At 68.7% G+C, this 115,343-nt stretch carries 91 protein-coding genes and 2 pseudogenes (1 of these 93 running past the window's edge); 37 read left to right on the forward strand and 56 right to left on the reverse strand.

Annotated features, from left to right (window positions below):
- The 6 genes from ACZ54P_RS14465 to ACZ54P_RS14490 all read right to left on the reverse strand — a co-directional run.
- The coding region (locus tag ACZ54P_RS14465) for a beta-ketoacyl synthase N-terminal-like domain-containing protein (protein WP_465461995.1) at positions 1–3,915 on the reverse strand (3,915 nt) is incomplete at its 3' end.
- A gap of 40 nt (positions 3,916–3,955) precedes the next feature.
- Positions 3,956–5,560: a PfaD family polyunsaturated fatty acid/polyketide biosynthesis protein gene (locus ACZ54P_RS14470; RefSeq protein WP_465461996.1), complete on the reverse strand. Its 1,605-nt coding sequence runs from the start codon at positions 5,558–5,560 to the stop codon at positions 3,956–3,958.
- Between the two features lie 39 nt (positions 5,561–5,599).
- Positions 5,600–6,997, reverse strand: a complete 1,398-nt coding sequence (locus ACZ54P_RS14475; protein ID WP_465461997.1) for a wax ester/triacylglycerol synthase domain-containing protein — start codon at positions 6,995–6,997, stop codon at positions 5,600–5,602.
- 12 nt (positions 6,998–7,009) lie between these two features.
- Positions 7,010–8,506: an HAD-IB family hydrolase gene (locus ACZ54P_RS14480; RefSeq protein WP_465461998.1), complete on the reverse strand. Its 1,497-nt coding sequence runs from the start codon at positions 8,504–8,506 to the stop codon at positions 7,010–7,012.
- Positions 8,503–10,344: a 1-acyl-sn-glycerol-3-phosphate acyltransferase gene (locus tag ACZ54P_RS14485; RefSeq protein ID WP_465461999.1), complete on the reverse strand. Its 1,842-nt coding sequence runs from the start codon at positions 10,342–10,344 to the stop codon at positions 8,503–8,505. The genes ACZ54P_RS14480 and ACZ54P_RS14485 overlap by 4 nt, the downstream gene beginning before the upstream one ends.
- Positions 10,344–11,171 carry an alpha/beta fold hydrolase gene (locus tag ACZ54P_RS14490; RefSeq protein WP_465462000.1) on the reverse strand — a complete coding sequence of 276 codons (828 nt, stop codon included), beginning with the start codon at positions 11,169–11,171 and terminating at the stop codon, positions 10,344–10,346. The genes ACZ54P_RS14485 and ACZ54P_RS14490 overlap by 1 nt, the downstream gene beginning before the upstream one ends.
- Positions 11,172–11,501: 330 nt before the next feature.
- Between ACZ54P_RS14490 and ACZ54P_RS14495 the strand changes: the two genes are divergently transcribed.
- Positions 11,502–12,317 (forward strand): AfsR/SARP family transcriptional regulator, encoded by an 816-nt coding sequence (locus tag ACZ54P_RS14495; protein ID WP_465462001.1) that lies wholly within the window; start codon positions 11,502–11,504, stop codon positions 12,315–12,317.
- Between the two features lie 38 nt (positions 12,318–12,355).
- Here ACZ54P_RS14495 and ACZ54P_RS14500 read toward each other — a convergent pair whose 3' ends face one another.
- Positions 12,356–13,588 carry a helix-turn-helix domain-containing protein gene (locus tag ACZ54P_RS14500; RefSeq protein ID WP_465462002.1) on the reverse strand — a complete coding sequence of 411 codons (1,233 nt, stop codon included), beginning with the start codon at positions 13,586–13,588 and terminating at the stop codon, positions 12,356–12,358.
- A gap of 1,143 nt (positions 13,589–14,731) precedes the next feature.
- Between ACZ54P_RS14500 and ACZ54P_RS14505 the strand changes: the two genes are divergently transcribed.
- Positions 14,732–15,016: a hypothetical protein gene (locus tag ACZ54P_RS14505; protein WP_465462003.1), complete on the forward strand. Its 285-nt coding sequence runs from the start codon at positions 14,732–14,734 to the stop codon at positions 15,014–15,016.
- Positions 15,017–15,468: 452 nt separating this feature from the next.
- Here ACZ54P_RS14505 and leuD read toward each other — a convergent pair whose 3' ends face one another.
- From leuD to ACZ54P_RS14550, 9 genes are all read right to left on the reverse strand, one after another.
- The gene (leuD, locus tag ACZ54P_RS14510) at positions 15,469–16,062 is read right to left on the reverse strand and encodes a 3-isopropylmalate dehydratase small subunit (protein ID WP_465462004.1); all 594 of its coding nucleotides are present in this window, start codon (positions 16,060–16,062) and stop codon (positions 15,469–15,471) included.
- Positions 16,063–16,067: 5 nt separating this feature from the next.
- Complete coding sequence (leuC, locus tag ACZ54P_RS14515) at positions 16,068–17,489, reverse strand: 3-isopropylmalate dehydratase large subunit (RefSeq protein WP_465462005.1); 1,422 nt, start codon at positions 17,487–17,489, stop codon at positions 16,068–16,070.
- A 113-nt stretch (positions 17,490–17,602) separates the two neighbouring features.
- On the reverse strand, positions 17,603–18,622 hold the full coding sequence (locus tag ACZ54P_RS14520) for a 3-isopropylmalate dehydrogenase (protein ID WP_465462097.1): 1,020 nt from the start codon (positions 18,620–18,622) through the stop codon (positions 17,603–17,605).
- 183 nt (positions 18,623–18,805) lie between these two features.
- Complete coding sequence (locus tag ACZ54P_RS14525) at positions 18,806–20,530, reverse strand: 2-isopropylmalate synthase (protein WP_465462006.1); 1,725 nt, start codon at positions 20,528–20,530, stop codon at positions 18,806–18,808.
- A gap of 180 nt (positions 20,531–20,710) precedes the next feature.
- Positions 20,711–22,405: a long-chain fatty acid--CoA ligase gene (locus ACZ54P_RS14530; protein ID WP_465462007.1), complete on the reverse strand. Its 1,695-nt coding sequence runs from the start codon at positions 22,403–22,405 to the stop codon at positions 20,711–20,713.
- A 1,255-nt stretch (positions 22,406–23,660) separates the two neighbouring features.
- Positions 23,661–24,602 (reverse strand): DUF6114 domain-containing protein, encoded by a 942-nt coding sequence (locus ACZ54P_RS14535; RefSeq protein WP_465462008.1) that lies wholly within the window; start codon positions 24,600–24,602, stop codon positions 23,661–23,663.
- Positions 24,603–24,629: 27 nt separating this feature from the next.
- A complete protein-coding gene (locus ACZ54P_RS14540) occupies positions 24,630–25,238 on the reverse strand; it encodes a DUF6230 family protein (RefSeq protein WP_465462009.1) in 609 nt (202 codons plus the stop codon).
- Between the two features lie 73 nt (positions 25,239–25,311).
- Positions 25,312–26,973 (reverse strand): FAD-binding dehydrogenase, encoded by a 1,662-nt coding sequence (locus ACZ54P_RS14545; protein WP_465462010.1) that lies wholly within the window; start codon positions 26,971–26,973, stop codon positions 25,312–25,314.
- Positions 26,970–27,869 (reverse strand): alpha/beta fold hydrolase, encoded by a 900-nt coding sequence (locus tag ACZ54P_RS14550; RefSeq protein WP_465462011.1) that lies wholly within the window; start codon positions 27,867–27,869, stop codon positions 26,970–26,972. The genes ACZ54P_RS14545 and ACZ54P_RS14550 overlap by 4 nt, the downstream gene beginning before the upstream one ends.
- Positions 27,870–28,769: 900 nt before the next feature.
- Here ACZ54P_RS14550 and ACZ54P_RS14555 point away from each other — a divergent pair.
- Positions 28,770–28,949: a hypothetical protein gene (locus ACZ54P_RS14555; RefSeq protein ID WP_465462012.1), complete on the forward strand. Its 180-nt coding sequence runs from the start codon at positions 28,770–28,772 to the stop codon at positions 28,947–28,949.
- A gap of 220 nt (positions 28,950–29,169) precedes the next feature.
- The gene (locus tag ACZ54P_RS14560) at positions 29,170–30,477 is read left to right on the forward strand and encodes a hypothetical protein (protein WP_465462013.1); all 1,308 of its coding nucleotides are present in this window, start codon (positions 29,170–29,172) and stop codon (positions 30,475–30,477) included.
- Positions 30,478–30,542: 65 nt separating this feature from the next.
- Here ACZ54P_RS14560 and ACZ54P_RS14565 read toward each other — a convergent pair whose 3' ends face one another.
- The gene (locus ACZ54P_RS14565) at positions 30,543–32,297 is read right to left on the reverse strand and encodes an alpha-keto acid decarboxylase family protein (protein WP_465462014.1); all 1,755 of its coding nucleotides are present in this window, start codon (positions 32,295–32,297) and stop codon (positions 30,543–30,545) included.
- A 159-nt stretch (positions 32,298–32,456) separates the two neighbouring features.
- Here ACZ54P_RS14565 and ACZ54P_RS14570 point away from each other — a divergent pair, with 159 nt between their 5' ends.
- From ACZ54P_RS14570 to ACZ54P_RS14580, 3 genes are all read left to right on the forward strand, one after another.
- The gene (locus ACZ54P_RS14570; RefSeq protein WP_465462015.1) at positions 32,457–32,813 is read left to right on the forward strand and encodes a transposase; all 357 of its coding nucleotides are present in this window, start codon (positions 32,457–32,459) and stop codon (positions 32,811–32,813) included.
- Between the two features lie 731 nt (positions 32,814–33,544).
- Positions 33,545–35,077 carry a PHA/PHB synthase family protein gene (locus ACZ54P_RS14575; RefSeq protein WP_465462016.1) on the forward strand — a complete coding sequence of 511 codons (1,533 nt, stop codon included), beginning with the start codon at positions 33,545–33,547 and terminating at the stop codon, positions 35,075–35,077.
- 116 nt (positions 35,078–35,193) lie between these two features.
- The gene (locus ACZ54P_RS14580) at positions 35,194–35,982 is read left to right on the forward strand and encodes an SDR family oxidoreductase (protein ID WP_465462098.1); all 789 of its coding nucleotides are present in this window, start codon (positions 35,194–35,196) and stop codon (positions 35,980–35,982) included.
- Between the two features lie 36 nt (positions 35,983–36,018).
- Here the strand turns inward: ACZ54P_RS14580 and ACZ54P_RS14585 are convergent, their stop codons facing one another.
- A complete protein-coding gene (locus ACZ54P_RS14585; RefSeq protein ID WP_465462099.1) occupies positions 36,019–36,579 on the reverse strand; it encodes a PA domain-containing protein in 561 nt (186 codons plus the stop codon).
- Here ACZ54P_RS14585 and ACZ54P_RS14590 point away from each other — a divergent pair.
- Complete coding sequence (locus ACZ54P_RS14590) at positions 36,466–37,161, forward strand: hypothetical protein (protein ID WP_465462104.1); 696 nt, start codon at positions 36,466–36,468, stop codon at positions 37,159–37,161. The two genes, ACZ54P_RS14585 and ACZ54P_RS14590, sit on opposite strands and share 114 nt — an antisense overlap.
- Here ACZ54P_RS14590 and ACZ54P_RS14595 read toward each other — a convergent pair.
- From ACZ54P_RS14595 to ACZ54P_RS14625, 7 genes and pseudogenes are all read right to left on the reverse strand, one after another.
- Positions 37,158–37,735, reverse strand: a pseudogene (locus ACZ54P_RS14595) (DinB/UmuC family translesion DNA polymerase); the annotation flags it as partial. The gene ACZ54P_RS14590 and the pseudogene ACZ54P_RS14595 sit on opposite strands and share 4 nt — an antisense overlap.
- A gap of 253 nt (positions 37,736–37,988) precedes the next feature.
- Positions 37,989–38,945, reverse strand: a complete 957-nt coding sequence (locus ACZ54P_RS14600) for an erythromycin esterase family protein (RefSeq protein WP_465462017.1) — start codon at positions 38,943–38,945, stop codon at positions 37,989–37,991.
- Positions 38,946–39,010: 65 nt separating this feature from the next.
- On the reverse strand, positions 39,011–39,256 hold the full coding sequence (locus tag ACZ54P_RS14605) for a tyrosine-type recombinase/integrase (RefSeq protein ID WP_465462018.1): 246 nt from the start codon (positions 39,254–39,256) through the stop codon (positions 39,011–39,013).
- The gene (locus ACZ54P_RS14610) at positions 39,257–39,544 is read right to left on the reverse strand and encodes a hypothetical protein (RefSeq protein WP_465462019.1); all 288 of its coding nucleotides are present in this window, start codon (positions 39,542–39,544) and stop codon (positions 39,257–39,259) included.
- Positions 39,517–39,960: a hypothetical protein gene (locus ACZ54P_RS14615; protein WP_465462020.1), complete on the reverse strand. Its 444-nt coding sequence runs from the start codon at positions 39,958–39,960 to the stop codon at positions 39,517–39,519. Before ACZ54P_RS14615 ends, ACZ54P_RS14610 begins: the two co-directional genes overlap by 28 nt.
- Positions 39,961–40,626: 666 nt before the next feature.
- The gene (locus ACZ54P_RS14620; protein WP_465462021.1) at positions 40,627–41,145 is read right to left on the reverse strand and encodes a hypothetical protein; all 519 of its coding nucleotides are present in this window, start codon (positions 41,143–41,145) and stop codon (positions 40,627–40,629) included.
- 875 nt (positions 41,146–42,020) lie between these two features.
- Positions 42,021–42,686: a TetR/AcrR family transcriptional regulator gene (locus ACZ54P_RS14625; RefSeq protein ID WP_465462022.1), complete on the reverse strand. Its 666-nt coding sequence runs from the start codon at positions 42,684–42,686 to the stop codon at positions 42,021–42,023.
- 59 nt (positions 42,687–42,745) lie between these two features.
- Here ACZ54P_RS14625 and ACZ54P_RS14630 point away from each other — a divergent pair, with 59 nt between their 5' ends.
- Genes ACZ54P_RS14630 through ACZ54P_RS14640 form a run of 3 tightly spaced genes read left to right on the forward strand, consistent with a single transcriptional unit; the run spans position 42,746 to position 46,076 of the window.
- Complete coding sequence (locus ACZ54P_RS14630; protein ID WP_465462023.1) at positions 42,746–44,143, forward strand: DHA2 family efflux MFS transporter permease subunit; 1,398 nt, start codon at positions 42,746–42,748, stop codon at positions 44,141–44,143.
- Positions 44,140–44,919, forward strand: a complete 780-nt coding sequence (locus tag ACZ54P_RS14635; protein ID WP_465462024.1) for an SDR family NAD(P)-dependent oxidoreductase — start codon at positions 44,140–44,142, stop codon at positions 44,917–44,919. The genes ACZ54P_RS14630 and ACZ54P_RS14635 overlap by 4 nt, the downstream gene beginning before the upstream one ends.
- Complete coding sequence (locus ACZ54P_RS14640; RefSeq protein ID WP_465462025.1) at positions 44,916–46,076, forward strand: SGNH/GDSL hydrolase family protein; 1,161 nt, start codon at positions 44,916–44,918, stop codon at positions 46,074–46,076. Before ACZ54P_RS14635 ends, ACZ54P_RS14640 begins: the two co-directional genes overlap by 4 nt.
- Positions 46,077–46,640: 564 nt before the next feature.
- On the opposite strand, the gene ACZ54P_RS14645 is transcribed toward ACZ54P_RS14640, so the two are convergent.
- Entirely contained in the window at positions 46,641–49,052 is a 2,412-nt protein-coding gene (locus tag ACZ54P_RS14645) for a tetratricopeptide repeat protein (protein WP_465462026.1), read from the reverse strand.
- Between the two features lie 803 nt (positions 49,053–49,855).
- Positions 49,856–50,311, reverse strand: a complete 456-nt coding sequence (locus ACZ54P_RS14650; protein ID WP_465462027.1) for a hypothetical protein — start codon at positions 50,309–50,311, stop codon at positions 49,856–49,858.
- 71 nt (positions 50,312–50,382) lie between these two features.
- Between ACZ54P_RS14650 and ACZ54P_RS14655 the strand changes: the two genes are divergently transcribed.
- The 17 genes from ACZ54P_RS14655 to ACZ54P_RS14735 all read left to right on the forward strand — a co-directional run bounded on the left by ACZ54P_RS14655 (position 50,383) and on the right by ACZ54P_RS14735 (position 71,264).
- Positions 50,383–51,345 carry a GlxA family transcriptional regulator gene (locus tag ACZ54P_RS14655; RefSeq protein ID WP_465462100.1) on the forward strand — a complete coding sequence of 321 codons (963 nt, stop codon included), beginning with the start codon at positions 50,383–50,385 and terminating at the stop codon, positions 51,343–51,345.
- A gap of 19 nt (positions 51,346–51,364) precedes the next feature.
- Complete coding sequence (locus ACZ54P_RS14660) at positions 51,365–52,108, forward strand: DJ-1/PfpI family protein (RefSeq protein ID WP_465462028.1); 744 nt, start codon at positions 51,365–51,367, stop codon at positions 52,106–52,108.
- A 469-nt stretch (positions 52,109–52,577) separates the two neighbouring features.
- Entirely contained in the window at positions 52,578–53,570 is a 993-nt protein-coding gene (locus tag ACZ54P_RS14665) for a hypothetical protein (protein WP_465462029.1), read from the forward strand.
- A gap of 118 nt (positions 53,571–53,688) precedes the next feature.
- A complete protein-coding gene (locus ACZ54P_RS14670; protein ID WP_465462030.1) occupies positions 53,689–53,880 on the forward strand; it encodes a hypothetical protein in 192 nt (63 codons plus the stop codon).
- A 52-nt stretch (positions 53,881–53,932) separates the two neighbouring features.
- Positions 53,933–56,221, forward strand: a complete 2,289-nt coding sequence (locus ACZ54P_RS14675; RefSeq protein WP_465462031.1) for an AAA family ATPase — start codon at positions 53,933–53,935, stop codon at positions 56,219–56,221.
- Positions 56,222–56,357: 136 nt separating this feature from the next.
- The gene (locus ACZ54P_RS14680; protein ID WP_465462032.1) at positions 56,358–56,501 is read left to right on the forward strand and encodes a thiazolylpeptide-type bacteriocin; all 144 of its coding nucleotides are present in this window, start codon (positions 56,358–56,360) and stop codon (positions 56,499–56,501) included.
- Between the two features lie 93 nt (positions 56,502–56,594).
- On the forward strand, positions 56,595–59,180 hold the full coding sequence (locus tag ACZ54P_RS14685; RefSeq protein WP_465462033.1) for a lantibiotic dehydratase: 2,586 nt from the start codon (positions 56,595–56,597) through the stop codon (positions 59,178–59,180).
- 5 nt (positions 59,181–59,185) lie between these two features.
- Positions 59,186–60,292, forward strand: coding sequence for a lantibiotic dehydratase C-terminal domain-containing protein (locus ACZ54P_RS14690; protein WP_465462034.1), 1,107 nt, complete (start codon positions 59,186–59,188; stop codon positions 60,290–60,292).
- On the forward strand, positions 60,289–61,860 hold the full coding sequence (locus ACZ54P_RS14695) for a hypothetical protein (RefSeq protein WP_465462035.1): 1,572 nt from the start codon (positions 60,289–60,291) through the stop codon (positions 61,858–61,860). Before ACZ54P_RS14690 ends, ACZ54P_RS14695 begins: the two co-directional genes overlap by 4 nt.
- Positions 61,857–63,752: a TOMM precursor leader peptide-binding protein gene (locus tag ACZ54P_RS14700; protein WP_465462036.1), complete on the forward strand. Its 1,896-nt coding sequence runs from the start codon at positions 61,857–61,859 to the stop codon at positions 63,750–63,752. Before ACZ54P_RS14695 ends, ACZ54P_RS14700 begins: the two co-directional genes overlap by 4 nt.
- 13 nt (positions 63,753–63,765) lie before the next feature.
- Complete coding sequence (locus tag ACZ54P_RS14705) at positions 63,766–66,297, forward strand: nitroreductase family protein (protein ID WP_465462037.1); 2,532 nt, start codon at positions 63,766–63,768, stop codon at positions 66,295–66,297.
- Positions 66,275–67,195: a thiopeptide-type bacteriocin biosynthesis protein gene (locus ACZ54P_RS14710; RefSeq protein ID WP_465462038.1), complete on the forward strand. Its 921-nt coding sequence runs from the start codon at positions 66,275–66,277 to the stop codon at positions 67,193–67,195. Before ACZ54P_RS14705 ends, ACZ54P_RS14710 begins: the two co-directional genes overlap by 23 nt.
- Positions 67,176–68,162 carry an ABC transporter ATP-binding protein gene (locus tag ACZ54P_RS14715; protein ID WP_465462039.1) on the forward strand — a complete coding sequence of 329 codons (987 nt, stop codon included), beginning with the start codon at positions 67,176–67,178 and terminating at the stop codon, positions 68,160–68,162. Before ACZ54P_RS14710 ends, ACZ54P_RS14715 begins: the two co-directional genes overlap by 20 nt.
- Positions 68,159–69,007, forward strand: a complete 849-nt coding sequence (locus tag ACZ54P_RS14720; RefSeq protein WP_465462040.1) for an ABC transporter permease — start codon at positions 68,159–68,161, stop codon at positions 69,005–69,007. The genes ACZ54P_RS14715 and ACZ54P_RS14720 overlap by 4 nt, the downstream gene beginning before the upstream one ends.
- A 47-nt stretch (positions 69,008–69,054) precedes the next feature.
- Positions 69,055–70,254 (forward strand): sensor histidine kinase, encoded by a 1,200-nt coding sequence (locus ACZ54P_RS14725; RefSeq protein ID WP_465462041.1) that lies wholly within the window; start codon positions 69,055–69,057, stop codon positions 70,252–70,254.
- Complete coding sequence (locus ACZ54P_RS14730; protein ID WP_465462042.1) at positions 70,242–70,889, forward strand: response regulator; 648 nt, start codon at positions 70,242–70,244, stop codon at positions 70,887–70,889. Before ACZ54P_RS14725 ends, ACZ54P_RS14730 begins: the two co-directional genes overlap by 13 nt.
- Before the next feature lie 180 nt (positions 70,890–71,069).
- Complete coding sequence (locus tag ACZ54P_RS14735; RefSeq protein WP_465462043.1) at positions 71,070–71,264, forward strand: hypothetical protein; 195 nt, start codon at positions 71,070–71,072, stop codon at positions 71,262–71,264.
- Between the two features lie 160 nt (positions 71,265–71,424).
- Here the strand turns inward: ACZ54P_RS14735 and ACZ54P_RS14740 are convergent, their stop codons facing one another.
- From ACZ54P_RS14740 to ACZ54P_RS14830, 19 genes are all read right to left on the reverse strand, one after another.
- Positions 71,425–74,745: a serine hydrolase gene (locus tag ACZ54P_RS14740; protein WP_465462044.1), complete on the reverse strand. Its 3,321-nt coding sequence runs from the start codon at positions 74,743–74,745 to the stop codon at positions 71,425–71,427.
- A complete protein-coding gene (locus tag ACZ54P_RS14745) occupies positions 74,742–75,734 on the reverse strand; it encodes an ABC transporter ATP-binding protein (protein WP_465462045.1) in 993 nt (330 codons plus the stop codon). Before ACZ54P_RS14745 ends, ACZ54P_RS14740 begins: the two co-directional genes overlap by 4 nt.
- A complete protein-coding gene (locus ACZ54P_RS14750; RefSeq protein WP_465462046.1) occupies positions 75,731–77,638 on the reverse strand; it encodes a dipeptide/oligopeptide/nickel ABC transporter permease/ATP-binding protein in 1,908 nt (635 codons plus the stop codon). The genes ACZ54P_RS14745 and ACZ54P_RS14750 overlap by 4 nt, the downstream gene beginning before the upstream one ends.
- Position 77,639: 1 nt before the next feature.
- Positions 77,640–78,620 (reverse strand): ABC transporter permease, encoded by a 981-nt coding sequence (locus tag ACZ54P_RS14755; protein ID WP_465462047.1) that lies wholly within the window; start codon positions 78,618–78,620, stop codon positions 77,640–77,642.
- Positions 78,620–80,218 (reverse strand): ABC transporter substrate-binding protein, encoded by a 1,599-nt coding sequence (locus ACZ54P_RS14760; RefSeq protein ID WP_465462048.1) that lies wholly within the window; start codon positions 80,216–80,218, stop codon positions 78,620–78,622. The genes ACZ54P_RS14755 and ACZ54P_RS14760 overlap by 1 nt, the downstream gene beginning before the upstream one ends.
- Positions 80,219–80,227: 9 nt before the next feature.
- On the reverse strand, positions 80,228–81,130 hold the full coding sequence (locus ACZ54P_RS14765) for a serine hydrolase (protein ID WP_465462049.1): 903 nt from the start codon (positions 81,128–81,130) through the stop codon (positions 80,228–80,230).
- Entirely contained in the window at positions 81,127–82,515 is a 1,389-nt protein-coding gene (locus tag ACZ54P_RS14770; protein ID WP_465462050.1) for a serine hydrolase domain-containing protein, read from the reverse strand. Before ACZ54P_RS14770 ends, ACZ54P_RS14765 begins: the two co-directional genes overlap by 4 nt.
- 120 nt (positions 82,516–82,635) lie before the next feature.
- Positions 82,636–83,547 (reverse strand): serine hydrolase, encoded by a 912-nt coding sequence (locus ACZ54P_RS14775; protein WP_465462051.1) that lies wholly within the window; start codon positions 83,545–83,547, stop codon positions 82,636–82,638.
- A 124-nt stretch (positions 83,548–83,671) separates the two neighbouring features.
- Positions 83,672–84,928: an MFS transporter gene (locus tag ACZ54P_RS14780; RefSeq protein ID WP_465462052.1), complete on the reverse strand. Its 1,257-nt coding sequence runs from the start codon at positions 84,926–84,928 to the stop codon at positions 83,672–83,674.
- Positions 84,929–85,106: 178 nt separating this feature from the next.
- On the reverse strand, positions 85,107–86,780 hold the full coding sequence (locus ACZ54P_RS14785) for a PucR family transcriptional regulator (RefSeq protein ID WP_465462053.1): 1,674 nt from the start codon (positions 86,778–86,780) through the stop codon (positions 85,107–85,109).
- Positions 86,781–86,856: 76 nt separating this feature from the next.
- Positions 86,857–87,963 (reverse strand): o-succinylbenzoate synthase, encoded by a 1,107-nt coding sequence (gene menC, locus ACZ54P_RS14790; RefSeq protein WP_465462054.1) that lies wholly within the window; start codon positions 87,961–87,963, stop codon positions 86,857–86,859.
- Positions 87,960–88,844 carry a GNAT family N-acetyltransferase gene (locus tag ACZ54P_RS14795; protein WP_465462055.1) on the reverse strand — a complete coding sequence of 295 codons (885 nt, stop codon included), beginning with the start codon at positions 88,842–88,844 and terminating at the stop codon, positions 87,960–87,962. The genes menC and ACZ54P_RS14795 overlap by 4 nt, the downstream gene beginning before the upstream one ends.
- A gap of 31 nt (positions 88,845–88,875) precedes the next feature.
- Positions 88,876–90,018 carry a M20 family metallopeptidase gene (locus tag ACZ54P_RS14800; RefSeq protein WP_465462056.1) on the reverse strand — a complete coding sequence of 381 codons (1,143 nt, stop codon included), beginning with the start codon at positions 90,016–90,018 and terminating at the stop codon, positions 88,876–88,878.
- Complete coding sequence (locus tag ACZ54P_RS14805) at positions 90,015–91,490, reverse strand: amidohydrolase family protein (RefSeq protein ID WP_465462057.1); 1,476 nt, start codon at positions 91,488–91,490, stop codon at positions 90,015–90,017. Before ACZ54P_RS14805 ends, ACZ54P_RS14800 begins: the two co-directional genes overlap by 4 nt.
- 116 nt (positions 91,491–91,606) lie before the next feature.
- The gene (locus ACZ54P_RS14810) at positions 91,607–92,944 is read right to left on the reverse strand and encodes a GH1 family beta-glucosidase (RefSeq protein ID WP_465462058.1); all 1,338 of its coding nucleotides are present in this window, start codon (positions 92,942–92,944) and stop codon (positions 91,607–91,609) included.
- Positions 92,945–92,973: 29 nt separating this feature from the next.
- Positions 92,974–93,813, reverse strand: coding sequence for a carbohydrate ABC transporter permease (locus ACZ54P_RS14815; RefSeq protein WP_465462059.1), 840 nt, complete (start codon positions 93,811–93,813; stop codon positions 92,974–92,976).
- Positions 93,806–94,762, reverse strand: coding sequence for a carbohydrate ABC transporter permease (locus ACZ54P_RS14820; RefSeq protein WP_465462060.1), 957 nt, complete (start codon positions 94,760–94,762; stop codon positions 93,806–93,808). The genes ACZ54P_RS14815 and ACZ54P_RS14820 overlap by 8 nt, the downstream gene beginning before the upstream one ends.
- Complete coding sequence (locus ACZ54P_RS14825; RefSeq protein ID WP_465462061.1) at positions 94,762–96,075, reverse strand: ABC transporter substrate-binding protein; 1,314 nt, start codon at positions 96,073–96,075, stop codon at positions 94,762–94,764. Before ACZ54P_RS14825 ends, ACZ54P_RS14820 begins: the two co-directional genes overlap by 1 nt.
- A 126-nt stretch (positions 96,076–96,201) precedes the next feature.
- A complete protein-coding gene (locus ACZ54P_RS14830; protein WP_465462062.1) occupies positions 96,202–96,858 on the reverse strand; it encodes a GntR family transcriptional regulator in 657 nt (218 codons plus the stop codon).
- 112 nt (positions 96,859–96,970) lie between these two features.
- On the opposite strand from ACZ54P_RS14830, the gene ACZ54P_RS14835 reads away from it, so the two are divergent.
- Positions 96,971–97,402, forward strand: a complete 432-nt coding sequence (locus ACZ54P_RS14835) for a VOC family protein (RefSeq protein ID WP_465462063.1) — start codon at positions 96,971–96,973, stop codon at positions 97,400–97,402.
- A 433-nt stretch (positions 97,403–97,835) separates the two neighbouring features.
- Here the strand turns inward: ACZ54P_RS14835 and ACZ54P_RS14840 are convergent, their stop codons facing one another.
- The 5 genes from ACZ54P_RS14840 to ACZ54P_RS14860 all read right to left on the reverse strand — a co-directional run bounded on the left by ACZ54P_RS14840 (position 97,836) and on the right by ACZ54P_RS14860 (position 101,502).
- Positions 97,836–98,408, reverse strand: a complete 573-nt coding sequence (locus ACZ54P_RS14840) for a MauE/DoxX family redox-associated membrane protein (protein ID WP_465462064.1) — start codon at positions 98,406–98,408, stop codon at positions 97,836–97,838.
- A 3-nt stretch (positions 98,409–98,411) separates the two neighbouring features.
- The gene (locus ACZ54P_RS14845; protein WP_465462065.1) at positions 98,412–98,840 is read right to left on the reverse strand and encodes a S26 family signal peptidase; all 429 of its coding nucleotides are present in this window, start codon (positions 98,838–98,840) and stop codon (positions 98,412–98,414) included.
- A complete protein-coding gene (locus ACZ54P_RS14850; RefSeq protein ID WP_465462066.1) occupies positions 98,837–100,669 on the reverse strand; it encodes an ABC transporter ATP-binding protein in 1,833 nt (610 codons plus the stop codon). The genes ACZ54P_RS14845 and ACZ54P_RS14850 overlap by 4 nt, the downstream gene beginning before the upstream one ends.
- The gene (locus tag ACZ54P_RS14855) at positions 100,666–101,208 is read right to left on the reverse strand and encodes a TlpA family protein disulfide reductase (RefSeq protein ID WP_465462067.1); all 543 of its coding nucleotides are present in this window, start codon (positions 101,206–101,208) and stop codon (positions 100,666–100,668) included. The genes ACZ54P_RS14850 and ACZ54P_RS14855 overlap by 4 nt, the downstream gene beginning before the upstream one ends.
- Before the next feature lie 87 nt (positions 101,209–101,295).
- Complete coding sequence (locus ACZ54P_RS14860; RefSeq protein ID WP_061982534.1) at positions 101,296–101,502, reverse strand: hypothetical protein; 207 nt, start codon at positions 101,500–101,502, stop codon at positions 101,296–101,298.
- A 209-nt stretch (positions 101,503–101,711) separates the two neighbouring features.
- Here ACZ54P_RS14860 and ACZ54P_RS14865 point away from each other — a divergent pair, with 209 nt between their 5' ends.
- Positions 101,712–103,517 (forward strand): AfsR/SARP family transcriptional regulator, encoded by a 1,806-nt coding sequence (locus tag ACZ54P_RS14865; RefSeq protein ID WP_465462068.1) that lies wholly within the window; start codon positions 101,712–101,714, stop codon positions 103,515–103,517.
- 131 nt (positions 103,518–103,648) lie between these two features.
- Positions 103,649–104,128, forward strand: coding sequence for a cupin domain-containing protein (locus tag ACZ54P_RS14870; protein ID WP_465462101.1), 480 nt, complete (start codon positions 103,649–103,651; stop codon positions 104,126–104,128).
- A gap of 3 nt (positions 104,129–104,131) precedes the next feature.
- On the opposite strand, the gene ACZ54P_RS14875 is transcribed toward ACZ54P_RS14870, so the two are convergent.
- Positions 104,132–104,521: a RidA family protein gene (locus tag ACZ54P_RS14875; RefSeq protein WP_465462069.1), complete on the reverse strand. Its 390-nt coding sequence runs from the start codon at positions 104,519–104,521 to the stop codon at positions 104,132–104,134.
- A 101-nt stretch (positions 104,522–104,622) separates the two neighbouring features.
- On the opposite strand from ACZ54P_RS14875, the gene ACZ54P_RS14880 reads away from it, so the two are divergent.
- The 3 genes from ACZ54P_RS14880 (at position 104,623) to ACZ54P_RS14890 (ending at position 107,725) form a co-directional block, all read left to right on the forward strand.
- On the forward strand, positions 104,623–105,015 hold the full coding sequence (locus ACZ54P_RS14880; RefSeq protein WP_465462070.1) for a winged helix-turn-helix transcriptional regulator: 393 nt from the start codon (positions 104,623–104,625) through the stop codon (positions 105,013–105,015).
- A 62-nt stretch (positions 105,016–105,077) separates the two neighbouring features.
- Entirely contained in the window at positions 105,078–106,013 is a 936-nt protein-coding gene (locus tag ACZ54P_RS14885) for a helix-turn-helix domain-containing protein (protein WP_465462102.1), read from the forward strand.
- 458 nt (positions 106,014–106,471) lie between these two features.
- Positions 106,472–107,725, forward strand: coding sequence for an HNH endonuclease signature motif containing protein (locus ACZ54P_RS14890; RefSeq protein ID WP_465462071.1), 1,254 nt, complete (start codon positions 106,472–106,474; stop codon positions 107,723–107,725).
- A 49-nt stretch (positions 107,726–107,774) separates the two neighbouring features.
- Here ACZ54P_RS14890 and ACZ54P_RS14895 read toward each other — a convergent pair.
- Positions 107,775–108,626: pseudogene (locus ACZ54P_RS14895) on the reverse strand (IS701 family transposase); the annotation flags it as partial.
- Between the two features lie 91 nt (positions 108,627–108,717).
- On the opposite strand from ACZ54P_RS14895, the gene ACZ54P_RS14900 reads away from it, so the two are divergent.
- Positions 108,718–109,266, forward strand: coding sequence for a hypothetical protein (locus tag ACZ54P_RS14900; RefSeq protein WP_465462072.1), 549 nt, complete (start codon positions 108,718–108,720; stop codon positions 109,264–109,266).
- Between the two features lie 167 nt (positions 109,267–109,433).
- Complete coding sequence (locus tag ACZ54P_RS14905; protein ID WP_465462073.1) at positions 109,434–111,260, forward strand: fibronectin type III domain-containing protein; 1,827 nt, start codon at positions 109,434–109,436, stop codon at positions 111,258–111,260.
- 76 nt (positions 111,261–111,336) lie between these two features.
- Here ACZ54P_RS14905 and ACZ54P_RS14910 read toward each other — a convergent pair whose 3' ends face one another.
- Positions 111,337–112,188 carry a maleylpyruvate isomerase N-terminal domain-containing protein gene (locus tag ACZ54P_RS14910; protein WP_465462074.1) on the reverse strand — a complete coding sequence of 284 codons (852 nt, stop codon included), beginning with the start codon at positions 112,186–112,188 and terminating at the stop codon, positions 111,337–111,339.
- Positions 112,189–112,408: 220 nt separating this feature from the next.
- Here ACZ54P_RS14910 and ACZ54P_RS14915 point away from each other — a divergent pair, with 220 nt between their 5' ends.
- Positions 112,409–113,857, forward strand: a complete 1,449-nt coding sequence (locus ACZ54P_RS14915; RefSeq protein ID WP_465462075.1) for a DHA2 family efflux MFS transporter permease subunit — start codon at positions 112,409–112,411, stop codon at positions 113,855–113,857.
- A gap of 14 nt (positions 113,858–113,871) precedes the next feature.
- On the opposite strand, the gene ACZ54P_RS14920 is transcribed toward ACZ54P_RS14915, so the two are convergent.
- Entirely contained in the window at positions 113,872–114,999 is a 1,128-nt protein-coding gene (locus ACZ54P_RS14920) for an acyltransferase family protein (protein ID WP_465462076.1), read from the reverse strand.
- Positions 115,000–115,056: 57 nt separating this feature from the next.
- On the reverse strand, positions 115,057–115,343 hold the final stretch of the coding sequence (locus tag ACZ54P_RS14925) for an ATP-binding protein (RefSeq protein WP_465462077.1). The gene runs 1,108 nt beyond the window's last position; 287 of the gene's 1,395 nt are visible here — the last part of the coding sequence; its start codon lies beyond the right edge, outside the window — the gene reads right to left on this strand; its stop codon occupies positions 115,057–115,059.

Consider the following 115,343-nt stretch of genomic DNA (forward strand, 5'->3'; position numbering starts at 1 on the left):
AACCCCCAGATCACCCTCCAATTCCATATCCAAACCCAAAATCTCCACCGGATAACCCGTCAACTCCGACACCACCGACAACAACGAATCCGTCAAGTCCGCGCCCGGCTCCGGAAGCAGTTCAGTGCGCGGTGAAGGAATCGACGAAGCGGCGCCGAGGCCACCGGCGCTTTCCACGACCTCGCGCAACGTCCGCAATTCTGCCAACGCCGCCATATCCTGCTCCGGCAAACCCCCGACCCGCTCACGCAAAGCCGCCAAAATCTGCACCCGCTTGATCGAATCAACCCCCAGATCACCCTCCAATTCCATATCCAAACCCAAAATCTCCACCGGATAACCCGTCAACTCCGACACCACCGACAACAACGAATCCGTCAAATCCGCACTCGCCCCGGAAACGGGGGCCGGGGCGGGGGCGTCGATGACGGCCGTCGCGCCGTTCAGGTGCCCGGCCGACGCGGCGGCGGGCTCGAAAGCCGGGGCCGGCTCGCGAACCGGTTCGCGCATCGGCACCGGCGGAGCGGGAACCGGTTCGGGTGCCGGCCGCCGCGCCGGAGGCTCGGCGGCCGGCTGGCTACGCTCGGGAGCTTCCGTGAGCGCCGGCGGTTCAGTGCCATTGCCCTGCCGGATCGTCGACCACCGCAGGCCGGCACCGCTGTCGCCGTGGCCGGTGATCGGTGTGGTGGCGTACTCGCCATTCGCCCCTTCCCGTTGTCCCAGCAGGCCGTTGAGGGAGGCTTCGGACAGGCGCAGGAACGCGAGATGGGCGTCGGTCACCATCTTCTGGTAGGCCGCGTGGGCGTCGGCGGTCTGCTGCTGGGTGTTCTGGAGCACCGTGAGCCAGTCGTCGTCGAGAAGGCCCGGCAGGTCGGGCAGGTGCTTCAGCGCGGGCGGGAGGCCGTTCGGTTCGTTCGGCGGGGTGGTCGTCGGCACGGCGTGGCTTCCGTTCTTCTCGGGCTTCACGGTTTGCGGTGCGGGAGCCACCGGAGTGGCGGGGGGTGCGGGCGGCAGAGGCGGGTTGGGGCGCGGCAGTTCCCGGTGCCCGCCCGGCGGCGGATAGCGCCGCCCGTGGTTGCCGCCGTCGATCGGCACCGCCATCGCGGGACGGCCGGGCCGCGCTTCCGCCTCGGCGGTTTCCTGGTGCGCGGGACCGTACGGTTCCCAGAGAGCATCGAACGCGAGGTCGACGCCGTCGACGGCCAGCCGGGCGAGCCCGTCCTGCAGGCAGGTGAGCCCGTCGCGGCGCGGGCGATCGAGTTCCACGGCCGTGTGCGGCCTGCCGTCCAGGATCCGGCCGACCAGGCGGGTGAGCGTGGCGCCCGCGCCGACCTCCACGAACGTGCGCACGCCGTCGGCGTACATCGCCTCCACGGTGTCGGTGAAATGCACCGGTGACACCACGTGCTCGGCGATGCCGCGGCGGACGGCGCCGGGTTGCGCGGGGTGGATCGCTCCACCGGCCTTCCCGTAGACCGGTATCCGGGGCGCGGAAACGTCGAGGTCGTCGAGGAACGCGGTCAGCTTCGGCACCGCATCGGCCACCAGCGGGCTGTGGAAGGCACCCGAGGTGGCCAGTTCGCGGCTGGTCACCTTGCGCTCCTCCAGCATTCGCGCGAGTTTCGTGACCGCATCGCGGTCGCCGGAGACAGTGACCTGCCGGGGAGCGTTGTGGTTGGCGATCACCAGGACGCCCGGATCACCCAGTTCGTCGATGGCGTGCTGGACGTCTTCGGCCGGCGCGGCGACGGCGAGCATGGCACCGGGAGTGTGCTGTGCCGCCTCACGCATGAGCAGGCCACGCCGCCGCCCCAGCCGCAGGAGCGTCTCCGCGTCGAAGGCACCCGCGTGGTGCAGGGCGATCAGTTCGCCGAAGCTGTGGCCCGCCGCGCAGTCCGCGGTGAGCCCGAGCTCTCGCAGCACCGCGAGCAGGGCGGTGCTGTGCGCGGCCAGGGCGGGCTGCGCCCACTCGGTGGCGTTCAGCCGCTGGGCCTGCTCGGCGCTCTCCTCCTCGCCGAAGGTGGGCGGGGGGAACACGACCCGGTGCACCGGCGGTCCGTCCAGGTCGGTGGCGGCGGCCCGGTCCCACGCGGCACGGGCCGCCGGGACGTGCACCGCCACGTCCGCACCCATGCCGACGTACTGAGAGCCCTGGCCGGGGAACAGGAAGCCGACGCGACCGGGCGTCGCCACGCCGACGCGGTAGTACGTGCCGGACGGCAGGGAGATCGGTCCGGCCGGGTTCTGCGCGATCAGCTCGGTGGCCTGGTCGAGCTTGGCCGCGAGGTCGCCCGGGTCGGCGGCGATCACCGCGAGCCGGGCCTCGTCCGACGCAGAGAACTCGCACTGGGTACGCCGGGCCAAGGTGGTGAGTTCGCCGCCGGACTCGCGCGCGGCCGCCGCCAGTTCCCGGGCCCGGTCGATCAGCGCTTCCGCGGTGCCTGCCCCGAGCAGCAGGAGTTCGGTGGCGGTGGCGGGGTGGTTCCAGGGCCGCCGGGCGGCCGTGCCGGGCCGCGGCACGTACTCCTCGAGAGCCACGTGGAAGTTGCTGCCGCCGAAGCCGAAGCTCGAAACCGAGGCGCGACGGGGTTCGTCGGCCGGGCTGATCCAGGGCCGCGCCAGGGTGTTGAGATAGAACGGGCTGGCGGGCAACTCGAGCGCGGGGTTGGGCCGGTCCACCTTGATCGTCGGCGGCAGCACCTTGTGGTGCAGGGCCAGCGCGGCTTTGAGCAGACCGGTGGCGCCCGCGGTGCACTTGGTGTGGCCCAGCTGCGACTTCACCGAACCCAGTGCGCACCACTGCCGGTCCGGTCGGCCGGAGTCGTCGAACACCGCGCGCAGGGCAGTGAACTCCGCGCGGTCCCCGGCCTTGGTGCCGGTGCCGTGGGCCTCGACCAGCTCCACGGTCTCCGGTCCGTACCCGGCCTCCTCGTAAGCGCGGCGCAGGGCCCGTGCCTGCCCTTCGGGCAACGGTGCGTAGACCGCGGTGCTGCGCCCGTCCGACGACGAGCCGATCCCTCGGATCACCGCGTAGATGTTGTCCCCGTCCCGCTCGGCGTCGCTCAACCGCTTCAGCGCGAGCATCACCACGCCTTCACCCAGCATCGTGCCGTCGGCGTCGGCCGAGAAGGGGCGGCAGTCGCCGGTGGGCGACAGCGCCGGCGTCTTGCTGAAGCACATGAACATCTCGACACCGTTCTGGGTGTCGGCCCCGCCGGCGAGCACCAGGTCCGATCGCCCCAGTGCCAGGTCCGCCACCCCGGCGGAGACCGCCGACAGTGAACTCGCGCACGCCGCGTCGGTGGTGTAGTTCATGCCGTGCAGGTCGAACCGGTTGGCGATCCGCCCGGCGACCACGTTCGTCAGGACACCGGGAAAGGTCGCCTCCTGCCAGGGCACGTAGTGCCGCGAGAGCGTGTCACAGATCGCTTGCGCGGCCTGCTCCTCAATACCCTCTTCGCGCAGGGCCTTGAGCCACACCGGACGTTCGAGCCGGTTGACCATCTGGCCGTACAGCGGCAGGACGGACGCCCCCAGCACCACGCTGACCCGTTCCCGCGCCTCGGCGTCCAGCTTTCCCGCGAGGTCGCCGAGGGTCTGTTCGGCCACCATGAGGGCGAGCAGCTGCGCAGTGTCGGTGGCGGCCAGGTTGGCGGGCGGGACACCGTAGGCCACCGGGTCGAACGGGACCTCCGGGAGGAACGCGCCGCGCCGCGCGTAGGTCTTGTCGGGTAGGGACGGGTCGGGGTCGTAGAAGTCTTCGGTCAGCCAACGGCTCGGCGGTACGTCGGTGATGGTGTCGCGGCCGGACACCACCACCCGCCAGAACCGGCCGGTGTCGGTCGCTCCGGGCAGCAGGGCGCCGACGCCGACGATAGCGACGGGCACCTGCCGCTCCCGTGAGAACTCGGTCATGGCCTTCTCCTTCGCTGTGGTCTGTTGGCTCTCGTGGCGGTCAGGAGAGCGGATGGGGCACGAACACCGACGCCTCCGGGGGAACCGGCACGCCGAAGGTGCGCAGTTGGTGTGCGCGGGTGAGCACGGTGGCGCCTTCGAGCAGGTTCAGTGCGATCTGCGCGACCGTCCGATTGCGTGGCGCGGCGAGAAAACTTCCCGCGACCCACCGGTTGAAGGCACCCATCGCGGGGCCGCACCAGATCTGGTAGTCGGCGGTCCGGCTCGGTTCACCACTGATCGCCCACCGGCTGGACTGGCCCAGATACCAGCGGAAGACCAGGGCCATCCGGTGCCGCGGATCGGTTTCGGCCCGGGTGAGCTGGGCGGGATCACGGTCTTGCCAGAATTGCCGGGTCTGCTGCCAGACCTCGTCCACCGGCAACCGGAAGACCTCGCGTTCGAGCTTGGTGCGCAAGTCCGCGGGCAAGGCCTCGAGCGCGGGGTAGTCGCGATAGGCCTCGTAGAGCCGGCCCGCGCGCGAGGCGAACAACGTTCCCCTGCGCAGGACCTGAAGTTTGACGCCCATCTCGAACATGTCGGCGGCGGGAGCCATCACCACGTCGGCGAGATCGGCCTCGGCCAGCAGCGCCTTGGCCTGCTCCGACAGGCCCGCCTCGACGGAGGCCTGGTTGACCGATCCGGTCACCACGTAGGCGGCGCCCGCCGCGAAGGCCGCGGCGACCGCGGCCGGGGTGCCGAGCCCGCCCGCGGCTCCCACCCGGATCACCCGGCGATAGCCGTGCTGCCGGGTGAGCTCATCACGCAGGCCGAGCACGGCGGGCAGCAGCGCGGTCAGCGGCCGGTTGTCCGTGTGCCCCCCGCTGTCCGCCTCGGCCGTGACGTCGTCGGCCAGCGGCACGCTCGCGGCGAGCTCCGCCTCCTCCGGGGTGATCTGGCCGCGGCCGATCAGCTCGCGCAGCACTTCCCTCGGCGCCGGCGACAGGAACAGCCGGGCGACTTCCGGCCGGGAGAGCTTGACCAGCATTCGCCGCGCCCGCACGATCCGGCCGGTGTGCTCCCGGCGCAGGCCTGCCACGGCACAACGGACGACAGCGGGGGTCAGCGTCAGATAGGCCGACGCGGAAACCGTCGGGACACCCCGCCGGATCAGCAGGTCGGCGGTGCGCTCCTCCAGTAGCGGTTCGCCCGGCGCGTGGATCAGGTTGACGCCCCAGTTGGCCCGTCCGGCCAACGCGGTGCCCAGTTCGCCCACCGCACGCTCGATCGCGCCAAGGCCGAGCCCGCCGGCACCGAACACGGCGAGCAGATCGGCTTCGGCGAGGGCGGTCACCATCTGCACCGTGGCGATGCCGTTGGCCATTTCTCCCGCCACATAAGGAAACCGCACACCGTGGTCAGTGCAGAAGGAGCGGTCGCCCAGCCATTCCGGGTACAGCGGCGGCAACGTGCCCACCACCGGCAGGTCTCCAGCGGGACGGTCGCCGATGAGCACGCCGTGCCCTCGGTCCGGGCCGCCGTCGACCACGTGCAGGGTCGCCCGGGGCCGCCGTACACAGTCGGCGATACCCACCGGGTCGAACGCCGCGGCTTCGCCGGCCGGGATGTCCGGGTGCGTGGAAGTGTTCGGGGCGTAGGCGTGCACAGTCGACCTGCTTTCCGGGAGGAAGGGCGCGGGAACGGGTCAGAAGCCGGCGGTGGTGGTTTCGTCGATGCCGTCCTGGAGACAACGAGCCAGCACGGCGGGATCGCGCACCGCAGCGGCGTCGAAATTGACGCCGAAACAGCAGTTTCCGTCGTAGGTGTGCATGGTGACCGACAGGGCGATGGCGGGCAGCGGGCCGAAGGGGTAGAGCCGCAGGATGCGCGCCCCGGCAAGGCTCAGCGGCGACTCGGCACCCCGCAGGTTGCTGATCTGCACGTCGTGGGCCTGGGTCGTGTGTTTGAGCACGGGCGCGACGACGAACGACGGCAGCACCCCCATCGAGCGGGCCAGCAGCACCGGGGCCTTGCCCGCCCGTTCGGCACGCACTCCGGCGATCAGCTCCCGGACCATCCGCATGCGCCGGACCGGGTCCTGCTCGCCCATCGGCATCGCCATCCGCGCCACCGAAAACCCGTTGCCGCCGCGGATCTGTCCTGGGCGGCCGCCCGCGATCGGGATCGCGGTGGCCACTGTGGACAGTGGCACGCCGAAGTGTTCGTGATAGCGCCGGAGTCCACCGAGGACGGCCGACACGACCGCGTCGTTGAGGGACACGCCCGCCGCCTTGGCGACCGCCCGCACGCTCGCCAGCGGGGCGTCCGCGGTGACGAACCGCCAGCTACCCGCCCTTCCCCGGAGCAACGGGGACGGTTCCGCCGTGGGCCGGGAGAACACGTGCACAAGAGACTCCACCAGTCTGCCGCCCTCGCGTGCGGCACGCACCGGGTGCCGCAACGCGCCGGTCGCGTGGCCGAGCAACTTCCCGCCCACGGCAGCCAGGCAGCCGGCCGACCGGGCCCGGTTCCCCGCTCCGTTGCCCTCGTCCCTCACCACGGACAGCCCGGGCTGCGGGGGGTCGCTGCCGTACGGCGGGTGCATCAGCGCGTCCAGGCACATCAACGCGGCGCCGTCCATGCTGCTGTGATGGAGCTTCAGCACGTAGCCCGCTTGGTCCCCGTTGAGCCCTTCGGCGAGCACGGCCTCCCACAACGGACGGCGCCGATCGAACGGGGTGCAGGCCATCGTCTGCGCCAGCGCCAGGAGTGCGCCGTGGTCGGCGGGTTCGGGCAGGCGCACCCGGCGCAGGTGGTAGCCGAGGTCGAGCTGCGCATCGTGCCGCCAGCCGGGGTTTCCCACGCCGAGCCAGGTCTCGCTGACCCGCTGGGCCAGCCGGGGAACACTCTTCACGATCCGTTCGTGCTCGGCGACGACGTCCGCCCAAGGCGGCACCCGGTCCAGGGTGTACACGGCCATGACCGTGGAACACAGCAGAGGATCGGCCTCCGCGCGCCACATCACCGTGTCGAGTCCGTTCATCCGCCGTGCCGCACCCCACGCGTCGCTGCCGACGAAACCATCGGGTTGTCCGTTGGACATGACTGCTCCTGTCTACGGCGTCGACGTGCCGAGGTCCCGCGCCCGCGAGGAGCCGGTCTCCCTCGGGATCGGGGACGGCGCGGGCTGCTGCCCCAGCACTTCGAGGTAGAAGTCACGGACTCTCGCGACGCCGCGTTCCAGGCCGTCCTGTTGCCAGCCCGTGGTCTCCACCGGCGCCCCGACCACGACCTCGACGTGTCCGCGACGGGGAATGTGCGCTCCTTTGGGCAGCAGGTTCCCCGTGTCGCGGATGACGAGCGGGATCACGGGCACCCCGGCGGCCATCGCGATGACGAACGAGCCCCGATGGAACCGGCCGAGCCGGGGGGTGAGGGACCGGGTGCCCTCGGGGGCGATGGCCAGTGACACTCCTCGCTGAAGCCGTTCCACCGCCTCGGTGATCACTTTTCCGGCCGTGGCCGGCCCGCCGCGGTCGATGAAGACGGCGTCACTGAGCCAAAGGAACTGGCCGAACCCGGGAGCCCACTTGAGCTCCTTCTTCGCCAGCGAGGTGAGATGCCGGCGCAGCACCTTGAGCACCACCAGCAGATCCAGCGAACTGCGGTGGTTGAACAGGAAAACCGCGGGCCGGTGGGCCCACAGGTGGTGTTCACCACGCACGGTGACCGTCACCCCGGTCAGGGCCAGCGCGAGGTCGGCCACCGTCCCCTGGGCGAGATCGACGGCCTGCCGCCGGTCATGGTTGACCCCCAGGCCGACGGCCAAGGCGGAGGCCATCGCGGCCGCGGTCGCCCCGTAGGCGCTCACCGTCCGCGCGAGACCGGGCAACCCGGGGCCGGAATCGACGCGGAAACGGCAGGACGGCCACTGCCGTTCGCGGGCCACCTGCTGAAGCCTCGGCTGGGGGTTCACCGCGCACGGGTGTCCCACCGCGTCCAGGAACGGCACGTCGGCGGCGTCATCGGCATAGGCGTAGCTCTCCGTGAGATCCACGTCGTGCCGTGCCGCGAACTTCCGCAGAGCCTCTTCCTTCGCCCAGCCGGTGACCACCTCGCCGTCCACCATCCCGGTGAGCACCCCGTCGCAGGTGGACAATTTCGTGCACAGCACGTGGTCGACACCGAGTTCCGCCGCCATCGGAGCCACCTGGAACCTCGTCGCGGCGGAAACCAGCACCACGAGGTGGCCCTTACGCTGGTGCGCCAGGATGAGCCGCCACGCGTCGGGGAACAACCGGGCGGCGATGTCGCGTTCGAGCACTCGCCCCGCGATCTTCTCGGCGGTTCGCTCCGGGGTGCCGGCCAGCGCCTTGGCGACCGTACGCACGAACTTCGACACGTCTCTCTCGGTCCAGTCCGTCCGGAACCGCGACAAGAGCACTCCGGTGAGCAAGGGCAGCTCCACCGGAAAAGCGCGCAACCGGCGGCGGAGGAAGGCTTCGACGGAGTATCCCCGGATCACGGTGCCGTCGAAGTCGAACACGGCGGCTGTTCGCGGGCCACTGGGGCCCTGTTCGATCTCTTCCAGCCGCTGGTCGACGTCGTTCATCGCTTCCCTTCCTCATCGAACCGGACGGCCAACGCGGCGATCTCGTCCCGGAGCGCCGTCAGCGCGGTCTCGGCGTCGCGCCGCTGCCTGCGCAGCGACGTCGGATCCACGTTCGTGGCGAACAACCCTTCGGCTCGCAAGAAGGATGTGGCGCGGGAGAACAACGGCAGCGAAACGGATTCCGGGAGCACGTGGTGGTCGCCACCCGGCGGTTTGTCGTTGTCGCGCAGGCAGTAGCGGATCAGCATCGTCTCGTCGACCGGCACGGCGGGCGCTTGTAAGGCCAGCCGCGCCGCCACGAGGGAAAACCCCTCCGCCACATGACGCAGCACCAGCGGAGCGAACAGGCATGGGACCGCGCGCAGACGTCGCGAGAGTTCCACCGACGGCAGGTCCCGCCATCCCGTCACGACGAGGTCCGTCTCCTTGGCGGCATAAGCACCGAGGTGTTCCGCGGACAGCCCGGTCACAGCGCACGTGAGCACCTTCGCCAAGCTCTCGATTTCCTTCACCACCAAGGAATCACGGTCTTCGGCCTCGGCAGCCGCGGCCCGCAGCAACGCGATCTCGGCGAGCGCCCGCGGCAGGAACCAGTGGCAGGACATGTTCCGGTAGTAGGCGGCGAGCCGACGGTTTCCGGCAGGCAGCCGGTAGGCGGCCCCGGTTCCATCCCGCTCGATCACCCGCGCTGCGAGCAAGTGCTCCAGCCACTCACGCACGACGTGGGCCGGAACATGCTCCACCGACACCGACACCGCCACCGGCAGTTCCCGGTACCGGACGAACTCCAGTACCCCGGCGAGTCGCTCGCGCAGCCGCGGCACCGTCCACGACTCACCGGGCGACCCCAGCAGAACCATCGCGACCAACGCCATCGGCGTGATCGGCGTCGCCTCGTTGATGCGTGCGCACAGCCGCAGCGCAGTCGTCATGACGTCGTCTCCGGGGTGGCCCGCCGACGTGTTCCCCGGGCGGCGGGCCGGCCGCAGCGGCTCACCGAATCGCACGTCGACGGCGCCTCGCCGGCGCCGGTGCGCCCACGCCAACCGCAGGAGCCCGGCGAGGTCCTCAGCCGGCTTGACCGCACCCGCCTGCTGGTCCACCAAGGCGGTGGCTTCGAACAAGTACTCGTAGGTCAGGGCCACCGGAACCAGGGACACCGCGGGAATGGATTCTCCGTCGATCGCGTCCAGGACGTAGCGCAGCAAACCCAGCCGCGGCGGTTGTAAGCCGCCGTCGCGGGAACGTCCGCCTTCGACGGCGAACATCAGGTTCTTACCCTCGCGGAGGAGGTAGGAGACGTAGAGGCGCAGAGCGAGCTTGTAGCAGGCGTCGTCCGGGAAGTGACGGCGCATGAAAACGAGGTTGCTCCGCCGCCCGAGCGGGCCCAGCGGCCAGAACCGCAGATTGTCCCCGGTGAAGATGTAGCTCGGAGCGAGCCCCGACCGGTTCAGGACCCGGTTCACCACCAACGAGTCCACATAGGATCGATGGGCGACGACGAACACCGCCGGCCCCCGGCCTGCCAAGGTCTCCGGCCCGTCCGGGGTGGCAGGCCCGGTGCGGATGCGCCAGGGCCGCGAACCCAGCAGCCACAGCAGCGGCCGGAGGGCCTCGGCCGCCCACGGGCGTTCCGCCACCACGAGCTCGTCGAGGTGAACGGCCAGTTCCCGATGGACCTCTCGCTCCGTCCGGCCGAGCGACTTCGCCAGTGACGCCACCGCTTTCCGCGCCAGTGCGGGTGCCAGGACCGCCGACACCGTGGCCTTCCGGCCCGCCCGTGCCTGCTTCCTCATCGTTTTGCCGCCCGCGGACATCAGCCCGACCTCCCGGCTCATCACAGATCCCCCGCGGGCACCGAACGGAGCTGACGGCCCCGGCCGCCATGTCGCACGTCCACGCCGGGCATGCGGCCGTCGAGCACAGCGCCGCGGATGAGCTCGGCGACCAGCTGCGGTGCGTCCCGATGCACCATGTGGCCGGTGCCCGGCAGCATCAACCAGTCCACAGGTTCGACGAGCTCGAGCAAGGGGGCCTCGAACCCCTCGAAGGGCAGCACTCGGTCCTTCTCCGCCAGCACGACGTGCACGGGGTTCTCGTGGTCGTGCCACGGCCGCATCCTCTCGGCTCTGGCCAATGCGCACAGGGCCGCGATCATCACCGAGCAGTAGGCGGCCGCCCTCAGCTCCAGCACCGCGTCCGGGACATCGATGCGCCGTCCGTCTCGGACCAAGAAGTCGAAGTACGCCCTGCGGACCGGGAGCAGCCGCATCAAGGGTTGCGCGAACGGCGCCATGACGCGGGCCACGGCATGCCCGGCCGCCGAGCGCAGTGCACCTTTGATCAGGTCCGCCCGTGAGCGCCACGCTCCGGCCGGGGTCAGCAGCACCACGGTCTCGCACCGACCCCGACGGGCCAGCTCCAGCGCGGTCCACGCGCCGAGCGAATGGCCGACCACCGCCACCCGGTCGAGGCCGAAGTGGTCCAGCCAGTGTTCGGCTTCGTCGGCGTCGGTTTGCGGGGTCGCCCGATCCGCCGGACGACGCGAAAGCGCTCCCCAGTGGCCGGGCATCGTCGGCGCGATGACCGAAAAATCCTGTTCCAGCATCGGGATGACGGGCTCCCAGGTCCGCCAGACCGAGCCGAGCCCGTGCAGCAGCAGCAAGGGCTTTCCTTGCCCCCCGGTGTGGAGGGGAGTCGGCGGTACGCCGCTGGACAACGAAGACACGAGACGATCTCCCCGGATTCCGGCGCTGTCGGACTGACTTCACCGACGCTAACCACGGTCGCTGACACCTCGGCTGACAACGACGCGGACATCGGGGCTGACACCGCGGCTGGACCTGGCACGAGCACTTCCGGTTGCGCTGGAGCACGGCGAGGCTCCACTGGACTGGCAGCCGCGATCCCGCGAAACGGGTGTCTTCGCACGCAATTCGGGTTGGAGTCGTGAACCACCCACTGAGCACAATCAGTACTCAGAGAATCACTATCCGTGCGACTGGAAGGCCCGCCCGTGCAGATCCTGTGCCTCGGTCCGTTGGTGTTGCGTACCTTGTCCGGCGATGTCGTCGCGCACCGTTCCCTGCGGTCGAGACTGCTCGTCGCCCTGTTGGCGAACCCGGGCAGCACAGTGTCCAAGGATCAGCTGATCCGCGAGCTGTGGCCAGTGCCTCCCGACGATGCTGTCGGTGCCATCCACGCCCACGTGAGCCGCCTCCGGCGCGACCTCGACCGCTGGTGCGGCGGTGGGCTGGTCACCCTCCGGCCGCGGTACCCGGGATACCGTCTCGAGCTGGACGCGCGGGTCGAAGTCGACTCGGCCCGCTTCGAACGGCTGGCGAAGATCGCCGGCCGTCTTCCGCGCGGCAACCCGCACGCGATCATGGAAACGGCGCAGGAAGCTCTCGGCCTGTGGCGCGACGAGCCGTTCACCGGGCTGGACGTGGGCATGGAGGGGCAGGCGGCGCGGCTTCGCCTGCAAGAGACCCGGCTTTCCCTGTGGGAAGTCCTGATCGAGAGTGCGCTGGCCGCCGGCCGGTGCTCGGAGATCATCGGCGACGCCCGGAGACTCGCCCTGTCGTTTCCGTTCCGGGAACGGCTCCAAGCCAAGCTCATGGTGGCGCTGTACCGCGCGGGGCGGCAGGCTGACGCGCTGGAAACCTACCACCACGCCCGCTCGCGGCTGGCCGAAGAACTGGGCGTCGAGCCGACTCCCGCTCTGCAGCGGTGGATGACGGCGATCCTCCGCCACGACACGGTACTGCTGCAGGACTTCTGGCCGTTCGACGAACTGGGGCCGACTGGGTGAAAGCGGCGGCCGTGCTCACTTGACCGGAGTACGGCTCCTCACGACGGGTTCAGGGAACGCGGCACGATCCGGTCCGCCAGACTGGTCGCCTCTGCCCGTACCGTCGGGAGCGCGGACTGCTGGAGGGTGTCCAGCAGTTTCGCCGCCGACCGGCTGTAGTACAGGTCGTCCGGCGAAACCCGCTCGATCCGCAGCAAGGTGAGCAGCGCCGTCACGTCCTCACGCCGCGCCACCCACACCTGGGCGAGCGCGAGGTACAGATCCACCACTTCATCCGCCGGACGCCCCTCTTCGGCGTCGGCCTCTTCCGCGACATGAAGGGCCAGATCGGCCTGGCCGAGCCGAAGCATGCACAACGCTCTCCGAGCGGACACCGACGCAGACCCGATGACGAGTTCCTCTCCCGGCCCTCCGGTCCGGTTCAAGGCCAGCTTCTCCGCCGAGGCGAGGTACTGTTCACACGTCCGGTGATCACCGCCCATCGCCGCCACCTCGGCCACGGACAAATGCAGGGCGGTCTGGACACCGGCCGGGCTGTCGTGGTGACGGCGGACCGCTCCCAAGGCGATCGGCAACGCCTCGGTGGAATAGCCCAGCCGCGCCAACACGTGCGCCAGCGCGGGTCCACATTCGATGTCCGGGGACGTGGCCGAGTGGTGGCCTGCGCGGCGCGTGGCCTGCTGGACCGCGAAGTAGGCGAGTTCGTGTTCACCGAGACGCGAGAACAACGACGCCATAAGCAGGAGCATCCGCACATGAGTCCGGCAAGCCGGACTGAGCCCGTCACCGCACTCACAGGACAGCACTTCGCACACCTGCCACGACCGCGACAGCAGTTCCGAACTCTTGTGCCCGACCGGATCGAACCGACGACCGGACGACGCCCAATCTCGCCACAGCCAATCGGCCTCCCTCGCCAGGATGGACACCGACTGCGCGGCCGGCCGCTTTTCCGGCACGTTCTCGGGGCAAGCATCCAGCAGGAACAGGGAACGCCGCAGGTGCTCCGTCAGGGACCCCCTGACCCGTTCACCCGGGCGGCCGCCGGAAACGGCGAATCCCGGCAGCAATTGGGACGAATCGTTCACTCGGAGGACCTCGGACATGCGGACGAGGACTTCGATGCTGTCCATCCGCCGCGAACCCTTCTCCACCTGGCGGAGCCACTCCTGACTTCGGCCGACGAGCCCGGCGAGTGTCTTGCGGGACAGGCCCCGCCTTCGCCGCAACGCCTCTATACGTTTGCCGACCGTCGATTCATGGAAATCCAACTAGCCCCCCTTCAACGATCACATCTGAGCACACATCGATGCCACAAGCAAAGCTGGAATCATTCGGTCTAAACAAGTCGAGAGCCCCGCAACTCTCAAGATCAACACTTTGAGGAAAGGAGCCAGAACAGACGAACTAACGGCGTACACCTCGCGTTGCAGCAGTTCAAGCGTCGACGTGACTGTTGGTCATGACGACCTACCCTATTCGAGATACTTTTGGGCCATCTGATATCAAGGAACTTCACCAGCACCTCAGGCATCCGTCATTCGAACAAGTGAAATCATCAGACAACCATTCTTTTGACAAAGTTCACACCGGTTCAGCGGACCATATCCCGGGACTCGCCCGAGGACGAGCGCGCGCGGAATTCAGAGAAGTCATACGCTTGCACCACCGCAGCCGAACTGAACGCGGCCCTCAACTACGGTTCGAGGTGCCGGCGGCGGAGATCGCGCCGGCACGCAGGATTCGCCGGCACAGGTACACGCGGACGCCCACCGCGGGCCCGCCCCTCCCACCAGGGTGGCGGCGATGCCGAGCGCAGTGACCTGTCCGGCCGAGTACAGCGGTACCAGCACCGCCGCGGCGAGGGCGTACTTCGCCAGGAAAACCGCAGTGCAGAGCGGAGAATGCCGTCGCCGGACCGGATCTCGCCGACAGCTGGACCGTACCCTCCGAGGCTCCGACCAGCACTCCGATGACCGGCCATCGCATCACCATGGACACCGAGAGGCTTTTCTGCCAACAGCCCGGAGGCTCATGCGCTCGCCTTCGTCGCGATCGGCGTGGGGAAGCCGTCGCTGGACCAGCGTTTCACAGAGGTGGCGTGCGTGCCCCATCGCCAGATCGCCGCCGAAGCCAGGGGGTCGAGATGGATGGCATCGCCAATGACAGTCACCGGGGCGGTCGGCCGAGCGGGCCTCGGCGGGGATCATGCCCGATCCTCAGCGCGACCGTCAGGTCTTGCCACGCCTTGGCGACGGTCGACCGGAGCTGCTCCGGGTAACGGGTAAGGACCACAGGAACAATCCTCGACCCCGGTGACCGCACCGGCGCCAGGTGGCAGCCATCGTCGTCGTGCCGCCATCGGCGGCTCGTGGACCGGAGCATCGCCAGCGCCATCACGATGCCGCGGCATCGTGCGCCGTCTGTACTTGCCGCCCGCCGTCCAGCGCCGACCACACCCGCACGTGCGGCGAGTACTGACGGCGAACAGCCCCGTCCGCGCCGGTCAACACGTCGGCGATGTCCGCACTGCCGTCGGCGAACCACGCCCGGACCGTGCCGTCGACTCGCTGCTCGAAGCGTACGAACTCGGCCTCGAACCGCGCCGTATCGCCAAACCAGTCAGCAACACCGACCGCAGCAACGGACAGTGCGCCTGGCGGCCGCCCCGCGGCCCGCCACGCCGTCGGCTGGCTTAGTGCCCACGACAGTGAGACCCCCGTCCACTTCGGACAGCGACAGGGGCCTCCCTGGCTCCGATATCGCCGGGTCGTTGCGTACTCTCGCGCATTTCCGCGGCGTAGTCCGCGAGCCCCGTCGTCATACCCTGCATCATGCGCCGGACTTGCCCGAGTTCCTTCGCCCAGAACCTCATGCAGATCGACGGGGGCGCTGCGACCTGTCATCCGTCATCCGCGTGCCCTCCACGGCCGGTGACGCAGCCGGCCGGGCCAGGACGTCGCGCGACTGCGCAGCGCAGGATCAGCGGCAGGGGCTTTGCGCCGGAAGGGCTGTACCACAGCGAATATCATGGGACGACGGTCCGACTTGCGACAACATCAGTCCAGCTGTGGACTCGACCGCGGGGGCTCACCGCTCTTTGGCCGACGACCTGACCGGCGCACCGCTGGCTGTGGTGGCTCCGCATCCGTCACTGCTGGAGGGTGCGAGGCTTGTACGAAGGGCGCCGCGCTTCGTACTCCGCGATGCTGGATTCGTGGTCCAAGGTCAGGCTGATGTCGTCCAGACCCTCCAGCAGACGCCACCGGGCGTTGTCGTCAAACTCGAAATCAGCCGTGATCCCCTCGGCACGAACCTGGCGGTCGAGCAGGTCCACGGTGACCTCGGCCGCGGGGTCGGCCTCGGTCAGCTCCCAGAGCCGGTCCACGGTCTCCTGCGGCAGCACCACGGTCAGCAGGCCGTTCTTGAGGGAGTTGCCGCGGAAGATGTCGGCGAAGCGGGAAGAGATGACGGCCTTGAAACCGTAGTTCTGCAGTGCCCAGACGGCGTGCTCGCGCGAGGAACCGGTCCCGAAGTCCGGCCCGGCGACCAGCACGGTGGCACCCTGGCGGGCGGGCTGGTTGAGCACGAACTGCGGGTCCTTGCGCCAGGCATCGAAGAGCCCGTCCTCGAAGCCGTCCCGGGTGACCTTCTTCAGCCAGTGGGCGGGGATGATCTGGTCGGTGTCGACGTTGCTGCGGCGCAGCGGGACGACCCGGCCGGTGTGGGTGGTGAAAGCTTCCATGGGATTCAGACTCCGGTGGTGAGGGGCAGTTCGGACAGGTCGGCGGGCGAGGCCAGATGACCGAGGACCGCGGTGGCGGCTGCCACTTGCGGAGAGACCAGGTGGGTGCGGCCGCCCTTGCCCTGTCTGCCCTCGAAGTTGCGGTTGGACGTGGACGCGGCCCGCTCGCCGGGGGCCAGCTGGTCGGGATTCATGCCCAGGCACATGGAGCAGCCCGCGTGGCGCCACTCGGCGCCGGCGGCGGTGAACACCTTGTCCAGCCCCTCCTCGACGGCCTGGAGCGCGACACGCACCGACCCGGGCACGACCAGCATCCGTAGCTCGTCGGCCACCGAGCGGCCCTGGAGCACGGCGGCCGCGGCGCGCAGGTCCTCGATTCGCCCATTGGTGCAGGAGCCGAGGAAGACGGTGTCCACCGCGATCTCCCGCAGCGGCTGCCCCGCCCTCAGGCCCATGTACTCCAGCGCCTTCTCCGCCGCCATCCGCTCGCTGGGGTCGGCGAAGTCCGCCGGGTCGGGGACGGAGCCCGACAGCGGAGCACCTTGCCCCGGGTTGGTGCCCCAAGTGACGAACGGAGAGAGAGCGGAGGCGTCGATGACGACCTCGCGATCGAAGGTGGCTTCGTCAGTGCGCAGGGCACGCCAGTCTGCGACGGCGGCGTCCCAGGCGGCGCCCTTGGGCGCGTGCGGGCGGTCCTTGAGATAGGCGAAGGTGGTTTCGTCCGGGGCGATCATGCCGGCCCGGGCTCCCGCCTCGATCGACATGTTGCACACGGTCATCCGGGCCTCCATCGAGAGTTTCTCGATGGCCGGGCCGCGGTATTCGATGACGTGGCCTTGGCCGCCGCTGGTGCCGATCTCGGCGATCACGGCCAGGATCAGGTCCTTGGCCGTGACACCGGCGGGCAGCTCGCCCTCGACCGTGACGGCCATGGTCCGGAACGGCGCCATCGGCAGCGTCTGGCTGGCCAGCACATGTTCGACCTGGCTGGTGCCGATCCCGAAGGCGAGGGCGCCGAAGGCGCCGTGGGTGGAGGTGTGGCTGTCGCCGCAGACGATGGTCATTCCGGGCTGGGTCAAGCCCAGCTGCGGCCCCACCACGTGGACGACGCCCTGCTCGACGTCGCCCAGTGGGTGCAGGCGGACCCCGAACTCCGCGCAGTTCTTCCGCAGCGTCTCCAGCATTGCGCGGGCGACCGGGTCGGCGATCGGCTTGTCGATGTCGATCGTGGGGGTGTTGTGGTCCTCGGTCGCGATGGTGAGGTCGGTGCGCCGCACGCGCCGACCGGCCTTGCGGAGCCCGTCGAACGCCTGCGGGCAGGTCACCTCGTGCAGCAGGTGCAGATCGATGTAGAGCAGATCCGGTTCGCCCTCGGCGCGCCGGACGACATGGTCGTCCCAGACCTTCTCCGCCAATGTCTTGGCCATGGACTTCCCTTCGAGCGAATGGATGGAACCGGAGCCGGGCCGGCACCGGATTTCACGCTGTGCCCGTGCGTAATGCCTCGTTTCACGAGACATCGAGGAACTTCTTGAGCGGCTCAGCCCGCCAGGCGAGCGGTGAGTGCGTCGCCGATCTGCTCGGTGCTGCGGGGTGCTTCCGCGTCGCGTTCGGCGAGGTCGGCGGTGACGGCGGCCTCGATCCGCCGTGCCTCCTGTTCGTAGCCCAGGTGGCGCAGGAGCAGCGCGACCGACAGGACGGTGGCGGTCGGGTCGGCCTTGCCGGTGCCCGCGATATCCGGGGCGGAGCCGTGGACCGGCTCGAACATCGAGGGATGGGTGCCGGTGGGGTTGATGTTGCCACTGGCGGCACGGCCGATGCCGCCGGTGACGGCCGCGGCCAGGTCGGTCAGGATGTCACCGAAGAGGTTGTCGGTGACGATCACGTCGAACCGCTCGGGCTGGGTGACGAAGAAGATCGTGGCGGCGTCGACGTGCAGATAATCGGTGCTGACGCCGGGGTACTCGGCGGCGACCGTGTCGAAGGTGTGCTGCCACAGGTTGCCGGCGTGCACGAGCACGTTGTTCTTGTGCACCAGCGTCAGCTTCCGGCGCGGCCGGGCGTCGGCGAGTTCGAAGGCATAGCGGATCACCCGCTCCACCCCGTAGGCGGTGTTGACGCTCACCTCGGTGGCCACCTCGGCGGGAGTGCCGACGCGCAGCGCGCCACCGTTGCCCGTGTACGGACCTTCGGTGCCCTCCCGGACCACGACGAAGTCGACGGGCGGGCGGTCGCCGGTGTTCGGAGGGAGTTTGCCTGGGCGCAGATTCACGTAGTGGTCGAAGGCGAAACGCAGCTTGAGCAGCAGGCCCCGTTCCAAAACGCCGGAAGGAACGGTGGGATCGCCGATGGCGCCCAGCAGAATCGCGTCATGGTGCCTGAGCGACTGCAGTTCGGCGTCCGGCAGGATCTCCCCGCCGGCGTGCCACCGCCGCGCGCCGAGATCGTATGGGCTGGTCTCCAGTTTCACGTCCGGCGGAAGCACGGCGGCCAGGACCTTCAGTCCCTCTGCCACCACTTCCGGGCCGATGCCGTCACCGGGAATCACCGCGAGGCGAATGCTACGACTGGTCGGCATGGCATCTCTCTCCTTCATTCGGGTGGTGGCAGCTGTTCGCGAGGTTCGCTCTTGGGCCCGGGACGGGCCGGTCCCTGGTCGGGAACCGGCCCGATGTGCCCCGGACCGGCGGCAGACCGCTGCCGCCTTCCCTTGGTCCGCGCGTGGCCGCGGACTCCAGAGCACTCAGACGGCCGGCTCCGTCGCGGCCGCGGTCGAGGTGGCATACGGTGCGGACTGCTTCTCGTCCCAGGCTCGCCGGGCTGTGGCGAGCGCGGCCCTCCGGACCGCTTCCGTCTCCTCCTCGTGAATGCCCACGCCCCACAAGGAATGCCCGTTCAGGACGGTCTCGCAGAAGGCGGCGTATCCGGGCCGCCCCTGGAGCCGCTCCACGTTGACGCCTTGGACCGCGCCGGGGGTTTCCAGAGCGGAGAACGCCCGGCACACCGAAATCTTCCAGTCGGCGGGCGTCCAGTCGGCGGCGGAAATCTCCACGGCGTCCGTCGTCCCCTCGTCGGACTCCGTGCCCGGTGCCACATACCGCTCCGTGAAAAGCTCCCAGAGTTCGTCCGCGCCCACTTCGCCGCCACGCTGCTCGCAGAACTTCTGCATGACGTGGGCGAAGTCGATCTGCAACGGCCGGGGCAGGGTCAGCCCCTGCGTGCTGTGCAGCAGGTGGGCGATGCCACCCTTGCCGGACTGGGTGTTGATGCGGATCAGCGCCTGATAGCTGCGCCCGATGTCGCGGGGGTCGACGGCGAGGTAGGGCACTTCCCAGACGGCATCGGGATCACCCGCCTCCTCCCGGGCTTTGAGCCCCTTGGCGATGGCGTCCTGGTGCGTGCCTGCGAAGGAGGTGTAGACGAATTCGCCCACCCAGGGATGGCGAGCGGAGACCGGGAGCTGATTGCACTCCTCCACCACGGCACGGATGCCGTCCAGATCGCTCAGGTCGAGCATGGGGTCGATCCCCTGGGAGAACAGGTTCATCGCCAGGGTGGGCAGGCAGACATTGCCGGTGCGCTCACCGTTTCCGAACAGGCAGCCCTCCACCCGGTCGACGCCGGCGAGGAGGGCCAGCTCGGTCGCCGCGACGGCGCTGCCGCGGTCGTTGTGCGGGTGCAGGGTGAGGATGGTCCGGTCGCGATACGCCAGATTCCGGCACGTGTACTCGATGCGGTCCGCCAGCTCATGAGGCGGGAAGCACTCCACGGTCACGGGCAGGGCGATACGGAGGGTGCGGTCGGTGCGGGGGGCGCAGTACTCCTGTACCGCGTTGCAGATCTCCACGCCGAAGTCGGGTTCGGTCTGGCTCCAGGACTCCGGCACGTAGGACAGGTAGAGCTCGGTCTCCGCCAACGTTTCCTGGAGCCGGACGGCGTGCCGGGTGCCTTCGAGGGCCAGCGCCACGGTCTCCTCGCGACTGGCACGGAAGACCACCCGCCGCTGCGCGACGGAAGTCGGGTTGATGTACTGCAGCACCGCCCTGCGGGCTCCGCGTACCGCGTCGATACTCCGGTCTATGGCGTCGGTCCGCATGGAACAGAGGACCTGGATGACGACGTCGTCAGGGATGGAGTCCGTCTCGATCAGGTGCCGCACGAACTCGTAGTCGTCCTGGGACGAGGCTGGGTAGCCGACCTCGATCTCCTTGAATCCCATGGCCACCAGGAGCTCGAACATGACGCGCTTGCGGGCGACATCCATCGGCTCCAGCAGTGCTTGGTTGCCGTCACGCAGGTCCACGCTGCCCCACAGCGGCGCGCGGGTGAGCCGGCGGCTGGGCCAGGTGCGGTCTTCCAGCCCGATCGGCTGATAGGGAGCGTACTTGTGCACGGGCATTTCGCTGGCTGTCTGCGCGCCCATGTCCTGGGCGCGGAAGGCGCGGTGCCGATGTGGTGAAGGGCTCATCTTTTCCTCTTTCCTGGATTTCCATGGCGCCATAACCCCCGCCGGTGCGGGCGAAGTTCCGGCACGAGAACGCGAAAACGTTCCGGGCGGGAGCGCGGTCGGCGCCCCTGCCGGAAGACCCGCCGCCGTCGAGGCTTCACCGTGAAGGCAGGAACGCGGACGTCACCTGCCGACGAGTTGTCACTGCTTCATGGCGGGGCGGCCGCCGCGGTGCCTGCCGAGCCGCACGATGGGGAGCAGACCCTGCACGTACTGGTCACGGATGGCTCGCTTGTCGTACTTGCCCACCGAGGTCTTGGGCACGGCCGGCAGGACCGCCCAGCGTTCGGGCACCATCCACGCGTCGAGACGTTCGGCCAGGAAATCACGTAGTTCCGCCGGGTCGATGCCGTTGTGGCGCAGTGACACGGTGGCCAGCGGACGTTCGCCCCACCGGTCGTCGGGCACCGCTATGACGGCCGCCTCGATCACCGCGGAGTGTTCCATCAGCGTGTTCTCCAATCCCACGCTGGAAATGAACTCACCGCCGGACTTGATGACGTCCTTCACCCGGTCAGTCAGCCTGAGATAGCCGTTCGCGGTGATCGCGCCGACGTCACCGGTCCTCAGCCAGCCGTCCGCGGTGAAGTTCTCCGCCGGCCGAACCCACGCAGCCTCGTCACCGCCGTGATAGGCACACGTCACCTCGGGGCCGCGCAGCTGAAGTTCCCCCGTGGCCACACCGTTGCAGGGCGCCAGTGCGCCGTCCGGGCCGACGAGCCGGAACTCCACCGACGGCGGGAACCGCCCCTGGCTGACCCGGTAGGCCCATTCCTCGTCGGCGTCCGCTTCCCGGGGCGGGACCGCCGCGCTCACCAGCCCCATGGTCTCGGTCATCCCCCAGCCGTGCAGAAGCTCGATGGAATGCCGGTCCCGGTACGCGGCCATCAAAGCCGGTGGGCAAGCGGAACCGCCTACGTACGCCCGCCTCAGGCTTTCGGTGTCGTAGGTGCGGGTGTCCAGTTCCTCCAAGAGAGAAGACCAGACGGTGGGGACGGCGGCGCTGAAGGTGGGCCGCCCCTTGTCGATCATGCGGGCGAGGGATTCGGCCTGGGTGAACCTGTCAGGCAGCAGCAGGTCGGCGCCCGTGAAGAAGGCTGTGTGCGGGATGCCCCATCCGATCACGTGGAACATGGACGCTATCGAGAAAAGAGTGTCGTGCGGGCTGATGTCGTAATGACTCGGCGACAGCACCTGGAGGCAATGCAGGAATATCGAACGGTGGCTGTAGACCACTCCCTTGGGCTTGCCGGTGGTTCCGGTGGTGTAGCAGATCGTCGCGGCGGCACGCTCGTCCAACCGCTCCTCCCAGGGGTAGTCCCCGGGATGGTCGCTGATCAGCTCCTCGTAGTCATGGACTTCACCGGTGAATCCGGACAGCGCCTCACGGCCGCCACGACCGGCGACGATGATGTGCCGCACGGTTTCCGGCAACCGCGCGAGTACGGGGGCGAGCGATTCCGTCAGCCCTGCGTCCACGATGATGACCTCGTCCCCGGCGTGGCCGATGGTGTAAAGCAGCTGGTCCGCGGGCATCCGCCAGTTCAGCGTGTGCAGCACGGCCCCCATCGCGGGAACCGCGACGAAGAGTTCGAGATGACGGGCGTTGTTCCACATGAGGGTGCCCACGACGCCCTGTTCACTCCCCGCCCGGGTACCGGGGCGCACCCCCAGCCGGTCACGGAGCGCGTGCGCCAGCCGGGCGGCCCGCTCACCGACTTCCGCGTAACTCCTTCTGTCGAACCCCGTTCCGTTCCAAGTGGACACATGAGAGGAAGCGTGGACCGTAGCGCCGTACCGCAGGATGCGGGCAATGGTCAGTGGTGTGTCCGGCATCGTGCTGTGCATAGCGTGCCTCCGGAATTGGGTGCCTGCATCGGGCGGCGGTTCGCCGAGCGGCGCGATCCGTTGACAGGAAACATATTCCGGTGTTCTCGTCACCGGCAACCGTGCGCGGTTGTCTTGCGTGGCCGCTGGCCTGGGGTCCCGCAACCGGTCGCCGGCAGGCGTTCCAGCACCCTTCCCCAGCAGTTCAATGCCCTCTTCGGCGACTACGCCCGGAACTCCGCGATCGTTGCCAGCACACGGAAAAGTACGGCGAGAGAGGATCGGGACTCGAGGTGAACCCGGCTTTCTCCCGCTTCCACATGAGACGAGATCCGCTTGTCGCATTGGAGGCGCGCGGGGGTGACGCGAAGCGACAGCTCGCTTTCGCTGTGTGCCGAGTACCACCCGCGCGCCAAAAGGGCGCCCTGGCAACGAATGCGCCTACCGGCGAGCAGGACATACGTCTACGTTCATTTGAGGCGATCAAAGGTGGCGTGTCCGTGAAGTCTTCCGGTGAGCGGCTCGCGGGGTGGTCGTGAGTAGCGATTCGGGTTCAATTGCGGGGTAACGCAAAGGTGTCGGGTCGTGGGGATCGCTCGCGGCCGTGGGGTGACGGTGTCGCGAAAGCCACCTGCCACCTCCGCCCTACCCCTCCATAAGTACATGAAGGCCCCCTTCCTTGCGCCTAGGTACAGGAAGGGGGCCTTCATGTACTTGGGCCACGCTCCGTCGGACCAGAAAGGCGTGTACTGGGCGGGAGACCCGATCGGCCGACTGTCACGACCCCAGCGCCGCCTTGGCCACCAACCCACCCAAGACAAGGCACCTTTGCCTTACCTCGCAATGGTTCCTGGGGCATAGTCACTCCCGGACTCACCGGGCCTGCTGCGCGCGAACTCCGCGCGCGCTGTCCGGGTAGGCCGATACGACGGCTCGAGGCCATGCAATCGATGCCCTGTCGCGCAACGGTTGCCGTCCTGAGGGATTGGGTGCCGGACAGGAAGGCCGCCGCCCGTCCGGGTCGGCACGTATCGGCCCGCTGCGTCGCGAAATTCCCGAAGAAGGCTCACGAGGCACCGCAGCACGTCGACCTCAGGGGGAAGATCCCTCGGAGCCACGAAACGGCCGTTCGCCGCCACCGGCACTGTGTTCTGCGCGCGGTCGACACGTCAAGCGAGAGAAACACGTGCGGTACAACCAATCCCGCCCCGGTGACACCGTGGCGGAAGCAGCCCGGCCCGACGCATCGGTCCGGGAAGCCGGGTCAAGTGATGGTGATCTTCGCGGCGGGAATGGTCAGGCGGGCGTGGTTGAGGTCGGTGTTGACCACGGTCACGTCGGTGAAGGTGAGGCTGGGCAACACCAGCGGCGGAGGACGGTCCGGGGTGAAATCGACCGGGAGGCCGATGAGCCCGAGCACGCTCAAGGTCCCCTTCAGCCGCAGGGTGAGCAGCTCGATGGGATGGCCGGTCGCGGTCGAGACGCTTCCGGGTGGTGCGGTGATCCTGCCGAGGTGGCCGTCGACCAGTTCGCTCGTCTGGACCAGGCTGGTGATGTCGATGCGGCTGGCGGTGAATCTGAGCACTTCGACCGGCACGCCGCCCACCCTGGTGGTGCCGACGCCGTGGTACTGCAGACCGGTCAACTGCAGGACGGAGGCCGTCAGCACCCACACCCGGCCGGCCGGAGCAGCGGTGGTGCGGGCCGAGGGGGCGTCCGCCGGGCCGACGGCCAGTGCGGCGACCAGCAGGACCGTGATCCCCGCGGCCCTGGCCCGTGTCGAGCCCGGCCCGTCTTCCTGGTCCCGATCCCGCTCGCCGTTGGCCGGAGGGGCCCAGGCGAGAGCCAGGGCCCCTCCGGTGAGTCCCAGCACGGTGCCCACCAGAAATCCGCCGAGGTTGCTGGTGACCAGCGCGACCAGCGAGACGAGGATCGCGGTCACGCCGGCGGCGACCCGGTACTGCGGCCTGAACCACAGCGACACCGCGCAGATCAGGAGCAGGGCGCCGATCAGCAGCGCCGACACCCCGCCGATGGTGTTGATCGAGAGCACCAGGTCACCCAGCCGGAAGGAGGCGTACGGCGGTAGTCCTATCACGACGGAGGCGGGTAGCAGGAACATCCCGGCACCGAAGGGCCGGTGCCGTCGCCAGCCGCGGAATGCCCGCCATCCGGCCTTGATCCGCCCGGGCGGGCGGCCGATCATCGGTCCGGCCCGCGGCCGTCAGCCAACTCAGAAGCATTCATTCTTGCCACTCCTCAGCGACAACGCGAGATTCTTCAGCCGCAACGTCTGCGCGTTGGTGCTCCACGCCGTTTGCCGGAGCTGGCCGATGGTCGCGCCGGTGGCCTGCAGCCCGAACGCTCCCGGCCTGCCCTTCGCCGCTTCCGGCCCCTTGGTCAGCTGAGCGGCGTCGATGCCGATCTGGGTGTCGGTCAGGCGGAGATCGCCGGTGAGCGAGGCGATGCCGATGATGATGTCCGTCGACTCCATCCCGCCGGGCCCTCCCGAGAGGAGTACCAGGGTGACGTCCCCGACCATGGGCACCTTCGGCAAGAACACCGACTGGCAGAAGTTGTCCAGCGTGGCCTTGCGAAAAGCGCCCACCGCGACGGCGTGGGCTTGACCGCTGCCCTGGTCGACATCCCCGTATTGGACGAAACCCTCGCCAACCAGCTTGTCCGCGCTGATCTTGAACGAGCCACCGGACACCGCGAACGACGCCGCGAGCGCTCCCTGTGAAAGCCCGGTGAGCAACAGCGCCGCCCCGGCCAGCGCCAGTCCGAAGATCCCGGCGAACCGGGCCCACCGCGTTCTCCCCCGCGATTCCGACCGCTTCATGGTTCAGTCCTTTCCTCGGTCACCCGGCCGCCGGGCGACGCCTTGCTTCAGCATGGGGCGATCGTGGGACGGCTCAGGCCAGTCTCATGCCGAGCGCACGCCCGGCGACCCGGCCGGAGAAGATGCAACCGCCGAGGAACGCGCCTTCCAGGGCGTGGTAACCGTGCATTCCCCCACCGCCGAATCCGGCCGCCTCACCGGCGGCGTACAAACCGTCGACGACGGACCCGTCCGGGCGCACCACCTGTGCGTCGAGGGTGGTCTGCACTCCGCCCAGGGTCTTGCGAGTGAACATGTTCAGGCGGATCCCGTACAGGGGCCCGTGCGCGGGGTCGAGCAACCGGTGCGGGCGTGCGGTGCGCATCAGCCGCTCGACCTTGTACTCGCGCAGGTTTCGCAAGGACATCAGCTGCAGGTCCTTGGAGTAGTCGTTGCGCAGCTGCAGGTCGCGCGTCGCGGCCTCGTGCTCCACCCGCGCGGGATCCAGCGGTGTCGCGGGGGTGCGCGCGTTCATCGCCGCCACGAGCGCGGGCAGCGTCCGGCCGACCACGACGTCCTCGCCGCGTTCGAGGAAGTCGTGCACCGGCTTCATCAGGCTCTTCTTCGCCCGCAACAGCAACAGGGCGCAGTTCTTGCCGGTGATGTCGGGGTTCTCCGCCGATCCCAGCAGGTCGAACTCTTTGTCCACCATCGTCTGGGTCATGATGAGCCACGAGTGGGAGTGGCCGTTCATGGTCAGATGCCGCAGCGTGTTTCCGGCGGTGTGGCCCGGGAACAGCGGTGGCGGCAGTCGCCGTCCCGCGGGATCCAACCACAGCGCCGAGGGGGCGGCCAGGAAGTGCACCGCGTGGCGCGACCAGGTCGGGCTGTGATGCTTGAGCCCCTCGGGGTAGTGCCACATCCGGTCCAGGTTGACCACCGAACCGCCGGCACGTGCGGTGATCTCCAGCATCCGCCCGTCGACGTGCGCCGGGACGCCGACGAGCATCGATTCCGGGAAGGCACCGAAGCGGTCGGTCGGCCAGTTGGCGCGCACCAGGTCGAGGTTGCCGCCGAGACCGCCCGAGGTGACGACCACCGCTTGCGCTCGCAGATCGAACGTGCCGATCTCTTGCCGCGTGGAGGCCGCGCCGCGTGGCGCGTCCGAAGGTGCCAGCAGCGCACCGCGCACACCGACCGCGGCTCCGCCTTCGACGACGATCTCGTCGACCCGGTGCCGGTGCCTGAAGCTCACCGCCCCGCGTACGGCGGCGTCGAGCACCGGGTCACGGAAGGCCCGTACGACCTCGGGTCCGGCGCCCCACGTGAGGTGGAGCCGGGGCACGGAGTTGCCCGCCCCGGTCGCGGTGCCCGCCCCGCGCTCGACCCAGCCGACGTTGGGCATCAGGGTCAGCCCGAGCATGCGCAGGTAGTCCCGCTTGACACCGGCGGCGAAGCCCAAGTACGCCTCGGCCCAGGCGCGAGCCCAGTGGTCTTCCCGGTCGCGGTCGAATCCCGCTGAGCCCAGCCAGTCGGACAACGCCGATTCCAGCGAGTCCTTGATGCCCATTCGCCGCTGTTCCGGACTGTTCACCAGCAGCAGGCCACCCTGTGACCAGTGCGCCTGCCCGCCGAGGTTGGCTTCGTTCTCCTGCTCGACCACGAGCACCCGCCGTCCGGCCCTGGACAGCTCGAAGGTCGCCACGAGACCGGCCAGTCCGGCACCCACGACGATGACGTCCGCCGCATCGCTCATGACAGCATCTCCCCGTGTGCCTGGTCCTCGCCGACGTCGGCGAGGAATCGACGAACCGTGCGGACCAGCTTCTCCGGCGCCTCCGACGGCAGCAGGTGGCTGGCGCACGTGACCAGTGCCAGCCGTCCGTGGCGCAGTCTCCGCCGCGCCGCGATTCCATGCCAGAAAGGCACTTGCCGGTCATGCACACCCCAGGCGACCAAGGTCGGCATCGGCAACTCCCGCAATCGGCGCAGCAAGGGGCCGCGCTGCCCGAAGAGCCCGATCGTGGAGCGTTGCAAGCGCAGGCTCGTCTCCAGTGCCACCGGGGTGGAGGCCACCCGGGTCTGGCTTTCCCACCAGGCCGCGTGGATGCGCCAGGGCCGGCACGATCCGACCAGCGCCACCGCCGTGACGAGCAGCCGGGGGCCCAGCGGCAGCACCGGGACCAGCAGCGGGGTCAGATCTCCCAGAGGGGTGACGGATTGCAGGATCGTGTACGGGTTGACGGCGCGTCCCAGGCCGGCGGAGTCGACCAGCACCAGAGCCGACACCCGACTCGGCTGTTCCAGAGCCGCGTGCACCGCCACCGCTCCTCCCAGTGAATGCCCGACGAGCACGAGCCGCTGCAAGCCGATGACACGGGCGAAGCGCCACACGAACGCCGCCAGCGCCGGAACCGAGACGTCGGCGATCGGTTCGGTGTAGCCGTACCCCGGGAAATCGACCGCGATGACCCGATAATGGCTCGCCAGGCCCTGGATGACGTCGTACCACTCCTCGGACACGGACCCCTGTCCCGGGAGCAGCAGGACGACCGGACCGGCGCCGGCAGCCAGGTAGCGGGTGGCCGCGCCGTCCACGTCGGTCCAATGCTCCCCGATCTCTCGCGCTTGCTCGACGACGGAAGTGGTCATGGAGTTCTCCTTGCGTCGGAGTGCGGCCACTCCGGACCACATGGTGCGGAGGCTCGACACTGCACGGGCTCTCCCGCGACAACCAGGGAAAGCCGACGATCAGACCGTAATACGCGACGCGCGGCGCGGGCAGGCGCACTTGAGGCGCCCGAGGGCGCAGATACCGCGCGGCCGCGCGCCGTTCACACGGAATCAATCGGCCACCGCCGCCGTCGACGGTGCGGGATTCTTGCCTATGCGCGGAGATCGCGGTCGCCATAAGCCGGGGTCGTGCCGAATATGAGTCCGAATGGGTTGATTTCCGCACGTTTAGAGAGAAATGGAGATTTTCACTCCAACGGCTTATCTAAGCGGCTCGAAGCTGCGCCTAACATCACTTTCCATGCCTTCAACCTATGCCTACAGGGGTGAAACAGCGCCAGAGCAGGGCTCGCGAACGGTGCGGCGTCCGATCCCACGGTTGGCGCGATGTACGATGAAAACTGTGACCTCGCTCTCAATTCCATTCCTTGGCGGTTCTCCTGGTTTTCGCAGTGGCGAAGCTGGATTTTCCGAGTAGTCACCTCGATCGTGCGGCTTCGCGACGTTTGATTGCGCTGTTCGGATGCGTGACGACTTTCTTCTACGACCTTCGTAACGTACCCGGGAAATAAATCCGGCCCGGCTGTCTCTCGGCGGGGAATCCGGATTCGACGTCGGAGCCACCCGACGGCCATCGGACCGTCTGGTTTCGCCGCGGCCGTCCGGCGAGGGCACCTTCCGGGTGGTTCTATAAGGGGCTGCTGTGCGAGCAGTGAAGCGGATGACGGCCGTGGCGCCGGCACTGAAGCGTTATGGCGTGGGGGACGCCGGAATCAGCGACGTAGGATCGCCCAACCGTTGCGGTGCAAGGCGATCATCGTGCCGGAAGCGGGTCGCCACGCGTGGTTCGTCGAGCCGTGGATCACCGATGTCGCCCCGGTGCCTTGCGCAACGCGGTGCGAGGCGCGGGCCACCCTGCTCGGCCAGTACCGGAATCTCTTCCGCGACGAGCAGATGTCGTTGGTGGACAAGGGTTTTTCCGCTGGCTCTGCGTCGTGATCCAGCGGACGCGCCCTGCCCGGCGTGCTCGCCCGCGTCGCGCGACCCCTGCCCGCCCTGCCGTCGCCGGTCGGCGGCCCGTGAGATCAGTCTGACCAGCAACGCAGCCGCCACCGACACCGAGTTCACGGTTTCACTCGTCCAGGACACGAAGGAGACAAAGGTCATGAGTAGCCGACCGCCAGCGAGTCGGAAGGCGAACGAGCGATTACGAGCCGTGATGGGCGAGGCGGGGTGCTCCAATACCGGGCTCGCCCGCCGGGTCAACATGTGCGGCGCCGGGCGAGGGCTGGATCTGCGCTACGACAAGACATCGGTGGCCCGCTGGCTACGGGGACAGCAACCGCGCGGCCCGGCGCCCGCGGTCATCGCCGAGGCGCTCGGGGACAAGCTGGGCCGCCCGGTCACCGTGGACGAGATCGGCATGACGCCGGACACGAGCACGGCACCCGCCGCGGGGCTGCGGTTCGAGCCCGTCTTGACAGACGCACTCCGCCACGTGCGCGCCCTGTGGCACAGCGACGCTCAGCGCAGTGGCCCGCTGACGGGCGAGGTGCTGCCGGCCTCCGTGCTCGTACAGCCCAGTCGCGACTGGCTGATCGGTGTCCCGGACGACGTCGGGACCGACGACGGGCCTGCCGCCGACGACGTCGAGGCGGTGCGCGCGACGACAGCCGCGTTCGCCGATCTCGACCACCGCTATGGCAGCGCCGGCATCCGGCCCGTCGTCGTCCACTACCTCGACAGCGTCGTCGCCCGGCCGCTCGTGGACTCCCACCGTGATTCAGCCGGTCGGCAACTGCTCGGTACCGCCGCCCGGCTCACCGAGCTGGCCGGGTACATGGCGGTCGACACCGGTCAGCCAGGCCTCGCGCAGCGCTACTACATCCAGGCTCTGCGGCTCGCCCAAGCCGCGGACGACCGGAGCATGGGCGCGTATCTGCTGGCATCGGGCATGAGCCGGATGGCGCTCGCGCTCGGCAGTCCCCACGAGGCCGTCCAACTCGCCCGGGTGGCACAGGAAGGGACGCGAGGCGGGGCCACCCCTGAGGTCGAAGCGGTCTGCCATGTCGCCGAGGCGCGCGGCCACGCCATGCTGAGCGACGCGAAGGCCTGCAAGCGAGCCGCAGGCAAGGCGATCAATGCGCTGGAGCGCGGCGGCCGGGGCCGGGAGCCGGCCTGGGTCGCGCACGTCGATCAGGCCTACCTGGCCGAGGAGCTCGCCCGGTGCGCCCGGGACCTCGATCAGCTCGCGACCGTCGTGCGCTGGTCTCGCGAAGCGGTTCAAGGATGTCCTCCGGGCTGGTCACGGCGCCGTGCGCTCAGGCTGATGCTCCTGGCCACGGCACAGTTGCAGGTGGGGGACGTCGAGTACGCCTGTCGCACCGCCAAACAGGCGGTGGAGGTGCTCAAAGGTGTGCACTCCGCCCAATGCGCCGTCGACCTCGTCGACTTCAGTGGGCGGCTGGGGGCGCTGGGCCACCCGGAGGAAGCGCGCGAGTTCGCCGCCGCACCGGAGGCGAACTGACCTGCCCGGTGTGCGAGCCGGCCCGGCGATGGGACCGCGCCGGACCGGCTCGCGCGCGGGGTGGCTCACGGTACCCACTTGGCCTTGTCGGGCCGGTTGGCGGTCATGCGGTGGAACGCCGGTGGCACGTCGACCTTCTGCAGGAACGCTTCGATGAGGACGAGCCGGTCCGTGGTGGTGGCGGCCCGGATGAGCGCCCTGTCCAGCTCGGCGGGAGTGCGGGCGGACAGCACAAGAGGGTTCGGTACGCCGAGTGCGGCCGGAACGTCGGACCAGTGCCAGCGGACCACCTCGTTGTAGACGGCACTCGTCCCGTGGGTGATCCGCTCGACCGTGTAGCCGTCGTTGTTCACCAGGACCACGATGGGATTGAGCCGGTGGCGGCCGAGGACGCCCAGTTCCGGTGCGGTGAGCTGAGCCGCGCCGTCGCCGATGAGCAGCAGTCCGCGCCGGGTCGGATCGGCGAGTTGCGCGCCGAGCAGCGCGGGGACGGTGAACCCGATGGATGACCACAGCGGCTGGGAAATGAAGCGGGCGCCGTCGGGAAACCGCTGCTCCACCGCGCCGATGAGCGCCGTGCCGCTGTCGGCGTAGACGATGTACTCGGGCCGCACGGCCTCGCCCACGGCTTTCCACAGGTAGGACTGGGTCAGCGGCGTCCAGCGTCCGCAGAAAGTGCGGAAGAGCGCCTTGGCGGACTTCTTCACCGCCGCCGGGAGATTCCCCACCGGCGGGTTCGCCGTCGAAGAAACCAGCCGTCGCGGCGCCGTGACGAACGCGCGGGCCGGCGGACGCTCCTTGATCAGCGCCGTGAGCGCTGTCAGGGCGGCGGCCAGCGGCACGCCGGGGAACTCGACGCCGTTCACCCGCGCGGTCGTCGGTCCGAGTTCGATGGCCTTCTCGGGATCGAATTCGTGCGTGAACTTGCCCGTGGCGTGATCGGTGAGCAGCACACCCGCCATGATCAGCGGGTCCGCACGGTCGATGGTGGCGCGAACTTCCGCCTCGCTCATGGCACCGGCGTACAGCCCGAGGAAGCCGGGGGCCTGCTCGTCCACCACTGTCTTGCCTGCCATCACCGTCGCGTGCGGGAGCGGCCCGGCCGCCAGCAGTTCGGCCAGCTCCGCGCGGGCGTCGAACCGGTCCACCAGGAAGTCCGCCAGAACCGCGACGTCGTCCGACTCAGCGAGCCGCGCCCGGGCAGCCGCGCGGAAATTGTCCAGACTGCCCGGGTGGGCGGCTTTCGGATCCGGCCGATTCAGCGACGGAAGCGGCGGCGCCGGACCGAGGGCGACGTCGCGCGGTACGCGCAGATACCCCGGCCGGCTCTCCCGCAGGCAGGCTGTCACCACGCGGTCGACCTCGAACAGGGCGTCCTCGGCGCGCAACACCGCGTCCGCGCACACCACCTGCCGGTGCGCTCGGGCGAACCGGTCGAAGTCACCGTCCCCCATCGTGTGGTGGACCGGACTGTCCGCCCCCTCGGTGTCCGTGGTCGGTCCGATCACGATGTGGAGCACCGGGACGCGCTCGGCATAGCTGCCCGCCACGCCGTTGATCGCGTTCAGCTCGCCCACACCGAAAGTGGTCAACAGCGCGCCGAAGCCGTTGACCCGTCCGTAACCGTCGGCGGCGTAGGCGGCTCCCAGCTCGTTCGTCGTCCCGACCCACTTCATCCGCGGATGGGCGACCACGCGATCGAGTACCTTCAGGTTGTAGTCACCCGGCATACCGAACAGGTGCCGTACTCCCAAGGCGCACAAGCGATCCAGGATCTGGTCGATCACCATGGCGCTCGTTTCCGGTGTCCTGGTTGTCATCTGCTTCCTCTCTGGGCGTGGGAATCCGGTATCGCACCGGTGTTCCACCGGGACGCGGCGCACCCGGTTCGTACGGACCGCGCGCCGGAGCGCGGTGTCGAGCGTGCGTGCCCCGGCTGCGCCTTGTGGGGTCCTCTTCCGCTGCCCATGCTTTCCGGCATGGGAGAGGAGCTGTCCCGGCGCTTGGTGCCCGACCGGCTGTGGGCGGTGGTCGAGCCATTGATCCCGGAATTCGGTCCACGGCCGCAAGGAGGCGGGACCACCCCGCTGGAGGGCAGGGACGTCTTCACGGCGATCGTGTTCGTGCTCGTGAGCGGCTGCGCCTGGCGCCGGTTGCCGGACACGTTCCGCGTCTCCCCCGCGACGGCGCACCGTCGCTTCCTCGCTTGGACCGAGGCGGGGATGTGGGAGCGCCTGCGACGGACGTTGGAGGAGCGCTCCGCTCTCGGCGACGACCAAGAGTGGGCGGTGGCGATCGTCGACATCGCGCTCACCCGGGCGCAATACCGCGGTTGATCCGCATCGTCGTGCCCGCCGCCTCCCGCTCGTCGGATGCGCTCCCCGCCATCACCTTCTCCTGTCGCCCGCGTCCGGCCGGCCTTGCCCGTAGCGGGCTGTGGGCCCGTACCCAGCGATACGCGCGATGGCGAGCGGCTCGGCGGGCATGCTGCTGTGCATGGGAAATCCTCCAGGCCGATGTCACTTCCGGAGCACGGACCCGGGATCTGCGGTCCGTGCCACCGACCGTATGCGGTGACGCGACGTACGTCGCCCATCGCGGCCGTCCCGCGTGGTGAACCCATCGCCACGTGGCGCGCACTCGTTCGCCACCGCCCTGTCCGGACAACTTGTCGTCCTGAGTTCCGCGCGTGCGGCCCTGTGACAGCGAAGCGGCGCAACGGTTTCGGCACGTCGCCCCAACGCCCACGTGAGACAGCGCTCTGTTGGCGCACACGGCTTCGTGGTCGGCGCACGGGTCCCACGGCGAGCCACCTCGCTGCGCCTTTCACACCTCTGTGGCTCCTGGCGAAGCCGCGACCCCGCCAACGTGCCTGCCGATGCGCACCACGCGGTTCTACGGTCTTGCAGAGAAGTGGATGCCAGAGGCTCGTGAGCCCGCCCACCGTTCCCCCCGGCCGGGCATCCGCCGCCACAGCGAGGTTCGGTTGACCGCCGTCCGGTGAGGAGCACGAGCAGTGGAAGCGCATGACCTCGAGCAGCACACCCAAGATGGGTCGAAACCTCCGGTGTCACCACCGAATACCGGAGCACGGCGGTGGTATCGCGAGCTGCTGAAGGCGGTCGAGGCCGGGCCGGATCCCGGTGACGAACGGTTTCGCGACGCCGCCTGGGACTCCCCCGGTTACCGGCTTCTTCTCCGGGGATACCTGGTGTGGCGCCGACTGGTGCTGGCGAGCGCCGAGGTCCCCTTCGTCCCGGCGTGGCGTCGGCCGCAGGTGCGGCTCCTGGCGGAACTCGTCGCCGAAGCCTCGGCGCCGGCGAACACCTTCATCGGCAACCCCGCAGCGCTCCGCCGGGTCGTGACCACCCGCGGCACAAGCCTGATCCGCGGCACGAGCAACCTCCTCGACGACGTGGTGCACCGCGGGGGCCGCCCGGCCAAGATGCCCATCGGGGCCTACCGCGTAGGCACGAATCTGGCCACCACACCCGGCCGGGTCGTGTACCGCGACGACTTGATGGAAGTACTCCAGTACGAGCCACAGACAACCGAGGTGCATCAGGTTCCCCTCCTGCTCATCCCCGCCTGGGTGAACAAGTTCTACATCTTCGACCTGGCTCCGGGCCGCAGCCTCGTCGAGTGGGCGGTCAAGGAAGGGTTCACGGTGTTCGCCGTCAGCCAGCGCAACCCACTGCCCCACCACAAGGAGACGGGGTTGGACGAGTACTTCCAACGGGTTCCGCTACGCGCCCTGGACGTCGCGCGGGAGATCACCGGCTCCTCGGAAGTCCACCTGACCGGAGTGTGCGCGGGCGGGATGCTCGCGGCCTCCCTCGCCGCCTGGCTCGACGCGGCCGGTGAGCCGGGTGCGGCGTCACTGACCCTGCTGGTTTCCGCCCTCGATCACCCCTCACCCGACAATGGTGTGAACCGGTGGTCGGACCTGGAAATCAAGCTGCTGACCCGGATCCTCACCAACCGCAAGGGTCTGGTCGATGCTCACCGCATCAGCCTGCTGTTCGACCTGGCGCGCTCACGGGACACGCTGTGGCAGCCGTCGATCTCGGGCTGGTTTCTGGGTGAGCGGCCGGAACCCTTCGACATCTGGGCGTGGACCGAGGACGGGGTGGGGGTGCCCCGCGTCCTGTTCGAGCAGACGCTGCGGTTGTCGATCGACAACACGCTGGCCCGTGGCAGACTACGGCTCGCGGGCCGGCCGGTCGACCTCGCCACCGCCCCTCAGGACGCCTTCGTGGTCGCCGGCGTCCGGGACCACATCATCCCTTGGCAGACGGTGTATCGCAGCGCACAGTTGCTCGGTGGTGACGTGGCCTTCCACCTGGTGCCCTCCGGACACGTAGGCAGCATCATCAGCCCGCCGCGCCCCAACGCCACCTACCGGACGGGACCGGCGCCGCTGCCCGGCGACCCCACGGTGTGGTGGGCCGGTTCGGCGCCACATCAGGAATCCTGGTGGCAGGCATGGACCCGGTGGCTCGCGCCCCGTTCGGGACCGGATGTCCCCGCCCGTGCCCCGGGGAGCACCCGGCATCCCGCGGGCGACTTCGCGCCAGGTCGGCACGTGCGGTCGCGCTGACCGGTAAGCCCGGTGTTCAGCTATGCCCCACCGTGCGGCAAAGGTTCCCCACGCACGGAGCCCCTGTCCGCCAGACCCCCGATTTCCGCGGCACAACGACACCAAGGCGGCGACTCATGATTCTTGACCGGTTTCGCCTAGACGGCAAGGTGGCAGTGGTGACCGGCGCCGGTCGCGGCATCGGTGCGGCGAGCGCGATCGCACTCGCCGAAGCAGGAGCGAATGTCGTGCTCGCCGCGCGCACACAGTCACAGCTGCTCGCGGTGGCGGAGGAAGTGCGGCGAAAAGGTCGCCGAGCCCACCTGGTGTGCAGCGACCTGTCCGATCCGGACGCCGGAGCGGCACTGGCCGGGGACGCCGAAGCCGAATTCGGCCGGCTCGACGTGGTGGTCAACAACGTCGGCGGGGGCCGACCCGGTCCGCTGGGGCGCAGTTCAACGGAATCCCTCGAAAAAGCTTTTCGCTTCAACGTGTCCACTGCGGACGCGCTGACGCGTGCCGCGGCTGAAGTAATGCTGCGCGGCGACGGCGGCGCGGTCGTCAACATCTCGTCTGTGATCGGACGCATCGCCGGTCGCGGGTTCCTCGCTTACGGGACGGCCAAGGCGGCGTTGACGCACTACACGCGGCTCTCCGCCGCAGATCTGTCGCCCCGGGTCCGGGTCAACGCCGTGGCCCCCGGCACCGTGCTCACCTTGGCGTTACAGAAGCTCGTTGGCGAGGGGTCGGCGCGCGAGCTTGCCGAGGCGTCAACACCGCTACGGCGTATCGGCGATCCGCAGGACGTCGCGGCCGCCGTCCTCTACCTCGCCACAGACGCGAGCGCCTATTTGACCGGGAAGGTGATCGAGGTCGACGGCGGATTGCACGCGCTCAACATCGATCTGAACCTTCCTGACCTCTGAGTGCCCTCCCACAGCGCCAGATCGACTTCTTTCGCATCAGGGGGCCGAGGCCCGCGGAGTCGTCGTGGCGCACTGGCACTCGCCGGTTTCGCGGGCCGACGCCGCCACCACGATTCCTACGGTTGCAACGTCAACAAACCAGTCGACACCGCTGTGGCCCAGCGTGACTCGGTACTGAAGCTGCAAGACCAGACGTACTGGACAGATCCCGCGGAAGACGCGAAGCACCTGGCGTGGATCCGGAAGTTCTACGCCGATGTCTACCGCGGCACCGGCGGTGTCCCCGAACCCGGTGACCACACCGACGGCTGTTACATCGGGTACGCCGACGTCGACATCAGCGACCCGGCGTGGAACACCTCGAAAGTGCCGTGGGCGGCATGCTGATCGGTGCGGACGACGTTGGTGCTGCCGGGGACGCAGTGGTCCAGGCTGGGGTGTCCTTGACGCCGTCGCGGTGGCAGAGGGCTGTGCGTGCTTGTAGTGACAGAGCAGCAGCGCGTGCGGGTTGTCGTAGATGATCGCACCGACCGTGCCCGCCTCCGCCGCGGCCGTCTGCTTCTGCGCGAACAGGCAGAAACCGCGCTGTACCAGCACGATCTTGCCGGTCACGCCGGAGTGGTCGGACGCCTCGCGGCCCGGGGTCGCGTCGCTCGGCACCACGGCCGGCGGCGCGGAGCAAGATCCGGCGGTATCGGCTGCGCGAGCAGGCCAGGTCAGAATTGGGACATGACCTTTGAGTCCGAGTACGCCCGGATGTGCGAGCAGACCAACCAGATGCTCCGGGAAGAATCGATAGCGGTCGCCAGGCGGGTAATTCTCGCGACCGACCGGCAGTACCTGGCCCGCGGCTACGGTGTTCAAGCCCACGGCTTCCGGCGGCTGCGTGACGCGCTCGCCGACCAGCTTCTCGATCTGCTCACCGCGTCAAGGCGCGCCAGTACCAGTTTTGCCGACACCGACCTGCCCGTGGCGATCAGATCCGACTCTTACGGCGACAGCTGGGTAGACCCGGGCGCCGACGCGATCGGGCAGCTGGCAGCGGCATTGGCCCGCGCGGCCACCATGCTTGTCGGCACCACATCCAGCGACTTCACCGACGAGTCGACCGGAGAGTGGGCCACCGGCGTGCTGAACGCGGTTCGCACGGCCGCGGAGAAGGTGATCAAGGTGGCCTAGTCCGGCAGCATCGGCATTTGCGGCGGCTGTGGCTTGCCAAGCAACAGTCCGCGCGTCACCGCGGCGACGCGAACCGGTCCCGCACCGAGTCCAGCGCCAGCGGATCCGGCTCGTCGAACCGCAACCGCAGCACGACCGTGCGGCGCACCCGCCGCGCCGCCCGCGACCGCCGGGTCACCCGGTCGACCAACGCGGTGAGGTCGGCGTCCAGCTCGGCGTGCGTGCGTGGCCGCCTCCCGAGCGCGCGCTGCGCACCGATCGAGCGGCGCCGCCGGCCGGTGCGCACCGGCCGGGGGTCCCGGTTGTGCGCCAACGCGTGCAGATGCCTGCCCGCGGCGTGGCCGAGCAGCGACACCAGCCGGCCCTCGGAGAACTGGGCGATCTGCGCGACCGTGGTGATGCCCCGGTCGCGCAGTTTCGCCGCGGTCACCCTGCCCACACCCGAGAGTCGTTCCACCGGCAGCGGATGCAGGAGGTCCAGCTCGCCCTCCGTCGGGACCACCAGCAGGCCGTTCGGTTTCGCAACCCCGCCGGCCACCTTGGCGAGAAACTTCGTTCTGGCCACGCCGACGGTTCTCGCCGCTCGTGACATGTCGATCTTGAGCGACCAGGGTGTTCTCGGCTGTCTCACGCAGACGTCGCCATGATCAGTCTCAAACTCCTGACATTTCTTCGGCCGGCTTGAGCCTGGCGGCTGAGGCGATCGGGCAGCGTTGGCTGGTGCAGCCGCCTGTCCGAAGGTCCTTCATCGCGGCATGAGCGGATGGTCGTCGAGGATGTCGGCGGGGTGGCACCCCTCCGGTCTTGGATGCCGACGATGGCTGGTCTCAGATGTCGAGTGAATGGGCCGGGGTCACCTCTTGGAAGTGGACGATGACGTCGAACCATTCGGCGAGCGAACCACCGGAGAGGTGGCGGACAGCATCCTCGGCGGGGTTGTAGGCAGGGCCGACCAATCGGGTCTTCGCCGGTCGGTTCAGCCACTCCCGGACCGGGGCCGGGCTCGGGGCATGCAGATCCAGCAGATAGGCGTCCATATCGGTACTTCCCAGCGCGGCATCGACGAAATCGGCCGGCGGCGCGGGGACGGCGTAGGACGCCGACCCGTGGTGGAAGGTCAGCCCCACCGAACGGTGGCCGGAGCCGAAATGCTCCCTGAGGTAACTGCCCGCACTGCGATCGACGTCCGCTGGCGTGTCAGCGGAAAGGGCCCGCGTCCTGCCGTTCACCATATGCGCCATGCCACCCCAGTAGACGATCTTATGCCCGGTGTGTTCGTGCCAGCGGATCGTATTGTCGGCCAGCAGTCGTTCGATGTCGCCGAGATTGTCGGGCAGAGGTGCCACGCGACGTGAACTCCCCGCCACGTTGGCGATGCGGACCGGGTCGGCCGGATTCTGCTCGTTGTGGCGACGCAGCCAGCCGACGACATCAAGGAGTTCCCTGGTTCGCCAGAATGACCTGGCGCCGGCCAGCAACGCTCGAGGGTCACCGATTCCGGTTCGCACGTACTCGTCAAGCGCGATACTCGTGATGTCGTCACCTTCGAGCACAAGAGAACGAAATTCCAGTTCCTCGACAAGAAACCTCAGTATCCGCTGGGAAACAGCGGAAAGCTCGTACGTGTCGCGGGCCGAAGCGCCGAGCGCGACCAGATTCGCGTCACGCACCATGTCGTGCAGTGGTGCCAGATCGGCGAGTGGTCCTTCGGGATCGAGGGTGACCAGGGGATGCGCGTACTGGTGGATCCACCGCGACGGTGTGTCGGTCCTCGATGTCGTCATAGGACCAGTCTCATACCTACACTTTGGTAGAGGTCCAGTCAAAACCGTCGCCAGTGGGACAGGTCTCATCGCCGGCCACAAGGAGCGCCGTTCGCACATCGGCAGGACAGTGCATGAGGTGTCAAGGTCGCGGACGCCATGTATGCCGCCAGGATGCAGTTCGGGTGCCGGTCGAGGTTCTTGCGGGCTCGGTCGTAGCGCATGGTCGTGCGTGGGTCGGCGTGCCGGGCCGCGATCTGAAGGTCTGGGAGGTCGACGCCCGCGTCGAGCATCGTGGTCACGAACGTATGGCGCAGCATGTGTGGATGCATCTACGGCAGCCGTACCACCGACGCGTCGGACAGGGCTCGCAGCCGTCGCGTTGCGCGGTGCCGGTCCATGCGCACACCTCGCCGGTTGAGGAGTATCGGGCCATGGTCGCGTTCACCGACGGCACGGTCGATAGCCCGCCCGACCGCCGGCGGCAACGGCACCAGTACGACCTTGCTGTCCTTACCGACCACGCGTAGAACCCGGTGTCCGTGTTCCTCACCGACGTCGCCGGTATCGGCGGCACAGGCTTCGAAAATCTTTAAACCCAGCAGTCCCAGCATCGCCACCGACGCGAAGTCGAACTGATTGACTGATTCCGCGCGGCGGTCAGCAACGCTTCAAACTGGAGATGCGACAAGCCGAGCGTCGGCGATTCGCTAGGCACGATCGGACGCCGCACATACTCAGCTGGCGAACGCTCGAGCACCGTGTCGATGACACAGGTGCGGTAGAAACCAGTGACGACCGACACCCTGCGCGACACCGTCGACGGCTTGAACCGCCGGACTTCCTGCATCCCCCGCACGTACAACTCAATCTGTACCCTCCCCGCTGCAAGCGGCAGGATTTCGCGTTCCTCACACCAGGCGAAGAAGATCCGCAGGTCCGACTCCGAATGCGTTTGTGAGACACCGGTGTAGCGACCGAGGTAGGCAAGGGCCGCTAGTCGTAACACCGTGTCATCGAGTTCTGAAAGCTCCATGACTACTCAGGCTGATGCGGGAGCAATGCGAGCCCAAATCGAACCAGAACCCGAGGTACCTGCGGTGCTCGAGCGCAGTAAGCGCCTTGCGATGCATCATCGACGATCTAGCCACAGAGAACCGAGCTTGAACTCATCCGGTACGCGCGTCTTGGTCACATCGCGACATGCGCGGACGTTCGGCAACGCCGCGAGCGGCCGGATCGCCGCCACGGTGCACCGTACGTAGCGGGCCGGACGCTACGCGCGGACAGGCGATGATCAGGTCCTGACGGCTGCCGGTCTGGCAGCCCGTGGAGATCGCCAACCATACTGGGATCGCGTTGACTTCGCCGACGCCCGCAGGCAACGAGGATCGGCCCCGCGGTAAGCCCGTCGGTGGAGGCACGTTGTGGGCTAGCGCCGCTTCCGAGGGGCCTCCGGACTCCTGTCGGAGCCGGCTACGTCAACCGCGCAGCAGCTGGCGGACTTTGCTTCTGCGGACGGGGCAGGCTGGCGGGTAGGCGGGCGAGGTAGACCTTCAGCGGTCCGATCGTCGGTGTGTCGCGATCGCCCAGCCGCCGTGGCTGCCGGGCCCATTCGGTTCGGTATCCAGGTTGTCCTGGGCATGGGCTCGTTCGAGCCGATGCTGACTGCTGTCGCGTGGCCACCGACCACACCAATTCCTCAGTGTGGCAGCGCACTGTGGCCCACAGGTTCGGCCGACCGGAGCCGCGAGAGGTCACGAGACAGATGAGATCTCCTGAGCCGTCGATTGCGAAGAATCCAGACGCGATCCGCCCGACGTCCATAAGCCAGCTGTACATGGAAATAGTTGATGTACTCGGCGACGGCCAGACTCCACAACGCCGCGCCCAGCCAGAAACGACCAAGAGATCCCGACTGCGCCTCCACCACGATCGGAACGAGACCGATCGCGATCAGCGCCGCGTTTACCGGCGCCAGCAGCCGCAGCACTCGAACGACGATGGTGAGGGCCACACGGTGACCTCCGAGTTGGCGGCGTTTACCCATCCAGTAGACGCTGCCCTGAACCAGCATCATCGCGGTGAGCAGGAATCCTGACACGTTCGCGGCCGTCGGAGGCACCCCTGCCAGCATGAAAAAGACGACGAAGAACACCACGACACTTACCATCTCGCCAACCGCCAGGCTCACCATCCGCCGTCTCAGCTGCCGCCTCATGGCCACGCTCCTCAGTCCACGTAGGGTCTGCCCATGCTTCGGAGGCATCTCCCTGAGCCGGCGGATGTCCCGTCAAGAGAACCGGCCACACCGTGTTCTCTGTGTGACACCGCCAGCGAGCACGCTACTTGAGTGGCGATCGGAACCAGGGAATCATCTGAGCTGAGGCGCGTCGCAGACTCCCACGCAAACGGACCAGCGGGCATGAAGGATAGGCAATCCCAGTTTTAGTGGCACCAGTGCCATTTCGGTGCCAACATCCTTGGGAAAGTGTCATCAATTCTGGGACCCTACAGCGCCATGGTCTGCTGAAGTGAAGGACCACTCAACCCTGAGGTGTACCCCGAGCTCTTGAAGGTCGACCTGCGCTGATTGAGGATCCATACTCTCAGCTCGCGTTGAGGTCGCTGAGTGTTACACGGCACTGGCTACAGCCTGGTTGTCTAGCTGGGAAGTGCTGCAGTACGGCGCAGCTCCGGGTCTTCTAGGTTGTCTCACGGCGACGTCACCATGATCAGCCTCAAACTCGTGGCATTTCTTCGGCGGGTGTGAGCCAGATGCCTGCGGTGATCAGGCAGCATGGGCTGGTCCACCCGCCTGCCCAAGCGTCCTCATCACGGCATGCGCGGACGTTTTGTCCAGCAATCCGTCAGGCACGGTCGACGACTCAGCTCCAGATCGAGGGTGTCTGGAGTTGCCGTCGGCGCTTCACCCGCCAACGGCCACCGCGACGGGTGAGCGGCACGCGGTGCTCATCCTGCGAGGTGGAGTCAGCCATGCCGCCCGTTCGGACCGCGCTGATCGGGCTGCAGGGGCAGACGGCGGCGAGCCGGCGGTACGAACGTGGGAGTCGACGCCGGTGAGGGAACAACTGCTCATCGACGAGGACCCGGGTCGGGTGATCGACTCGATCCCACCGAACTGAACGCCTGCAGGAAGGTGTTGACGGCGGCCTGTGTCACGACGCGCAGCTCGGTGATGGGGACGCGACGGGTGCCGAGGCGGGCGCGCTTGTCGACGGGGCCGGCCAGCAGCGCGGTGAACTGCTCCGCCGCCAACAGTGGGTCCGGCGTGTCGAGGTGGCCGGTGACGGTGAGGCGGGCGAGCCGGTCGGCCAGGGCGTCGGTGACGCGGTCGGCTGTGCGGGTGTGGACGATGTCGAGCAGATCGGGGAACTGGTTGATCTCCGCCGAGAGCAGCCGGCGCAGCGCCCACGATCGGTCGTCGCAGTAGCACTGGAGCAGGTGGAGGCCGACGTCTTCCAAGGTGGCGCGGAGGTGGTTGCCGGGGTCCGTGAGCCGCTCGACCGCCGCCAGGTTCTGGGCCAGCGCCTGGTCGGCCGAGGCCGCGATGGCCTGGCGGAGCAGGTTTTCCTTGTCGTGGAAGTGGCTGTACACGGTGGCCTTGGCCACGCCGGCCTCCGCCGCGATCACGTCCACCCCGGCCTGGGCATATCCCTCCCGCGCGAAGACGGCAAACGCGGCGCCCAGGATCGCCTGACGTTTGTCGATCCGCCCACGGGCCGCAACAGCTCCACTCATGTCGTGAGCATACCGGGACGCCCGTCAAACCAGACTCACGAGTCTGGTACAACAGACTTATGAGTCTTATCGAGAATCGTCGGCTGGCGCCCGCGCTGCGCCGATTGATCGGCGTGATCCTGCTCGGCGGCGCACTGGGGATCCTGAACAGCACGATGGTCGCGGTCGGGATCGACCGGCTGGCCAGTGAGTTCGGCGCCTCCCTGGCCACGACCGGTTGGGTCTCGACCGGGTTCCTGCTCGCGGTCACCGTCACCATCCCCGTCACCGGCTGGGCCGTGGACTCCTTCGGCGGGAAGCGGATGTGGCTCGTCGGTCTCGGTGTCTTTTTGCTCGGTTCCCTCGGCTGCGGACTGGCCTGGGACACGGAAATCCTGATCGCGTTCCGGGTACTGCAGGGTGTCGGAGCCGGTATCCTCGACCCACTCGTGCTGACGCTCCTGGCCCGCGCCGCCGGGCCACAGCACGCCGGGCGGGTGATGGGGCTGATGGCCGCGGTCTTGTCCCTCGGCCCGGTGCTGGGCCCGGTCGTCGGCGGCGTCGTGCTGGCCGGCATGGGCTGGCGGTGGATGTTCCTGCTGAGCGTGCCGATCGGCGTGCTCGCACTGGTTCTCGCCCGGCGGGTGATGCCGGAGGATCGCCCCGCAGAGGGGGCACGGGCGCGTCTCGACGTCCTCGGCGTCGCTCTGCTCGGCCCCGGCTTCGCAAGCCTGTTGCTCGTGTTGTCGCAGGCGGCGGAGCATGCCGAGTTCGTCGCCTGGCCGGTGCTCGCGCCTCTGATGGCCGGTATCGCCCTGCTGGCCGGCTACGCCGTCCACGCCCTACGCCGTGACCGGCCGCTGGTGGACCTCCGGCTACTCGCCCGTGGCGGCTTCGCCGCGAGCGTGACGGTCATGGCGCTCACCGGTCTGACGATGTTCGCCAGTCTGGTCGCACTTCCCCTGTACTTCCAACAGACACACGGACACAGCGCACTCGCCGCCGGGCTGCTTGTCGCGCCACTCGGGGTGGGCGCTGCGGTCGCCGCGCCGCTGGCCGGACGCATCAGCGATCGAGTCGGTTCCAGGAACCTCGCGCTGGCAGGCGGTTTCGTCGCCGCGCTGGCCGCGTTCGCCTTCACCCGGATCAGACCGGGGACCGGCGAGGTGTGGGTAGCGCTCGCCGCGCTCGCCATCGGCGTGGGACTGGGCTTCGTCGGCCCGCCCGCGATGGGCTCGCTCTACCGCACGTTGCCGGGACCGCTCGTACCGCAGGGAAGCTCGGTGCTCTACATGCTCAACCAGCTCGGCGGATCGATCGGGATCGCCGTCGTCGTCCTCACCATGGACACCGCGGCCGACACGCAGGCGGGCTTGCAGAACGTCTACCAGGTCCTGATCGGCGTGATCCTCGTCCTCCTTGCCGCGAGCACCCTGCTGCCCGGCAAAGCACTTATGACACAAGGAGAAACCCGATGAAGACCATCGTGATCTCCGGCGGCACCGACGGGATGGGCAGGGCCGTCGCCCGCCACTGCCAGAATCGCGGCGACACCGTCATCGTCCTCGGCCGCGACGCTGACAAGGGCGCGGTGTTTTCTCACTTCGTCTCGACGGACCTCAGCCTGGTCGCGAACAACAGGAAGGTCGTCGAGGACATCACCGCGGCGTTCCCGGTCGTGGACGCACTTGTGTTGTGCGCGCGGCATTTCCGATCCACCCGCCGTCAGACGGCCGAGGGCTTCGAGAGCACGTTCGCGTTGGAGTACCTCAGCCGCTTCCTGCTCGGGTACGGCCTCACCCGCTCACTCAAGCGAGCCGAGAAACCCCTCATCGTCAATGTTTCCGGCCCGGGCGTGCCCAAACCCGAGATCCACTGGGACGACATCGGGTTGACGCGTGGCTACGACGGCGTCACCGCCCAGCTGCAGGCCGGGCGGGCCAACGACCTGCTCGGCACCGCCTTCGCCGCACGGCACGACTCGGTCTCCTACGTACTGGTCAACCCGGGCGCCGTGGCCACCAGCTTCTCCGGCGAGTACGACGCGGCGACCCTGGCCCACGTCGAGAGGCTCAAGAAGTTCGGCAAACCTGTCGCGGAAGGCATCGCGCCGATCCTCGCGCTCATCGACGAGCCACCCGGCGTGCCACTCAGCGCATTCGTCGAAGGCCGCCGGATCGACCCGGACCTCGACCCCGCTCCGGCAGAACGTCTCGCCAACCTCACCCATTATCTGATCAGGAGGCAGTCATGATCACCATCCCGCTCGTCGACGGACCGGTCGCCATCCGCGGCGCCCTCGACCTCGAACACACCCCGCACGGACTGCTGCCACACCGGCTGCCCGCCGCCGCCCGGGCCCAATTCCCCGACAACCACGCCGCCCGGTTCGACGGCCAACCGCTGACGATGGTCGAGGCCCAGCCCGCCGGCGTACGGCTGGCCTTCCACACCACCGCCACGACCCTCGAGTTGGACGTGCTGCCCACCAAGACCGTCTACCAAGGAGCGCCCGCCGTGCCCGACGGCGTGTACGACCTGCTGATCGACGGCCGTCTCGCCGCACAGACCAGCACTCCAGCCGGCAACACGCTGATCCTCGACCTGCCCGCGCGCCGCTTCCACACCACACCCGGCCAGCCTGGCACCGTCCGCTTCGCCGGCCTGCCCGCCAAACCGAAGAACCTCGAGATCTGGTTGCCGCACGCGGAGATCACCGAGCTGATCGCCCTGCGCGCCGACGCTCCCGTAAACGCGCCTACCTCGTCCGGCCGGCGATGGCTGCACCACGGCAGCTCGCTGAGCCACTGCGCCGAGGCCGCTAGTCCCACCGGGACCTGGCCCGCCGTCGCCGCCCGGCTCGCCGGCGTCGAACTGACCAACCTGGGCTTCGGCACCAACGCGCTGCTCGACCAGTTCGTCGCCCGCGCCATCCGCGACGCCGACGCCGACCTGATCAGCCTCAAGATCGGCACCAACCTCGTTACCAGCGACCTGATGCGACTACGCGCGTTCGGCCCAGCCGTGCACGGCTTCCTCGACACAATCCGCGACGGCCACCCCGACACACCACTCCTCGTCGTATCGCCCATCCTCACCCCGATCATCGAGAACGCCCCCGGCCCCACCGTCCCCGACTTCGACGCCACCACGCTGCACTTCCGCACCCTCGGCCACCCGGACAGCCTGGCCAACGGACGGCTGAGCCTCACGATCGTCCGCGACGAACTCGCCCGCATCACCACCGAACGAACCGACCCCCACCTCCACTACCTCGACGGCCGCACCCTCTACGGCCAGCAGGACCACACGGAACTCCCACCGCCCGACGGCCTCCATCTCGATCCAGCCGGCTACCAGCGCATGGGCGAGCGCTTCGCCCAACTCGCCTTCAACGGCCCCTTCGCGTAACCCCACAGCCACCACCCAGCCCACCCACTACGCGGACATGCTGGCGTCGAGTCGGCACAGGTCACCGGCGGAAGCGAGACCAGACCACTCCACAACCCAGATCATCCGCTCGAACCTCGACGGGACGCGAACGACCTGAAAGCTGCCCCCGTGCGGTCGTTATGGAACCGGTCCACGGTAGCGCCGAACATCCGCTCATCGGCATGAGCGGACACTGCTGCTTCGTTTTCGCCGCAGCATCTGCGACCGACGCAGCTGCAGAGTCTCAGCGCTCGTGATACGTCGAAGAATGATCAAGTCCAGCGGTCGTCGCTGTAGGTTCTCACCGCTCGTGACATGTCGATCTTGGGCGACCTGGGCATTCACCGTTGTCTCAAAATGACGTCACCATGATCAGTCCCAAACTCTTGGCATTTCCTCGGCCGGGCGAGCCAGCGGCTGCGGCGACCGGGGAGCGTGAGCTGGTGCAGCCGCCCGCCGAAGGTCCTCATAGTGGTATGAGAGTGCATTCGTCATGGCCTGGGTTTCTTACGCTGGTGTAGCCGCTCGGTTGCTGATCCGCGACTAGCCTTCGTGTGAACCGTGCCATCGGCTAATGCTCTCCTGGGTGCGTAGGAGGTCTGGATGCTGTGATTCCAGCACCTCTCGCTGGCTGGTCTGTACCGCTCGCAGTTCGGCGAGTGCGTGGTTGCTCCGGCCGCGCCTGGCGAGCAGTTCGGCGAGCCAGTATCGGCTCGTCAATGTGTCGGCATGAGCCTCGCCAAGCACCCGCTTGCGGGCTGCGAACACAGCACGTAGCTCGCGTTCAGCCGACTCGTGGTGCTGTCTGTGGATGAGGACCTCGGCCAGCCCCTGCCGTACTTCCAGGGTCCACGGATGTTCCGGCCCCAGGACTCGTCCGGCGACGGTGAGGGATGCTCGATACTCGGCTTCTGCCTCGGCGTAGTGGCGTTGCTCCGCCAGCGCTAGCGCCAACCCCCGCCAAGTGCGCAGGGTGTTGGAATGCTGTCGCCCCAGTGCCGAACGCTGCCGAGCCAGGATGGTACGGAACTGAGTTTCCGCTTGCTCGTAGCAGCCTCGGTGGTTCAGTACCTTGCCGATGTCCGATCCAGTCAGCAAGGTTTCACGAGAGTCGTCACCGAGTACTCGGTGCTGTATTTCATACACCGCGCGCAACTCGGCTTCGGCTTCGTCATATCGGCCTGTTCGCATCAGCAGATCGGCCTGGTTCATTCGGCTGGAGAGAGTATCGACGTGTTCGGGCCCGAGCACTCGGGTCCGTTCGGCGACGATATCGGCGAACTCGTTGGCCGCGTCCCGGAATCGGCCCAACTCGAAAAGAGCGGTCGCGATATGGTGACGGGCGGCCAGGTACTGCGGATGATCCGTCGACATCAGCCGGCGAGATGATTCGGCGGTCGCGGTGGCCAGGCCGAGAGCGGTGAGATGGTGGCCAGACCGGGTCAGACCCCAACTCGTGATGTTCGCGGCGCGGAGCAACGCGAGCTGGTCCGCCGGAACAACGGTCTCGGCGGTAGTCAGAGCGTGGATGAGATGCGCGACCAGTAGCGGCCACCGATGGTACTGGGCAGCATCGTGTGCATCCCGATCGCGGACCGCGGCGGCCAACAGGGCGATCACCGTGGCGCGAACATCGCGCTTCATGCCCGGGTGTTGTGACAGCCAGACGGCGCTCACTTCGAACACCAAGGGGTGTGCGACCAGAGACGCCACCTGTTCCGGTCCGGACCCTTCAAGATCCAGCAGCCCCAGCCGGCACAAGGCCTCGACCGTGTTCTGGTGAGTCGCAGGACCGTACCCGACTCCCCCTGCCGGTGACAAAGCGCCGTCACGCCGCCAGCGGAGAGGACCGTATTTCGCCGTCGTGCCGAATACCCGACTGCCATACAGCGCCGGGCTGTCGAACATCCACACCGGCAGCGGCGCGGAAGCGAACCCACCGATCAACCGCACGAACGTCCGGGCATGCGGCAAACCTTGGCGGCTGAGCAGGTCCAGCGACGCGTCCCAGGCTTCCTCGATTGCCGCGAGCGGCCGTGTCCATGGCCGCGCCGTGCGCTCCTGGTCCAGGATCGCTTGGTACGCCGCGAAGCTGCCGACTCCCTCCAATTGGGCTTGAGGGGAACTCAGATACCTGCCGGCCGCACGAAGCGCCAAGGGCAGCCCACCGAGCCGGGACGCCAATGCGGCGGCGTCACGCTCGCTGCCGGCATGCGGAGCGAGGTCAGCCACGACCTGGGCGGCGTCCCTGGTCGACAGCGCATCGATGCGATGCATCACAGCTCGAGTTCCCCACACCTCGGCAGAGGTAACCCGGCTGGTCACGACAACGAGGCCTCGATGAGACCCCCGCACTACGCCATTGCCGTCTCCGACCCCCGCTCCGTCGGCGGCCAGCATGTCGGGCTGGTCGGCGTTGTCGATGACCACTAACCAGCGGTCGAGGCCGATCTCCAGGTACCGCCACACCAGGTCGACGACGCTCCGCATCCCGGACAGTGCCTGTTGCACCTCTTGACGTGTTGCTCCGAGACCGACCAACAGATCCAGCAAGTCGTTGCTGAGCTTCTGGCGGTCCCTCACCGTCATCCACCAGACTGTCACGCCTTCATCGGCAGCCTGCTGTGCGACCGCCAACGCCACTGTGGTTTTTCCGACGCCGCCCAATCCGCTCAGCACATGAAAGTGTCCCTGCGGGGTGCGGTACCCGTCGGCCAACGAAGCGATGAGGCTGGACCGTCCGCGCACGCGTCGGGGAGCTGATCCGGTCGGCGGATCGAGCGATCCGCCCCGCAATCGGATCACCCCTTGCGGTACCGCGGCCGACTGGACGGCTCGATCGCCGCTCGCCCGAACCGCCCGCCACATCTCCAACGCTACCCAGCCACCGGCGAAGACCGCCAGCCCCACGCCGGTCGACCACGTCCAAGCAGATGTTGCCACGTTGGTGAACACCCCGGCACCCACTGCCAGAACGGTGGACAGTCCCGCACCGATGCCCCGGCCAGGGATTCGCCGACGCACGTCCACCCCCGGATCTATCGACCACAGCACCTGCGAGTCAGTCCGTCGTCATTAAGCATCACATGTCCAGGGCTTCGTTGTCACGTGCCTGAATTGAAGACCGGATCTTCTAAGATCGCAGATCGGAATTTGCCTTTAATATCGATCAGTACCTCTTCTGCATGTGCGCCCTCAACACCAAAGCGTCCGCTCATCGGCCTGAGCGGACGCTGCTGGTTCGTTTGCGCCACCGCATCTTCGAACGGCGGTGGCCGTGGTGCTCGACGAGCGCCACGAGGTTGGTACTCCGCACCAACGCGTGAGGGCCGATGACGATCGACGAGTCGCCAAGGTCCACTCGGATGGCTCAGCGATGATCGATCTCAATCCAATGGCATATTTGCCAACGTTGGTCAAGATCAATGAGATTTGGTCACGGAAATCGAGAACCTACAACAGCTGCAGGGTCTCACCGCACACGACATGTCGATCTTGCGTGACCCGCGACTTCGGTAGTTGTCTCACGTCGGTGTCACCAGGATCAGTCTCGAACTCGTGGCATTTCTGCGCGACGCAGTGCCGGGCACATGATCACTCTCGATCAGCTCGCCGAGTTCACCTGGATCCTGGTGCGGTTCCTGGGACGCGGCGCGTATCGCGCCACAGGGGCACCGCTAGCCACCTTCACCGCGATCGGCTGACTCAGTACAGCGTTGCCCGCCGCCACGAGGTCACCGCTTCGGATGTCGGCAGAGTCATGGTGTGTAGATGTTGACCACGGTGACGGGCAGGAAGTTGTCGATCTGCCAGGTCTCGTGCCCGCGACCTCGCCTTCGGCCGCCGGGGCGACCAGCGCCATGCCGCCGACCTGACCGTGCGGCGCGTCCGGGACCAGCGTGAGCGGGATGGACAGCGACCGGGGTCTGTCCCGGTGGCAGCGGGGGCAGGAAGCACGTCACGATCTCCGGCACGCGCGGGTCGCTGTCGGTCAGCCGCATCCCGCACTTCGGCGGGAGAATCCCGTGGTGGTTGACGTGGAACGGCGTGACGAACGTGAAGCGCACCCCGCCCGCGGTATGGCCGGATCCTTTGCGGCTGTAGCGGAACTCCGCCGCCGCGGATTTGTTCTCCGCCATGGCGGGCACGTCGCAGGTGCGTAGCAGCGGGATGGCGGACTCGACACGCCCCTGTTCGGTCAGCAGTGCAGCCAAGCAGTGGGCCGCGGGTGCGCCCCGGTGGGTAGGTTTTCCTTGTGGTAGCAAGAGTGGAACCGGTCCGCCGGATGGTGATCGTCGCGTTCGACGACGCGCAGATCCTCGATGTGGCCTGTCCCAGCGGGGCGCTGGAGATCGCGAACTCGCACGGCGCCGCCCCGCCCTATGTCGTCGAGCTGGCCACGGTCGATGGGCGCACGACGCGGAGTTCGGCGGGGATCATGCTCGCCGGCGCCCGGCGCCTGGCCGAGGTGTCCGGGCGGATGGACACGATGCTCGTGGTCGGCGGCGCGGGAACGGAGGCGGCCTCGACGGACGAGCGATTGCTGACACAGGTGCGGCGGCTGGCCGAACGAAGCAGGCGGGTCGCCTCGGTGTGCACGGGCACGTTCGTGCTGGCGGCCGCCGGTCTGCTCGACGACCGGCGGGTCACCACACATTGGGGTTACAGCGAGCTGCTCGCCGCCACTTTTCCCGCGGTGACAGTGGATCCCGCCCCGCTCTACCTTCGTGACGGCAACGTCTTCACCTCGGCCGGGGTGATCAGCGCGCTGGATCTCACCCTCGCGCTCATCGAGGACGACCACGGTCCGACGCTGGCCCGCGAGGTCGCCCGTGAGCTGGTGACATATCTGCACCGGCCGGGTGACCAGGCCCAGATCAGCACGTTCCTGGCCGCCCCGCCGCCCGGCAACCGGGTCGTGCGGGATCTGCTGGGCTACATCGCCGCGCACCTCGCCGAAGACCTGAGCCCGTCGGCACTGGCGGTGCGGGCCGGGGTCACCACCCGGCACCTCAACCGCTTGTTCACCGCACATCTGGGCAGCACACCGGCTCGTACCGTGCGGACGGCCAGGACCGAGGCCGCCGCCCAGCTGGTGCGGTCCACCGCGTTACCGCTCTCGGCGGTCGCGCGACGATGCGGGTTCGCCTCGGCGGAAACCCTGCGAACGGCGTTCCGCCGGCACTACGGGCTCACCGGGGACACGCTTCGCAGGATGACGGACATGCCACGCCCGATCGGCGCGTGAGCACTCCAGGATCCGCGGCATGAACAGTGCGAAGACCACCCGCAGAACAGTACTGACCGGTGTCGCGGCGGCCGCCGCGTTCGGGCTCGGCGCCGGGACGGCTCAAGCGGACACCAAAGGCCCGAAAATCGGCATCCTGCTCTACGACGGCTTCAGCCTGCTGGATCCGACCGGTCCGGCCGAGGTGCTGTCCCGGCTGCCCGGCGCGACGGTGACGATGATCGCCGAGCACCGCGGTCCGGTGCGCACGGACACCCGGGACGTCGCGCTCCTGGCGGAGCGTTCGGTGGCCGAGGTGAACCGCCTGGACGTCTTACTCGTTCCCGGCGCCGGGAATCTCGGCACGGTCGCCGCCATGGAGAACCCGGTGCTGCTCGACTGGATCCGCCGCATCCATCGGCGCACGACCTGGACCACGTCGGTGTGCACCGGATCACTGATCCTCGGCGCGGCCGGGCTGCTCCGCGACCGGGCCACCACGTACTGGGCCTCGGCGGACTATCTGGAGAAGACCTTCGGCGTGCGCTACGTGCCCGAGCGGTACGTTCAGGTCGGCAAGGTCGTCACCGCGGCGGGCGTCTCCGCCGGCATCGACCTCGCACTCCATCTCGCGTCGCTTCTGGCCGGCGAGGAGACGGCTCGCGGTATCCAGCTCGCCGTCGAATACGACCCGCGGCCGCCCTTCGACTCCGGCGACGCCGCGACGGCGAGTCCGGAACTCAAGGCGCTCGCGCTGAAATTGCTCGCCGATTCACAGGAGTAGCACACGGGGTCGCCGGGGATTCAGGCATCGGAATCGGCATAGCGACCAGGTACTCCCGCTGCCCGCCGAATAAGGGAGGCCATCACGAATCGGCTGTATGATCGAACCGGCCGGTCTCTCGGCGCACGGTCTCCGTGTCCAGTCGCCAGCCATGGAATCGTGGCTCCGTAAGCAGCATCGAGATGGTGTCGGCCGCCTCCGGACAACCCACGGCGGTATGTACCCGCACGTGGTGGAGGTCAGGACTGATGGTGACACAGCAGGCCAGTCCTAGCTCGAGGCAAAGGCGTGCGGCGACTATCGCCGGATCGCTGGCGCCTGGACTGACCTGGCGAAGGGATATCTCGGCCACGCCTCCGTCGTTCCTTCCGTCGTCGCCCATCATGACGCGTTCCGCCGCTCGATGGTGTGCCGAGAGTGGTCAGGTAGTTGCCAGGCGTGTCAGCAACCGGTCACGCAGAGGTACTCGGTGGCTCTGACCGATCTCGGCTTCACACCGCTCGCGGAACGTGTCTACCGCGCGCTTCTGGACAACCCGGAGTTGGACGTCGCCGCCTTGTCGTCCGCTCTAGCTTGCGAAGCCGACGAGCTCGCCGCCGCGCTGACGGCGCTCGCCGAACTCGACGTGGCGACACCGGACGACGGGGCGCCTGCCGGGGTGACGCTGAAGTATCCGGCGTCCGCGCTCGGCGAGCTGATCGAGCGTCGCGAGGACGAACTGCTGAACCTGCAGCGGAAGGTGGGCGACACCCGGGCCGAGGTCGCCAAGCTGACCGAACGGTATTCCGCCCGTCCCTGGTCGGTCGACCCCGCGACCGGGCTGGAGCGGATCGAGGATCTCGACCAGGTCCGCCAGCGGCTCTCGGAACTGGCGTTCTTCACCCGGCGCAGCGTCTGGTCCGTGCAACCCGGCGCGTCCATCAGCCGCTCGGCGATCGAAGCGAGCAAGCCCCTGGACCTGCGGGGCCTGCGCCGCGGCATCGCCGTCCGCACCATCTACAACACCGGCGCGCTCGACGACGAGGTATTCCTGGGCTACGTACAGGAGGTGACCGCGGCCGGCGCGGAGATCAGGGTCACGGACGATCCGATCGAGCGGATGGTCATCATGGACGACGTCGTGGCCGTGCTGCCGATCGATCCGCAGAACAGCGGGCAAGGAGCGCTGATCGTCCGCCAGCCCGGCCTCATCGTGGGTTTCCTGAGGCTGTTCCACCGGTTGTGGAACGAGGCATCCGTGTACCCGCCGCCGAAGACCGACGCGGGTGCGGCAGGGCCGACCGGCGAAGACCGCAAGGTGCTGGCGTTACTGGCGGAGGGCAGCACCGACGAGGTCGCCGCGCGCGTGATCGGCGTATCCGTTCGCCATCTCCGCCGCCGGGTGGCGCGGCTGATGACGGAACTGGGCGCCGGCAGCCGGTTCGAGGCGGGTGTCGAAGCGGCACGCCGCGGCTGGATCTGACCTCATTACAGTCACCTTCTTGCCAACAGGTGTCCTCTTGCTGACCAGCGGAAGGCTTCCGAGCATCCCTCTCACCTGACAAAGTCTGCTCAACGCAGTCGAGAACGAGGGGTGGAAAATGAGGACCGAACAGTTCCGAAGAATCGCTACCGGTGCCCTGCTCGCTTTGGTGCTCTCGGTGGGCGCGGCGACACCCGCGCTCGCCGACGACGTCCCGAATCCGACGGACCCGCCGGGCACGGGTTTCATGTGGGACTGCGCGGGTGTCCGCTCGGCCACACCTTGTACTCCCCCGCCCGGCGACAGCTGATCCCACGGCACGGTTTTCTCTCGTGAGGGGTTCGTCGTCCTGAGGGGGACCGATGACAGCGCACGATGGCGGTGTTTTCGCCGAGCGCCACGGTGTCCTGGCCGAGCTGGTCGCCATCGCACACGGGGCCGCTCCGGTGCGGATCGCCGTGGTGACCGGGGAGGCGGGCAGCGGGAAATCGACCCTGCTGCGCGCTTTCCTGGACAAGGCCGCGGACGGTGCCGACGTGCTGTACGGCCGCTGCGACCCGTTCGGCGCCGCACGGCCGCTCTCTCCGCTGTTCGACCTGGCCCGCTCCGGTGGCGTGGCGCTGGCCGCGCCCGCCGGGGGCCGCGCCGAACTGTTCGACGGATTCCTGGCCGCTCTGCGCGGACGTACCAGGCCGGCGATCCTCGCGCTGGAGGACGTGCACTGGGCGGACGACGCGACACTCGATCTGCTGTCGTTCGTCGCGCGCAGACTGGACGAGATCGACGCGTCGGTCGTGGTCACGTACCGCGATGAGGAGATCAGCGGAGCGCACGGGCTGCACGCGGTACTCGCCGGGATACCGTCGGACCGGATTCGCCACTTTCCCGTGCCCGCCCTGGCGGAGACGACCATCGAAGCCTTGGCGGCCGAGCTGTCGACGACCGTCGTCGAACTGCGACGGCACACCGGCGGGAACCCGTTGCTGATCGGCGAGATCGCCCGGCACGGGGACTCGGCCGCCGAGTCGATCAGGCTGCGGGCCTTGGTCGCTTCCCGGCTCGCCGTCGCGGGGCCGGCGGCGATCGACCTCGTCAACCAGGTCTCCGTGAGTCCCGATGGGGTCGAGGCAGGTCTGCTCGCGGGTCGCGAAGAACTGCTGGACACCGGTTTGCTGGAGCAGCGGGGAGATCGGCTCTTCTTCCGTCACGAGCTGCTGCGACTGGTGGTGGAGGGGTCTTTGCCGGAACATCGCAGGCGCGCGCTCCATCGGCGGATGCTGGCAGAACTGTCCACTAGGGACTCCCCCGATGCCGGCCGGTTGATCCAGCACGCCCGCGCCTGCGGAGACCTCGTCGCGCTGGCCGGGTATTACCGGGACCTGGGCCGGGTGACCGAGGCGAGAGCGGCCGCCTCCGATGCCGAATCGGCCGCCGCTGCCCGCGGGGCGAGTGCCCAGCTGGTCGCGGCCCGCTGTGTGCGCGCCGAGTTGGACGTCCTGGCGGGCAGGTCCGCCGAGGCGGAGATCGCCGTCCGGAACACGGTCGACCTGGCCGGGAAACTGGCGGACCCGCTCGGTATCGCACAAGCCGAAGCGGTGCGCGCACTGGTCGAGTACAGCAAGGACCCTTCGGCCAGACCGGATCTGCTGAATGCCGTTCGCCGGCTTCAAGACCATGATCGGGTCACCGACGCCGTCCGCGTCCTGACCCAGCTGTGTTCGGACGAAGCCGGCCGGCGCGAACTCGACCTGTGTGGCCGAGACCTGGTGCGCGCGTTCGCCATCGCGACCGGACATCGGCTCGCGTCCGCCTCGCGTCAGCTGCTCTCGATCCGGTCCTGGTCGCACTTCGCTTCGGGAGACTGGGCGCGCGCGGAAGAAGACGCGCTCGCCGCCGGGGAACTCCTGCCTGCTCGTTGTGTGCTCGCGCGGTTGAGCGCCCGCCGGGGCACTACCACGGCGCTCGCCGCGAGCACGGAACCCGAACTCCTGCGCGATCGCGTGCTGCTCGCCGTGGCGCGGGCCGAGTCCGCGTGGCTCAGCGGCGATCGCGGTCCTGGAGCGGACGAGCTGAGGCCGGTGTTCCGGCTGGCCTTACGGGCAAGACACCCTTGGTACGCCGGGGAACTGGCGCTGTGGTTGCGTCGGGCGGGAGAAGTGACGCCCGCCCTCGAGTGGTTCGCCGAACCGTACCGGCTGCTGGCTGCCGGACAGTGGCGGCGAGCGTCGGACGCCTGGGCCGAACTGGGCGGCATCTACGAACGTGCCGACAGTCTGGCGATGAGTGGCGAGCAAGGCGCGTTGCGCGCACTCGAGATGTTCGACGGGCTCGGTGCCAATGGTGCCTCACGGCGGCTGCGGCAACACTTGCGGCGCAACGGTGTCCGCCGGATCCCGCGCGGCCCCCGGCCGACGACAGCGGCGAATGCGGCGGGACTGACCCGCCGCCAGGCCCAGGTGCTGACCTGTGTCGCGTCCGGGCTGAGCAACGCGGGCATCGCCGAACGCATGCAGCTGTCGGTTCGCACGGTGGATCACCACGTCGCCGCCATCTTGACCAAGCTGGCCGTGGGTTCCCGGAGCGCTGCCGTGTCCGCCGCGATCGACCTCGGCCTTCTTCCGGAGCTTTCGGTGGGCGGTACCGGCCGCTGAGCGTGCCGGCCAACCGTTCACGAAACCAATATAGGCAGGAATTGCCCATGTACCGATAGCGACCCGAGGATAGATTTATTTCACCGGATGAAACCTTCCGGAAAGTTGGATCGGTTTCCGCGAAAAGGGAGAAGAAATGAACCTCAATCTGGACGACCTGAACCTGGACGAGCTCGACGTCACGTCGCTGCGCGACACCGTCGCACTGCCGGAAACCGCCGCCTCCTCGGGCAACAGCGGAACGGGCACCAACACCGGTTCGTGCAGCGACCCCGTGTGATCTCACCGGAACCCTGACTAACAGGTGTCACCCCGGCGGCGACCGCCGGGGTGACACCTCCCCGATGAAGAAAACGGCAGGAAGGAGCGAGGCATGCGGCAACATCACTTGTTCGTCACCGAATCGGTGATCGGGCGAACAGAGATCGCTCCCTACGCCATGGTTCGAACAACACTTTCCGGGTTATGGCAGGAAAGCGTCGAGAACACCCATTTCCGACGGCTGTCGCATGAGCTCGCCGCCTGTGAACGACGGCTGATCTCCTTCGCTTCGGGGCCTTTGGGACAGCAATTGCACGACGCCAGATCCTGGCTACCCGGCGAGCTGCACCGGCGAGTGGCGATCCCGTTACGGCGAGACCTGCACAACGGTCGGGCACCTCGGCCACTACTGCGCGCGGCCGCCGGAGAGCTGATCGGTCGCTTGCCCTCACTCGCCGACTGGCTGGACCTGATCGACAAGCGCGAGCGCCTGCGCGCCGAACTCGGACCGGCACAGGCCGAAGCATTGGCCGCCGAGCGGAGCCGGCTGAGCCTGCGGGCGGCCGATGAGAACTTGCGGCGGGCCGTGGCCTTGTCGAGTGTCGATCTGCTGCACGGCCTCGCCGACGTCGCCGATCCGCGCTACGGCGCCAAGGCGAGGAAGGCCGAGGCCAAGGTGCTGCGGTATGCGCTGCGTGCCGCCACGAAGACCAGCCCGTGGTCATGGTTCACCGCCGTCGGCTGGGGAACCTGGGACGCGCCAGGTGGCGACATCACCGGTGAACTCGACCTGGTCGCCCACGTTCTCCCCAATCAGACACTGGTCAGCCCCCTGCTTCGGGCGCTGCTCGCCGAGCCGGGTCTCCGCTGGTCGTTGCCACACCGGCTCGCACCCGCGGTACAGCTGGACGCGGACCGCTTCAGCTGCCTGCGCGACGACTTCGAGGTGAAGAGCAACTACGTCGCCGCTCGCGAACAGCGTGTCCGGCTTCCTCGCAACGCCACGCTCGACCTGGTACTGGCCGACGTCCGAGCTGCCGGCGCACCGGGCCGGACCCTCGCGGAGCTGGCCACGGCACTCGGCGAGCTGCTGCCGCCCTCCGCTTCCGGAGCGCCGGTCCGGGCCTACCTCGACCGGCTCGCCGACGAGCAGGTGCTGATCCCGATCTCGCCCGTCGATCCCCAGCTGCCCGATCCGCTGCCCGCCCTGGCCGACTGGCTGACCGCGTCGGGCCGGGAGGACCAAGCCGCCCGCCTGCGCCGGATCCACCGCGCGGGCCTCGATGTGGCGTGTCTTCCGGCCGCGAGCCGTCCCGAGGCCATCCGCGACCTCGACGCCGAATGGACGGCGGTGTTCGCCGATCTCGGCACTCCTCGCCCGGCGACGATGCCGCTCCGGGAAGACGTGCTGCTGCCCGCCAGATTCCGGCTGGGCGCCGAAGTCGGCGCGGACATCCGCGAAGACCTGACCCGGCTCGCCCCGCTGACCGAACTGCTCAACGAGGGCGCGGTACTGCGCGCACTGGTGCGGCACCGGCTGCTGGCCCGGTTCGGCCCCGGCGGACGCTGCCGGGTCGCCGACCTCGTGGCCGACGCCGCCCAGCTGTGGGACACCGCCATGGCGGTGGGTACGGACGGCATGGTCCGCCTCCCACTGGGCGAGACACTGCCCGACGAGGTCGCCGATCTCGCCGCGTTGCGCCGGGACGTCACCGCGACCGCGGGATCCGGCGGCGGGAAAGAGGTGTGGCTGTCCGACGATCTCATCGGGCACGTGGCCGAACGCCTTCCGAGGTGGCTCTTGCGACGGCCCGCGTCGTACTCGCATTTCGTGCAGCCGTTCGACGAAGACGGCAGGCGCGGCTGGTGCCTGAACTCGGTCAACAGCGGCTGGGGCCGGTTCACCACCCGATTCCTCGACGTCTTCGGGCCCGGCCTGCGGGACGCGGTCGCCAGCAGGCTGAACCGGACGCTCGACGGCGAACGGACCGCGCAGTTCCGGCCGGTGAACGGGTTCAACGCCAACCTGCACCCGCTGCTCTTCGCCGACGAAGTGGGTGAAGACCCGGCGTGGTCGACCCTCGGCGACCAAGACCTCGAGATCGTGCACGATCCGGCGACCGACACCGTCCGACTCCACGTCGTCGCCACCGGCGCGCCGCTCAACGTGCTGTACATCGGTTTCCTGGTCCAGCTCGCGTTGCCGGACAGGGTCGCCCCGTACTACCTCGACCTCACCGCCGACCGAGCCGGCTTCGCCAAGATCGCCCCGGTCGAGACGGCGACAGTGGGGCGCCACTCCGTCCGGAGCCGCGCCCGGCTCCGGTTCCGGGACCTCGTCCTCGCCAGGCGCACCTGGGACTTCGACGCCGAAACGACCGCGGAATGGGTGCACGCTCTCGAAACCGGTTCCACCGCGGCCGCGGTGGCGCGCCGTCGCGCGGAACTCGACCTGCCGGACAAGGTCTTCGTGTCGGGCGTCAGGCAGCCACCTGGTGCGGCGGCCGAGAAGCCGCGCCGGTACGTGGTGCCGCCGAAGCCGCAGTTCGTCGATCTCGGCAACGCGCTGCACCTGCGGTGTCTGGCCAAACTCCTGGACCAGCACGACGGGCCGGTCCAGGTCGAGGAGGCGTTGCCGGCGCCCTGCCTCGGCCGGACCACCGAACTGGTGGTCGAAACCCATCGAAGAGGGATGTGACCGACATGGCCGGAATCGTGCGGGACGTGGTCTGCCACTACCACGCTCCCCTTCAAGCACCGTTGCTGCGCGAGGCGGTGTTTCCCACCCTCGCCGCCTTGACCGATATGACCGCGCATCTGGAACGCGGCTGGCTGCACGGCCCGCATCTGCGGATCAGGGTGTCCGGTCCGGCAGGTTCGGCCGAGCGGCTGGCCACCGCGCTGGAGCGGCACCTACGTCGGCACCCTTCCCGTGCCTCACTGTCCGAAGTGGACCTTCAAGCGCTGGCGACGGCCGCCGGGCGGGCCGAACTCGTGCCGCCGCCTTATGGGCCGTTTCATCCGGACAACAGCGTGCACGTCGAGGACCCCGACCCCGCGACACAGGCCAGGTTCCCCGGCGGGCCCGCCACCGCGGCGATCCGTGACCACCTGCTGGCACTGGGCGTTCCCGCCGTGGCCGTCACCGTCGCCGACGCGGGCAGGCACACGGACCGGACGGGGGCGCGGGTCCGGGCGGTGATGACCGTGTTGAGCGCGCACGCCGAGGCGAGTCCCGGCGGGCTGGACAAGCGCTACTTCTCCTACCAATCCCACCTCGAGGCGCATCTGCACGTCACCGACGAGGACGGCCGGATCCGTGCCCGGCACGACACGCTTTGGCAGGCACACGCGGACCGGGCCCGCCGGATCGTCCGGCACGCCGCCGACCTCGACGAGCCGCTCGTGGCCGCCTGGCGTTCCTGGGGCAACGCGGCGAGAGCCGTCGCCGCGGCGGCGTACGACCGCGGCGAGCTCCGGTCCGCGGACGGGCGGGAAACGCAGGCCAGGGCGGCCGCCTTCGGCGATCCGATCACGGCACGGACCTACCTGCGGGAGGACGTCAGCGAGTTCCATCGGCTGCTGGGAGAGGTCTGGAGCCCGGACACCGGCGACCGCCGGGAATTCGAGATCGAGCGTTTCGTCATGAACATCCTGTACTCGCTGCTGGCCGTCTGCGACGTCCGGCCCGCTGAACGCTATCTCGCGGCAGCCTTGGTCTGCCGGGCCGTCGAATCGATCACCGGCCTGGACTGGCGGGCGCGTATCGAGCGGGCGCGGCGCAAGCAACTCGCGGCGGGTCCTCGATGACCGCCGTGCGGGAGTCCGTGCGACGGCTGCGGCCGGGAGTCCGGACGACGTCCACGGCCGACGGCCTGCTGTTCCGTGGCCCGCTGGGCACGTTCATCGCGAGCGGCGGCCCGGACCTCTCGGTTCTCTGGCACCGGATCTCCCCGGCCTTGGCCGGAGGCCTCAGCCCCGGCGCCGTCGAATCCGTCTGCTCGAACGGCAAGGCGGGCCGGATCGTGCGCGGACTGCTCGACAGTCTCGACGAGCACGGCATGCTGCTGACATCGCCCGCCGGATGGGCGGAGCATACGATCCCGTGTCCCACGCCGGACTTCGCGGCTTGGCTCGAACAGGTGACGGTAGCGCCGGCCGAGGCCTGGAACCGTTGTGTCACTTGCCGATTCACCGTCTTCGGCACCGGCCCGGTCGCCGAGGCGGCCGCCACAGCACTCGCGCTGAGCGGACTACCGATCCACCGTCGCGCCGGGCAGGATCCGAGGCTCGTCCTCGTGCGGGCCGCCGACGACGTGGGAGCCGAATTCCTGGCTTTCGCCGGCGCGGACCGTCGGATGGGGTTCGCCGGCCAGGCCGGGATGAACGACGGTGGCTCGATCGCCGACCGGCTCGCGCTCGACACGTCCGTTCCGGAAAGCGGGGTCGCCGAACTGGTGGGTTCCCTCGTCGTACAACGGTTACTGCGGCAGGTCGCGGATCCGGAGCCGGAACCGCCCACCCCTTGGCCCCGAATCCTTCTCGCGCGGCCGGATCCTCTGCGCGCCACGTCGCATCCCTGGCCGGTGGGGTCCACGACGTCACCAAGGGATCTCACCGCCGCGATGACCGCTCTCGACGCGCTGTGCGACCCCGAACTCGGCTCGCTGGCCGCGCCGGAATTCACCACCTTGCGGCAGGTTCCGCTGGGCATGGCCGTCGCCGACGAGATACCCGCCTGGGGAACGACGGTCGACGCGGCCCGGCTCGCAGCCGGGTTGGCCGCTGCCGAACGCAGGCTCGACCCGGACGGTGCCCGGGGCACCGCGGTCGGTGGCGACGAACTCCACGCCACCGGGATCGTCTGGCGACGGGTGATGCTCGGCCGCACGCCGCTCCTCGACGGCGACGAGTACCGGCCGGGTCCGGACACCGCCGCGGCTCGCTGGCTGTCCACAGTGACTGTCCGATTCGGACTCGATGCCCGTTGCCGGGTCGCGCGGCCCGCGGACGGCGTCTTCGTCGCCGTCGTCACCGATGGGGCCGAAGTGCTGTCCCGAGCAGTGGAGGGAACGGCGGACGACGCGGCGGCTCACGCCTGGTTGGGGGCGGCAGGCGCCGAGCAGGCCCGCCGGGGCGGACTGACTCCCCCGGCGGAACCGTTCCTGTCGTGCGGGGCCACGCTGCCAGTAGGCGGGCCCGCGCCGGAACTGTGGACGCCGTCGAGGGACCGCGAGCCGGAGTTGCAGCGCTGCCTGCGCCGGGCACTGCCGGGCGCCCGGCCGCCGCGGCCCGCCGACGGAGCGGATGCCCCCGGACTGGCCGCCGCGCTGCGGGCGACCGGGTTCGTCGCGCTCGACCTGGGGAGCACGCCATGACACCCGATCTGCGGGAAGCCGGGCCGTGCTCAGAGTGGCTGCGCGGCGAGCCGTCCGATCCGGCCGTCCGGATCGGACTCGCGGCGAAACCCGTCCCCGGCGCCCTCGTCGTGGCCGCGCTGGACGAGTGGACCCCGGCAGGTCTGGAAGAGCTGGCCGGTGACATCACCGCGGCGGGTGCGCGGTTCCTGCCCGTGCGAGCCGATGGGGTCTTCACCGTGATCGGGCCGATCACCGGACCCGGCTTGGCAGGCTGCGTCCGCTGTGCCGAACTCGGCCGCGTCCACGCGCTGGATCTGCCCGCCGATCCCGACGCGAAGTCAGGCGGTGTGTTCCCGCCCGCGTCGTTTCCCGCGTTGGCCGCGCTCGTCCGGCAGTTGACCGCGCAGCCCGAAGCCTCCCGGCTGTGGCAATTCGACAACCGGGACGGCACGCTCACGACGTGTACCGTCCCGATCCGGCCGGGTTGTCCCGAATGCGCCCCACTGCCCGCGGACGAACCGGAATCGGTCCACTTCGCTCCCTTGCCGCGGCCGGTACCCCGCGGGGAGTTCCGGCAGGAAAACCGGCTCACCGCAGACCCTTCCTTCGTCGAGGCGGCGACCGACTCGTTCTTCGGGCCGGTGACGGCTCTTGGCCGCACGGACCGGTCGCCGATGCCGCTGGTCTCCGCCGCCACCGTGGTCGGCAAGGTGCGGGAGTGGAGTTTCGGCAGGTCGGCGACCGTGGCCGACGCCGAGCGGGTGGCCGTGTTCGAAGCGCTGGAACGCAGGCTCGCGCTGCGCCCGCACGGCCGCCGCACCGTACTGCGGGCGTCGTTCGCCGACCTCGGCCCGGGCAGGGCGGTGGACCCGGCGTCATTGGGCCTGCCGGACCCGGAGTTCACCGGCCTTTCCGACGCCTGCACGCCGTACCGGCCGGACCTGCCGATCACCTGGGTCCACGGCTGGTCCATGACGAGGAAGCGGCCGCTCGCGGTTCCTGAGCACTTCGTCTACTACGGTGTCCCCGCCCGGCCGGAGACACCACGGGTCCTCGTCGGCAACAGCAACGGCAACGGGCTGGGCAACAGTCTCGAAGAGGCCGCGCTGGCGGGGCTGCTCGAAGTCGTCGAGCGGGACGCCTTCCTGATGGCGTGGTACGCCAACGCGCCGCTGCGCCGGATCGCGCCGCCCGCGGGGGACGACCTCGCCGGCCACCTCGCCGACGCTCTCGCCCGCATCGGTTACGAACTCCTGCTCTTCGACGCGACCACCGAGTTCGGGATCCCGGTCGTGCTGTCCCTGGCCCGGCAGCGCTCCGAACGTTCCCCGCTGCCCCAGGTCTATTTCTCCGCAGGAGCCCATCCGGATCCGCTGGTCGCGCTCCGGTCGGCGACCGTCGAAACGGCGGTCGGTGCGTTCCGCCGCGCCGATCTGCCCGCCCCGGACGCCGAGGAACGGCACCGGCTGGAGCGGATGCTCGAAGATCCGGCACGGGTCCGGCGGCTGGACGATCACATCGACCTGCACGGCCTGCCGTCGGCGCGGAAGCTCCACGAGTTCCTGCTCACGGACCCGACCATGTCGAGTCCCTTGCCCTATCAGGAAGTCCTGCCGGAACCACCGGAACCGGAGACGGATTTGACGCGGGTGCTGACCGGGCTGGTGGACCGGATCGCCGGACACGGCCTGGACATCGTGGTGGTGGATCAGACGGACGACCGGAGCCGCGGGCTGGGGCTGCACGCGGTGAAGGTCGTGGTGGCGGGAACGCTCCGGCTGACTTTCGGGCATCTGCACCGCGCCACCGCGAACACACCCCGCCTGCTGACCGTGCCACAGCTGCTCGGCCGGACACCGGCTGTCCTCACCCTCACGGATCTGCCCCGGCACCCGCATCCCTTCAACTGACCCGGAGTCCCGCATGCCCCTCGTCGATACCCGGCCCGCCCTGCTCGGTGTCCATCCCTTGCTGCGGGCGGACACGGTGATGCTCCGTGACGCCCGGGGTGTGCTGCTGACCAGCGAAGTCGAGAAGGCCCATCTCACCGGCGACGAGGCCTACCGGCTCCTCAACCGGCTCCGCGGTCACCTGGACGGCACCCGGACGACGGCGGAGATCTGCGCCGGGCTGACCGCCGCCGCCCGCGACCGGATCTGCGACCTGCTCGCCGAACTGCTCGAACGCGGCTTCCTCATCGACCTCGATCCGGGAGACCTGGCGCCCGACGTCCTGGCGCGGTTCCTCGACCAGATCCGCTACCTCGCGCATCTGACCGACGAGCCGGCCCGTGCGTTCGGGAGGTTTCGGTCGGCACGGATCCTGCTCACCGGTTCCGGTCCCGCCCTCGCCGCCGCCGCGCTCGGGCTGGTGCGCAACGGCGCGGGCTCGGTGCTGATCGCGGCCGACGACGGCCCGGAGTTCGATCTCGTCCGGGCCGAGGCTGATTCCGTGGTCCGATGGGATCCACGGGCTCGTCCCGACGACGGCTACGACCTGGTGCTGGCATGCGGTGACCGAGGACCGCTGCCCACCGCACCCCGCACGGGAGCCCTGCTGTCGCTGGCCGCCCGTGGCGATTGGGTGGTCCTCGGGCCCGCCGTACGAGCGGGAGAAGCGCTCGGTCTGTGCTGTGCGTGGGCGGCCGTCGGGCCTGTCGACACCCCGGCCTCGGTCGGGTACACGCCTACGCTGGCGAGGTCTCTCGGCGCGACGCTCGCGTTCGAGGCGTTCCGGCTGCTCACCGGGATCTCCGGCGATGAAAGCGTCGCCACCGTGCAACATTTGCGGACGCTGCGCGCCGTCACTCACCGGGTCACCGCTGGTTGCCCCGCCTGCCGTGCGAACGCGGCCCCGCCGCCTTCGATCCCGGCCACCCTGGGGCCGCCGGATCTTCAGACCGTGCCAGACCGGCGGGGAGCGACCGTGCAGGATTATGCGGCCGCCGTGCACGCCGTGATCGCCGACCCGCTCCCGCCCACCGACCGGGTGGTGCGGTGGTCCGACCGTCCGGCGCTGTTCCCGTCCTTCACCGGCGGCCTGTTGCGGCCGCTGCCCGAATCGCCACCGCCCGCCGCGCGGCCGTTCGGTGAACGCGGGGCCGGAACCCGGGCGCTCGACCAGGACACACTGGCCTGGCTGCTGCGCGCCTCCTACGGCCCGCGAGGACGTCGTCTGCGGTTCGACTCTGCCCAGTCCAACGCCGGTTTCAGCCGCTACCCGCTGGCGAACTGGCACCGCGGCGCGGCAGGCGGCGGTGGCCTCTATCCCCTGCGGCTCTACTTGGTGGCGGGGCCGAACGGCGCGGTGGCGCCGGGAGTGCACCACTATTCGACCGCGCAGCACGCCTTCGACCACATCAGGACCGGCGACCGGACCGAGGCGATCCGTGCCGCGGTCCGGCATCCGGACGCGGACCGCACCGACCAGTTCCTGGTGATCACGCTGCGGTTCTGGAACAACGCCTTCAAATACGCCAACTTCGCCTACCAGGTCGGCACCCTCGACGTCGGGGTGCTGCTCGGCGCGATCGGCGCGCTGGCGGACGGGATCGACGTGCCGCTGCGGCATCTGCTGTGGTTCGACGACGAGGCGGTCGATTCCGTACTGGGAGTGGACGTCGAGGACGAGTCCGTGCTTGCGGTGCTCCCGCTGCCGTGGCGGTCCGGTGCCGGGCAGGCGCCGGAACCGGTCCCGGCGCTGCCGCCCGCCGAACCGGTGGAGACTTCCCGCACCGTACAACGCTTTTCCTGGACCCAGGAAGTACACCGCACCACGCTCCTCTCCGGGCGGCGTCGTCCCGATCCGGTCCTGCTCGAGTCTGTGCCGGGCATGCCCGGACGGCCTTGCGACGAGTCGGCGGACGTGCTGATGGACCGTCGCAGGTCCAGTTTCGGCGGGCTGACCATCGAGCAGCCGGTGCGACGGCACGAACTGGGCAAGGTGCTCGACCTCGTGCACCGCACCCGGCTGCACGACGACGACCTCCGTGCCGAGGGCTCCACCGGCGGTTGGACGAGACTCTCGGTGCTGGCCACCAACGTCGACGGGCTGGCGCCGGGCGGATATCGGTACGACGGACCCGGCAGCGGCCTGCGCGCGGCCGGTCCGACCCCGTCGGCGGCGCGGTGGCGGGACACCCTCGCCGCGATCACCAGGAGGACGTCGAACTACAGCCTGCAGCAGGCCGCGGCGGTGCTGGTGGTCTCCGGCGACCTGGACGATCTCGTCGACCGGTTCGGCCCGCGCGGGCACCGGATCCTCAACGCCGCGGCCGGCCAGGTCGTGCAGTCGTGCTACCTGGCCGCCGCCGCGGCCAGGCTCGGCTGTGGCGCCATCCTCAGTCTCGATCACCTCGTGGTCGACGAGGCGCTGGGGCTCACGGGCAACGGTGAACGCACGCTGGTCTGTTTCCTGCTCGGGAGGGAGAACCGTGCCAACGCCGAATACCGCTGACCCCTGGCTCGCCCTGCACCTGCACTACCCGGACAGTCCCGATCCGCTGCTGCGGGAGGCCGTGGCCCCGCTGGTGCGGCGGTTACGCCTGCGACGGCTCATCGTCGGCTGGTTCTTCATCCGGTACTGGGTCGAAGGCAGTCACGTCCGCCTCCGGTTGCGGCCCGCCGCCGGGGACACCGAGACGGTCCGGCGGCTGAGCACTCGCTGGTTGAGCGGATACCTTGACCGGAACCCGTCCGCGAAAGGCCTTTCCGTCGAACCGCCGAATCAGGAAAGCAGACGCGCGATGTTCGTCGCCGAGTACGGAGAGGCCGCTTGGGAGCTCGCCTACGGTTCGGCCGGGATGTCCGAGCGCGCCACCAATCGCTGCTATCCGGCGAAATACGTCCCGGAGTACGACCGCTACGGCGGCGTGGAAGGCGTGGAGCTGGCGGAGTGGCATTTCGAGCGGTCCAGTGACGCGGTGCTCGAAGTGCTCGACCGGTACTCGACGAAGTCGGCCAGGCTCGGCCTTTCGGTGCAGATGAGCGCGATCCTGTGCACCGCCTTCCTGAGCGACCCCGCGGAGCTGGCCGAGTTCTTGGCCCGGTACCGGGATTCGTGGGAGCCACCGTCGGCACGGGAGCGCCTGCACGAAATGTACGACGCCACCTACGATCGCTCGGCCGAGCAGCTCAGCCGTCTGGTCCAGCCGGGTCCACAGTGGACCGATTGGTCGGCGCACTGCCGCGAGTTGCGCGATCGCGCCGTCGGTTCCGTCTCCCTGCTGTGGTCGTACCTGCACATGACGAACAACCGCCTCGGCGTGCACACCGTGGACGAGGCCTACGTCGCCCATTTGCTCGCGGCCGCCTTGACGGACGGAAGGGAACGACATGTCAGTGGACGCGCCTGAACTCGCCGCGCTGGCCGTCACCGGACTGGTCAAGCGCTACCGCCGAAGCGATCCGGCTCCCGCGGTGGACGGGCTCGATTTCCGGGTGATGCCGGGCGAGGTCTTCGGTCTGCTCGGCCCCAACGGGGCGGGCAAGACCACCACCATCGGGGTGCTGACCACGCGGATCCGCCCGACCGCGGGAACGGTGCTGCTCCACGGCGTCGACGTCGTCCGGTCGCCGAGTTCGGCGTGCCGGCTGTTCGCGGCGGTGTCGCAGCGCAACACCCTCGACCGGTCGCTGACGGTGCGGCAGAACCTGCTCTTCCACGCCAGGTACCACCGCGTGCCACGCGCGGAACGCAACCGGCGCGCCGACGAACTGCTGGACGTGATGGGGCTGACCGGCCAGGCAGGCAAGCGGCTGGACCGGCTGTCGGGCGGGCAGGCGCAGCGGATCATGATCGCCCGTGCGCTGATGCACCACCCGAGGGTGCTGTTCCTCGACGAGCCGTCGACCGGGCTCGACCCGCAGGCCAAGCTGTTCGTGCACGAGCGGATCAAGGATCTGCGGACGCGGGGCACGACGGTCCTGCTCACCACCCACGACATGGACGAGGCCGCGAAACTCTGCGACCGGATCGGCATCGTCGACCACGGCCGGATGCTCACCATCGACACACCGGAGGAACTGACCCGGTCGCTGCCGGTCACCCGGCCCCTCGAACTGGCCGTGCGATTCCGCGGCGACACCGGCCCGCTGGTGGCCGCGCTGGCCACACTGCCGAGGGTGCGCGAGGTCGAGGTCGCCGAGCGCAAGGCCGACCTGGTCCGGCTGCGGGTTCTCGCCGATCGCGAGCCCGACGAACTTCTGCCGCCCGCACTGGGCGTGATCGCCCGGTTCGGCGGCGCGGTCCAGGAGTTCGGGATCGGCAAGCCCAGCCTAGAAGACGTCTTCATCCGCATGACCGGACGGGATCTCCGATGACACGAACACTCGCCCCGGCGCGATCCCGGGCCGACCTCCCAACGGTGTCGATCAGACGGCTCGAAGTCGTAACGGGCGCGCTGCACACCTTCGCGATGATGCTTCTGCGTGACGTCATCGTCACTGGACGGCAGCTCGGCTCCTTCGCCGCGCAGGTTCTCATCCAGCCGTTCTTCATGTTGTTCATCTTCGGGCACGTGCTGACCGCCATGGGATTCGTGGCGCCCGGCTTCGCCCAGGTCCTGCTGCCGGGAATCGTCGCGCTGTCGGGATTCCTGACCGCGCTCCAGGGGACCGCGTCCCCGCTGGTCGTCGACTTCTCCTGGACGAGGGAGATCGACGACCGGCTGCTCGCACCGGCGCCGGTCGCGCTGGTGGCGATCGGGAAGATCGTGTTCGGCGCGCTTCGCGGCCTCGTGGCGGCCGTGGTGATGATCCCCATCGGCCTGCTCTTGCTCGACGAGGTCAGCTGGAACCTCGCGGCCTGGCCGCTCACGACCGGGTTGCTCGCCCTCGGCTGCCTGAGCGGGGCCTCCCTCGGCCTCGTGATGGGGACGCTGGTTTCCCCGAGCCGGATCCAACTCGCCTTCGCGGTGGTCCTCACGCCGCTGATGTTCACCGGTTCCACCCAGTTCCCTTGGCACGGGCTGGGCGGGATGCGCTGGTACCAGGTGGTGTGCGCGCTCAACCCGTTGACCTATCTCAGCGAGGGCATGCGGGCGCATCTGTCGATCTCCCGGATCCCGTCGATCCCGTTACCGATCGACGCACTGTGCCTGCTGCTGTCGATCATCGTGTTCGGCGCCATCGGGATCTGGGGTTTCACCAGGCGCGCCAGGGACTGAGGAGACGCCGAGGAGGGCCGCCGGAGTCCGGATGGGACACTCATGGGGTGATCACCCGGCTGCGGTCCTGTTGGTCCGCGATCCGGTTCCTGGCCGTCGGCGCGGCCACTTCGATGCTCTCCTGGTTCGTCCTCGTCGGCATGCTGTTCGTGCTGCTGATGTGCCCGTTCGGGGTCGGGATCCCGGCGGTGCCGCACGCGCTCAAGCTGATCAGGTATCCGGTCAACTTCGAACGCCGTCGCGCCGCCCGCCTGCTGGACGAGCCGATACCGGAGCCGTACCGCTCCGGGAACCCGGTGACCGATCCGGCGTCGCGGCGGGATCTGACGTGGCTCGTCTTCCACGCCGCCACCGGTTTCATCATCGGGATCTTCGCCATCGCTTTCCCGCTCGGCGGGATCCGACAGGTCATCACGGCGTTCATCTGGCCGACCGTGCCCGGTGGAGTGGAAAGCTCGCTCGGCTTCATGGTGACGTCCTGGCCGATGGCCGCGCTCAGCGCGGTGACCGGCGTCGGCATGATCGCGCTGATCTTCCTGTACCCCAGGCTGGCGCGGTGGCAAGCCGTCATCGCCCGGAAGCTGCTCGCGCCCGCGCCCGGGGTCGTGCTGACCGACCGCGTCGTCGAACTGGCCGCGTCCCGGGCCGCCGCGCTGGAGGCGCACGGTGCCGAACTCCGCCGTCTCGAACGCGACCTGCACGACGGGACGCAGGCGAGGATCGCCGCCGTGGTGCTGCAGCTGGGGATCGCCGATTCGATCTTCGAGAAGAACCCGGAAAAGGCCCGGGAGCTGCTGGGCAAGGCGCAGGACACGGCAACCGGCGCGCTGGCCGAACTGCGGACCGTCGTGCGGAGTATCTATCCGCCCCTGCTGACCGATCGGGGTCTCGACGGTGCTGTCACCGCGCTCGCCGACCGCTGCCCCGTCCCGTGCACTGTGGACGTTCGCAGCGACAGCCGTCGTCCCGCCGCCGTCGAGGCCGCCGCCTACTTCGTCGTCGCCGAAATGCTGACCAACATCACCAAGCATTCCGGTGCCGAACACGCCTGGATCACGCTCGACGGTACCGCCGACACCCTGCTCGTCGAGATCCGTGACGACGGCCACGGCGGTGCCGACGAATCCGGCGGCAGCGGCCTGTCCGGGATCCGCAAACGCGCCGAAGCCTTCGACGGGACCGTGAAGTTGTCCAGCCCGGCCGGTGGGCCGACCGTAGTGAAAGTGGAGTTGCCATGCGGGTCGTGATCGTCGAGGACGACGCGTTGCTGCGCGAAGGCCTGGTGCTGCTGCTGAACACCTCGGGCATCGACGTCATCGCGGCGATGGACGATGTGGACGAGTTCCTCGAACTGGTCGCCAAGGACCGGCCCGACGCGGTGATCACCGATGTCCGGCTACCGCCGACACATACCGACGAAGGCCTCCGGGCCGCCGTCAAGGCCCGGAAGATGTACCCGGGGCTGCCCGTGCTGGTGCTGTCCGCCCACGTCGAAACCGGCTACGCGGCCGAACTCCTCGCCGACGGCAAGGGTTCCGTCGGGTACCTGCTGAAGGAGCGGGTCGGCAAGGTCGAGAAGTTCATCGACGCGCTGGACCGGGTCGTCAAGGGCGGCACGGCCATGGACCCCGAGGTGATCACCCAGCTGATGGCGCACCGCCGGGCGACCGACCCGCTCGAAGCGCTGACCGCGCGGGAGCGTGAGGTGCTCGGGCTGATGGCCGAGGGGTACAACAACACGACCATCGCCGAGCTTCTGGTGGTGAGCGACGGGGCAGTACACAAGCACATCCGGAACATCTTCGCGAAGCTCGGGTTGCCTGAAGACAGTGGACATCGGCGCGTTCTCGCCGTGCTGGCTTACTTGAGCGGGAAGAACTGACGGCGCGTTTAGTCTTCTGAATGCGGCCGGTGCGGTTGGTCGTGAGTGGCGATTCGGGTTCTAACCCGAATCGCCACTCACGACCAACCGGTGGCGGTCGCGGGGGTAGCGCCAGCACCACCTCGCGGACGGGGGTCACTCCCCTGTCCCGCCACCGCGCCGATCTCTAACGTCTTTCCCATGAACGACACCAAAAAGGCAAGCGGCGTACTGGTCACCACCTCCCTCTGGCTCGTCCTCCTCGTCAGCGCGGCCGCGAACGGGATCGGCCAGTTCGCGGGGATGGACTACACCCTCCGGATGATCGCGGGCGCCGTCGCGATCATCTGCATCGTGCTTTTGATCGTCCGCGGTGTGTCGCGACGCAACGCCTGAGCCGAGGGTTCTGCGACGTCGGGTCGTGAGCGATAAAGAGGTCAAGGCAAAGATGTCGGGTCCGTGAAGGCCTCCTTCCCTACTCTCAAGGTAGGGAAGGAGGCCTTCACGGACACTCTCTGCCGACTCGGGGTCCCTGTGGGACCGACGCCACAAACCCCTAAGAAACTTTCGGCGTCGCGCGCACGCCGTAGTGCATGTACGGCTCACCGGTCGGCAACGTGTAGAAGGTGACCGGCATCCACGTCCGCGCGCCCGGCTCACGGCAGACGAACAGCGAGTCCGTCACCGGGACCAGGTCGAACTCCATCGTCTTCTCCGGCAGGAGTTCGGCCAGCGGCCCCGTGGCGGTCTGCCGGAGCCGGATTCCGTCTCCCTCGGCCAAAACCTCCATCAGCACACCGGCCCGCTCGTAGACGCCGACGTGCCTCGAACCGTCGACGGTGACCGCAGTCGCGGGCGGCTCGAGCGGCTTCGGCATCGCCACATCCGCCAGTTCGGCGAAGATCTCCCGGTACAGCTCCACATACAGGTCGCGGGTGTTGCCGCCGTTGGTGAGCAGGGTGACGGCGAGCCCTTGATCGGGCAGCAGCCGCAGGAACGCCGACTGACCGATCGTGTTGCCGTCGTGGCCGATGACCCGCCGTCCACTCCACTCGTCACGGATCCAGCCGAGCCCCCAGGAGTCACCGAGCGAGTGCTTGTCGGGGATGTCGGTCTGCTTCTCGGCCATCGCGGTGGCGGACGCCGTCGTCAGGATCCGCTCCCCCGACGAAGTGAGACCGCCGGTCAGGTGCAGCCGGGCGAACCGGAGCACGTCCTTGGTCGTGGCGGTGATCAGCCCGGCGGGGCCCATGTTCCGGGGCAACCCCCAGATGGGCGCGGGCTTCGGATCTTCGTCCCCCTCCGTGACGTGACCGACGGCCGCGCGGAACATCAGCGCTTCCTCGGGCAGGGTCACGGTGTGGCTGAGGCCGAGCGGCGCGAACAGCTTCTCCCGCATCGCGGCGTCCCAGGTCAGCCCGGTCAGCTTCTCGATCACCCGGCCCATCAGCACGAAACCCGAGTTGCAGTAGGAGAAGGTCGCGCCGAGCGGATGGTTCTGCCCGGCCTGGTCGAGGATTTCGACGTAGCGTTCGAGGCAGTCGTCCCCTCGGCCGGTGTCGGTGAAGACGTCGCCGTCGATCCCGCTGGTGTGCGTCAGCAGATGCCGCATGGTCACCTGCTTCGCGACGTCCGGATCGGCCAGCCGCAGTTCGGGGACGACGTCGGAGATCGGGGCGTCCAGGTCGAGGAGCCCGTCGTCGACCAGTTGCATCACCACGGTCGCGGTCCACACCTTCGAAACCGAGCCGATCTGGAACACCGACTCCTCGGTGACCTCGACCCCGGTCGCCGCGTTCAGCACGCCGTAGGTGACGTGAGCCTCCGCGTCATCGCCGACTCGCGTGATGCCCAGCGCCGCACCGGGGACGCGGTACTTGCGCGCCAGTTCGGCAAGACGCCGCTGCCAGTGCGCCGCGTCGATCGGTACGCGCGAGACCCCGTCCGCCGGCGCCGCGTACTGCTCGACCCATTCGAAGACACGGCGATTGAAGTCGAGGCGGTGCGAGGGCGGACCGTCGAGGATGAACAGGTGCGAGCCACCCGGGTAGAGCACCAGCCGGGACGGGACACCGCCCGCGCGCAGGGCGCTGAACCACTGCTCGGCCTGCCCGACCGGGCACCGCTCGTCCTCCGCGCCCTGGATGAGCAGCGTCGGCGTCCGGACCGCTGTGACCCGGGCGAAAGGCGACAGCTGTGCGTAGTTCTTGTCCGGTGATCGGCCGCCGAGTTCACGGACGGCCAGGTAGTGCCCGGCGTCGGACGTCCCCTCCATGCTGGTCAGGTCACTGACCACACCACCGGCGACGGCGGCGACGAAGCGGTGGTCGCGGCTGGTCAGATAGCACGTCATGAACCCGCCGTAGCTGTAACCGGCCACGGCCAGGCGGTCCGCGTCGGCGATCCCCTCGGTGACCAGCTGATCCAGGGGTTCGAGGAAGTCACGGGCGTCGGCGAGGCCCCACTCGCCGACGGCGCCCGTGAAGAAGTCCTCCCCGTAGCCGTCGCTGCCTCGCGGGTTGAGCAGCAGCACCGCCCAGCCCCGGGCGACCAGTGCCTGGTGGTAGAGGTGGATCGAGTCGGCCGCGCCGTTCCAGGCGTTGTGCGGTCCGCCGTGGATGTCGAGCAGCAACGGTGCGGCGCCGGTCTTCGTGGCGTCGCGCAGCAGCCAGCCGTGGACGACGGTGCCGTCGCCGATGCTGAATTCCCGTTCCTCGTGGCGGAAGAACTCGACGTCGTCGACCGAGGCGCCATGCCGGGTACGCACGTCGACGGCGCCGGTAGCCGGGTCGACGACCGCGATCTCGCCGAACGAGGTGTTCGTGGCGAGGACGACCACCACTCGCCCGCCCGCACTGTCCATTCCGGACACGACGCGATCGGCACCGGCGAGAACGGCGTGCGGGGTTCCGCCGTCGGTGTCCACTTCGTACAGATGAGTGCAGCCGCGATCGCGGACCCCGAACAGCACCGAACCGCCGTCCGCGGTCAGTTTCGGGAACGCGCCCGGATAGCCGGCGCCGCCGGACATCACGTTGCGGTCGAGGGAGGCGGTCAGCTCGGCCGCGTCCCCGCCGTCGAGCGGGATCCGCAGCAGGCCGAGGTGGCCGACTTCGGTGTCCCGCCTGCCGACCACCAGGAGCGCGCGCCCGTCGGCGGTCCAGGTGACCGGACCCGCCATGCCGTCACCGGAACCGACCAGCCGCGGCTCGGAAGTCTTCAAGGTGACGTCGAGAACGTAGGCCCCGGAACGGAAGGTCAGGTCCGCGTCGGCGTCGCGTCCGGCGGAGAACGCCAGCTGCGTCCCATCGGGTGACCAGGTCGGGTCACCGGCGTGCCACTCGCCGAAGGTGACCTGCCGGACTTCCTTCGTGGCGACGTCGAGGACGTGCAGATGCTTGCGGATGGTCTTGATCAGCCCGGCGCCGTCGGCCTTGAAGTCGAGCCGTTCCGCCACCACCGGGGCGTTCGACGCGGGTTCGCCGCCCGCGAGGTCGACCGCGGCCGAGAACGCGATCTTGCCGCCGTCCGGGCTCCACACCGGAGCACCGGCGCCGAGCGGGAGTTCGGTGATCCGCTCGGCTTCCCCGCCCGACGACGGCAGGAACCACACCTGCGGCGGACCGTCCTGTGCCCGTAAAAACGCGATCCGCGAGCCGTCCGGCGCCCACGCCGGTGCGACGTCGGCGGTTCCGCGGGTGAGCTGACGGGCTTCTCCCGTGGTGGCGCCGATCTCCCAGAGCGTGTCGACGTTCCGGTCCTCTTCGCGGTCCGCGGTGCGTACGACGTACACGATCCGGTCGCCGTCCGGGGACAGCGAAGGCTGACTCGGCACGGCGATTTCGTACAGGTCGTCGAGTTCGAGACGTCGGGTCATGGTGCGCTGGCTCCTCGGGAGATCGCGGGCGGGTGGCTCTCGGTTTCGCTGAAGTGGCAGGCCGCCGAATGACGTCGGTGTGCCGCGTCGTCGGCGGGGTCCTGCCGAAGGCAGAGTTCGCGGTCGGCGCGCACGAGCGGCCCGACCGGGCATCGCGTGTGGTAGCGGCAGCCGCTCGGCGGGTGGTGCGGGTCGGCGGGTTCGACGTCGGCGGTCGCCTCGTCCGTGCCGATGTCGAACAGGGAGGTGCGCGCGGAAGGCGCGGCGGCGAGCAGGTCGCGGGTGTAGGGATGCTGCGGATCGCCGAGTACCTGCTCCGCCGGGCCGGCTTCGACGATCCGGCCGAGGTACATCACGGCGACGATGTCGCTGAGATAGCGCACGACGGCGAGATTGTGGGAAATGAACAGCATCGACAGACCGAGCCGCCGTTGGACGTCCCGGACGAGGTTGAGCACCGCGCCCTGCACCGAGACGTCGAGCGCGGAGGTGATCTCGTCCGCGATCAGCACCTCCGGCCGTCCCGCCAGTGCGCGGGCGAGCGCCACGCGCTGCCGTTGCCCGCCGGAGAGCTGCCCCGGCAGGTGACCGGCGCGATCCGGATCGAGGTTGACCAGCTCCAGCAGCCGGGCGACCTCGTCCCGGCGGGCGGCCCGGCCGGAAAGAACTCCGGGCGGGATCGCTTCGGTGATCGACTCCCCGATGCTCATCCGTGGGTCCAAAGAGGAATACGGATCCTGGAACACCATCTGCAACGGACGTCGCCGGGGCAGCTTCCGCACGTCCACCCCGCCCAGCAGGACGCGTCCGGAGGTGACCGGCGAGAGGCCGACGGCGGCGCGGGCCAGCGTCGACTTCCCCGAACCCGATTCGCCGACGAGCCCCACGACCTGTCCCGAAGGGACGGTCAGGCCGACGTGGTCGACCGCGGTGAGACCGCGTCTCCCGCCGTACCGCACGCTCACCGCGTCGAAGACGAGGTCACTCATTCCGCACCTCCGGCGGTCACGGCTTCTTTGGCCGGTGAGGAAAACGCCGTCGTGTGCGGATGCCAGCAGGCGACGCGGTGCTCGGGTGTCATCGGTTCCAATACCGGGTCTTCGAGGCGGCACCGATCGGTCACCGCGGGGCACCGGTCGGCGAAGGCGCAGCCGGCGGGCACGCGATCCGGTTCCGGCGGACGGCCGGGGATCACCGCCAGCGGCGCGTCGCGATCGGTCTCGAGGTCGAGCGTCGCGGCCAGCAAGGCCCGCGTGTACGGATGCCGTGGCATCCCCGCCGACGGAAGGTCCTCCACCAGCCTGCCCGCGTACATGACCAGCATCCGCTCACAGGTCTGCGAAACGACCGCGATGTCGTGGCTGATCAGGATGATCGCCGTGTTCCGCTCGGCCCTGGTCCGCGCCAGCAACCGAAGGAGCTGCCGCTGCACGGTGACGTCCAGCGCCGTGGTCGGTTCGTCGGCGATGATCAGACGGGGGTCGCCCATCAGGCCCATGCCGATCATCGCGCGCTGCCGCATCCCGCCGGAGAACTCGTGCGGGTACTGCCGGGCGCGCCGTTCGGCCGCGGGGATCCGCACCGCGCGCAACCGGTCGACGGCTCGTGCGAACGCCTTGGCGCGCGGCAGGCCCTGGTGCTGTTCGGACACCTCCGCGAGCTGTCGCCCGATCCGCTTGGTCGGGTTGAACGACGTCATCGGGTCCTGGAAGACCATCGCCAGCGATGTGCCGAGCAGACCGCGCAGTTCCCGCTCCGGCGTCGTCAGCACCGGCTTCCCGGTGAATTCGAGCCGGTCCGCGGTGACCACGGCAGGCGCTTCGACCAGCCGCGACACCGCGAGGCCGGTCAGGCTCTTCCCCGAGCCCGACTCACCGACGACGCCGATCGCCTCGCCGGCGCGGACAGTGAAGCTCACCCCGCGCACCGGAACGGTCCAGCCCGCTGGACGCGGGAAGGCGACCTGGAGGTTCTCCACCACCAGCACGGCATCGTCGTCGTGCTCCCGAGCGAGGTCCTCCCGTGCCGGGGGAACCGGCCGCGGCGCGAGCTTCCGCAGTCCGGTCCGGACGCCGATCACGCCGGCGACCGTCTCTCCCACCAGGTTGAAGGCGAGTCCGGCCAGGACCACCGCGACCCCCGGAGCGAGCGCGGCCGCCGGATTGACGTAGATCCCGTTGAGCCCTTCGCCGAGCAGCCGTCCCCAGTCGTAATCCGGTGCCTGCACCCCGATGCCGAGGAACGACAGCCCCGAAAACGCCAGCAGTGCGGAACCGGCGCCGATGGTCGCGTTCACCACCAGCGGTTCGCCGATGTTGGGCAGGATGTGCCGCACCAGCAGGCGGATCCGGCCGACGCCGGAGATCCGCGCGGCGGACACGAAGTCCTGGCCCGCCACGGAAGCCGACAGTGTCTGGGCCAGCCGCGCGAACGACGGCGCCAGCGCGAAGCCGACGGCCAGCACCGCGCCGTGGGTTCCGACACCGAAGATGACGGAGAAGAACAACACCAGCAGCAACCCGGGGAACGCGACCGCGATGTTCACCGCCGAGGTGACCAGCCGCGCGGCCGGACGCGGCAACAGCGAAGGCAGCGTGCCGAGGACGATCCCCGACACCACCCCGATCACCGTGGCGACCACCGCCAGCAGCACCGACAGCCGGGTCGCCACCAGCACCCGGAACAGGATGTCGCGCCCGAGGTCGTCGGTCCCCAGCCAGTGCGCCGCCGACGGACCTTGGCCGATGGCTTCGGTGTCGACCTCGAAGGCGTTGTCGTGCCACAGGATCGGGGCCAGCACCGCGAGCGCGACCACCAGGACCAGCAGGGCCGCCGCGAACGCGCCGACCGGGGTGCGCAGAGCCGCGACCCATTTCGCGCGCCGATTCACCATTTCAGCTCTCCCGGATCGTCGAGCGCGGGTCGAGGACGGCCAGCAGCACGTCCACCGTCAGATTCACCAGCAGGACACCGATGCCGTAGACGAGCACGATTCCCTGCACCAGCGGGTAGTCCTTCTGCAGGATCGACTGCGCGATGGTCGAACCGAGACCGGGCCAGGCGAACACGTTCTCCACCAGCACCGTCCCGGCGACCATCCCGGTCAGCATCAGTCCGCCCATGGTCAGCGTCGCGGTCAGCGCGTTCGGCAGCGCGTGCCGGAGGTAGACCAACCGGGCAGGCAACCGTTTCGCCCTCGCCGTGCGGATGAAGTCTTTGCCCAGTACCGAAAGTGTCTCCACGCGCACGATGCGGGAGAGCACCGAAGCCGGGCCGAGCGCCAGCGCGATCACCGGGAGCACGAGCGAACCCGCGCCCTCGCTCCCCGCCACCGGGAACCAGCCGAGCTGAACCGCGAAGAACGCGACCAGCGCGACCGCGAGCAGGAACTCCGGAACGGCCGCGAGCAGGACGGTCGTGGTGGTGAAGGCCAGTTCACCACCACGGCGACGGCCGCCGCGGGTCAGCACGGCGAACAGCACACCGAGCGGGACCGCCACGGCGATGACCACCGCGAACGCGGGCAGTGCCAGCTGGAGGGTGGCGGGCAGCCGGTCTCCGATCACCTCGGAGACCGGCTGCCCACTCGTCATCGACGTCCCGAAATCGCCGGAGAACAACCCGCCGAGGTAGTGGACGTACTGCAGCCACAGCGGATCGTTCAGGCCAAGGGCCTCCCGTCGCGCGTTCACCAGCTCCACCGGAGCGGTCAGGCCGAGCGCCGCCCGCACCGGGTCGCCGGGGACCAGCTGGATCATCAGGAAGGCCGTGGTGACCAAGACCCACAGCGAAACCGCGAACCTGCCGAAGCGGCGAACCGCGAACGAGAGCCAGGGGCCGCCGCGCAACCCTGCCGGGACGAGCGCGGCCGTCATCAGCCGTACATCCGGATCGACGACGGCTCGACCGAACCGAAACTGACCTTGAATCGCGCGTTGCTGCCGAAGGTCGGGATGACCGAGTTGACGTAGGGCACGACGTCCAGCCGCTCGATGAGCGCCGTTTCCGCCGCGAGCCAGGTCGCGCAGCCGGTGTCACCGGGCAGCTGCGCCGCCTGAGCGGCCTGCGTCTGGTACCGCTCGTTCTCGATGTGCGCGAAGTTCGTGCCGGCGGGCGGTTTCGGTCCCGAGACGAACGGAACGGCCTGGCTCGGCAGCAAGAGCGTCACCGGCGCCAGCGAGATGTCCCACTCACCGGTGTTGAAGAGCACCTGACTGGTGCCCGGACTGTCGAGACCCTTGAGGGTGACCTCCACTCCGGCGGCCTTCCAGGACTGCTGCATCAGTTCCGCGGAGGGCGCCATCGTCGGCCCCACCTGGGTGCCGTAGACGGCGGTCAGCGCGAGCCGCTTTCCGTCCTTGACCCGCACGCCGTCCGCGCCCGGTTTCCAGCCCGCCGCGTCGAAACCCGCCTTGGCGGCGGCGACGTCGAACGCGGGCAGCTTTCCGCCCACCGCGTCACCGGTGCACGCCCTGGGTTCGGTGGTGACCATTCCCTGGCTGGGCGCCCCGGTACCGCCGGTGAGCACCTTCCCGATCTGGGCCAGGTCGAGTGCCTGCACCAGCGCGCGGCGGACGGCCTGATCGGCGCCGGCGCGACCGGGCGCCTGGTTGAAGAACATCTCGCCCATCGGCACGACCTGTTCGCCGTGGTACAGCTTCTGGGCGCGCAGGCGCTGCCGGTCCTGGCCGGTGATCCTGGCGCCGTTGAGTTCACCGGACAGCAAAAGGTTCGCGGCGGTCGTGGTGTTCTGGATGACGCGGAACACCACCTTTTCCGGGAGGCCTGGCTGCTCACGCTGCCACTCCCCCGGTCCCCACGCGTAGTCTTTCCGCCTGGTGAGTGTGTAGTGGTCGTTCGGCACGATCTCGGTCATGGTGAACATGCCGGTGCCGTACTTCCCCTTGGCCAGCGCCTGGCGATCGGTGACGCCCTTGCCGCAGACGATCGGCAGGCCGCCCGCGTTGCGCAGCAGGAACGCGTCCGGCGCCCCGCTGGTGATGGTGACCGTCCTGGCCGCGTCGTCCGCGGTCGCCTTGGTACCCGGCGCGATCGCGAGCCCGGCCATCGGGGACTTGTTCGCGGGATCGCCGATGAAGCCGATGTTCGCCGCCACATCGCTCGCCGTCAGCGGCGTGCCGTCGTCGCAGGTGATGCCGTTCCGGAGGGTGAAGGACGCCGTGGTCGTGGTGGCCTCCCATTTCTCGGCGAGTCCCGCGATCGGTTTGCCGGTCTCGTCGAGATTGATCAGGCTGTCGTAGAGGTAGCGGGAGATTTCCAGCGCGGTCGCGAGCACGGTCATCGCCGGGTCCAGCGCTCCCGGATCGGTGGGTATCGCCATCGTGAAGGTCTTGCCTTCGACCGGTTTTTGGTTCGCGGTCCGGTCCTGGCCGGATTGCGACGTCCCCCCGCACGCGCTCACGGTCAAGGCCACCACGGTCGCCATCGCGGCGGTGAGCCGGGCATTCTTCATGGGGTTCTCCTACTGGGTCACGGACTGCGCGCGAAGGTGTTCGACGGCGAGGCGGGCGGCCTCGCCGATGGCGGAATCGACCGCGGGTAAGCGCTCTTCGAGAGAATCGGCGCGGGTGAACACCGCGACGGCGTAGCGTCGACCGTCCACATGGGTCACCACCCCCGCTTCGTTACGGACCGAGGGAAGCGTCCCGGTCTTCGCCGCGATCGCCACCTCCGCGGGGAAGCCGGACGAGATCCGGTGCGGCCAGATCTGCTGGGCCATGATCGTCCGCACCCGTTCGCAGGCGGCCGGGTCGCCCGCTCGGTCGGTCCAGATGGCGTCGAGCAGCGTGGTCATCTCGCGCGGGGTCGACGCCGTCGTGCGTTCCGGGTCGACCACCGAGAGCTTCCACAGCTGTTCCTCGGTGGCCGCTTCGAAAACGGCTTCCAGCTCGTCGTCCGGTTTCGCGCCGAGGTCGGCGATGACCGAGGCGAACAGGTCTTCACAACAGCCGATCAGGCGGGTCCTGGCCAGTCCGAGGTCGGTGAGCACCTGGTCGATCTTGTCTTGGCCGATCCGGTGGTAGATCAGGTCTGTCGCGGCGTTGTCGCTCATCGTCAGCATGAAATGCGCCAGGTCGCGCCAGCTCATTTCGACGTCGTCGGCGCAACCGGCGGTGCCGACCCCGCCGATCCGGTACCGCGCGGTGACGCGGGTCCGCTCGGTCTCGTCGAGCCTGCCCGCGGCCACCTCGCGGACGAAGGCGACCGCCACCGGGATCTTGAACACCGAGGCCAGTACGACCGGATCGTCCGCGCCGACACCGACTTCGGGGCCGCCCTCGACGCCGACCTCACGCGCGTGCACGAAACCGCGGGCACCCGCGTTCGCGAAGACGGCCTCGATCTCGCCGTCGATTCCGGTCATCGGCTCACCCGCCGGTCGGCGCGTCCCGTGTGGACGAACAACGCCCGCCCGCTGCCGTCGTCGCCGACGAACGCGTGCGGCAGGTGCAGCCCCAGCCCGTCGTTTTCGGCCACCAAGGTGTCGCCCTTGTAGCCGTGGAGCCTGTTCTTCTCCGGCGGGCCGCCGAGGTCGGCGAACACGCCCTTCGGCGTACGTTCCAGCCACAGGTCGCCGTCCTCGTCCTGGCTCACGACGATGTCCGAGACCTGCGAGGAGTACTCGCCGACGAACCGGGACGGGTCGGCCGGGGTCTCGGCGGCGTTGGGTTCGGGCAGCGACGGGACTTCGACGCCCGCCAACTCGCCCAGCACCTTCCGGAAGATGTCCAGGTAGAGGTGCAGTGGTTTGCCGCCGTTGGTCAGCAGGGCCACCGCGACGTTGCTGCCGGGCACCACGCGCAGGAAGGCCGACTGGCCGATGGTGCCGCCGTCGTGACCGATCACCGGACCGCCGTCCCAGTCGAAGATCATCCAGCCGAGCCCCCACGCCCCGCCCATCAGGCCGAGGTAGGGCAGTTCGACCTGGCGTTCCCACATGGCGCGGACGGTCTCGGGCTGGAGCACCTGGGTTCCGTCGTCGGCCCGGCCCTCGTTCAGGTGCATACGCACGAAGGTCAGCAGATCGCGCGGGCGCATCCCCAGATGTGAGCCGGCGGGGCTGTTCGACCGGGTGAGCGCCCAGACGGGCGCGGGGACCGGCTCGTCGTCCGGCGTCGGCTGGACGTGCCCGATCGCGGCGCGGTAGCGGATCGCGTCGTAGGGCCCGGTCGCCGCGTGGGTCAGGCCCAGCGGGGTGAACAGGTGGTCGCGCAGGCACTCGTCGTAGGACTTGCCGCGCAGGACCTCGATGATCCTGCCGAGCACGCAGTACCCGGCGTTGTTGTAGGAGAACATCTCGCCAGGACCGAACAGCTGGGGAACGTCGGACAACGTCGCCACGAGCTTCGCGACGCAGTCGTCGCCCTGACCTGTGTCGGTGAAGATGTCCCCTTCGAAGCCGGAGGTGTGGCAGGTCAGCTGCCGCACGGTGATCCGTGCCGCGGCGTCTTCGTCGGCGAGGACGAACTCTGGAAGGTAGGAGCGCACCGGCTTGTCGAGGTCCAGCCGCCCTTCGTCGACGAGCTGCATCGCGAGGGTGGTAGTCCACACCTTGGTGATCGAGCCGATCTGGAAGACGGAGTCCACAGTGGACTCGACGCCGGTACCCTTGTTCAGCACACCGGCCGCGTGGTCGACGACCTCACCGTTGGCGAAGACCGCGATCGCCGCGCCGGGTACCTGGTGTTCGGCCAGCAGGGCCGGAAGGTTCTGTTCGAGCCAGGCATCGATTTCGGAAAGTTTCGACATGGGCGTCCTCGTCCGTGGAAAGGGTGGTCCGGCGGTTCCCGGAATGCTAGGACGGTGACGGGCGTCACCGGTTCGTGCGGAACGACGAGAGCGGCGGGAAAATTCATCCGCGCCGACGAATCATTCGTTCCCGGCCCACGGAAGCCTCAGCCATTCGACCGCCCGTGCCGCGGCGAAGCCGATGAACGCGTCCCGCTCCGGCACCCGCGAGCGCGCGTCGACGGCGTCGGTGAAAATCCCTACCGCGTAACGGCCCCCATCCGGGTACTCGACCACACCGACCTCGTTGCGCAACGACGGCAGCGTCCCGGTCTTGCCACTCACCCGGATCCCGTCGTCCGGGAACCCGGACCGCAGCCGGTGCGGCCACACCTGGAGTTCCAGCCAGCGCCGGACGTCCGCGCAAGCGGCGGGCGACGCCGCCTCGTCACGCCAGATCAGCCCGAGCAGCCGGGTGATCTCCTCGGCGGTCGTGGCACAGGTGTGCGCCGGTTGCAGCGCGCGCAACGCGGTGAGCTGTTCCATCGGAAGCTCCGCCAGCAGCCTTTCGTCGTCTTCGTAGGAAATTCCGAGGTCTTCTCCGATGCTGCCGAGGGTCTCACCGCAGTCCTGCGACACGGTGGTGTACGCGAAACCCAATCGCCGCAAGGTTTCCTCGGTAGATTTCTTCCCGACGCGGTCGAGGATCAGGTCCGTGGCGACGTTGTCGCTGATCCCGATCATCAGGATCGCGAGGTCGTGCCAGGACATCGTCACCTCGTGCCGGAACGTCGCCAGGCCGTACGGGCTTGGAGTGGGATGTCCGGGGGCGACGGTGATCCGCTCACCGAGGTCGAGTTCACCTTCGGCAGCCTGCCTGGCCAGCTCCAGCGCGACCGGCACCTTGAACACCGACGCGGTCACGACGGGGATGTCTTCGTCGATGCCGATCCGCCGGGTGCCGTCGATCTCGGCCGCGTGCAACCGGACGCGGACACCCACCTCCTCGGCGCGGTCGTTGATCGTTTCGATGACTTCGGACGCGGTGGGCATGGGGCTCCTGTCTGAGGGTGGGAGGAGGGCGCAGGTGAGGGGTGGGCTGGGTTGGTCGTGAGTGGCGATTCGGGTTAGAACCCGAATCGCCACTCACGACCACCTGTACCGAAGATCTGTCTACTTACGACTTTTCGGTGGAGAAGGTGAACTGCGCGGGGGTCTGCGGTACCCAGAACGCCATCACCGCGGTGAGCAGGGTGGTGCCGATGAGGAAGCCGAACGCGGCGGTGTAGGAGAAGGTGTCCGCGAGCCAGCCCATCGCGACCGGGGCGACCGCGCCGGCCACCTGGCCGCCGAAGTTCATCACCCCCATGCCGATCCCGGTGACCGCCGTGGGCAGCACCCGCAGCGGAAGACCGAAGACGGCCATCGTCGCCATGCCGAAGACGGCGAGGGCGAGCGTCTCGTAGAGGGTGAATTCCGCCGTGCTGTCCGCGTTCACCATGAGCGTCAGCAGCACCACGGTCACCAAGGCGATCGAGCCGAGGTACCAGCGGCCGTGATCGTGGAAGTACCGGTCGAACAGCCAGCCACCGAGGATGGTCGTGCCGATGCTCACCAGCATCGGGATCGCGGCCAGCACGCCGGTCTGGCTCAACGACAGCCCCCGCGCCTCCAGCAGGTAGCTGGGTACCCAGGTGATCATCCCGTAGTTGAGCATGTTGGTGACGCAGAACAGCAGGGTGAACTTCCAGATCACCGGGGATTTCAGTACCTGCTTGCGGGACACCTCAGGCGTCTTCGCCTCGTCAAGGGGAAGACTGCTGAGCGATTTCGGCAGCGCCTTGGGCAGGATCGCCCAGACCGTGACGCCGATGAGCGCGCCGATCCCCGCCATCCAGAAGAAGGTGTGCCGCCAGCCGATGGCCATCAGCAACGGCCCGACGATCAGCGGTGCCAGCCCCGCGCCGATCCCGCCCGCCGAAAGCATCACGCCGGTGACCGTCGCCCGGTTGGCGGGAGTCGTCCGCTCCGCGATCGCCTTGAACGAGGCCGCCGGGAAAAGTCCTTGGCACACCCCGAAAAGGCCGCGGACCACGAGGAGCATCCCGAAGGTGCCGGCCATTCCGGTCATCGCGGTGAACACCGACCAGAGCAGCAACGTGACCAGCATCGGACCGCGGGAGCCGTAGCGGTCGGCGAGGAATCCGGCCGGGATCTGGCAGACCATGTAGACCAGGGCGAAAACGGTCACGAGCCAGCCCTGCTGGGTCTTGCTGAGGTCGAACTCGGCGCCGATCATCGGCAGCGCCATCCCGATGGAGAACCGATCGATGTAGTCGACCGACCAGGCGAACACCATCACCACCATGGTGATGACCGCCGTCCGGTTGATCCGCCGTGCCGTCCAGGTGTCCTCTTTGACCACTGTCGCCATCACGCCTCCGCCGAAACCGTTGGGAGAGAAGGAGAACGACGCACGCTGTCGGGACCGGATGCCGTTTCCGGTGTCGCGCCGATCACTTATTTTGAACAGCGGGTGAGCGGGAGAGTTGGTTCGATCCCACGAACATCCGGCGGTCTTTCCGGCCGGGATGACCAACCTCGGCCGAAGGTCAAGACTCCTCGATGGCGGGCGGCCCTGTCCGCGCGTCCCGGGGCAGCAGCCGCAGTTGCAGCATGGCGGCGAACCGCTCCCCCGCGTCGTCGAGGTCGATCTCGCCGACTTCGGCCAGCCGCCGCAACCGGTAACGGAACGTGTTGGGGTGGACGTAGGCCGCGGCCGACGCGGCACCGATGTCCCCGAAAGCGTCCAGCCAGCACCTGAGGGTGTGCACCAGCTGCGACTGGTGCTGGGCGTCGTAGGCGAGCAGCCGCGCGACGGGTCCGGTCGCGACGTCTCCCCTCGCCGCGGCCAAATCGGCGAGCTCCAGCATGAGCGCGTCGACGTGGACGTCCTCGACGGTCGCGACGCGCCTGGCGCCGCCGTTGGTGAGCAGCACCCGCAACGCGCGGTCGGCGCCGTCGCGCGAGGCACGCAGACCGGAGCCGTCGAGCGCGAGCGGTCCGATGCCGATCGCGGCCGCCGCCCGGCGTCCGGTGCGCTCCAGGAAGGTCGACGCGACTCGGATCGAGCGCTCCTGGCAGTCGGCGTGGCTGCCCGGCATCGGGACGATGCCGTAGGCGACGTCGCCGACGAGCGCGACGGCCGAGCGCGGCTGGACGGCGCTGAGGTGCATGGCCAGCGCGTCGGCGACCCGCTGACGGTCCGCGACGAGCCGGAGATCGTCGTCCGGGGTCGGCGCCCCGAGCAGGCCCATCGCGAGCACGATCGACGGCTGGCCCAGCAGACCGAGCCGGGCGATGGCCTCCGGTGCGGCGGCGCCGCCTTCGAGCGCCGTGCTCACCAGGTCCGCGCGCAGCCTTCGTTCGACGTCGGCGCCCGCGCGCAGCCGGAGCAGGTGCAACGCGACGAGTTTGGCGGCGTCGATCAACGCCTGTGTCCGCTCCTCGCTGAGCGGTTCCCGGACCGCCGCCCAGATCGATCCGAGCACCTCGTCACCCGCGCGGACGGCGAGTGCCACCCGCGGGATCACGATCTCGTGCGCGTCGTAGCGTTGCGGATCGACGTACACCGGCGTGTGTTCGCGGTAGAGCTTTTCGAAGATGCCGTCCCGTTCCAGGTTGCGGGTGAACCGCTCCGGTACCTGCCTGCCGAGGATGGTCTCGACCCGCGATGGGTCCGCCTCGTCCTGACGCCCGGAGAACGCGAGCACCCGCGAGTTGCGGTCCTCGATGGTCACCGGCGCGTCCAACAGCGCGGCGATGGCGTTGGCGAGGGCGAAAAGATCACCCGAGGGCATTCCACCGAGCGTCTGCGGCGAGACCTCGCCGACGTCGCCCTCCGCGAGCAAGGTCCTGAGCATGGCCGCGAGCTGGGCCCAGGAAGCACCGCTGGCGAGGCCGAGCAGGGCGACCCCGGTCGAGTCCGCGACGCGCCGGAGTTCCGGCGTCGGGGTGACGGGAGACCGGACGACGAGCGCCGCCGCTCCCCTCGCACCCACGTCGTGCAGGAGGCGGACGACCTCGTCGTGCTCCCGCACCCCGACGCCGAGCACGACGGCGGAGGCGGGAAATTCCGACTCGTCGTGCGGATCGTGGATGACCACTCCGCCGAGCTGCTTGCGGGTGGTCCCGCCGACCGCGACCGGCTCCAGGAGCACGTCCCCGAGGTCTTCGAGGACGCGCCCCAAACTCGTATGCGGCTTACTGGGCACCGGTGTCAGCACCCCCCGAAGTTAAACCCGGCCTCACCGAACCGAGTGGTTCGATCCGACCAAATCTAACCCCGGAATTCGTAGCACGCTACGAGTTGATCCACGCTTTCGTCTTCGTGACCTCGTCCAGCAGGTCCGGAATCGGAGTCACCCCCAGTCCTGGACCGGTCGGCACCGGCAGATGCCCGGACTCGAGCACGAACGGCTCGGTGATGTCCGTGCGGTAGAACCGGCCGGATGCCGAGGTGTCACCCGGGAGCGTGAAACCCGGCAGCGAGGCGAGCGCGACGTTGGCCGCCCGACCGAGGCCGGTCTCGATCATCCCGCCGCACCACACCGCGACCCCGTGCGCCGCGCACACGTCGTGCACCCGGCGGGCTTCGAGGTAGCCACCGACTCGGCCCGGTTTGATGTTGACGATCTGGCAGGCGCCCAGCTTGATCGCGTCGGCCGCGGCCCGCGCCGAAACGATCGACTCGTCGAGGCAGATCGGCGTCCGGATGCGCTTGGCCAGTTCGGCGTGCCCGAGGACGTCCTCCTCTTCGAGCGGCTGCTCGATCAAGAGGAGGTCGAACGGGTCCAGGCGGGCCAGCAGCGGCGCGTCGCCGAGGGTGTACGCGGTGTTCGCGTCGACCTGCAGCAACACGTCGTCACCGAAGCGCTCCCGCACCTGGCGGACGGGCTCGACGTCCCACCCGGGTTCGATCTTCAGCTTGATGCGCACGTAGCCCTCGTCGAGATACCCGCCGACGACGTCGAGCAACTGCGGGATCGAGTCCATGATGCCGACCGACACCCCGCAGGCCACGGAGTCGCGAGTGGACCCCAGCTCGGCGGCGAAGGACCGGTCGTGCGCCCGGAGTTCGGCGTCGAGCACCGCCATCTCCAGCGCGGCCTTCGCCATCCGGTGGCCCTTGAACTTCGCCAGCAGCGGCGTCACCTTGTGCGCGGTGAGTTCACCGGCGTCCAGCAGCGCTGGGATCAGATGGTTCCGCAGCACGTGCTCGGCGGCGTCGTTGTACTCCGACGAGTAGAGCGGCGCCTCCATCGCCACGCATTCGCCCCAGCCCTCGGCCGCCGGGGTCACCGCGCGGACGAGCAGCAGTTCCCGTTCGGACTGCGTCCCGAACGACGTCCGGAACGGGGCCACGAGCGGCATCCGGACCCGGCGCAGTTCCACACCGCTGAGTTTCACGACTGCTCCTTCGAGATCACGTACCAGCCGGCACGATCGAAACCGGCGACCTTGGCGTTGTCCGCCATCAGTCCGCCGAGGACTTCGCGCAGAGCGACCCGCCACGCGTTGCCGCGACCGGGATCGGTGCGGCGTAACCGTTCGACGTCGGGCGGCACGGCGACGAGCACGGTCGGCGTGTCGGCGGTCCCGACCAGCGGGCCGCCATCGGCGTCGACCGAAAGCGCCTTCGCCGCCCCCAGTGCTCCCGCGTCGATCAGGACGGGTTCACCGAACGCCGCGGCGCGGACGTTCGGGCTCGTCAGGTCCCAGCCGACCATCAGCCGGTCGGTGTCACCCGAACCGTTGATGCTGTCCTCCATCGGACCGTAGAAGTCGGGCAGGTACCCGATCGGGTGCGCACCGAGTTTCCCCAGGTTGAAATAGGCGTTGCGCCGCACCAGCGGATCGAAGGTCCAGGTGATCATCGAGACGTCCTGGAGCAGTGCCCATCCGCGCTGGTGCAGTTTGAGCGCGTGACCGATCCCCCGGCCCGCGCCCGCTTTGGCGACCCCGGCGATATGGCTGTGCAGGCTCGCCTTCCCCGGATTCCCGAAGAAACCGAAGCAGGCCCCCAGGAGTTCGCCGTGTTCGAACGCGCCCGCGACGTAGTTCCCGGCCGTGGACATCGCCCGGAGCAGCTCCGTACTCACCGGGCGGGCGCCGGGCGCGGACTTCCAGATCGATTCGAACAGGTCCACGACGGCGGCCAGATCGGCGATTTCGGTGAGTTCGCGGATTTCGACGCCCGAAGCCACGGCCGCGGCCCGCGCGGCGGCGACGGCCTCGTCGCGCACCTCGGCCGAGGCCGGGCTTTCCGTATTCGTCGCAAGATTCGTCACGGGACAATCCTTTCCCGGCCCGGTGGCCGAGTCACCGTCGTGCCGTACCAGATTCGCCCGCGGGATTCGTCGCGCCGGACGGACCCCGCTTCGCGAGGACGTTTTCCACGAGTGCGGCCAGCAAGGCGGTGCGCCGCGGCAATTCCGCGACGACGACGTGTTCGTGATCCGCGTGTGCCCCGCCGCCGACGGCGCCGAGACCGTCGAGGGTGGGCACGCCCAACCCCGCGGTGTAATTGCCGTCCGAGGCACCGCCGACGGATGCCGCGGTCAGTTCACCGAAACCGAGTTCGTCCGACAATTCCCGAGCCAGCGCGAACAATCCCGACGAGGAGCCTTCCTCCAACGGCGGCCGGTTGATCCCGCCGGTGACCCGGACCACGGCGTCCTCCAGAACCGGCCGGAGATCTCGGATGGACCGATCGACGCGGAGTTGCTCGGCCTCGTTCCAGACGCGGACGTCGACCTCCACCTTCGCGGCGGCCGGGACGGTGTTGACCGTCGTTCCCGCCGAGACGACGGTGGGTGTCACGCTGGTTCCGGCTTCGGGGTCGGCGAGCTCGGCCACCGCGAGGATCTGGTGCGCGATCTCGATCCCCGCGTTGATCCCCTTCTCCGGTTCGAGCCCGGCGTGCGCCGCGCGACCCGTCACCTCGACCTGGTAGTGGGAAACCCCTTTGCGACGGCATTTCAGCGCACCGCCGTCGGCCGAAGCCTCCAGCACGAACGCCGCGTCACAGCCCGCCGCCGTTTCCTCGATCAGGGCGCGCGACGACGGTGAGCCGATCTCCTCGTCGCCGGTGACCAAAATGGACAGTCCGGTGCGATCGGGGACGACCGCGGCGGCGTGCAACGCCATCACGACCCCGGCCTTCATGTCGAAGCAGCCGGGACCGCGCAACACGCCGTCCCGTACGGAAAACGGATGGGTCTCCAGCGAACCGTGCGGCCACACCGTGTCGTGGTGACCGAGGAGCAACACGCGCGTCGGTCCGTCGCCGAATCGCCATCGCAGATGGGTGACCCCGCCGATGACGATCCGTTCGGGGTCGGCTCCCAGCAGTCTCCGGCCGAGCCCCGCGACGACCTCGGCACTGCGGGCCACGGCGTCGTGATCCGACGACGGGGACTCGCAACGGACCAGCGCTTCGATGTCGGCGAGCAGTTCGCTCATCGCGGCTCACCGCGCAGCGGCTTGCCGGGGAAGGCGTCGGTGCGCAGGTTTCCGTCGGTGACGACAGGAACGCCCGAAACGAACAGATGCCGGACACCGACCGAAGGCCTCGTCGAATCGAAGTAGGTGGCCGCGTCGGTGATGGTGTTCGGGTCGAGGGCGACGATGTCGGCGTCCGCGCCGACGTCGAGCCTGCCTTTGGCCCGCGCGGCCGGGGCGACCTCGTCGAGGACGCGCGCCGGCAGGTAGGAACAGCGCCGGAACGCCTCCAGCCAGGTCCACGCCTTGCTCTCGCGCACCATCAGGCGCAACGTCTTGGCGTATGTCCCGGCTGTCCGCGGATGCGTCGCACCACCGGGCGGCAACGGCCATTCGGTACTTTCGCTGGTGCCGTTCTTCCAGTACACGGGCAGCGCGTCGCTGGCGACGATGGCGTCCGGGAAGACGAGCGCCTGGCGCAGCAGTTCGAGGTCGCGGGGATTGCTTTCGTCGAGGAACTCCAGGATGCACGGCGCTCCGGGCTCCTCCTCGCGGACCTGCAGCAGACGGCCCTCGTCGGCGATCCGCTCCCCCGACTCCAGCATGATCACACTGGACGGCGAGAGCCCTTTCATCTTCAGCCGCTCGGGCGAAAGGAAGGCGGCGCCGATACCCGTGCTGCCCGCGCCGTACGGATAAGCCTCGACGGTCACCCGCGACCCGGCCGAACGGCTCGCCTCCAGTGCGGCGAGCACGCGGTCGATCTGGTGGCCGGAAGTGCTGTTGACGTGGCAGTGGTGCATGGCCGCGCCGGTCTCGGCCGCGACGATCGCGATCTCCTCCGAGCCGTCGACAGGAGTCGCCGGGTCCACTTCGACCAGTTCACGGACGTGGGTGTAGGTCGGTGCCCCGGCCTCCTTGGCGAGCCGGGCGAGCGCGACGAACTCACCCGGATCCGTCAGGGGCGCGTAGCCGAGCAACACGCCGACGCCGAGCGCGCCCGCGGCCAGCTCACCCTCCACAAGGGACAGCCAGGCCGCCAGCTCCTTCGGCGACGAAGACCTTTGCCAGGAAGGGTTCCCGAGCACCGCGAGCCCGCTGTCGATGTTGGCGTCGGGCTCGATCCCGGCGAGCACCTGAGCCCTGGCGGACCCCCACGACGCGGAGAAACCGTAGTGCAGCGGACGTCCCGCCGCGGCGGCCTCGGCGTAGGCCCGCTCGATCGGCATCAACCCGGCTTCGAGGTCGAGCGCGGTCGTGACCCCGTCCATCGCCTGCAGCCGCTGTCCCGCGATGGTGTGCACGTGACTGTGCAGGTCGATGAAACCGGGGCCGACGACGAGCCCGGAGACGTCGATCTCCGTGTCCCCCGCTTCCGACGGCAGACCCTCCCCCACGGCGGTGACCACCCCGTCCGTCACCAGCACGTCGGCCGTACCGTCAAAACCCGTCGCCGGGTCGATGACACGACCGCCACGCAAGAGTGTCCGCATGCTTCGCCTCCTAGGATCGCCTCGTTGAAGGCGACCCTAGGAGGTTTCGCGGGGCGTCCGTTCGTAGCGGGCGACGAATCCGGGACACCGGATCCATCCGCCCGCACGAACTCCGCTCACCGAGCCCGATGCTCGGCGATGATCTCGGCGTAGCGGTGACCGCTGGCCTTCACCGTGCGAACCTGGGTGTCGTAGTCGACCCGTACCAGCCCGAACCGTTTGCTCAGCCCGCTGTCCCATTCGAAGTTGTCGAGCAGCGACCAGGCGAAATAACCTTTCACCGGCGCACCCGCCTCAGCCGCTCCGGCCACCGCGCCCAGATGTTCTTCCAGGTAGGCGATGCGGTCGGCGTCGTCGATCGAGCCGTCCTCGGCGACCTTGTCGTCGAAGGCGGCCCCGCTTTCGGTGACGTAGATGGCCCGCGCGCCGTACTCGTTGGCGAGGCGGTGGATCAGATCCGCGAGTCCCTGCCCGTGGATCTCCCAACCCATCGCGGTGGTGGCGGCCCCCTCGACCGGTACCTGCCGGGCACGCGGCGCGGGGCCGTGCGGGTCGTCCTCGACGATCTGCCGGAAGTAGTAGTTCAGCCCGTGGTAGCCGACCGGAGTCGAGATCACCTCCAGGTCGTCACCGACGACGGGTGGCTCGACGCCGTACACCTCGATCATGTCCGCGGGGTAGCCACGCCCGTTCGCCGGGTCGAGCCACCAGCGGTTGACGTGCCCGTCCATCCGGGCCGCCGCCTCGACATCTTCGGTGGAGTCGGACGCGGGCTCGATCCCGCTGAGGTTGAGCACCAGGCCGACGTTGGCCGGCTCGGCGGCGCTCGCGGTGATCGCCTGTGCGCCAAGGCCGTGCGCGAGCAGAAGATGGTGCGACGCGTGGATCGCCTGCTTGAGATCTTTGATCCCGGGCGCGAACCGGCCTTCGAGGTAGCCGAGCCAGGCCGAGCACAGCGGCTCGTTGACGGTGTTCCAGTCCTTCACCCGGTCACCCAGCCGGGCCGCGACGACGGCCGCGTAATCAGCGTAGGCGTAGGCCGTGTCGCGCTCGGGCCAGCCGCCGTTCGCCTGCAGCGCCGAGGGCAGGTCCCAGTGGAACAGCGTGGCGAACGGCCGGATCCCCGCTTCGAGCAGCGCGTCGACCAGCCGGTCGTAGTGGTCGAGGCCGAGCGCGTTGACCTCGCCGCGGCCGGTGGGAATCACCCGCGGCCACGCGATCGAGAACCGGTAGGCGTCCAGCCCCAGCCGCTTCATGATTTCGAGGTCCTCCGGCCAGCGCCGGTAGTGATCGCACGCGACGTCGGCCGTGTCACCGTTCAGGACGGCACCCGGGACCCGGACGAAGTCGTCCCAGATCGACGGAAGGCGGCCGTCGACGTCGACGGCGCCTTCGACCTGGTACGCGGCGGTGGCCGCGCCCCACAGGAAATCGGCGGGAAGGTGCAGGTTCAAGGCAGACCTCTCTGTACGGGGGCAGCACGTCATTTCACGGCGCCCGCGGTGAGCCCGGCGACGAGATAACGCTGGAGCAAAAGGAATCCGGCGACGACCGGGACGGAGACGATGAGCGAGGCGGCCATCACCTGGTTCCAGTACACCTGGACCTGGGTGGAGTACTCCTGCAGGCCGACGGCGAGGGTCCGCGTGCCCGAGTCGGTCATCACCGACGCGAACAGGACCTCGCCCCAGGCCGTCATGAACGAGTAGATCCCCACCGCGACGATGCCCGGCATGGCGGCCGGGATGACCACCCGGATCAGCGCGCCGAGCGGTCCGGTGCCGTCGACCATCGCCGCCTCGTCGAGTTCCTTGGGGATCGAGTCGATGTAGCCGGCGAGCATCCAGATGGCGAACGGCAGCGAGAAGGTCAAGTAGGTGACGATCAACCCGAGCCGGGAGCCGTACAGCACGATGCCGGTGGTGTTGCCGATGTTGACGAAGATGAGGAACAGCGGCAACAGGAACAGGATGCCGGGGAACATCTGCGTGGACAACACGGTCATCTTGAAGAAGTTCTTGCCCCGGAAACGGAACCGGCTCAGCGCGTACGCCGCGAAGATCGCGATCAGGACCGAGAGGATCGCCGCCGAGCCGGAAATGATCAGGCTGTTCACGAAGTATTCGGCGAGCGGGATGGTCTCCCAGATGTCGAAGAACGGCTGGATGGTCAGCGTCGTCGGGATCCACTCCCAGTTACCCTGCACGTCTCCGAGCGGCTTCAGTGACGACGAAACCATCGCGTAGAGCGGCACCAAGGTGAACAGGGCGAGGAAGCCGAGGACGAAACGACGGGCCCACGGGACCCAGCGAGGCTCAGACAACGGCTTTCCTCCTCCGCGAGGTCAGTCCCAAGTAGACAGTGCTGACCACCAGAAGGAACAGCAGCAACAGCACCGACATCGCCGAGCCGAGGCCGAAGTTCCAGGTCACGAAGGAACTCTGGTAGATGTGGATCGAGATCAGTGACGCCTCCTTCGGCGCGGACGCTCCGAAAAGGACATACGGCGTGTTGAAGTCGTTGAAGGTCCACAGGAACAGCACCAGCAGCAGGACCTGGTTGACCGGCCGCAGCATCGGCTGCGTGATCGCCTGGAACTGCCGCCACCAGCCCGCGCCGTCGATCGCCGCGGCCTCGTAGAGCTCACCGGGGATGTTCTGCAGCCCGGCCATCACGATCAGGAACGCGAACGGCCAGTTTCGCCACACCGATACGACCACCAGCGACCAGAAGCTGTTGTCCCCGATCAGCCAGAAGGAATCGGTGCCCAGCAGGCTGTTCACCAGGCCGGTGTCGCGCTGGAACATGAAGGACCAGGTGATCACCGCGGCGTACATCGGCAGCGCGTACGGCACCAGGAACAGGGTTCTGAGCACACCACGGCCCCGGAAGTTCTTCTGCATCAGCACGGCGGCCGAAGTCCCGAAGAGCCAGCAGAACCCGACCGAGAGAACGGTGTAGACGACACTGATCCAGAACGAGCCGAGCAGCGCCTTGCCCGCCGCGGAGTCGAAGTCCAGGACGAACTTGTAGTTGTCCAGCCCCGCCGCCGGGGCGGACGAGAAGTCCCGGATGGAGAACTGCGTCAGCTTGAAGAAGCTCATCACGAGCCCGGCCACCATCGGGATCAGGTGGACGAGCAGTTCGAGCAGGATCGCGGGAAGCAGCAGCAGATACGGCAGCGCGACCCGGCGCCGCTTGCGCCGGACGCGCTGGGGTTTCGGCGCCCCGGCCGCTTTCACGGCCGGGGCGTCATCGAGCGTGGTCGGCATCAACTACCGGCCGCGATCTGCTGGTCCGCCTGGTTCAGCTGGTCCCGGATCTTCGCGTCGTCGACCGGCTTACCGGCGGCGACGTCCGCGAACATCGTCTTCATCGCGGTGCCGATCAGGGTCTCGAACTGCGACTCCTGGGGTACCTGTGGCATCGGTTCGGCCGAGTTCGCGAGCACGCTCTGGAAGACCTTGACGTCCTCGGTCTGGAACGCCGCGTCGCTGTAGGCGTCCTGGACGGTCGGCAGCGAACCGTAGGTCTTGTTGAGCAGCGCCTGCTCCGGCGCCGAAACCATGAACTTCACGAAGTCCAGTGCGGCGTCGGGGTTCTTGGTGTTCTTGAACACCGACATGTTGATGCCGGCGACGAAGCTGGTCACCTTCCGGCCGTTCGGCGGCGCGGCGGCCGGCAACGGGATCGGCGCGACGCCGAGGTTGGCCATGTCCATTCCGATGTTCTTGAACGAGCCCGCGGAGGCCTGGTTCATGAACATCGCGGCCTTGCCGTCCGACAGGTCCTTGAGCGACTTGGCGGTGTCGGCGTACTCCGCGTTGGACGGGTTGACGATCTTGTCCTTCTGCATCAGGTCGACGAACTGCCGCACGGCCGCGACCGACGGATCCGAAGCCAGCTGCGGCTTGCCGTCGGGGGTGAAGAACTGCGCGCCCTGCTGGGCTCCGAGGATCGCCGCGTGATGGCTGTTCTCCGTGACCTGACCCGCTTGGAGCGACAGGCCCCACTGGCCCTTGTCCGGCTTGGTGAGCTTCTTGCCGTCCTCGACCAGTTCCTCCCAGGTGGCGGGCGGCTTGGCGATCCCGGCGTCGGCGAAGAGCTTCTTGTTGTAGTACAGGCCGTATGCCTGACCGTAGAGCGGTACCCCGACCGGCGGCTGACCGCTCGCCCCGGTGGCCGCCAGCGACGGACCGAGGAACCGCGACTTGCCCCCGACCTTCTCCAGCGCGGCGTCGTCGAACGGCAGGAAGGCCCCGGTCGACTGAAGCGAAGCCGACCAGGTGTTGCCGATGTTGAGCACGTCCGGGCCCTTGCCGGAGGTGGTGGCCGCGAGGATCCGGTTGAGCAGATCCGTCCACGGGACGACCTCGAGCTTGACCTTGATCCCGGAGGCCTTCTCGAACTTGTCGAGTTCGGGTTGCAGGACGGCCTTGTCGTTGTCGAGGCTGGTGCCCTGGTTGGACGCCCAGTACACGAGCTCCTTGGGAGCGCCGGACGACGTGTCGCCGCCGCCGCACGCCGTCGTGGCGGCGGCTGCCAGCGCCAGGACGAGCGCGGGAGCGATCTTTCCGATTCGCATCGATGGTCCTCGGGGTGAGTGGCCAAGCCGCATACCCGTGTGTGACACGGGACACGCCTTATTTCAGGGCTTGAGTTAAGCCGTGGTCAAGCTTGCCGTCAAGCCCTGAAGCCACTTCGTGCCACGCTACTTTCCGGTGAGCACGTCGAGAGCCTGACCGCGATGCGCGGCGAAGAGATCGAGGGCTTTCTCGCCGTCGCGGGCACGCAGCGCCGACGCCAGCCGTCGGTGTTCCTCAGGGATGCTCGCGAGGTACCCCTCGGAATTCACGCCGATCCGGGTCAGGAGGAACAGGTGGACCTGCGACCTGATGGCCCCCCACGCCTCGTTGAGCCTCCAGTGCCCCGAAGCCGCGTAGACCGCGTCATGGAAGTCGATGTCGCAGCGCACCATCTCGTGCTCGTCGCGGGCCCGCTCCATCCGCCCGACGACCTCGTCGATCGCGGCGAGATGGGCGTCCGACGCGGAAGCGACCACCAACCGGACGGCGAGCTGTTCCAGCGCCGACCGGAGGCTGTCGAGTTCGGCGACGTCCACATCGGACAGTGTCGTAACGTGGGCGCCTCGATGCCATTCGCTGCGGACGAGACCCTCGCGCTCCAGCTTGAGCAGCGCTTCACGTACCGGACCGCGGCTGACGCCGAGCGCGGCCGAGAGCTCCACCTCGCGCAACTGCGCGCCGGGCGGGTAGTTGCCACCGAAGATGGCGTCCCGGACCCTGTCGGCGACCTCGTCCGCCAGCCCGCGACGACGTGCCGGTACCACCCGGGCGGGTTCGCTCATCGCACATCCTTCCTCTGGAACGCCTGATCGTAGCGACGGGATCGTCGGACTCGCTTTGTCCTAATGTTAACATTGTGACAAGTACCCGTCCGCCGGAAAGGATCTCCTCGTCATGACCGTCCTCGACTCCCCGATCCCGCGCTTCCACCTCGCCATGCCGGTGGACGACTTGGCCGCCGCACGCACCTTCTACGGCGACATCCTGGGCCTCGAGCAAGGGCGCAGTTCCGCCACCTGGATCGACTGGAACCTGCACGGCCACCAGTTCGTCACGCACCTCGCCCCCGAGCGACCGCAGCGCATCCACAACCCCGTCGACGGACACGACGTGCCCGTTCCCCACTTCGGGCTGATCCTCACCGTGCCGGAGTTCCAGAAGCTGGCCGACCGGCTGCGTGCCGCGAAGACACAGTTCGTCATCGAGCCCTATGTCCGCTTCGAAGGGCAGACCGGTGAACAGTGGACGATGTTCCTGCTGGACCCGGCAGGCAACGCGCTGGAGTTCAAAGCGTTCGCCGACGACTCGCAGGTCTTCGCCGCCTGACGGTCGCGAGTGATCTGGGCCGCCATTGAGGGGTAAGGCAAATATGGTGTGATCGACCCGTTGCCGTGAAGGTGCCCTTGCTTACCCTGAAGACAGCGAAGGGGCCTTCGCTACTTGGCCTCAGTCCAGCACTCCCCGCTGAGACTCGGCGCATCCTTGGTTGTCCACAAGGGACACTGTCAGACAACCCCGTGTCTGATTTAGGCCTGTATGTGCGGTTTCGGGTCGGGTCGTGAGTGCCGATTAGGGTTAGAACACCACTTGGCACTCACGACCCCCTCAGGAAACCACGCATACTGCTCAAATCGGACACCTGCCCGCCAAAAAGTGTCCTTTGTGGACATTCTGCTCTCGTCCCGACGTCCGGTAGCCAGTCCGGACCCGCGCCAGGGCACGCCATATTTGCCTTACCCCTCAAATAGAACGACCCGAATCACTCACGACCTCCCGAGACAGGCCCGGCGAACAGCTCCGCCAGATCGTCGAACCGCACCACCGCCACCGCGCCGATGGCACCCACGGCGGCGGCGAGCACGACAGCGGCCGGCTCCGCGAAGTCCACAGTGGACACGCCTGACATCGCGGCGAGCCCGGCCACGGCGACCAGCAGCAGGAGCGCGTTCCGTACCACGTGCCGGTACGCGAGCACCGTGCGCGCCGGACCGAAACAGCGGCACATCGCGCCGGTCCGGCGCGCCACCGCCCGCCACACCGCGGCGGTCAGTACGCCGAACAACCCGGCCGCGAGCACCAGCCCCGCCATCGCGAGCCACCGCCCGGAACCGCCGGCCACCAACGCGGCGGACGGCACCAGCGAAGCCGCGATCGAGAACTCCGCCGACACGGTCACCTTGGCGAACAACGGCGTCCAGCGCGCGGGGACCCCGAACGCGGGCACCGATGCCACGAATTCCGCGTATGCCGCCTTACCCCGCACCTTGCTGACGGCGGACACCAGCAGGACGAGTCCGCAAAGGGCCGTCGCGAAAACGGAAATGTAGGCCATGACTCACCGCTGACCGATGGGGCGCAGCACGACCCCGATCAGCGCGTCCGCCGGTAGGTAGCCCAGCCGCCGGGAATCGTTGCTGCGCGCGGGATTGTCCCCGAGCACCAGCAGGTTCCCGGCCGGGACGACGGTGCCGGATACCGGGATCTGCGCTGGCACCGGATCACCCGGGACCGCCACCGCGCGTTTCACCAGCCGTCCGGCGGTCGGGTCACCCGGCGTGCCGGGGCCGCCCTGCACGACGACGACCTGCCCGGTCCGCACCCGTTCCAGCGGCGACCTCCGCACCAGCAACCGGTCGCCGGAGTGATAGGTGGGCTCCATGCTCACCCCGCGCACCGTCACCACGATCAGCCGTCGGCGCAGCGTCACCAGCCACGCGACGACGGCGACGACCATCACGGCCGCCGCGAGCACCACATACGTCACCGGGACACCACCTCTTCATAGCCCGAAGCCTGCAGGCGAAACAACCGCGCGTACTCCCCACCCGTGGCGATCAGTTCGTCGTGCGAACCGAGTTCCACGACCCGGCCTCCGGCGAGCACCGCGATCACGGCCGCGTCCCGGACCGCGCCGAGACGGTGCGAGATCAGCACGCTGGTCGCGCCGTCCCGATGCCGCCGCAGGCTGCTGTGCACCTCGTACTCGGCCTCGGCGTCCAGCCCCGAGCTCGGTTCGTCCAGGATCATCAGGTCCCGTCGGTCGCGCAGGAACGCGCGCGCCAGCGCGAGGCGCTGCCACTGACCACCGGACAGCAGCACCCCGGTCTCCGGATCCTCGCGATCCGCTTCGTCGAAGAACATCCTAGAAAGCAGAGTGTCGTAGCCACGCGGAAGTCCGGCCACGATGTCGTGCGCACCAGCCCGTCGCGCCGCGGCGGTCACCCGCTCGCGATCCTCCATACCGGACACGTCGCCGAGGCCGATGTTCTCGGCCGCGCTGAGGTCGTAACACATGTAGTCCTGGAAGACCGCGCCGATCCGTCCGCGCAGGTCCTCGACCGGGACGTCGCGCAGATCCACGCCGTCCCAGAGGATCGCTCCGCGCTCCGGATCGTAGAACCGGCACAGCAATTTGACCATCGTCGATTTCCCGGCGCCGTTCAGCCCGACCAGCGCCAGTGACCCGCCGTGCGGGATGGTCAGGTTCACCCCGCGCAGCACCCACGGCTGGTCCTCGGCGTAGCGGAACCAGACGTCGCGCAACTCGATGCCCGAACGCAAGCCCGGCAACGGCCGGGGCTCGGCCGGTGCCGGGAGGTCCGGGCCCTGCGACTCGATTTCCTCGTAGTGGTCGAACAACAACGTCGAGTGATGCGCCGAAGCCAGCCGGGAAACGAGGCTCTGCAACGCGCCCTGCACCCCGCCGACCGACGCCACGAAGATGGCGATGTCACCGAGTGAGAGCTTCCCGTGCGCGGCCAGCCACGCTGCCCAGAGCAGGCCGCCCGCCGCGACCGCCGCGGTCAGCCCGGCCAGCAGTCCCTGCATCCGCGCGTCCCGGCGGTCCTGCCCTTCGACGACGGCGTGCGCGGCGGTCAGCTCGACGAGCATCCGTCGCCGGAACAGATCGCCGAGTCCCAGCAAGCGGAGTTCCTTGGCCGCGTCGAGGCTCGCCAGCAATTCGGCGTAGAACACTTCGCGCCGTTCGGTCGGTGCGATCGACCACAGGACGCGCGCCCGCGCCCGGCTCAGCCGCAGATTGGCCAGCAGCGCGGGGATCGCCGCCACCAGCACGATCAGGGCCATTCCCGCGTTGATCACGAGCAGGGTGCCCAGGAATCCTGCCAGCGTGACGGTCGCCTGCACCGAACCGATCCCGTCGTCGACGAGCTGACCGGGCCCGCTGCGGCCCGTCTGCTGCGCGAGCCTGAGCTTGTCCCGGAACCGCGGGTCCTCCATCCTCGCGATCCCGGTGAGCCTGCCCATCGCCCGGTAAAGCCGGTCCATCGTCACCACGGCGACCGAGCGATCGAGGCGTTGTTTCAGATACTCCGTCGCGATCGGGACCAGCCCCGCCATCAGCCCGACCACCGCGAGGGCGACCGCCCACGGCAGCAGAGCAGGCCAGACCTCGCGTGCGGCAAGGCCGTCGAGGAGGACCTTGGTGCACCACGCGGTCGCGATCGGGACGACGCCGCCGAGCAGTGACAGCACCAGGTAGAGCGGCGTGCCCACCGGGGCGGCTTGCCGGGTGAGGCGGACCGCGGCCGACAGCAGGCTCAGTACCCGGCGGGCTCCGAGAGAGGTGTTCACAGCGTGGCCGGCACCGGCAGGGCCGACATCTCCCACCCGCTGGCCAGCACGGTCCGATCGCGGTCGACCAGGCACAGCGCGGGATAGCCGCCGGCGCCGAAGGCCCGGTGCACGTCACCGCCGTCGGATTCGATGATCACCTCGGCGACCTCGCCGAGCCGGACGACCATGTCCGCCGTCTCCTCTTCGCTTCCGGCGGCGATCGCGAGCACCTTCCCCTCGAAGCGGGTGGCGTACTCGATGAACTGGGGCATCCGCTCCTTGCACGGTTCGCATCCCGGCGAGAAGAAGCCGACGAGGGCGCGGGAACCGTCGATGTCCGCGACGGACAGCTCGGTCCCACCGACTGTGGTGGCGGAGAACGCGCCGATGGTGGCACCTGCGGGAAATGCGATGTCCGGCTCGGCGGCGGCCTGCTGTCGCACGGTCTTCAAGGTCTCGTTCTGCTCGCGCAGCCTCCGGATGATGCCGAAGCTGAGCAGGAGGTCCAGCACGCACAGGAGTCCGACGAGCACGACGGCGGCGGTGAGGATGGGCATGGTGATCTCCAGTGGAGGAAGTGGGACGGGCGAGGTGTCGCGGGTGGCGGCCGATGCTCGCGCGCCGGCCGCCACCCGCGGTGTCGATCAGCCTCCGCAGATCCGGAAGGGCTGGCAGGGTCCGCAGAATTCGATGCACGCACCGTTCTGCGAACAGCGGCGCCGGTAGTCGCTGCGCTCACGGCAGTAGCAGTGCTTGTAGTACGGGTCCGGCGGGCAGCCCGCCCCCACGTCCGCCTTGGCGACGAACACGCTCAGCAGCTTGTCGCCGAGGGTTTCGAATGTCTTGCGCATGGTCCGCGCTCCTCACTTCCGCCGAGCCGGGCGGCGTCGGCAGCGCCCAACGTAGGAAAGGCCGCTACACAAAGGCGGATAGCGCGGATACACGGGCGCGTGTATCTCCTGTGCACCAACGCGAAGTGAACGTCCGGCAAAGTCGATGGTGATAGAACTGCCTTAAGGGGTCTCACGTTTCTGTCGCCAACTCTCGGGGAGAGGTGTGAGTGTCGACGATCGAGTTCAGGGTTCTGGGGAGGCTCGAGGTACACACCGATGGCGGGACGATCGCGCTGGGCTCGGCCAAACAGCGCACTCTTCTGGCCGTGTTGCTGCTGCACCCTGGTCGAACAGTCCCGATCCGCAGGCTGATCCAGACGTTGTGGGGAGACGAACCGCCGCTTTCGGCGGTCGCCAACCTGCGCACTTACGCGAACCGGCTCCGTGGCGCATTGCCGGCGCAACGCATCTCCGGCCGCGCCTCGGGTTACGAAATCCAGCTGCGCCAAGGGGAATTGGATCTTCACGTCTTCACGGAACGAGCGGGGACCGGCCGGGCGGCCTTCGCGCGTGGTGACTACGGCGCCGCTGTCCGTCATCTCGGTGAGGCGCTTTCCGCTTGCCGTGGTGCGGTGTTGGAAGATCTCGCCGACAACGAAGCACTCGCCGGTTCGATAGCACCGGTCGAGGAACTCCGGCTTTCGGTCACGGAAGACCACATCGATGCCCGGCTTCGGCTCGGCGAACATCGGGAGGTGATCGCCCCGCTGCGCGAGTTCGTGACCGAACATCCGTTACGGGAACGGCCTTGGGCGCATCTGATGACCGCGCTGTACCGATCCGGTGATCCCGCCGGGGCACTCGCCGTCTACACCGACTGTCGCCGGGTGCTCGCGGACCGCCTCGGGCTGGAGCCGTCGCCCGACCTGGCGGCGCTGCATCGGGCGATGCTGGACCGGGATCCACGGCTGACGACGGCCTCTCCCGCGCCGGTCGCCACCGTGACCGAGCCGGAGCCCTCCGCGCCGCGGGAGCTTCCGGTGCGGTGCCGGGCGTTCGGTGGCCGGGCGGGTGAAGCGGCGCGTCTCGCCTCGCTGCTCGTCGGGCCGGAACGGACCGGACCGAAGGCCGCAGTGGTCCACGGTCCGTGCGGTATCGGCAAGAGCGCGCTGGTGCTGGAGGTGGCGCACCGGGTGGGGCCGCGATTCCCCGGTGGACAGTTGTACGTCGACCTGGGTGTCGACGGTCCGGCTTCCCGTGTGCCTCTTCGACTGCTGCGACATCTCGGTGTGCCCGCGTCGGACATCCCGTGGCGGCCGGACGAGGCCGCCGCCGTGCTGCGCTCGCACCTGTCCCATCGTGCGGTGCTGCTGGTGCTCGACGGCGCGACCGAGTCCGCCGCGCTCCGCGCGCTCATCCCCGCGGCGGGATCGTGCGCGGTACTGATCACCAGCCGATCTCCCTTGATGCTGGACGGCGCAGAGCACCTCGCGCTGGGCAGGTTGTCCGAAAAGGACGGCCGCGAGGTACTCGACCGACTGGTCGGCCAGTCCAAGGTGGACAAGGAGCTCGGCGCGGCGGCCGAGATCGTCCGGTATTGCCAAGGGATCCCGGCCGCGCTGCGTATCGCGGGCACCATCCTTGCCAATCGGCCGAACCGTCCGTTGTCCTGGCTGGCACACCGGCTCGCCCCGGAGGAGAGCAGGCTGGACGAACTGGGGTTCGGCGGGGAATCGGTGCGCGCGTTGTACTCCTCGGCGTTCCAGCCGATCGCGGCAGGCAAGGATCCGCTGGCCGCGTCCGCGTTCCGGCTACTCGGCAGGCCGGGCTTCGAGATCTGCCGGACCGCGCGGGCCGCCGCCGTCCTCGGTGTCTGTCCGTTGAAGGCCGAGGCGGCGTTGGATCGCCTGGTCGACCTCGGCCTCGCCGAATGGGGCGACGAGGACACCTACCGGCTGCCGCCGCTGATGCGGTTGTTCTCGGCCGAGCTGGGGGCGGTCGTCCCGGCGCAACGGACAGCGCTGGCCTGGTGAGCGGCCGCACCGATCGATAATCTTCGGGTTATCGATCGGTGCGGGTTCCCGCGTTGATCAAGGCTCGCCACCGGGAGATGCTTGTCCTTGTCAGCGAGCAGCTGATCACGGAAATCAAGGAGATCGCCACCATGTTCGACCCCATCCTCCTCCGGGCCGCGAACGCCGAAATCGTCAGCGACGCGCCGGGCAGTGACATCACGCTGCTGGCCGACTCCGACACCACCGACGGCGGCTTCACCGCGAACCGCGCGACCCTGAAGCAGGGCGTCTTCGGCACCCCGGCCCACTTCCACACCCGCGCGACCGAGTTCTTCTTCGTTCTCGAAGGAAAGCTTCAGGTCCTCGTCGACGAAACCCTGCACACTCTGGAGAAGGGCGATTTCCTGGCCGTGCCGCCCCGGGTTCCGCACGCGTTCGGACCCGCCGCCGACTCGGACGCCGACGTCCTGGTGACCTTCACGCCGGGCATGGCCCGCTTCGACTACTACCGGCTCCTCGACCGGGTCGCCCGCGGAGAGGCCGATCCCGCGGAGATCGCCGCGTCTTCGAAGCAATACGACAACCACTACGTCGACAGCCCGATCTGGCGCGCGGCACGCGGCCAGTGAGCGTCAGTCGATGACAGCGGTCGCTTCGACCTCGACCAGGTGCTCGGGCACGTCGAGTGCGGCGACCCCGATCAGGGTGCCCGGCGGGACCGGGGTGCCGCCCAGCTTGGCGGCGGCCCGATTCACGCCTTCGAGGAACAGCCCGAGCTTGTCCGGAGTCCAGTCGACGACGTAGACGGTCAGTTTCGCGACGTCGTCGAAGGTGGCGCCGGCCGCCGTGAGCGCGGTGCCGATGTTCAGGTAGCACTGTTCGACCTGCGCGGCGAGGTCGCCCTCCGCGCCCCAGGCGACCTGCCCCGCCACGAAGACCAGCTTCGAACCGGTCGCGATCGAAACCTGCCGGTAGGCGGGGATCTCCGGCAGCCCCGCGGGGTTCATCAGGGTGATGGCCATGCTGTCGTGCTCCTTGCCTTAGTCACTTGTGGTTACCCAGAAACCGTAGGAGAGTGTGCAGCGACCTGGAAGAACGCACTTTTTCGTGACTGGGGAACCCGATGGTGACCAAGCAGCTCAGCGGCACGAGGGACGACGCGGATCTGACGCGGGCGGACTCACTGGCCCGCGAGATCTTCTCCGACGTCGCCAACAAATGGGCACTGTTGATCATCGAGATGATCGGCGACCGCACGCGGCGGTTCACCGAACTGCGGAACGACATCGAGGGCATCAGCCACAAGATGCTCACCCAGAACCTGCGCATGCTGGAACGCAACGGCCTGGTCGAGCGGACCGTCCATCCGACCGTGCCGCCCCGGGTCGACTACACCCTCACCGAGGCGGGCCACGGCCTGCGCGCGACGGTCGACGGCATGTGCGACTGGACCCACCGGTTCCTCGGCCACATCGAAGAGTCGCGCCGACGGTTCGACACGCCTGTTAACGGTTAAGGTCCTGGCCAGGGCCTCGCCCGGTTCACTTCCCCGCAGCGCGGACCTATGCTCGTCGCGTGATGACCGGCCGAGCGGAACCCCGGCCCGAGGAGTTCGAGCGGTTGCTGCGCGACGGCCCGTTCGCCGACGCGCTGCGCGAGGCCATCCGGGCGCGTGGCCTCAGCCTGGAACGCCTGCGCGACCACCTGCGTGCTCGCGGCGTCTCGATCACCGCGGCGACACTTAGCTACTGGCAGTCCGGACGCAGCCGACCGGAACGACGGGATTCCGTGCTCGCCCTCCGCCACCTGGAGCAGGTGCTGGAAGTTCCCTCCGGCTGCCTGACCACGTTGCTCGGGCCGCCCCGCGCCCGCGGCCGATGGCCCGCCCGCGCCGACGGCCTGCCGGAGATCGGCCGGTTCTGGCCGGACCGGACGCAAATCGCCGCGGCCGTCAGCGAAGTCGACACCCGGTGGGACGAACGGCTGACGAGGATCAGCCAGCACGACGTCGTCTTCGTCGGGCCCGGTCAGGAGGAACTCGCCTTCCGGTCCCGGCAGGTGCTGCGCGCCGAGGCCGACGGCCCGGACCGGTGGGTGGTGATCGTCCACATCGACGAGCACGACCGGCCGCTGCCGCGGGTGACGTCGCTGCGAGGCTGCCGCCCCGGGCGGAGCGTCCACCGCCCCGAAGACGGTCTTCTCGTGATGGAACTGCTCTTCGACCGGCCGCTCGCGAAAAGCGAAACGGTCATCACCGAGCACACCCTGGCCAACAGCGCGCCGTTCCCGCACGCGACGAACTACGAACGCAAATTCCGCCTTCCGGTCCGGGAATACGTACTCGAGATCCGGTTCGCTCCCGGGCTGTTTCCGGCACGATGCCGTCGCTATTCCGAACAGGACGGCCTGCCTGCGGAGTCGACCGAAGTCCTTCCGAGCGGTGATTCCGTGCACGGCGTCGCCCTGAATTTCGGACCTGGGCGCTTCGGATTCGCCTGGGATTGGGCCTCTTAGATGTCCTAAGAGAATGATCTTGGGTGTGGTTTGTCACGGTTTTCTTCTGCGGAGTGACTGGTGAGGCAGCGGAGGTCGACGACGGTCTGCGGGAGTGGATTGAGCCGTTGTTGCGGCGGATGGAGCGTCGGACGGCCACACCGGATCCACACCGATCGGCCCACGACTACGACGAATATCGCCACCTTGTCCGCACCCCAGGAATTACACCGGTCATCGCCCGCTGCGGCGAAGGCCACGGCTCCGGCCTCGGCGTTCATCACTGAGTCGTCGAAGGACGTTCGCTTGCCGCACTGGTTCCGCCCTCTAATCGCGAAGGCGCCTACGCGCCCTATAAGTTTGTTGCTCCGCGCAGTTGTTTGGCCGCAGTTTGACCTCTATCGGGTGAAATGAGCGGCGGCTGATCGCTACGCAAATCGGGCTAGCACATGTGTTCGGCCTTCGGTAATCTTGAGGTTGTGGCCAGCGAAAACAGTCCTCAAGTGCGCTCCGAGTGGTGGCGTGCCGATACTGCGACGCTGCATGCCCGCAAACAGGAAATCGAGGTTCTGAAGCGGCAATTGGATGCCGAGCAGAATGCGATCCTGGCGGAAATCAATAACCGGGGTGTCCGTGGCTGTTCCGGTCATTCGACGTTGTCGGCGCTGATCTTCGAAGACTTCCATGTCACGGACAAGGAAGCCGGCGTCCGTGCTGACCGGGTGCTGGCGTTGCATCCCGGGGTGGTGGTGGGTGGCGAGGTCGTGCCACCGCTGGCACCGCTGACCGCCGAAGCCGCCGCCGAGGGCGCCATCGGTGGTGCGCAGATCGACGCGATCATCCGCACCCTCGCCCGCATCCCGTCCACGGTAGCGGAAGAGGACGTACGAGGCGGAGAGAAGATCCTGGTCGACTTGGCTCGCCGGGCTGGGCCTCGGCAGATCGCCCGCGCCGGACGACGGCTCGTGGACAAGCTCGACCCCGACGGGAAAGAACCCCGCAACGAGGACCCGAAAGACGTGCGGCCGGAGCTGCGGTTCGTCACACACCGCGACGGCACACTCGGCCTCACAGCCACCCTCGACCTCGAAATCTATGCGCGGTTGAAGTCCGACCTCGACCCCATGGCCAAACCCCACAAGGCCATCGACGGGATCCGGGACTCCCGCACCCCAGACGAGCGTTATGGGGATGCTTTTACCGAGTATGTGCGGTTGAAGACCGCCAGCCGGAACCTGCCCGGCCAGGCCGGGGAAGCGACGCACATCCTGGTGACCATGTCGTATGAGGATCTGATCAGCGATCTGGGTGAGGCGCAGCTGGATCTGGTCGGGCCGATCAGTGCCACCGACGCGCGGATCCTGGCCTGTGACGCCCGTGTCCGGCCCGGAGTTCTCGGCACTGCGGGCGAACCCTTGGACATCGGCCGATCCAAACGAACGGTGTCACTGGCACAGAAGTACGCGCTGACCATCCGCGACGGAGGCTGCGCCTTCCCCGGCTGCGACATGCCCGTACCGCGCTGCACCGCCCACCACATCGTCTTCTGGCGACACCACGGCGAAACGAAAATCGACAACCTCGTCCTCCTGTGCACGAAACACCACCGCTTGATCCACCACAGCGAATGGAAAGTCCAGATCGCCCAAGACGGACTACCCGAATTCACCCCACCCACCTACCTCGACCCCACCGGCCAACCGAGGCGCAACACCATGCACCTCAGGACCTAGTACGATCATGCTCTGTTCGCGGCTTGACGGCTGTAGTGGTTGCCCCGGGGACAGGCCTGCCAACCAGGGCGAGGAAGAGTCTCTGGATTTCGTTGGAGGTCAACGAAATCAGGTCGTCGGGTCGGGCGGAGACGGTGCTCGTCGGCGCGGACGACGGCCAAGAAGGCGTAGGTGAGCATGGCGAGGGTGACTCAGCGGGGCCAGGACGTGTAGCGGCTGAGCTGGTGCTCGTCGAGTCCGGCCAGCCCCTTTCCGGACTGGAACGTCTCCTCGACCCTCCACCTGGATCCCGCGACCACACCAGGACTGTCAAAGGTACCGGCTCGGGTGAGTAGCAGCGGTAGTAGGCAAGTAGCGCGGTGCTACAGGGCGGCGCGCAGTGTGGGGTTGCCGTCGTAGACCTCGTCCCCTGCCACCCAGGTGTCTGGCGGCCGGAGTCCAGGAATCGCGTGATCATGCGGGCGGCCAGTTCGGGCTTGGCCGCAGGCGCGGTGTCCAGGTCGAGTCCGGCGTTTTCGATTCTGCCCGCGGTGCCGGTGTACTGGCGCTGGACGCCGACGGTATGACTGCCCTTCTTCACGTCGCCGGTCTCGTCGACAACGAGCACCGCCCGAGCGTCGTGCAGGTGCTCGACCACGTAGTCGCGCAGGTCGGCGCGGACCGCGTCGGCGTCCCACTTGGCGCGGCTCAGCGGGTGCTTCGCGGCCTCGGGAGTGGCCTCGCCGGCCCATTCGGTGATGGTCCAGCAGTTCTTCCGAGGCAGGTCCGCGAGCAGTCCCAGGTCCAGGTGCCGTATTCGCCGTCGGGGTTCGACCCCGGCGAACCTGTCCGCGATGCGGTCCATCAGACCCTCGAACGCTTCCTGCCAGCGGGCAGCATCTACGCTGTGACCTGCGGCCACCGCCTGATCGTTCGTTTTCACTTACAGATGATCAACGGTTGCCGAACTTGCCACTGCCAAGGGGGCGAAACGGCTCGTCGAAGGAGACGGAGTGCTGGAATTGCTGGGCTTCTACGACGAACTTGACACCCGCTCCGGCCAGCCGAACGGATCGATCCACGACGCCGTCCGGTCCGTCGGCGAGCCGGACGAGGCGGACCTGGTGGCCTACCTGGACGCCGGCCACGTCCTGATCGACGTCATGGAAGCGGGCCACGACGTCATCACCGGCAGGACCCATCGACACTCTCCGGGATGCTCGTCACTGGTGACCGACGGCACTTGGTTGTGGCGCCAGGACTTCCCGTACTACCTGGAAACCCACCACGTCTCGCTGCCCCAGACGTTCCTCGAACACGTCCGCAGCCTGAACTACCGGATGCCCACCGTCGCCGTCGCACAGTTCGCTCCGCACTACGACGAGACCATGCCCCTGGTCGGTTGGGCCTCGGCCACCCCGTGGCGATCGACGGCGACCACGCTCGTGCCTGAACCCCGCGCGGTGAGCAGCAAAGCCCAATTCGACGTGGCGATGCCGACCCACGACCGGAACCGGACGCAAGACAGCCGGGACAAGCGGCGTAAGCAACGAAAGGCGTAGGAACCCGCAACTCGAGAGCGATCTGCAGCTGGAGTACCAGGCCGAAGCACCCGAACTCGACGGTCACCAGAGGACCACTTTTAATTGTTAACGACTCGCGGATCTACAATTCCACGAGGTAAGGGACTTACCGTCTGCGCACCTAATTTTCGATTCGAGGAGTGCGCATGCGACGGCACAGCGAAGTGCTTTCCTATTTGAGCGTCCTGGCTTTGGCCGCGCTGGGATTCGGTCCGACGGCTCACGCGGCCACACCACCGACTCCGGCCCGTCCCGACGCCGAGGTGAACGGGGTGGCCGCCGCGTTCGGCCTGACCGCGTCCGAAGCGAAGTCCCAGCTCGCCGCCCAGGACGAGGCACACCGGCTGGCCGCGTCGCTTCCGGCCGGTCTGCGCGACCGCTCCGCCGGGCAATGGTTCGACGCCGCCACGGGCAAACTGACCCTGGCCGTCACGAACGCCGCCGATGCCGACGCGGCGAAGGCGGCCGGTGCCGAAACACGGCTGGTCCGGCGCACCAAGGCCGAACTCGACCGGACCGACGACGCCGTCCGCGCGCTCGTCGGCGACGGTGTGCCCGGGGTGTTCGGCTGGGGTGTCGACGTCCGGAACAACGAGGTCAGCGTCTCGGTCGACCGCACGCGCAAGACCGCCGAGACCGAGCGTTTCCTCTCGCAGGCGAAGAATCTTGGCGTACGAATCATCGAAAACGGGTCGTCGCCCCGTCAGCAGGCAGGCACGGTCCACACCGGCGATCCGTGGTGGCCGGGTAGCGAGACCAACTGCTCGGTCGGATTCGGCGTGAAGGATTCCTCCGGCGGCAAGCACTTCCTGACCGCCGGACACTGCACGAACGACCGCGATCAAGCCGCCTATGGCGCGTCCGGCCGGCAGAACCGGATCGGCACGTCGAACGTCGGCGGGACACGCAGCGTCAACGCCCGCGAGGGTGACATGGGCGTCGTCGCCGTGACGCAGTCCGGCTGGGAGCTCTCGGCGGCGGTCAACACCTGGGGTGAGCCCGCCGTCACGGTCACCGGTTCGGCCGAGGCGATGGTCGGCGACCGGGTCTGCCACTCCGGCAACACCTCGCACTGGAAGTGCGGCGAAGTCAAGTACACGCACAAGGCCGTCGACTACGGCGGCGGGCTGATCATCGAAGACCTGACGTGGACGACGGCGTGCTCGCTCGGCGGCGACTCGGGCGGCGGCTGGCTGCTCGGCACCAAGGCCGTCGGCCTGCACGACGGCGGCCCGTCGAAATGCGTGGAGAACCCCAGCGACGGCGAGATGTCCCTCTTCCAACCGGTGATCGAAGCGCTGAACAAATGGAACCTCACCCTGGTGACGGGCGACGGCGGCGGTGACACGACGGCACCGAGCGCGCCCGGCAACATCCGGTCCACCGGCACGACGTCGAACAGCGCCACGTTGGTTTGGGACGCGGCCACGGACAACGTCGGCGTCGCCGGTTACGACGTCTACAACGGCTCGACACTGGCCACTTCCGTGACGGGCACCAGCACCACCGTGACGGGGCTCAGCCCGGACACCTCCTACAGCTTCACGGTGAAGGCCCGCGACGCGGCGGGGAACGTGTCACCCGCGAGTGGTGTCGTCTCCGTGAAGACACAGCCCGGCGATGCAGGCGGCCGGACGCTGAGCAACGGAACCGACTTCGCGATCCGCGACCATCAGCAGGTGTTCAGCCCGGTGACCTCGACGCTCACCGGGCCGGCCGCGAGCACGCTCGCGGTTTCGGTGACCATCCGGCACACCTGCGCCGAGGACCTCGGCGTAACGCTCTTGGATCCGGTGGGCAAGGCCTATCCACTCAAGTACAGCGGCGGTTCCACGTGCACGGCTTGGAGCGGTGCGCGGACGTTCTCGGTGCCCGGCGCGTCGTCCCTGGCCGGCGGCAAGTGGCAGCTGCGGGTCACCGACTACGGGCCCGGCGACGTCGGGGTGCTCGATGTTTGGGCGCTGACGCTTTAAGGGTGCGGGAAGGCGTGTGGCTCGTGAGTGCTAACGACGGTTCTAACCCTCATTAACACTCACGAGGCCCACTCCCCTACGGCAACCGGACCACCCGCAGGAACGCGGGCAGAAGCCACGGCCGGGGGCCGCTGACGACGATCTTGCGGGTCAGCGCGGAACGCACCTTGCCGACCCGGTGGAACAACATCAGGTTCAGTGACGGCGGATCGAACGAGATCCGCGCGTCGACCGGGCCACCGGGCCGCTCGACCGTGACCCGTCCCCGGTGCAGCACCAGGACGACCGGAGACGTGTACGCCGACCGGAAGGCGACGGCGATACGTTTTTCCCTCGGCGGTTCGCCGGTGTCGAGGAGATGCCCGATGTCGTGGGTCAGCACGCCCACCAGGAAAAGGTCGAAGAACAACGCCGCGTCACCCGGTGGGATGGTCCAAGGCAGCTTCAACGCCTTGGCGATGTCCCAGCCGTGGAGCTGCAGCTCGTTGACCAAATGCGCGAGGACACCGGCGAGCGGCACCTTCGAGTCCCCGAGCCAGCTCAGCGGGGTCGCCGGATCGGCGTCCTCCGTCACTCGCAGCACTTCCTCGATGTCAGCGAGCAACCCCGGCACCAGCACGCCGATGTCACGTTCGGAAAATTCCCGCAACACCAAGGCGTTCAGCACGGAAACCGTGTCCACAGTGGTCTTCTCGACCTGCCCCTGCCTGCGGGCGTCCAGCAGCGGAGTGTCGTCCGGCCGCACCAGCGACGTGTACATCTTCGCGATCATCGCGACGTGGGCGACGGTGTCGGCCACGATCCACTCCGCGGTGACCATCGCGTCCGGATCCGGAAGCCCGGTCACCAGCTCGGCGAAGCGTGTGCCCGTCACTCGATAGGCGCGCCGTACCGACCGCCACTGATCCGCCGTGATCTCACTGGTCACAGCACGATTTTAGGTTGGTACGACAGGAAATTCGTTCCTCTTTCGTGCGGACCGGATGTCCGCCCACAGCGAAGTGACCGTACTCACTACGGAAATCGACGTGACACGCACCGACCGGCACAGGCAGACTGAACCCACATCAGCCTTACCTTCGCTGTCACCGTCGCCGGCGCCGAAGGCGGACCGACGCGGACAGCGGCCTTCCAGGAGCCCCCCAAACATGACCGAAACCATGCCCGAAACGACTCACGACCAGGAAAGGGCACCGGCGAGCGCCGGGCTCCTGATCGGGGTGCTGGTCCTTTCCGCGTTCGTGATGATCCTCAACGAGACGATCCTGAGCGTCGCGTTGCGTGACCTGACCGTCGATCTCCAGGTCCCGACCACCACCGTGCAGTGGCTGACCAGCGGCTTCCTGCTCACCATGGCGGTCGTCATCCCGACCACCGGGTTTCTGCTCGAACGGTTCACCCCGCGCCAGGTCTTCCTCGCCTCGCTGACCCTGTTCAGCCTCGGCACCCTCGTGAGCGCGGTCGCGCCCGGCTTCACTCTCCTGCTGGTCGGCCGGATCATCCAGGCGTGCGGTACGGCGGTCATGCTTCCGCTGTTGATGACGACGGTGATGCGCCTGGTCCCGGTGGAGAAGCGCGGCGCCACGATGGGCACGATCACCATCGTCATCGCGGTCGCCCCCGCCATCGGCCCGACCATCGGCGGCGCGGTCCTGTCGTCGCTGGGCTGGCGCTGGATGTTCTGGATCGTGCTGCCGCTCTCACTCGCCGCGCTGGTCGTCGGCATGCTGCGGTTGCGCCTGGACAGCGAAACCCGCAAGGTCCCGCTGGACGTGCTGTCGGTGATCCTGTCCGCCGTCGGTTTCGGCGGCGTGCTGTACGGCCTGTCGGTGTCCGGTGAGCCGGCGGGCGGACATCAGCCGGTGCCGCCGTGGGCGCCGATCGCCCTCGGCGTGGTGGCACTCGCGGTGTTCACCTGGCGACAGCTACGCTTGCAGAAGGAAGACCGCGCGCTGCTGGACCTGCGCCCATTCACCCACCGCAGCTTCGTCGTCTCGCTGGTGCTGACGGCGCTGCTGTTCATGTGCCTGCTCGGCGCCGCGGCGATCCTGCTGCCGCTGTACCTGCAGACCGTCCTGCACACCAGCACGTTCGTCAGCGGGCTCGCGGTGCTTCCCGGCGGCCTGGCCCTCGGACTGCTCGGGCGTCCGGTCGGCGCGCTGTACGACCGCTTCGGCCCCCGGCCGCTGGTCATTCCCGGTGCGGCCGCGATGGCGGTCTCGCTGTGGTTGTTCGCCCTGCTCGGCGCGGGATCACCGCTGGTCGCGGTCATCGCCATCCACGTCCTCCTGATGTGCGGGCTCGGCCTCATGATGACGCCGCTGATGACCGAGTCCCTCGGTTCGCTGCCCGAACACCTCTATTCACACGGCAGCGCGATCCTCGCCACCCTTCAGCAGCTCGCCGGCGCTCTCGGCACCGCCCTGTTCATCGCGGTGGCCACGGCGAGCACGGTGACGGCCGGGGCGACCAGCCCCGACGCGACGGGTATCCGCACCACCTTCATGGTCGCCGGTTGTGTCGGTCTGGCCGCGTTCGTCGGTTCGCTGTTCGTCAAGAAGAGCACCACCACCGGCGCGGTGGCCGCGCACCACTGACGAACCGGACACGCTCACCTCGCGCCCGCCGTGGCCTCCACCGGAGGCTCGGCGGGCGCGCGTCGTCCGATCACCTTCCGGCCGTAGGCGATGGCGGGCTGTTCGACCCATCGGCGCAGCGCGCAGGCGAACAGCAGCGCGACCCCCGTGGTCACCGCGGCCTTGGCGATCCCGCTGGGCAGCAGCCAGCCGGACACACCGGCAGCCGCGGTCTGAGCGAGGTAGAGCGCGTACGAGCGGTCTCCGACGAAGGTCATCGGCCTGCTCGAAAGCAGCTTCCGGACCGGCCCTGGGGAAACGACGGCCACGAGCAGCAGCGCCGAGCCCGCCGCGTAGACCGGGACGACGAACTGCCAGTGTCCGCCGAGTGCCTTCGCCAGCGGCCCGACGGAGAACTGCAGCACGACGAACCCGCAGGCGATCACGGTGGCGACGACGGGACTGGTCAACGGCCGGAACAGGGCGAATCCGCGGGGATGGTGGAGCGCCATCGCCAGCAGGCATCCGATGACCAGCGAACAGTAGTGCACCGAAAGACTCGCCCAGGTGTGCGACGGCGCCAGCGGCAGCGCGATCAGCACCACGCCGAGGACTGCCGACGCGCCGAGCAGGAGCCGAAGTGCTGTCTTCCCGCTTCGCGCGAACGAGGTGAGCACCAGCAGCGCGGGCCAGACCAGGTAGAACTTCTCCTCCACGCCCAGCGACCACGACGTCGGGTAGGGCGTGTTGAAGTCGACCAGCTCGTTGCCGAAGACGAGGTAGTACGGCATGGCGTCGGCGAGCCTGCTGCTCTGGTAGGTGCCGCCGATGAGCACCGCGATCGTGGTCAGCGCCAGGAGCAGGAAGTACACCGGAAAGATCCGGAAGACGCGGCGAAGGTAGAACTCGCGCAGTGAGATCCGGCCGGTGCGGCCCTCCTCGCGCAGGGACAACGTGGTGATCAGGAATCCGGAGAGCACGAAGAACAACTGCACGGCGATCCAGCCCTGCAGGCGGTCCACGATGGGACCTCCATAGTGGAAGAACACGACGGCCACGGCGGCGAGCGCGCGCACGCCGGTGAGGCCGGGGAACCAGGACGAGTCCAGGTAGCCGGCATGGCTGAGCGGCTGCCACCAGGAGCGGCACGAGAGAGCGGACATGGCCCGTAGGTTCCGGCCCGGACGCTGAACCGAAGCTTAAGGGAGCTGAAGACGTCTTCAGCTTCGTGTTTCCGCCGAGGGCAACCGGACGACGAGGCGGGCACCGCCGTCGTGACCGTCGACCTCGGCGGTGCCGCCATGGGCGTTGGCGATATCGGCGACGATCGCCAGCCCGAGCCCGGCACCACCCTCATCGCGCGCACGGCCGTCGTCCAGCCGCACGAACCGGTCGAACACCCGCTCCCGTTCCTCGACGGGAATGCCGGGGCCGTCGTCGGTGACCGTCAGCACGCAGACGTCGTCCACTGTGGACACCGCGACCTCGACGGCGGTGCGGGTATGCC

The organism is Amycolatopsis sp. NPDC034160 (assembly GCF_055575355.1).

Excerpts from the sequence above, each read along its gene's own strand:
- ACZ54P_RS14675 (WP_465462031.1), top strand. The coding sequence starts at position 53,933 with ATGACAGCGCACGATGGCGGTGTTTTCGCCGAGCGCCACGGTGTCCTG.
- ACZ54P_RS14605 (WP_465462018.1), bottom strand. The coding sequence starts at position 39,256 with ATGCATCCACACATGCTGCGCCATACGTTCGTGACCACGATGCTCGAC.
- ACZ54P_RS14770 (WP_465462050.1), bottom strand. The coding sequence starts at position 82,515 with ATGTCGAAACTTTCCGAAATCGATGCCTGGCTCGAACAGAACCTTCCG.
- ACZ54P_RS14915 (WP_465462075.1), top strand. The coding sequence starts at position 112,409 with ATGACCGAAACCATGCCCGAAACGACTCACGACCAGGAAAGGGCACCG.
- ACZ54P_RS14635 (WP_465462024.1), top strand. The coding sequence starts at position 44,140 with ATGAAGACCATCGTGATCTCCGGCGGCACCGACGGGATGGGCAGGGCC.
- ACZ54P_RS14670 (WP_465462030.1), top strand. The coding sequence starts at position 53,689 with ATGAGGACCGAACAGTTCCGAAGAATCGCTACCGGTGCCCTGCTCGCT.
- leuD (WP_465462004.1), bottom strand. The coding sequence starts at position 16,062 with ATGGAAGCTTTCACCACCCACACCGGCCGGGTCGTCCCGCTGCGCCGC.
- ACZ54P_RS14905 (WP_465462073.1), top strand. The coding sequence starts at position 109,434 with ATGCGACGGCACAGCGAAGTGCTTTCCTATTTGAGCGTCCTGGCTTTG.
- ACZ54P_RS14655 (WP_465462100.1), top strand. The coding sequence starts at position 50,383 with ATGGTGATCGTCGCGTTCGACGACGCGCAGATCCTCGATGTGGCCTGT.
- ACZ54P_RS14800 (WP_465462056.1), bottom strand. The coding sequence starts at position 90,018 with ATGAGCGAACTGCTCGCCGACATCGAAGCGCTGGTCCGTTGCGAGTCC.
- ACZ54P_RS14570 (WP_465462015.1), top strand. The coding sequence starts at position 32,457 with ATGGGAGAGGAGCTGTCCCGGCGCTTGGTGCCCGACCGGCTGTGGGCG.
- ACZ54P_RS14640 (WP_465462025.1), top strand. The coding sequence starts at position 44,916 with ATGATCACCATCCCGCTCGTCGACGGACCGGTCGCCATCCGCGGCGCC.
- ACZ54P_RS14475 (WP_465461997.1), bottom strand. The coding sequence starts at position 6,997 with ATGTCCAACGGACAACCCGATGGTTTCGTCGGCAGCGACGCGTGGGGT.
- ACZ54P_RS14715 (WP_465462039.1), top strand. The coding sequence starts at position 67,176 with ATGTCAGTGGACGCGCCTGAACTCGCCGCGCTGGCCGTCACCGGACTG.
- ACZ54P_RS14685 (WP_465462033.1), top strand. The coding sequence starts at position 56,595 with ATGCGGCAACATCACTTGTTCGTCACCGAATCGGTGATCGGGCGAACA.
- ACZ54P_RS14870 (WP_465462101.1), top strand. The coding sequence starts at position 103,649 with ATGTTCGACCCCATCCTCCTCCGGGCCGCGAACGCCGAAATCGTCAGC.
- ACZ54P_RS14735 (WP_465462043.1), top strand. The coding sequence starts at position 71,070 with ATGAACGACACCAAAAAGGCAAGCGGCGTACTGGTCACCACCTCCCTC.
- ACZ54P_RS14540 (WP_465462009.1), bottom strand. The coding sequence starts at position 25,238 with ATGAAGCGGTCGGAATCGCGGGGGAGAACGCGGTGGGCCCGGTTCGCC.
- ACZ54P_RS14760 (WP_465462048.1), bottom strand. The coding sequence starts at position 80,218 with ATGAAGAATGCCCGGCTCACCGCCGCGATGGCGACCGTGGTGGCCTTG.
- ACZ54P_RS14840 (WP_465462064.1), bottom strand. The coding sequence starts at position 98,408 with ATGGCCTACATTTCCGTTTTCGCGACGGCCCTTTGCGGACTCGTCCTG.
- ACZ54P_RS14920 (WP_465462076.1), bottom strand. The coding sequence starts at position 114,999 with ATGTCCGCTCTCTCGTGCCGCTCCTGGTGGCAGCCGCTCAGCCATGCC.
- ACZ54P_RS14880 (WP_465462070.1), top strand. The coding sequence starts at position 104,623 with ATGGTGACCAAGCAGCTCAGCGGCACGAGGGACGACGCGGATCTGACG.
- ACZ54P_RS14530 (WP_465462007.1), bottom strand. The coding sequence starts at position 22,405 with ATGCCGGACACACCACTGACCATTGCCCGCATCCTGCGGTACGGCGCT.
- ACZ54P_RS14830 (WP_465462062.1), bottom strand. The coding sequence starts at position 96,858 with ATGAGCGAACCCGCCCGGGTGGTACCGGCACGTCGTCGCGGGCTGGCG.
- ACZ54P_RS14775 (WP_465462051.1), bottom strand. The coding sequence starts at position 83,547 with ATGCCCACCGCGTCCGAAGTCATCGAAACGATCAACGACCGCGCCGAG.
- ACZ54P_RS14765 (WP_465462049.1), bottom strand. The coding sequence starts at position 81,130 with ATGACCGGAATCGACGGCGAGATCGAGGCCGTCTTCGCGAACGCGGGT.
- ACZ54P_RS14545 (WP_465462010.1), bottom strand. The coding sequence starts at position 26,973 with ATGAGCGATGCGGCGGACGTCATCGTCGTGGGTGCCGGACTGGCCGGT.
- ACZ54P_RS14615 (WP_465462020.1), bottom strand. The coding sequence starts at position 39,960 with ATGGAGCTTTCAGAACTCGATGACACGGTGTTACGACTAGCGGCCCTT.
- ACZ54P_RS14565 (WP_465462014.1), bottom strand. The coding sequence starts at position 32,297 with ATGACAACCAGGACACCGGAAACGAGCGCCATGGTGATCGACCAGATC.
- ACZ54P_RS14535 (WP_465462008.1), bottom strand. The coding sequence starts at position 24,602 with ATGATCGGCCGCCCGCCCGGGCGGATCAAGGCCGGATGGCGGGCATTC.
- ACZ54P_RS14730 (WP_465462042.1), top strand. The coding sequence starts at position 70,242 with ATGCGGGTCGTGATCGTCGAGGACGACGCGTTGCTGCGCGAAGGCCTG.
- leuC (WP_465462005.1), bottom strand. The coding sequence starts at position 17,489 with ATGGCCAAGACATTGGCGGAGAAGGTCTGGGACGACCATGTCGTCCGG.
- ACZ54P_RS14580 (WP_465462098.1), top strand. The coding sequence starts at position 35,194 with ATGATTCTTGACCGGTTTCGCCTAGACGGCAAGGTGGCAGTGGTGACC.
- ACZ54P_RS14855 (WP_465462067.1), bottom strand. The coding sequence starts at position 101,208 with ATGCCCATCCTCACCGCCGCCGTCGTGCTCGTCGGACTCCTGTGCGTG.
- ACZ54P_RS14805 (WP_465462057.1), bottom strand. The coding sequence starts at position 91,490 with ATGCGGACACTCTTGCGTGGCGGTCGTGTCATCGACCCGGCGACGGGT.
- ACZ54P_RS14550 (WP_465462011.1), bottom strand. The coding sequence starts at position 27,869 with ATGACCACTTCCGTCGTCGAGCAAGCGCGAGAGATCGGGGAGCATTGG.
- ACZ54P_RS14660 (WP_465462028.1), top strand. The coding sequence starts at position 51,365 with ATGAACAGTGCGAAGACCACCCGCAGAACAGTACTGACCGGTGTCGCG.
- ACZ54P_RS14755 (WP_465462047.1), bottom strand. The coding sequence starts at position 78,620 with ATGACGGCCGCGCTCGTCCCGGCAGGGTTGCGCGGCGGCCCCTGGCTC.
- ACZ54P_RS14740 (WP_465462044.1), bottom strand. The coding sequence starts at position 74,745 with ATGACCCGACGTCTCGAACTCGACGACCTGTACGAAATCGCCGTGCCG.
- ACZ54P_RS14705 (WP_465462037.1), top strand. The coding sequence starts at position 63,766 with ATGCCCCTCGTCGATACCCGGCCCGCCCTGCTCGGTGTCCATCCCTTG.
- ACZ54P_RS14695 (WP_465462035.1), top strand. The coding sequence starts at position 60,289 with ATGACCGCCGTGCGGGAGTCCGTGCGACGGCTGCGGCCGGGAGTCCGG.
- ACZ54P_RS14885 (WP_465462102.1), top strand. The coding sequence starts at position 105,078 with ATGACCGGCCGAGCGGAACCCCGGCCCGAGGAGTTCGAGCGGTTGCTG.
- ACZ54P_RS14690 (WP_465462034.1), top strand. The coding sequence starts at position 59,186 with ATGGCCGGAATCGTGCGGGACGTGGTCTGCCACTACCACGCTCCCCTT.
- ACZ54P_RS14480 (WP_465461998.1), bottom strand. The coding sequence starts at position 8,506 with ATGAACGACGTCGACCAGCGGCTGGAAGAGATCGAACAGGGCCCCAGT.
- ACZ54P_RS14525 (WP_465462006.1), bottom strand. The coding sequence starts at position 20,530 with ATGAGCCCTTCACCACATCGGCACCGCGCCTTCCGCGCCCAGGACATG.
- ACZ54P_RS14745 (WP_465462045.1), bottom strand. The coding sequence starts at position 75,734 with ATGAGTGACCTCGTCTTCGACGCGGTGAGCGTGCGGTACGGCGGGAGA.
- ACZ54P_RS14720 (WP_465462040.1), top strand. The coding sequence starts at position 68,159 with ATGACACGAACACTCGCCCCGGCGCGATCCCGGGCCGACCTCCCAACG.
- ACZ54P_RS14680 (WP_465462032.1), top strand. The coding sequence starts at position 56,358 with ATGAACCTCAATCTGGACGACCTGAACCTGGACGAGCTCGACGTCACG.
- ACZ54P_RS14625 (WP_465462022.1), bottom strand. The coding sequence starts at position 42,686 with ATGAGTGGAGCTGTTGCGGCCCGTGGGCGGATCGACAAACGTCAGGCG.
- ACZ54P_RS14875 (WP_465462069.1), bottom strand. The coding sequence starts at position 104,521 with ATGGCCATCACCCTGATGAACCCCGCGGGGCTGCCGGAGATCCCCGCC.
- ACZ54P_RS14700 (WP_465462036.1), top strand. The coding sequence starts at position 61,857 with ATGACACCCGATCTGCGGGAAGCCGGGCCGTGCTCAGAGTGGCTGCGC.
- ACZ54P_RS14780 (WP_465462052.1), bottom strand. The coding sequence starts at position 84,928 with ATGGCGACAGTGGTCAAAGAGGACACCTGGACGGCACGGCGGATCAAC.
- ACZ54P_RS14600 (WP_465462017.1), bottom strand. The coding sequence starts at position 38,945 with ATGACGACATCGAGGACCGACACACCGTCGCGGTGGATCCACCAGTAC.
- ACZ54P_RS14750 (WP_465462046.1), bottom strand. The coding sequence starts at position 77,638 with ATGGTGAATCGGCGCGCGAAATGGGTCGCGGCTCTGCGCACCCCGGTC.
- ACZ54P_RS14485 (WP_465461999.1), bottom strand. The coding sequence starts at position 10,344 with ATGAGCCGGGAGGTCGGGCTGATGTCCGCGGGCGGCAAAACGATGAGG.
- ACZ54P_RS14835 (WP_465462063.1), top strand. The coding sequence starts at position 96,971 with ATGACCGTCCTCGACTCCCCGATCCCGCGCTTCCACCTCGCCATGCCG.
- ACZ54P_RS14825 (WP_465462061.1), bottom strand. The coding sequence starts at position 96,075 with ATGCGAATCGGAAAGATCGCTCCCGCGCTCGTCCTGGCGCTGGCAGCC.
- ACZ54P_RS14560 (WP_465462013.1), top strand. The coding sequence starts at position 29,170 with ATGGGCGAGGCGGGGTGCTCCAATACCGGGCTCGCCCGCCGGGTCAAC.
- ACZ54P_RS14860 (WP_061982534.1), bottom strand. The coding sequence starts at position 101,502 with ATGCGCAAGACATTCGAAACCCTCGGCGACAAGCTGCTGAGCGTGTTC.
- ACZ54P_RS14620 (WP_465462021.1), bottom strand. The coding sequence starts at position 41,145 with ATGAGGCGGCAGCTGAGACGGCGGATGGTGAGCCTGGCGGTTGGCGAG.
- ACZ54P_RS14820 (WP_465462060.1), bottom strand. The coding sequence starts at position 94,762 with ATGCCGACCACGCTCGATGACGCCCCGGCCGTGAAAGCGGCCGGGGCG.
- ACZ54P_RS14630 (WP_465462023.1), top strand. The coding sequence starts at position 42,746 with ATGAGTCTTATCGAGAATCGTCGGCTGGCGCCCGCGCTGCGCCGATTG.